90 protein-coding genes and 1 tRNA gene are annotated in these 97,636 nt (G+C 68.5%); 41 read left to right on the top strand and 50 right to left on the bottom strand.

All coding sequences use genetic code 11. The features are described 5' to 3' along the window. The first annotated feature begins 167 nt into the window (after nucleotides 1-167). The 3 genes from ACQEUR_RS18935 (at nucleotide 168) to ACQEUR_RS18925 (ending at nucleotide 1,924) form a co-directional block, all read left to right on the top strand. The gene (locus ACQEUR_RS18935; RefSeq protein ID WP_433032740.1) at nucleotides 168-911 is read left to right on the top strand and encodes an AraC family transcriptional regulator; all 744 of its coding nucleotides are present in this window, start codon (nucleotides 168-170) and stop codon (nucleotides 909-911) included. Between the two features lie 177 nt (nucleotides 912-1,088). Further along, nucleotides 1,089-1,448 (top strand): metalloregulator ArsR/SmtB family transcription factor, encoded by a 360-nt coding sequence (locus ACQEUR_RS18930; RefSeq protein ID WP_433032737.1) that lies wholly within the window; start codon nucleotides 1,089-1,091, stop codon nucleotides 1,446-1,448. Continuing rightward, complete coding sequence (locus ACQEUR_RS18925; protein ID WP_433032734.1) at nucleotides 1,445-1,924, top strand: SRPBCC family protein; 480 nt, start codon at nucleotides 1,445-1,447, stop codon at nucleotides 1,922-1,924. The genes ACQEUR_RS18930 and ACQEUR_RS18925 overlap by 4 nt, the downstream gene beginning before the upstream one ends. A 711-nt stretch (nucleotides 1,925-2,635) precedes the next feature. Here ACQEUR_RS18925 and ACQEUR_RS18920 read toward each other — a convergent pair. After that, complete coding sequence (locus ACQEUR_RS18920; RefSeq protein WP_433032731.1) at nucleotides 2,636-3,442, bottom strand: SAM-dependent methyltransferase; 807 nt, start codon at nucleotides 3,440-3,442, stop codon at nucleotides 2,636-2,638. Nucleotides 3,443-3,475: 33 nt separating this feature from the next. On the opposite strand from ACQEUR_RS18920, the gene ACQEUR_RS18915 reads away from it, so the two are divergent. Beyond that, complete coding sequence (locus ACQEUR_RS18915) at nucleotides 3,476-3,601, top strand: hypothetical protein (RefSeq protein ID WP_433032728.1); 126 nt, start codon at nucleotides 3,476-3,478, stop codon at nucleotides 3,599-3,601. 160 nt (nucleotides 3,602-3,761) lie between these two features. On the opposite strand, the gene ACQEUR_RS18910 is transcribed toward ACQEUR_RS18915, so the two are convergent. From ACQEUR_RS18910 to ACQEUR_RS18900, 3 genes are all read right to left on the bottom strand, one after another. Next, nucleotides 3,762-4,841: a COG1470 family protein gene (locus ACQEUR_RS18910; RefSeq protein ID WP_433032726.1), complete on the bottom strand. Its 1,080-nt coding sequence runs from the start codon at nucleotides 4,839-4,841 to the stop codon at nucleotides 3,762-3,764. Between the two features lie 92 nt (nucleotides 4,842-4,933). Then, nucleotides 4,934-6,862, bottom strand: coding sequence for a fibronectin type III domain-containing protein (locus ACQEUR_RS18905; RefSeq protein WP_433032724.1), 1,929 nt, complete (start codon nucleotides 6,860-6,862; stop codon nucleotides 4,934-4,936). A gap of 193 nt (nucleotides 6,863-7,055) precedes the next feature. Then, nucleotides 7,056-8,441, bottom strand: a complete 1,386-nt coding sequence (locus tag ACQEUR_RS18900; RefSeq protein WP_433032722.1) for a HupE/UreJ family protein — start codon at nucleotides 8,439-8,441, stop codon at nucleotides 7,056-7,058. 16 nt (nucleotides 8,442-8,457) lie between these two features. Between ACQEUR_RS18900 and ACQEUR_RS18895 the strand changes: the two genes are divergently transcribed. After that, complete coding sequence (locus ACQEUR_RS18895; RefSeq protein WP_433032720.1) at nucleotides 8,458-9,123, top strand: hypothetical protein; 666 nt, start codon at nucleotides 8,458-8,460, stop codon at nucleotides 9,121-9,123. 581 nt (nucleotides 9,124-9,704) lie between these two features. Next, a complete protein-coding gene (locus tag ACQEUR_RS18890; RefSeq protein ID WP_433032717.1) occupies nucleotides 9,705-10,883 on the top strand; it encodes a peptidoglycan DD-metalloendopeptidase family protein in 1,179 nt (392 codons plus the stop codon). Between the two features lie 1,174 nt (nucleotides 10,884-12,057). On the opposite strand, the gene ACQEUR_RS18885 is transcribed toward ACQEUR_RS18890, so the two are convergent. Together ACQEUR_RS18885 and ACQEUR_RS18880 are read right to left on the bottom strand one after the other, a co-directional pair. Next, nucleotides 12,058-12,666 (bottom strand): TetR/AcrR family transcriptional regulator, encoded by a 609-nt coding sequence (locus ACQEUR_RS18885; RefSeq protein WP_433032714.1) that lies wholly within the window; start codon nucleotides 12,664-12,666, stop codon nucleotides 12,058-12,060. Nucleotides 12,667-12,680: 14 nt separating this feature from the next. Then, nucleotides 12,681-13,706, bottom strand: a complete 1,026-nt coding sequence (locus ACQEUR_RS18880; protein WP_433032711.1) for a helix-turn-helix domain-containing protein — start codon at nucleotides 13,704-13,706, stop codon at nucleotides 12,681-12,683. 194 nt (nucleotides 13,707-13,900) lie between these two features. Between ACQEUR_RS18880 and ACQEUR_RS18875 the strand changes: the two genes are divergently transcribed. Further along, nucleotides 13,901-14,044 (top strand): hypothetical protein, encoded by a 144-nt coding sequence (locus ACQEUR_RS18875; RefSeq protein WP_433032708.1) that lies wholly within the window; start codon nucleotides 13,901-13,903, stop codon nucleotides 14,042-14,044. A 2,425-nt stretch (nucleotides 14,045-16,469) separates the two neighbouring features. Here the strand turns inward: ACQEUR_RS18875 and ACQEUR_RS18870 are convergent. After that, nucleotides 16,470-17,570 carry a trypsin-like serine protease gene (locus ACQEUR_RS18870; RefSeq protein ID WP_433032705.1) on the bottom strand — a complete coding sequence of 367 codons (1,101 nt, stop codon included), beginning with the start codon at nucleotides 17,568-17,570 and terminating at the stop codon, nucleotides 16,470-16,472. A 283-nt stretch (nucleotides 17,571-17,853) separates the two neighbouring features. Continuing rightward, entirely contained in the window at nucleotides 17,854-18,126 is a 273-nt protein-coding gene (locus ACQEUR_RS18865; RefSeq protein WP_433032702.1) for a transposase, read from the bottom strand. On the opposite strand from ACQEUR_RS18865, the gene ACQEUR_RS18860 reads away from it, so the two are divergent. Further along, entirely contained in the window at nucleotides 18,116-18,373 is a 258-nt protein-coding gene (locus ACQEUR_RS18860; RefSeq protein ID WP_433032699.1) for a helix-turn-helix domain-containing protein, read from the top strand. The genes ACQEUR_RS18865 and ACQEUR_RS18860 overlap by 11 nt on opposite strands. Nucleotides 18,374-18,446: 73 nt before the next feature. Here the strand turns inward: ACQEUR_RS18860 and ACQEUR_RS18855 are convergent, their stop codons facing one another. Together ACQEUR_RS18855 and ACQEUR_RS18850 are read right to left on the bottom strand one after the other, a co-directional pair. Next, nucleotides 18,447-19,916 carry an FAD-dependent monooxygenase gene (locus ACQEUR_RS18855; protein ID WP_433032696.1) on the bottom strand — a complete coding sequence of 490 codons (1,470 nt, stop codon included), beginning with the start codon at nucleotides 19,914-19,916 and terminating at the stop codon, nucleotides 18,447-18,449. Nucleotide 19,917: 1 nt separating this feature from the next. Further along, complete coding sequence (locus tag ACQEUR_RS18850) at nucleotides 19,918-21,363, bottom strand: MFS transporter (protein WP_433032693.1); 1,446 nt, start codon at nucleotides 21,361-21,363, stop codon at nucleotides 19,918-19,920. A gap of 114 nt (nucleotides 21,364-21,477) precedes the next feature. Here ACQEUR_RS18850 and ACQEUR_RS18845 point away from each other — a divergent pair, with 114 nt between their 5' ends. Then, nucleotides 21,478-21,807, top strand: coding sequence for an ArsR/SmtB family transcription factor (locus tag ACQEUR_RS18845; protein ID WP_433032690.1), 330 nt, complete (start codon nucleotides 21,478-21,480; stop codon nucleotides 21,805-21,807). A 114-nt stretch (nucleotides 21,808-21,921) separates the two neighbouring features. Here the strand turns inward: ACQEUR_RS18845 and ACQEUR_RS18840 are convergent, their stop codons facing one another. From ACQEUR_RS18840 to ACQEUR_RS18830, 3 genes are all read right to left on the bottom strand, one after another. Beyond that, nucleotides 21,922-22,296 carry a hypothetical protein gene (locus ACQEUR_RS18840; protein ID WP_433032687.1) on the bottom strand — a complete coding sequence of 125 codons (375 nt, stop codon included), beginning with the start codon at nucleotides 22,294-22,296 and terminating at the stop codon, nucleotides 21,922-21,924. Nucleotides 22,297-22,548: 252 nt separating this feature from the next. Beyond that, a tRNA-Lys gene (locus ACQEUR_RS18835) sits at nucleotides 22,549-22,639 on the bottom strand. 92 nt (nucleotides 22,640-22,731) lie between these two features. Continuing rightward, nucleotides 22,732-22,998 carry a hypothetical protein gene (locus ACQEUR_RS18830; protein WP_433032683.1) on the bottom strand — a complete coding sequence of 89 codons (267 nt, stop codon included), beginning with the start codon at nucleotides 22,996-22,998 and terminating at the stop codon, nucleotides 22,732-22,734. 158 nt (nucleotides 22,999-23,156) lie between these two features. On the opposite strand from ACQEUR_RS18830, the gene ACQEUR_RS18825 reads away from it, so the two are divergent. From ACQEUR_RS18825 to ACQEUR_RS18780, 10 genes are all read left to right on the top strand, one after another. Further along, entirely contained in the window at nucleotides 23,157-24,026 is an 870-nt protein-coding gene (locus ACQEUR_RS18825; RefSeq protein WP_433032681.1) for a hypothetical protein, read from the top strand. Continuing rightward, a complete protein-coding gene (locus ACQEUR_RS18820; RefSeq protein ID WP_433032678.1) occupies nucleotides 24,026-24,667 on the top strand; it encodes a hypothetical protein in 642 nt (213 codons plus the stop codon). Before ACQEUR_RS18825 ends, ACQEUR_RS18820 begins: the two co-directional genes overlap by 1 nt. Further along, complete coding sequence (locus ACQEUR_RS18815) at nucleotides 24,667-24,861, top strand: hypothetical protein (RefSeq protein ID WP_433032675.1); 195 nt, start codon at nucleotides 24,667-24,669, stop codon at nucleotides 24,859-24,861. Before ACQEUR_RS18820 ends, ACQEUR_RS18815 begins: the two co-directional genes overlap by 1 nt. Before the next feature lie 109 nt (nucleotides 24,862-24,970). After that, entirely contained in the window at nucleotides 24,971-25,294 is a 324-nt protein-coding gene (locus ACQEUR_RS18810) for a hypothetical protein (RefSeq protein ID WP_433032673.1), read from the top strand. Beyond that, on the top strand, nucleotides 25,291-26,133 hold the full coding sequence (locus tag ACQEUR_RS18805; RefSeq protein ID WP_433032670.1) for a DUF2637 domain-containing protein: 843 nt from the start codon (nucleotides 25,291-25,293) through the stop codon (nucleotides 26,131-26,133). Before ACQEUR_RS18810 ends, ACQEUR_RS18805 begins: the two co-directional genes overlap by 4 nt. Beyond that, complete coding sequence (locus ACQEUR_RS18800) at nucleotides 26,130-26,267, top strand: hypothetical protein (RefSeq protein WP_433032667.1); 138 nt, start codon at nucleotides 26,130-26,132, stop codon at nucleotides 26,265-26,267. Before ACQEUR_RS18805 ends, ACQEUR_RS18800 begins: the two co-directional genes overlap by 4 nt. Beyond that, nucleotides 26,264-26,935: an NUDIX domain-containing protein gene (locus ACQEUR_RS18795; RefSeq protein ID WP_433032664.1), complete on the top strand. Its 672-nt coding sequence runs from the start codon at nucleotides 26,264-26,266 to the stop codon at nucleotides 26,933-26,935. The genes ACQEUR_RS18800 and ACQEUR_RS18795 overlap by 4 nt, the downstream gene beginning before the upstream one ends. Continuing rightward, nucleotides 26,935-27,369, top strand: coding sequence for a Pycsar system effector family protein (locus ACQEUR_RS18790; protein ID WP_433032661.1), 435 nt, complete (start codon nucleotides 26,935-26,937; stop codon nucleotides 27,367-27,369). The genes ACQEUR_RS18795 and ACQEUR_RS18790 overlap by 1 nt, the downstream gene beginning before the upstream one ends. Nucleotides 27,370-27,465: 96 nt before the next feature. Continuing rightward, nucleotides 27,466-27,678 (top strand): hypothetical protein, encoded by a 213-nt coding sequence (locus ACQEUR_RS18785; RefSeq protein ID WP_433032658.1) that lies wholly within the window; start codon nucleotides 27,466-27,468, stop codon nucleotides 27,676-27,678. Between the two features lie 73 nt (nucleotides 27,679-27,751). Next, on the top strand, nucleotides 27,752-29,821 hold the full coding sequence (locus ACQEUR_RS18780) for an FtsK/SpoIIIE domain-containing protein (RefSeq protein WP_433032655.1): 2,070 nt from the start codon (nucleotides 27,752-27,754) through the stop codon (nucleotides 29,819-29,821). Between the two features lie 394 nt (nucleotides 29,822-30,215). On the opposite strand, the gene ACQEUR_RS18775 is transcribed toward ACQEUR_RS18780, so the two are convergent. Further along, entirely contained in the window at nucleotides 30,216-30,665 is a 450-nt protein-coding gene (locus ACQEUR_RS18775; protein ID WP_433032652.1) for a hypothetical protein, read from the bottom strand. 99 nt (nucleotides 30,666-30,764) lie between these two features. On the opposite strand from ACQEUR_RS18775, the gene ACQEUR_RS18770 reads away from it, so the two are divergent. Together ACQEUR_RS18770 and ACQEUR_RS18765 are read left to right on the top strand one after the other, a co-directional pair. Continuing rightward, nucleotides 30,765-31,766 carry a helix-turn-helix domain-containing protein gene (locus ACQEUR_RS18770; RefSeq protein ID WP_433032649.1) on the top strand — a complete coding sequence of 334 codons (1,002 nt, stop codon included), beginning with the start codon at nucleotides 30,765-30,767 and terminating at the stop codon, nucleotides 31,764-31,766. A 353-nt stretch (nucleotides 31,767-32,119) separates the two neighbouring features. After that, on the top strand, nucleotides 32,120-32,509 hold the full coding sequence (locus ACQEUR_RS18765; protein ID WP_433032646.1) for a hypothetical protein: 390 nt from the start codon (nucleotides 32,120-32,122) through the stop codon (nucleotides 32,507-32,509). 291 nt (nucleotides 32,510-32,800) lie between these two features. Here ACQEUR_RS18765 and ACQEUR_RS18760 read toward each other — a convergent pair whose 3' ends face one another. From ACQEUR_RS18760 to ACQEUR_RS18705, 12 genes are all read right to left on the bottom strand, one after another. Then, on the bottom strand, nucleotides 32,801-33,055 hold the full coding sequence (locus ACQEUR_RS18760) for a hypothetical protein (RefSeq protein ID WP_433032643.1): 255 nt from the start codon (nucleotides 33,053-33,055) through the stop codon (nucleotides 32,801-32,803). Then, nucleotides 33,039-33,356: a hypothetical protein gene (locus ACQEUR_RS18755; protein WP_433032640.1), complete on the bottom strand. Its 318-nt coding sequence runs from the start codon at nucleotides 33,354-33,356 to the stop codon at nucleotides 33,039-33,041. Before ACQEUR_RS18755 ends, ACQEUR_RS18760 begins: the two co-directional genes overlap by 17 nt. A 197-nt stretch (nucleotides 33,357-33,553) precedes the next feature. After that, nucleotides 33,554-34,003, bottom strand: a complete 450-nt coding sequence (locus ACQEUR_RS18750; RefSeq protein ID WP_433032637.1) for a hypothetical protein — start codon at nucleotides 34,001-34,003, stop codon at nucleotides 33,554-33,556. A 534-nt stretch (nucleotides 34,004-34,537) separates the two neighbouring features. Then, complete coding sequence (locus ACQEUR_RS18745) at nucleotides 34,538-34,873, bottom strand: hypothetical protein (protein ID WP_433032634.1); 336 nt, start codon at nucleotides 34,871-34,873, stop codon at nucleotides 34,538-34,540. Nucleotides 34,874-34,884: 11 nt separating this feature from the next. Beyond that, nucleotides 34,885-35,637, bottom strand: coding sequence for a hypothetical protein (locus ACQEUR_RS18740; protein WP_433032631.1), 753 nt, complete (start codon nucleotides 35,635-35,637; stop codon nucleotides 34,885-34,887). A 26-nt stretch (nucleotides 35,638-35,663) separates the two neighbouring features. Continuing rightward, nucleotides 35,664-36,446 carry a hypothetical protein gene (locus ACQEUR_RS18735; RefSeq protein ID WP_433032628.1) on the bottom strand — a complete coding sequence of 261 codons (783 nt, stop codon included), beginning with the start codon at nucleotides 36,444-36,446 and terminating at the stop codon, nucleotides 35,664-35,666. Between the two features lie 79 nt (nucleotides 36,447-36,525). Beyond that, entirely contained in the window at nucleotides 36,526-37,110 is a 585-nt protein-coding gene (locus tag ACQEUR_RS18730; protein ID WP_433032625.1) for a hypothetical protein, read from the bottom strand. Then, nucleotides 37,107-37,568 (bottom strand): hypothetical protein, encoded by a 462-nt coding sequence (locus tag ACQEUR_RS18725; RefSeq protein WP_433032622.1) that lies wholly within the window; start codon nucleotides 37,566-37,568, stop codon nucleotides 37,107-37,109. Before ACQEUR_RS18725 ends, ACQEUR_RS18730 begins: the two co-directional genes overlap by 4 nt. Next, nucleotides 37,565-39,244 (bottom strand): hypothetical protein, encoded by a 1,680-nt coding sequence (locus tag ACQEUR_RS18720; protein WP_433032620.1) that lies wholly within the window; start codon nucleotides 39,242-39,244, stop codon nucleotides 37,565-37,567. Before ACQEUR_RS18720 ends, ACQEUR_RS18725 begins: the two co-directional genes overlap by 4 nt. 32 nt (nucleotides 39,245-39,276) lie before the next feature. After that, the gene (locus tag ACQEUR_RS18715; RefSeq protein WP_433032617.1) at nucleotides 39,277-40,728 is read right to left on the bottom strand and encodes a hypothetical protein; all 1,452 of its coding nucleotides are present in this window, start codon (nucleotides 40,726-40,728) and stop codon (nucleotides 39,277-39,279) included. Then, the gene (locus ACQEUR_RS18710; RefSeq protein ID WP_433032614.1) at nucleotides 40,725-40,922 is read right to left on the bottom strand and encodes a hypothetical protein; all 198 of its coding nucleotides are present in this window, start codon (nucleotides 40,920-40,922) and stop codon (nucleotides 40,725-40,727) included. Before ACQEUR_RS18710 ends, ACQEUR_RS18715 begins: the two co-directional genes overlap by 4 nt. A 1-nt stretch (nucleotide 40,923) precedes the next feature. After that, the gene (locus ACQEUR_RS18705; protein ID WP_433032611.1) at nucleotides 40,924-41,154 is read right to left on the bottom strand and encodes a helix-turn-helix domain-containing protein; all 231 of its coding nucleotides are present in this window, start codon (nucleotides 41,152-41,154) and stop codon (nucleotides 40,924-40,926) included. Nucleotides 41,155-41,243: 89 nt separating this feature from the next. On the opposite strand from ACQEUR_RS18705, the gene ACQEUR_RS18700 reads away from it, so the two are divergent. Together ACQEUR_RS18700 and ACQEUR_RS18695 are read left to right on the top strand one after the other, a co-directional pair. Continuing rightward, nucleotides 41,244-41,852 (top strand): helix-turn-helix domain-containing protein, encoded by a 609-nt coding sequence (locus ACQEUR_RS18700; RefSeq protein ID WP_433032608.1) that lies wholly within the window; start codon nucleotides 41,244-41,246, stop codon nucleotides 41,850-41,852. After that, on the top strand, nucleotides 41,849-43,336 hold the full coding sequence (locus ACQEUR_RS18695) for a tyrosine-type recombinase/integrase (RefSeq protein ID WP_433032605.1): 1,488 nt from the start codon (nucleotides 41,849-41,851) through the stop codon (nucleotides 43,334-43,336). Before ACQEUR_RS18700 ends, ACQEUR_RS18695 begins: the two co-directional genes overlap by 4 nt. Before the next feature lie 601 nt (nucleotides 43,337-43,937). Here the strand turns inward: ACQEUR_RS18695 and ACQEUR_RS18690 are convergent. Together ACQEUR_RS18690 and ACQEUR_RS18685 are read right to left on the bottom strand one after the other, a co-directional pair. Continuing rightward, nucleotides 43,938-47,579, bottom strand: a complete 3,642-nt coding sequence (locus tag ACQEUR_RS18690) for a hypothetical protein (protein WP_433032602.1) — start codon at nucleotides 47,577-47,579, stop codon at nucleotides 43,938-43,940. 45 nt (nucleotides 47,580-47,624) lie between these two features. Then, the gene (locus ACQEUR_RS18685) at nucleotides 47,625-47,978 is read right to left on the bottom strand and encodes a hypothetical protein (protein WP_433032599.1); all 354 of its coding nucleotides are present in this window, start codon (nucleotides 47,976-47,978) and stop codon (nucleotides 47,625-47,627) included. A gap of 740 nt (nucleotides 47,979-48,718) precedes the next feature. Here ACQEUR_RS18685 and ACQEUR_RS18680 point away from each other — a divergent pair. The 4 genes from ACQEUR_RS18680 to ACQEUR_RS18665 all read left to right on the top strand — a co-directional run bounded on the left by ACQEUR_RS18680 (nucleotide 48,719) and on the right by ACQEUR_RS18665 (nucleotide 53,890). Continuing rightward, the gene (locus ACQEUR_RS18680) at nucleotides 48,719-49,966 is read left to right on the top strand and encodes a dsDNA nuclease domain-containing protein (protein WP_433032596.1); all 1,248 of its coding nucleotides are present in this window, start codon (nucleotides 48,719-48,721) and stop codon (nucleotides 49,964-49,966) included. Further along, nucleotides 49,963-50,574 (top strand): hypothetical protein, encoded by a 612-nt coding sequence (locus tag ACQEUR_RS18675; RefSeq protein WP_433032593.1) that lies wholly within the window; start codon nucleotides 49,963-49,965, stop codon nucleotides 50,572-50,574. The genes ACQEUR_RS18680 and ACQEUR_RS18675 overlap by 4 nt, the downstream gene beginning before the upstream one ends. After that, nucleotides 50,571-52,559, top strand: a complete 1,989-nt coding sequence (locus tag ACQEUR_RS18670; protein WP_433032590.1) for a hypothetical protein — start codon at nucleotides 50,571-50,573, stop codon at nucleotides 52,557-52,559. Before ACQEUR_RS18675 ends, ACQEUR_RS18670 begins: the two co-directional genes overlap by 4 nt. Before the next feature lie 224 nt (nucleotides 52,560-52,783). Next, nucleotides 52,784-53,890 (top strand): hypothetical protein, encoded by a 1,107-nt coding sequence (locus ACQEUR_RS18665; protein ID WP_433032587.1) that lies wholly within the window; start codon nucleotides 52,784-52,786, stop codon nucleotides 53,888-53,890. A gap of 154 nt (nucleotides 53,891-54,044) precedes the next feature. On the opposite strand, the gene ACQEUR_RS18660 is transcribed toward ACQEUR_RS18665, so the two are convergent. The 3 genes from ACQEUR_RS18660 to ACQEUR_RS18650 all read right to left on the bottom strand — a co-directional run bounded on the left by ACQEUR_RS18660 (nucleotide 54,045) and on the right by ACQEUR_RS18650 (nucleotide 56,122). Then, a complete protein-coding gene (locus tag ACQEUR_RS18660) occupies nucleotides 54,045-54,764 on the bottom strand; it encodes a hypothetical protein (protein WP_433032585.1) in 720 nt (239 codons plus the stop codon). A gap of 138 nt (nucleotides 54,765-54,902) precedes the next feature. After that, nucleotides 54,903-55,457, bottom strand: a complete 555-nt coding sequence (locus ACQEUR_RS18655; RefSeq protein WP_433032582.1) for a hypothetical protein — start codon at nucleotides 55,455-55,457, stop codon at nucleotides 54,903-54,905. Nucleotides 55,458-55,576: 119 nt separating this feature from the next. Next, nucleotides 55,577-56,122 (bottom strand): hypothetical protein, encoded by a 546-nt coding sequence (locus ACQEUR_RS18650; RefSeq protein ID WP_433032579.1) that lies wholly within the window; start codon nucleotides 56,120-56,122, stop codon nucleotides 55,577-55,579. Between the two features lie 678 nt (nucleotides 56,123-56,800). Here ACQEUR_RS18650 and ACQEUR_RS18645 point away from each other — a divergent pair. From ACQEUR_RS18645 to ACQEUR_RS18635, 3 genes are all read left to right on the top strand, one after another. After that, complete coding sequence (locus ACQEUR_RS18645) at nucleotides 56,801-57,520, top strand: hypothetical protein (RefSeq protein ID WP_433032576.1); 720 nt, start codon at nucleotides 56,801-56,803, stop codon at nucleotides 57,518-57,520. A gap of 579 nt (nucleotides 57,521-58,099) precedes the next feature. Next, nucleotides 58,100-58,474: a hypothetical protein gene (locus ACQEUR_RS18640; protein WP_433032573.1), complete on the top strand. Its 375-nt coding sequence runs from the start codon at nucleotides 58,100-58,102 to the stop codon at nucleotides 58,472-58,474. Between the two features lie 40 nt (nucleotides 58,475-58,514). Further along, nucleotides 58,515-59,291, top strand: a complete 777-nt coding sequence (locus ACQEUR_RS18635; RefSeq protein ID WP_433032570.1) for an SAM-dependent methyltransferase — start codon at nucleotides 58,515-58,517, stop codon at nucleotides 59,289-59,291. A 110-nt stretch (nucleotides 59,292-59,401) separates the two neighbouring features. On the opposite strand, the gene ACQEUR_RS18630 is transcribed toward ACQEUR_RS18635, so the two are convergent. Continuing rightward, nucleotides 59,402-60,853 (bottom strand): hypothetical protein, encoded by a 1,452-nt coding sequence (locus ACQEUR_RS18630; RefSeq protein ID WP_433032749.1) that lies wholly within the window; start codon nucleotides 60,851-60,853, stop codon nucleotides 59,402-59,404. Here ACQEUR_RS18630 and ACQEUR_RS18625 point away from each other — a divergent pair, their 5' ends adjacent. Next, entirely contained in the window at nucleotides 60,854-61,333 is a 480-nt protein-coding gene (locus tag ACQEUR_RS18625) for a GNAT family N-acetyltransferase (RefSeq protein ID WP_433032746.1), read from the top strand. 976 nt (nucleotides 61,334-62,309) lie between these two features. Here ACQEUR_RS18625 and ACQEUR_RS18620 read toward each other — a convergent pair. Further along, entirely contained in the window at nucleotides 62,310-62,669 is a 360-nt protein-coding gene (locus ACQEUR_RS18620) for a helix-turn-helix domain-containing protein (protein WP_433032568.1), read from the bottom strand. A 233-nt stretch (nucleotides 62,670-62,902) separates the two neighbouring features. Here ACQEUR_RS18620 and ACQEUR_RS18615 point away from each other — a divergent pair, with 233 nt between their 5' ends. Both ACQEUR_RS18615 and ACQEUR_RS18610 read left to right on the top strand, forming a co-directional pair. Beyond that, nucleotides 62,903-64,159 carry an IS110 family transposase gene (locus ACQEUR_RS18615; protein WP_433032565.1) on the top strand — a complete coding sequence of 419 codons (1,257 nt, stop codon included), beginning with the start codon at nucleotides 62,903-62,905 and terminating at the stop codon, nucleotides 64,157-64,159. A gap of 215 nt (nucleotides 64,160-64,374) precedes the next feature. After that, nucleotides 64,375-64,869: a hypothetical protein gene (locus ACQEUR_RS18610; protein ID WP_433032562.1), complete on the top strand. Its 495-nt coding sequence runs from the start codon at nucleotides 64,375-64,377 to the stop codon at nucleotides 64,867-64,869. 404 nt (nucleotides 64,870-65,273) lie between these two features. Here the strand turns inward: ACQEUR_RS18610 and ligD are convergent, their stop codons facing one another. The 3 genes from ligD to ACQEUR_RS18595 all read right to left on the bottom strand — a co-directional run bounded on the left by ligD (nucleotide 65,274) and on the right by ACQEUR_RS18595 (nucleotide 68,933). After that, entirely contained in the window at nucleotides 65,274-66,452 is a 1,179-nt protein-coding gene (gene ligD / locus ACQEUR_RS18605; RefSeq protein ID WP_433032559.1) for a non-homologous end-joining DNA ligase, read from the bottom strand. Between the two features lie 20 nt (nucleotides 66,453-66,472). Then, nucleotides 66,473-66,700: a hypothetical protein gene (locus ACQEUR_RS18600; RefSeq protein ID WP_433032556.1), complete on the bottom strand. Its 228-nt coding sequence runs from the start codon at nucleotides 66,698-66,700 to the stop codon at nucleotides 66,473-66,475. 229 nt (nucleotides 66,701-66,929) lie between these two features. Then, complete coding sequence (locus ACQEUR_RS18595) at nucleotides 66,930-68,933, bottom strand: NACHT domain-containing protein (protein ID WP_433032553.1); 2,004 nt, start codon at nucleotides 68,931-68,933, stop codon at nucleotides 66,930-66,932. Between the two features lie 565 nt (nucleotides 68,934-69,498). Here ACQEUR_RS18595 and ACQEUR_RS18590 point away from each other — a divergent pair. Then, complete coding sequence (locus ACQEUR_RS18590) at nucleotides 69,499-70,182, top strand: hypothetical protein (protein WP_433032550.1); 684 nt, start codon at nucleotides 69,499-69,501, stop codon at nucleotides 70,180-70,182. A gap of 1,494 nt (nucleotides 70,183-71,676) precedes the next feature. Here ACQEUR_RS18590 and ACQEUR_RS18585 read toward each other — a convergent pair. Next, nucleotides 71,677-73,992: an ATP-binding protein gene (locus tag ACQEUR_RS18585; RefSeq protein WP_433032547.1), complete on the bottom strand. Its 2,316-nt coding sequence runs from the start codon at nucleotides 73,990-73,992 to the stop codon at nucleotides 71,677-71,679. Nucleotides 73,993-74,327: 335 nt separating this feature from the next. Between ACQEUR_RS18585 and ACQEUR_RS18580 the strand changes: the two genes are divergently transcribed. The 5 genes from ACQEUR_RS18580 (at nucleotide 74,328) to ACQEUR_RS18560 (ending at nucleotide 78,322) form a co-directional block, all read left to right on the top strand. Next, nucleotides 74,328-75,569, top strand: a complete 1,242-nt coding sequence (locus ACQEUR_RS18580) for a sensor histidine kinase (protein WP_433032544.1) — start codon at nucleotides 74,328-74,330, stop codon at nucleotides 75,567-75,569. Between the two features lie 46 nt (nucleotides 75,570-75,615). Further along, nucleotides 75,616-76,011, top strand: coding sequence for a roadblock/LC7 domain-containing protein (locus tag ACQEUR_RS18575; RefSeq protein WP_433032541.1), 396 nt, complete (start codon nucleotides 75,616-75,618; stop codon nucleotides 76,009-76,011). Between the two features lie 67 nt (nucleotides 76,012-76,078). Further along, a complete protein-coding gene (locus ACQEUR_RS18570) occupies nucleotides 76,079-76,417 on the top strand; it encodes a DUF742 domain-containing protein (protein ID WP_433032538.1) in 339 nt (112 codons plus the stop codon). Beyond that, nucleotides 76,398-77,042 carry a GTP-binding protein gene (locus tag ACQEUR_RS18565; RefSeq protein WP_433032535.1) on the top strand — a complete coding sequence of 215 codons (645 nt, stop codon included), beginning with the start codon at nucleotides 76,398-76,400 and terminating at the stop codon, nucleotides 77,040-77,042. Before ACQEUR_RS18570 ends, ACQEUR_RS18565 begins: the two co-directional genes overlap by 20 nt. A gap of 11 nt (nucleotides 77,043-77,053) precedes the next feature. Beyond that, the gene (locus tag ACQEUR_RS18560; RefSeq protein ID WP_433032532.1) at nucleotides 77,054-78,322 is read left to right on the top strand and encodes a styrene monooxygenase/indole monooxygenase family protein; all 1,269 of its coding nucleotides are present in this window, start codon (nucleotides 77,054-77,056) and stop codon (nucleotides 78,320-78,322) included. Nucleotides 78,323-78,511: 189 nt separating this feature from the next. Here the strand turns inward: ACQEUR_RS18560 and ACQEUR_RS18555 are convergent, their stop codons facing one another. Continuing rightward, nucleotides 78,512-79,492 (bottom strand): helix-turn-helix domain-containing protein, encoded by a 981-nt coding sequence (locus ACQEUR_RS18555; protein WP_433032529.1) that lies wholly within the window; start codon nucleotides 79,490-79,492, stop codon nucleotides 78,512-78,514. A 669-nt stretch (nucleotides 79,493-80,161) separates the two neighbouring features. Here ACQEUR_RS18555 and ACQEUR_RS18550 point away from each other — a divergent pair. Next, a complete protein-coding gene (locus ACQEUR_RS18550) occupies nucleotides 80,162-80,602 on the top strand; it encodes a hypothetical protein (RefSeq protein WP_433032526.1) in 441 nt (146 codons plus the stop codon). Further along, nucleotides 80,599-84,222 (top strand): NB-ARC domain-containing protein, encoded by a 3,624-nt coding sequence (locus tag ACQEUR_RS18545; RefSeq protein WP_433032523.1) that lies wholly within the window; start codon nucleotides 80,599-80,601, stop codon nucleotides 84,220-84,222. The genes ACQEUR_RS18550 and ACQEUR_RS18545 overlap by 4 nt, the downstream gene beginning before the upstream one ends. Nucleotides 84,223-84,334: 112 nt before the next feature. Here the strand turns inward: ACQEUR_RS18545 and ACQEUR_RS18540 are convergent, their stop codons facing one another. The 12 genes from ACQEUR_RS18540 to ACQEUR_RS18485 all read right to left on the bottom strand — a co-directional run. After that, entirely contained in the window at nucleotides 84,335-85,378 is a 1,044-nt protein-coding gene (locus tag ACQEUR_RS18540) for an ATP-dependent DNA ligase (protein ID WP_433032520.1), read from the bottom strand. A gap of 85 nt (nucleotides 85,379-85,463) precedes the next feature. Then, on the bottom strand, nucleotides 85,464-86,066 hold the full coding sequence (locus ACQEUR_RS18535; RefSeq protein WP_433032518.1) for an N-acetyltransferase family protein: 603 nt from the start codon (nucleotides 86,064-86,066) through the stop codon (nucleotides 85,464-85,466). A gap of 237 nt (nucleotides 86,067-86,303) precedes the next feature. Next, nucleotides 86,304-87,998, bottom strand: coding sequence for an amidohydrolase family protein (locus tag ACQEUR_RS18530; RefSeq protein ID WP_433032743.1), 1,695 nt, complete (start codon nucleotides 87,996-87,998; stop codon nucleotides 86,304-86,306). Between the two features lie 753 nt (nucleotides 87,999-88,751). After that, nucleotides 88,752-89,381, bottom strand: coding sequence for a hypothetical protein (locus ACQEUR_RS18525; protein WP_433032515.1), 630 nt, complete (start codon nucleotides 89,379-89,381; stop codon nucleotides 88,752-88,754). 1,091 nt (nucleotides 89,382-90,472) lie between these two features. Beyond that, nucleotides 90,473-90,847, bottom strand: a complete 375-nt coding sequence (locus ACQEUR_RS18520; protein ID WP_433032512.1) for a hypothetical protein — start codon at nucleotides 90,845-90,847, stop codon at nucleotides 90,473-90,475. Between the two features lie 32 nt (nucleotides 90,848-90,879). Beyond that, nucleotides 90,880-91,929 (bottom strand): Imm1 family immunity protein, encoded by a 1,050-nt coding sequence (locus ACQEUR_RS18515; protein WP_433032509.1) that lies wholly within the window; start codon nucleotides 91,927-91,929, stop codon nucleotides 90,880-90,882. Then, nucleotides 91,926-93,065: a S8 family serine peptidase gene (locus tag ACQEUR_RS18510; protein ID WP_433032506.1), complete on the bottom strand. Its 1,140-nt coding sequence runs from the start codon at nucleotides 93,063-93,065 to the stop codon at nucleotides 91,926-91,928. Before ACQEUR_RS18510 ends, ACQEUR_RS18515 begins: the two co-directional genes overlap by 4 nt. 101 nt (nucleotides 93,066-93,166) lie before the next feature. Further along, nucleotides 93,167-93,943, bottom strand: a complete 777-nt coding sequence (locus ACQEUR_RS18505; RefSeq protein ID WP_433032503.1) for a S1 family peptidase — start codon at nucleotides 93,941-93,943, stop codon at nucleotides 93,167-93,169. A 296-nt stretch (nucleotides 93,944-94,239) separates the two neighbouring features. After that, nucleotides 94,240-95,289, bottom strand: a complete 1,050-nt coding sequence (locus ACQEUR_RS18500; protein WP_433032501.1) for a hypothetical protein — start codon at nucleotides 95,287-95,289, stop codon at nucleotides 94,240-94,242. 54 nt (nucleotides 95,290-95,343) lie between these two features. Beyond that, complete coding sequence (gene amcB, locus ACQEUR_RS18495; RefSeq protein WP_433032498.1) at nucleotides 95,344-96,672, bottom strand: cyclophane-forming radical SAM peptide maturase AmcB; 1,329 nt, start codon at nucleotides 96,670-96,672, stop codon at nucleotides 95,344-95,346. Between the two features lie 68 nt (nucleotides 96,673-96,740). Next, complete coding sequence (locus ACQEUR_RS18490) at nucleotides 96,741-96,905, bottom strand: hypothetical protein (RefSeq protein WP_433032495.1); 165 nt, start codon at nucleotides 96,903-96,905, stop codon at nucleotides 96,741-96,743. A 356-nt stretch (nucleotides 96,906-97,261) separates the two neighbouring features. Continuing rightward, on the bottom strand, nucleotides 97,262-97,636 hold a 375-nt coding region (locus ACQEUR_RS18485; RefSeq protein WP_433032492.1), incomplete at its 5' end, for a hypothetical protein.

Raw genomic sequence — 97,636 nt, 5'->3', positions numbered from 1 at the left:
GCTGTACGCGCGCTCCGCGACGAACAACGGCACCAGCGCGGCCACCGAACCTTGGTAGACGTCGACGCACGCGTGGCTGAGGGCCAGCAGCAAGATTGCGGAACGCTTGGACACCCCCCGATGGTGCTGTGCGAGGTCGTGGCGAACTTCCAATAAGATGCCATTTCATGTCGGAAAATCGCCACGTGCCCGAGGCCCCCACCCGGGCGCGGTGGCTGGCGCCCGGCGAACAGATCACCGCCCACCATCACGACGACCACCAGATCATCTACGCAGGCTCCGGCGTCCTGGCCGTCACCACGGACGCGGGAACGTGGGTCGCACCGGGCACGCGGGCGATCTGGATACCGGCCGGCTGCGTACACGCCCATCGCGCCCACGGCGCGCTGGAACTCCATCTGCTCGGCCTGCCCACCTCCGCCAATCCCCTCGGCTTCGATGCCCCCACGGTGCTAGGCGTCAGCCCGCTGCTGCGGGAGCTGATCCTCGCCTGTACCCGCGACCCGGGCGGCGGCAGTCCCGAACACCGCCGGCTACGCGCAGTCCTGCTCGACCAGCTACGCGCCTCCCCGCAACAACCCATCCAGCTTCCCACACCCACCGATCCCCGGGTACGGGCCGTGTGCGATCTCCTGCTCAACGATCCCGCCGACGGTCGGACCCTCGCCGAGCTCGGCCGCCAGGTCGGCGCGGGACACCGTACCCTGAGCCGCCGATTCCGTACCGACCTCGGCATGACCTTTCCCCAATGGCGCACCCAACTGCGCCTCTACCACGCCCTGCACCTGCTCGCCGACGACGAACCGGTCACCACGGTCGCGCACCGCTGTGGCTGGTCCTCGACCAGCGCCTTCATCGACGCCTACCGTCGCGCCTTCGGCGAGACACCCGGCGTCCATCGCCGCCGTTGAGCCTGCTTGATCAGATGTCCGCTTCTCGGCATGTGCGGGCGCCGGTCAGACCGCCGCCACGTGACCCCGCGTTACGCACGGTTGGCGGCAGATGAGTGCATTCGATCATGCGTGTGGGAGCTGGACATCAGGGCGCGACGTTTGCCCGAAGCGTAACCTAGTGGTTACGCTTACGGTGTGGACGAGGTAGCGCAGGCGATCGCCGATCCAGTACGGCGAGAAATCCTGCTGATGCTGCGCGACGAACCACTCTCGGCCGGACAGATCGCCGACCGGTTCGCGATCAGCCGGCCGGCCGTCAGCCGTCACCTGCGCGTGTTGCGTGAGGCCGGCCTCGTTCGCGACGCGGCCGTCGGACGACGACGTGTCTACACACTGGTCACCGCGCCGCTCGACGAACTGACCGGGTGGTTGGCACGGCTAATGCGGCCGTCTGGTTGGCAGCACCGCCTCGATGCGCTGGAGACCGAGGTCTACCGCACCCGCCGCGAGCGGCACACCGCCGCGCGGCACCCACCCCAGAAGGAGACCGCATGAGCCCCACACCCACCGGCCGGCTGTTCGGCGACGACCTCGTGCTGACCCGCACGTTCCGCGCCCCCATCGCTGACGTCTGGGCGAGCCTGACCGATTCGGCGCGCACGGCACGCTGGTTCGGCCCCTGGCAGGGCGATGCGGCGCCGGGGCGCACGATCAAGGTCCAATTGGTGCACGAGGAGGGCAAGCCCTGGTCGGACGTGACCATCGACGCGTGCGAGCCGCCGCGTCGGCTAGCGGTTTCCGCAGTGGACGAGCACGGCGCTTGGCACTTGGACATGGTGCTGGTTGAGAGCGCGGGCGTGACCGAGCTGCGGTTCACACAGCACCTGACCAGCAGGGAGAGCGTTGGCGAGGTCGCACCGGGCTGGGAGTACTATCTGGACTCGCTGGTAGCCTCGCGCGACGGCCAGCCGGCGCCGAACTTCGACGACTACTACCCGGCCATGAAAGCGCATTTCGAGGCGCAGCGGTAGACGCACGTCGAGTGGCCCTCGCTAGTGACGCCGATCCAGTTCCAGAAACTCCTCCGGCTTCAGGAGGCGAGGGCCCGGCTGCTCGCCGCGCCCGGCGACGTGGCCGCCGTTACTTGGGGAGCGCGTTCGCAGTTCAGCCGGGAATACCGGCGGTTGTTCGGCCTGCCGCCGGGCCAAGACGCGGCCCGCCTCTTCCTGGTCGAACTTCGACGTCTCCTCGGTACTCAGTGGCCTTTCCCGACCTTCACAACCTGCTCAGCTGCCAGCCGCCGATCCACGCCGTTACCGGCAACCCCGCTAGAGGGGCGCAGCTCCTTGATCGTTGTGGCACCTGCTGAACCAGCCCTGGCGGATCGGCCTGGCCTGCGGCGCCCGTGCCGCCACCAGCGGCCACCTACGGTCGGCGCGCACCGCCGGCGACCTGACCTCGGTCCTCGCCCAGCTATGCGCCGAGGTGTGGGCCAGCCGCCGATCAATCCTGAGGTAGGTTCTCATCGGTTCTGACGGCGGCAATGCCTGCTGACCTGGCCCTTGTCGGTGCTCCTCAGCGGTGTAACGGCCCGGTTTCTCACCCAACATGGCGGATTCCTCGATGGAGATCGGTGCGGGCTCGTCGTCGAGAGCGGGGCCCGTGGCCGCTGATCCAGCGGGTCGCCCCCCGGGCTCGCGAATAGGTCGTCCTCATGGCTGGCCGGCGTCGAGAGGCTCCGCTCAGCCGATACGGCCGACGCCACCGAACAGGTAGACCTCCGGTTCGTCGGATCCCGGGTCGGGGCGCCAGCGCGAACACGTAACAACGCCGGGCTCCAGCAGATCCAACCCGTCGAAGAAGCGCTCGAGCTCCACCTTCGTCCTAGCGCGGATTGGCGTGCCGCCGCGCTCGGTGGTCTCCCGCATCACGCGCAGCATCGGCTCGCCGTGGATCTCCGCGGTGGAGTGGGTGAGCACCAGGTAGCTGCCGGTGGGCATCGCCTGCACCAGCTGCACGACGGAGCCGTACGCCACGTCGTCATCCATGAGGTGGTTGACGACGCCGAGGAGCATGAGCCCGATCGGCTGCGAGAAGTCGAGCATCTGCCGCGCCGACGCGAGTATCGTCTTCGGCTCCCGCAGGTCGGCTTCGACGTAGCCGCAGCTACCTTCCGGCGTGCTGGCCAGGAGCGCACGCGCGTGCACCATGACGAGCGGGTCGTTGTCGATGTAGACCACCCGGCAGCGTGGGTCGAGGGACTGTGCGACCTCGTGGGTGTTGTCCGCTGAGGGGAGCCCGGTGCCGACGTCGAGGAACTGACGGATGCCGACATCCTCGACGAGGAACCTGACCACGCGCTTGAGGAACGCGCGCTCGGACTTGGCCCCGATGGGGATGTCCGGGATGTGTGCGATCACCTCGTCGCCGGCGGCCCGGTCGACCGCGAAGTTGTCCTTGCCGCCGAGCCAGTAGTTCCAGATCCTCGCGGAGTGCGGAACGGTGGTGTCCATTTTGGAGCCCGTGGCGAGCCCTCGGTCCTTGGTCATGAGGGCATTCTTCCGCGCCGAAGGGGCGGTGACTTGCCCGAGTCGGTCCGGGCACCGTTCGCGGCGGCCGTCGACGAGGTCGACCGACGGTTCGAGACCCTCACCCGCGACGACGGGGCGGCGCACTTGCGGCGGAGCTGGGCGAGGGGTACGTCGTGACGACCGGACCGGACCGGTGGTGGTGGCGGCGGATTCCACACCCGCTGCCGTGGCAGCGACAGCCCGGCGGTGACCGGCGCCGCGCCTGACCGCCGTCACCCGGGTCCGTCCCCGCCGGGCAGACCCGCCCCGGCACCGGGGCGAGCACCACGAGAGGCGGTCAGTCGGTCCGCGGCTCCTTGGCGCGGAGCGCCTGCTTGACGGCCGCCTCCACCCGGGCGTTCTCCCGATGCGCCCGGCGTACGCGGTTGCGACGCTTGAGCACGAACGCCCCGACGATGACCACGACCAGTACGACGACCAGCAGCACCAACATCCAGGAAACGGCCCAGCCGTGCGTGGTGGACCGGACCACCGGAAGCGGGGTGATCGACCCCGACGCGTCGGTGAGCAGGGGCGTGAGGATCGCGGTCGCGGCCAACCTGACCCCGGGAGCCACGCCGTGCACGGGCACCGTCACCGCCCAGCTCTCACCCGGCAGCAGATCGGGCGACGCGGGAACCTCCCCAGCGCGGGTCCGCAGCCAGCCGAACGGGCCGGAGACCGAGACCGCCTGCTTGCTCGACAGGGTGGTGTTGCCGGTGTTGTGGATCGTGTACGTGACGGTGGCGTCGCCCTCGCCGAACGGGTTGGCGGTGCCGGCGTACGCCACGTGCAGATTCTCGACGGACAGGCGCGGGGCCAGTTCGCCGCCGACCCGTAGCTTGATCCGGATGCCGAGGCGCCGGTCCACGTTGATGCCCTGGGCCTGGTCGGGCTGGGTCAGCGAGGTGAGGATGCCGCCGACGTGGTCGCCGGGCGTGGCGTTGTCCGGGACGCTGATCCGGAAGGGGACCTCGGCGGTCTTCCCGGGTTGGATCGTGACGCTGCCCTGGTCGGCCCGGACCCACGCCCCGATCGCGACGGACTTCTGGTCCTTCGTGAACAGGTCGAGCTGACCGGCGTCGGTGGTGAAGCCGTCGGCGGCGTACACGGAGAGGTTCAGCGGCACCGGGCCACGGTTAGCGACGACCATCGCGTCGTCGACGGTGCCGCCCGGGTTGACGGAGTAGCTGTAGCTGGACCGGGACGCGCCGTAGCTGTTGGAGGCCGTACGGACCGTCCAGGCGACGTCGCCGTCCGCCGCGTGGGCGGGGCCGGTCCCCACGCTGACGGCCGCCGCGGCGGCGAGCAGGGACAGGGCGGTGGTACGGAGGATCGTGGTGATCCGGGTCTTCCAGCGCGTTGTGGGCGCGTGCATCTCGGTTCCTTGCTTGATCTTGGGGAGGGTCGGAGCAGGTGGTGGGGCAGGCGCCCGAAGGCGCCTGGCCCACCGGGTGGAACAGGTCCGCGTCAGCTGCTCAGCGCGGTGATCGTCAGGGTGGCCCGGTAGCTACCCTTCTCGACCTCGGTCGGGAACTTCAGGTCCAGGTCGGCACCGAGCTTGGCGCCACCCCGGGGGTGACCCTGCGCGGCCGCGGCGAGACCGCTGGCGACCGAGAGGCCCTTGCCCTGGTCGTCGTAGGCCGACAGGACCGGAGCACCGGCCTCGGCGCCGGCACCGGCGTCGAGCAGGTACGGCGTCCAACCGAGGTAGGTGCTGGACAGGGTCCGGTCGCCGTCGGCGAAGTCACCGACGCTGGCCGAGATCGACCACGGGGCGAGCGAACGACGGCTGTCCGACACGAGGATTGGGTTGATTTTGCCGGCCGCCTCGAAGAACTCGCCGTTGTGCTCGCTCGCGGTGCCGAGGTCGACCAGGCCGTTGTAGCCGTCGATCGTCCAGCCGAACTCACCCGGGGCCGCGCTCGGCACGTTGACCTGGATGTCCTGGCCATTGCCGTGGTACGGGTGCACCGTCACCTTGTCGACGATCGAGCCGACCGGCTGACCCTCCGGGGTGTTGACGCAGGAGAGGCCCTTCTCGACGGCCGCGTTCGGCGCCGCGCAGGTGCCGCTGCGCAGGTTCTCCAGAACCAGCTTGTCGGCCTTCACCTGCACCTTGACGTAGCTCCGGACGTGCTCCTGGTTCTCCACCGAGTTGTACCAGTACTTGTCCGGGTCCAGCGGGTCAGGACCGTTGCCGTGTGGCTTGCCCGCCTCCTCCGGCTTCGGCTTGCTGATGTCGTAGTACTTCGAGCCGGAGGCCGAGTTCGCCGTCACGTAGATGACACCGCCCGGGCCGGGGAACACCTCGGCCGCGCCGGGCTGCTCCGCCGGGTTCTCCTTCTCGCCGTTCTTGATCGAGTAGCTGCGGGAGTAGCTGTGGTCGTGTCCCTGCAGCACCAGGTCGACACCGAGGTCGGAGAAGGTGGTGGTGAAGTCCTTCCGCCGCTGCACGTTGTCCCCGTCGTCGGCGTGGCTGGCCGGCGAGTAGATGGAGTGGTGGTAGACCAGCACCTTCCACTTCGCCTCGGCGCCGTGCTTGTTGATCACGTCGGTGACGTACGCGACGTGCGCCGCGTCGCCGCCGAGCGAGCCGTTGGTGGGGTTGGCGTAGCTGTTGCTGTTCAGGTCGATGAACAGCACGTCCTTGTAGACGAACCAGTAGTCACCACCGGACCGGGTCGCCGGATCCCCGTTGTAGTACTGGGTCGACCGGTCGGTGTTCGGGGTGAAGTGGTGCTGCTCGTAGGACTTGCCGCCGACGTCGTGGTTGCCGATGGTGGCGACCAGGGGGTACTGGCGGAGCTGGTCGGGCGCCATGAAGGAGGTCCACTGGCCCTCGTCGTTCGCGCTCTCGACGTGGTCACCGCCCGACACCAGCAGCTCGGCGTCCGGGTTGGCCCCGGTGGCGACCTTCAGGGTCTCCTCCCAGCCGGCCTGGTCCTTCAGCCGGTCACCGGAGGAGCCGATCTGCGGGTCGCCGAAGAACAGGAAGTCGTAGTTGCCCTCGAAGTCCTGGGTCTTGAAGGCGTACGCCGGGGACCAGTTGCCCTCGCCGCCGACCCGGTAGGAGTACGCCGTGTTCTCCCGCAGGTTGGTGATGGTGGCGTGCCGGTTGAACCCGGTGGTGGAGGTGTTGGCCGCACCGACGGCGTCGAGGGTGACGGCGTCGGGCGGGAACTCGCCGTTGGCGACCGAGGCGGTCGGGGCGAGCTGGATCTTCTGCGCGGTGTCGGCCGAGGAGTACCAGGTCACAATGCGCTGGGACTCGTCGGCGCCCACACCGAGGACGATGCCGCTGAACGTGGCGGGCTCGGCGGCGAAGGCGGTGGCCGACAGGCCACTACCGAGGGCCAGGGCCAGGCCCAGGAATCCCGCGCTGGCTCCGACGGCCATACGGCGCCGCCCGAGCCCGGGAGTCCGCATTGAGTTACTCAATGCCATCGACTTTGTTCCCTCTTCCGATAAAGAGATATGGAAAAGCTTTCCCATTCTGCGGAGAAGCGTTCTCAACCTTTCGCCGCCCGGTGAACCCGCCATGAACGCGATCTTGCGGATGGTTGCACTTCACGAAATTCCTACAGCGGTTTCAGAGCCCGGACAGGCGCTGCACGAACCAGACCAATCCCATAACGGACACGCCTGCGGAAACGACTCCGGTGGCCCAGGCGCCGAGTTTCGGCGAACGACGGCGCAACACGAACAACAACGGGAAGACAATCGCGATGATGGTCAACTGAACGGCCTCGATGCCGACGTTGAACACCAGCAGGGACCAGAGCAGAGTCCACGACCACGCCTCGTCGATGCCCAGCGCGCCCGCGAAGCCGAGCCCGTGCACGAGGCCGAAGCAGAACACCACCCCGAGCCGGATCCAGCCGGCCCGGTCCAGACTGAGGTGGCCATGCCCCGCCGGTTCGAGGTCGGTGGCGTGGTCGCCGCGCCGCCAGACCCGCCACAGGTGCCAGCCGGCGACCACGGCGATGGACAGCGCGATGATCGGCTCCACGACGCTCCCCGGCACGTCGACCAGGCCGAGAGCGGCGAGCATGAAGGTCACCGAGTGGGCGAGGGTGAAGCTCGTGGCCGCGAGCACGATCTCCCGGAGCCGCCGGGAGCCGGCGATCAGCGCCAGCAGGAAGAGAATGTGGTCGATCCCGGTCAGCAGGTGCTCGGCACCCAGCCGGAAGAACTCCCAGAACCGCTCGTACCACGCCTGGGCAGTGGAGAAGGACGGATGCGCGGCGTCGATGGCGGCGCTGCCCGAGTGGCCGTCGAGCGCGTAGGTGACGATGGTCTTGGTGCCCTTGACGTAACCCTCGGCGTCCGGGAACAGCCCGCTGCGCACCTCGTGCCGGTCGCCCCCACCAGGGCAGGCCCAGTCGAGCAGCAGGTCGGCGTAGGGCACACCCTCCTGCTGGCCGACGGTGAAGTCGCCGACCCGGGTCGGCGTACACCTCTGGCCGGCCGAGCTGACCGAGAAGCGCTCGGTGACGTACCGGACGGCCGTCTCGGCATGGGTGTTGAGTGCGGCGGCCTGTCCCTCGGCGTCACCGGCGTCGAACGCGGCGGTGCCGGCCCGGAACAGTGGATCGTCGTCCTCATAGTCGGCAGCGGACACGACAAAGAGGTCGTATTCGATTTCCAGCTTCGTACGAATGTGATCCTCGTCGCCCGCAACCACATCGACAGCGCGTCTGGTCGACGTGAAGCCGTGGGCGTGAGCCGGTGCGGCGGTCAGAAAAGCGATCACCGCAGCGGCGATCCCGACGATGGCGACCATAATGGCACGACGGACGCGCGGTAACATTTCGGCTCCTTCAGTTAGCCAGTGCACGTTGCACGCCACGGGTGAACAGCAGCCCGACCACTGACGAACCGCTGGAGAACAAACAGCCGGAACGGCACCCGGCGTATGGCATGCGACCCGACCTGGGATAGGAATACGGATAGCCACGCGCACTTTCGCCACCATCCGAGAGGACGATCACTTGCGCCCCCCGCTTCGGGCCGTCGCCATACTGGCGGCGGCTGCCGTGCTGGTCGCCGGCTGCGGCTCCAGCGACAACTGGTCCCGGCCGCACTCCAGGCCCAGCCCTGTCGGCACGCTCGGCCCGGGATTCGTCGACTCCTCCGCCAAGCCCACCCCGGAGGGGACGGTCACCCCCCGACCCGGCTCGTGGACCGGGGTCCACCCGTCGAAGGACTACCGGGTGGTGCTGCTGACCACGGGGGCCGACAATCCGACGAAGGCACTCGTGACAGCGGTCGAGGACTGGGCCGAGGACGAGGAGGTCGACCTCCGTACGGTGGCCGCCAAGGACGCCCAGGACCTGCTGCCCAGCATCGTCCGGGCCATCGAGATGGGCCCGGACCTCATCGTCAGCGCGGGCAACGACCTGGTCGACCCCCTCGCCCTGGTCACCGCGAGCCACCTGTCACAGCAGTTCCTCGTGGTGGGCGCGGAACTGGCCGAGCCCACCCACAACGTCACCGCGGTCGACTGGTCCGGCGCGTCGTTCCGGGGCGAAGGGCTCGGCGCATCCTCGACGTACGACGCCGGTTCGTTCACCGCCGAGCGCTGCGCGACCGCCATCAGGGCGGGTGTCGCGGCCGTGCTCAACGACCTGACCGGAATCGTGGTCTGGCTCGAGTGAGGAACTCCCAGCCCAGCCGCCACCCACGGCGACCGGCGCTCAGGGTAGTACTCCAGCCGTAGCTGGTTGATTCGGTGTCTTCGCTGGTAGTGGGCCTCTACCTCATCAGCTCTGGGGCATCCGAGTTCGCTTGCGGTGGGATTGAACGATGCCCCACCTCCCGACAAAAAGTGCACTCTCATGCCGCGATCCGCGCGCCACAGAGCGTGACCGTCGGCGTGTCGATAAGCGTCAGACATACCGAGATGCGTGGATTCGATCATGGAAACAACACTGCCCGTAGCCCTCGCAGCGCATGGCGGGTCATGACTGCGTGTCGCTTCGCCGGCCGAGTCGCCCTCTGCCCCGATCGCGGTACGCCCGACCGCCAGGCCGGACCGTGACCGTCCCCGCCGGGGTGCGGATCGCACCGATCGGCTGACGCGGCGTCACACCCCCCGCCGGCCGGCAGGGCCGGGGTGACCGAGACGATCTGAAGCTTACCTTCACCGTTATGGCGCCAGCCTGTAGACAATTTTCCATGTGGTGCATATCGTCAGTACAACCCAGAGCGATGTCCTTCGATTTGAAAGAGGTCGTCAATGGTGCACATCGGACGATGGGCCGGCATCGCCACAGCCCTGCTGGCGACGGAGCTCCTAGTCGCCGGCACGGCCGCCCACGCCGCGCCCGCGCCGCACCCGGTGAAGGTGAGCGTCGAGGACGCGGTGACGGCCAAGCTGCTCGGGCGGGTCAGCGCCACGGCGGCGGAGCACACCGGCGCTTCCGAGACCCGCGTCACCGTCACCCGGCGCACCGGCGAGTGGGCCTTCGGCACCGCCGTGGCCGTCACCTCCCACGAGAAGGACGTCCACCCGACCGGTGCGGTCTTCGTCGCCCGCGCCGAGGCCGGGACCTGGCGGGTGAACTTCGACGGTGAAACCGGGTTCAGCGAGCTGGCCGCCGAGTCGCCCGTGGTGAACAAGCAGGAGAAGAAGGTCTTCGCTAGCACCCCGAGCACCATGTATGCGGGTGGCGACTACCGGACCGGGATGGCCCTGCCGTTCGCGGTCGGCCAAACGTGGACGATGACCAGCGGCCCGCACGGCTGGGGCGGCTACGACGCGCCGTACAGCTCCATCGACCTCGCCGGCGGTGACCAGGTGGTCCGCGCGGCGCGGGCCGGCACGGCGTACACCATGTGCACGGGGTGGATCCGGGTGATCCACGACCGCGGTTACTCCACCGACTACTACCACCTGTGGAGCAGCATTTCGGTCAACGGCGCCGCCGTCGGCCAGGGCGCCTACCTCGGTTACACGGGCACCGACGTGACCTGCGGCGGGGCGGCGTCCGGCCGGCACGTCCACTTCGGGTTGCGGCAGAACAGCGCGTACGTGGGAATCGCCGGCCACGGCATCGGCAAGTGGGAGTTCGTCAACGGCGCCGCGGCGTACCAGGGTGGCGCGCGACACGGGTCGGCCTGGGCCGGCGTCGGGGGCGGCCTCTACAACCACGGCGCGCTGGGCTTCAATCAGGCGGTGGTCGACGCCAATGGTGCGGGCACGCTGACCAAGCGATCCGGGCCCGGCGCCGGCCACTCCGTGCTGGGATCGGTGGGGGACGGCGCCACGGTCACCGTCTCGTGCTCTGCCAACGGCACCTCTCACACCGGGCGGTACGGCACTACCTCGCTCTGGAACCAACTCAGCGACGGTGCCTGGGTGTCCGACGCCTACCTGTGGACCGGGGTGAACGGTCCGATCAACGGCTGGTGCTGAGCTGCACCCACCGAGCGACCACCCGCCGCCGAAGACCCCGAAAAAGGCTCCAACCCAGCATAGAATGCCAGGTCAAAGCCTTGATCGTTGGTGCGCCGCCAGGGACTCGAACCCCGAACCCGCGGGTTAAGAGTCCAGGGGCGCGCACGCACTCTTCCACGTTCGGCTCTTTCCAAGTGCCGTCCGGTCGCAACCACTTGAGTGCGACCGGGTCCCGCCGCGTCCGCGCAGGTCCACGGCCTGCGAGCCACGGGATCCAGGACGACCGATAGCCCAGGTACCTCGTAGGAGACCAGGAATCCGGCTGCATCCCGGTGCATCCGCGTCAGTTCCTCGACATCCGAGCACCCACGGAGCACCCGCGAACGCACAACGCCCCCCCCTGCACACGGCCGATCGCATCGCTGACGTCGCGAAGAGGGAGCGGTGCCCGCCACCTGCACGGCATGCGTGACGGCCCTGCCGGCTGGTGCGTGTGGCGGCACGGTGGGCAGGTGACGTTGGCGCGCTTGAGTACCGCGGCCAGATGGGTGCGGTAGTCGCGCGCCGCCCAGTCCCGCGCGGCCGGGGCGGTCCGCGGGTCGCCGTCGCCGTCAGCGGTGTCGAGCCAAAGCGAGGTAGGTGCGGCCCTTGGAGGTGTAGGTGCGGCGGGTCCCGGCCGACAGCGCTGCGCGGACCAACTCCGCCTGTGTAGGCGGCGTGCGCGGGCCGTCAACCCGGCCGGCAGGGGTGCGGGCGCGCGGCCCGCGACGCGGTGCCCCGGCGGTAGGCTACGTGTTCCCGGAAGCTGTTCCGGCCGGCTGCCGACGCCGTTTCGTCGCGTTCTCGGAAGTCACGCCCGGAGTCTACTTTCGAGAAGCAGTCTTCTTCGAAGCGCGCTCCGATCGCATCGCCCATACGAGAACGACTCTCTCATCACTGCCGCTGATGATCAGGGTGCGGCCGTCCGGACGAGGCAACGCCGCGCGCGATGTGCCCGATAAAGTGGATCTGGTGCTCGCCCACGGCCACGTCAGTAGCCGTCGGGCCGGAAGTGGACGCCTCCCGCCATTCGAGTCAGAGGCGGGTCCAAGGGCGCGTCGCTTTCCATCGGTGTCCGCGCCAACGTGCACGTCGCGGATGGAGGCTGGCGTCGGCTCGCGCGATCCTGCCCCCTGAACCGGCACTGGCCGGGTCAGTTGAGGGTGGCCGCAAGGCCCTCGACGGCGACGTTGATCGCGCGGTGTAGTGCGGCCGGCAGGTCCGGCTCGTGGGCGGCGAGACCGCTCATGGTGGTGCTGATCACGGCGCCGAGGAGCGCACCCACTGCGGCTGAGGCGGTTACTCGGTCAATCCGATCGGGGTAGGCGTCCTGCAGCGCGTCAGCGAGTAGCTGCTGCGCGTCGGCGAGTCGGTGTAGGGCGCGGGCACGCAGCGCGGGCACCGAGTTGAGCAGTCGTAGCCGTAGCGGTCCGTAGTCGGTGGCCTGGGCCAGCGCGGCGGAGTGGGCCACGGACATTCGCTCGACGGCTTGGACGAGCACGTCGAGCGGCTCCCCGTCGCCTGCACGAGCGGCCACCACTACCAGGGCCGCTTCGATGCCCTCGTCGCTGGAGGCGAAGAAGACGTCGTCCTTGCTCGGGAAGTGCGTGAAGAAGGTCCGGGTCGACACGTCGGCGGCGGCCGCGATCTCGGCAACCGACGTTTTGTCGTAACCCTGCTGGTCGAACAGCCGCATCGCGGCGTCGACCAGTGCTTGACGGGTGCGTTGCTTCTTGCGCTCGCGCAGACCGGGTGCAGTCATGTGGACAGCCTAGCTCACCTCATGCATACTTGCACTGAATGCAAGATCTCACTGAATGTATTGAGGAGGACGGGCATGGAGAAGCTCGATGGCTCGACGGTGTTCATCACGGGCGGGGCACAGGGCATCGGGCATCCCCAGCGGGCGGCGATGGCCTGGATGGAGTGGCTGTTCATGGCGGGGTCGGTGAGGTCGCGTCGGCAGCGGTCGAGTCGGCGGTGGCGGATCCAGTCGGCGACGGTGGTGTTGTGTGCCTGGAAGAGCCGGTGCAGGGTGCGTAGGGAGATGTGGTGGGCCGCGGCGATTGTTGATGGGGTCAGTGCCGGGTCTGCCAGGTGTCGGTCGATGAAGTTCAGGATGCAGGTGTGGGTTGCTTGTTGCCGGGTCTCGGGCGGGAGCGCCGCTTCGGTGTCGAGGTGGTGGGCGAGGGTGGCGGCGATGAGGTCGAGGGTGATTGTGCCGAGGCGTGTTGCGTCGGTGGGTCGGAACTGGTCGGTGTGGTGGACGAGTTGACGTAGGTGTTGTGACAGCACAGCCACGATTCCCGTTTGGCCGGGGAACGGGGGTGATGCGAAGAGCCGCTTCACCTTTTGAATGGGAATCGGTAGCAGGGCTCGGGGAATCTGAACGCTGATAGCCGCATTCTCGTCGCGGTCGCCGGGCTCTCCTGCGTAGCTGATTTGGTGGGGGCTTGAGAGGTTGTAGAAGCTGAGGTCGCCTGGTCGGATCATGCAGGTGCGGCGATCTTGGTGGAGGGCGCCGTGTCCATGGAGAACCAGGTTGAGTTTGTAGATGTCGGGGTCGGACTGTCTGATCATGCGCGCGGTGCGAAACACCCCAAGTGACGGGAACTGGTAGATCGACAACTGGAGGGCGCCGAGATCAACTGCCCGCATCGTGGCGGTGAAGTCGGTCGAGCGTTCGGCCTGGATGTCCATCGGCGCGAGCGAGGTCGATATCACCTCGCGGAAGAAATCGAGTCGATCGTTGGCCGGGTACTCCAGCGTGTTTACCGTCGTCTGAGCGTGCTGCATCGTCATCCCCGTGGTGCGTCGACGTAATGACCTTGAAAACCCTAGTCTCGATCTATCCAAATAATGTTGGCCAATGTTGCCTCATTGTCTCATCGTGCAGCAGAACCACGCCCGTCCGTGGGCGCAGAGTGGTCACCGATTGGTAAAGCATGATTGGCGTGCGCCTGCCAGCACCCCTGGTTTGGCATGATCGGGAGTCCATGGTGGAGTTCCGGGTGTTGGGTCCGGTCGAGGTGCTCTGCGTCGAGCGGCTGTTGGAGGTGGTGGCGCCGCAGCGTCGGCACGTGCTAGCGGGGCTCGCGGTCGAGGTTGGCCGCGGCCGGGCCCTGCCGCTCCTGAGATGATCAGACCGCGCTCGTCGCGTTAGAACTGCTGACGCGCGGTATCCCTGCCCGCCGGTCCACCCTCGGCACCTGGCCGGCGAAGACCGCAGCGCCCGTGCTGGTGCTCCCGGACGTCTGTCGCAGTCAGTTGACGCTGAACGCCTCCCCAGGTCCCGGCTCCGACCGCCGCTGACAGGCATCGTGCCAGTTCTGGAACCGCCCCCGGCGTCGTTGGTGGCCCCCGGCTCCGGCGCTACGCAACCCCGCGCGATCCGGCGCGCGACAACCGAAGCTCGAAGCCCATCGCCGCGCGACGCTACTGCGACAGCCCGACTCCAAACCCGGTTGGCCAACCGGTCGACCCCAGCACGGCTGACTGGAGGTGCCGGTTAAACAGCTTGGCACGCACAGTCAACAGGTTGGCACTCACGCACAACCACCGCGAGAGTTGTTCACGGCATGCTTTCGTCAGTTATCCGCAAAAGGCCTCTCAACGAAGGGCCTAGAAGGGATCGACATGCGAATTGCGGATCGGCAGTTCTCCCTGAGGAGGGTTAACGTGGCAAGGTTCTCGTCGGGCAAAAAGCCCCTGACAGCCGTTGCGGCAGCCTTTATTGCAGCTTCTATCGTTGGGGTTCCTGCCCCTGCGCAGGCCGGCACATGTTCCACGCCCGGCTGCGGTGGAGAGGCCACCAACGGAAGCACCCGCGGTATCATGATTACCAACAATTGGTGCGCCGCCGCAGGCACCATCACATACACCGGCGAGTTCTTGCCGACGAGCTGTGTTCCGGTGGCGAACCGACAGAACGGATACACCTTCCCTGCTTCCTTCACTCTCCAGCCAGGGCGCAACTCAAACGAATACCCCCGGTATTACGACACTGACGGAATTCGCCTCCCTGCTAACTGCATCACCGATGTAGCCATCGATGGTAACGGTGTTCGCTACGACAGGCGAGGGATATCTACTCACCAATGGCGAAAGTTCAGCAATAGCCAGGCGTGGGTTGTCACCGGGATTTACTGTTAGATCGAATGTGACCCCGCTAGCTCGTTGATAGGAAAGAGTCCTTGAGTCCGAACTATTGGGATCAACTCCAAGCCCATGCTTTCAGACTCAAGGGCATTTCCACTTACTTTGCCAAGTCTCCGGTTTGATGGAGAGTTGGTTAGCTGGTTTCAGGGGTGCGGTGACCGATATCGATCGTGTCAAGTATCTCCCGTGACGGGACAAGTTTTAGGCGGTTAACCGTGTGAGAACTTTCTGTACGGGATCAAGGCGACCCGCTTGGCAGGCCGCACGCGCCGCCGACCAGGGGCCGGTCATCAGGCCCGCCGCCGACGCCTTGCCGCTTCGCTCCCGGCGTCGGCGGTAGTACTTCAGCAGGAGATCCGTTCTGACCTGCTGTGGCGGCGTGGTTTCGTCCGTGGTCATGGAGCAGCCACCGCTGAGTCTCGTGGTTGTGTGGACCCAAGATGCGGCGGTGGCTGCCGCCTACAGAGTAGACGCCGAGCGATGGTCTGGCTGTTCGACGAGCTGATGGACGTGGTCGGGTCGCGCTTAGGCCTGATCCAGCCGACCGTGCGGTCGGAGCCGGGCCGGTGGCGGCGAACGATCGGTCAGGCACGCGGTGACGATCACACCACGACCGCGAGTTCGACGTCGCTGACGACCCGGACGCGGAGCCCGTTCTCAACGAAATGTCCCATGGGACAAACCGTGGTCATCTCATTTGAGAATGGGACATCTCTTTTGAGAATTTACATGGGATCATGTAGGTTCTCGTTGGTCTTGTCGTCGAGCAGCCGGCTGACCTGCGGCAACCGGCGTATTCTCAGCGGTTTGTCGGCCCGTCCTTCTCACCCATCTGTCACTTTCTTCGTAGGCATCGGATCGGTGCGGCACGACGCGGCATCGGGCGTTGCTCCGGCCCGGGGGTCGCGTCGCAGGTCCGCGGGCCGCTAATGCCGGGCGTAGCGCAGCCGGAACGGACACCAGTGGTCCCGTTCTTCCGGTCGGCGCCGTACTGCCGCTCCAGCCGTTCGACGAGCGCCGCGGTGGGCTTGACCACGCCGACCCCGATCTGGTTGGTCTTCGGGTCGACGCCGGTGTAGGACAGGTCGGCCCCGATGCCGCTCGGACCTTCAGTTGTGTGAAGGTGTTCGCTGCTGAGCGGACAGGGCCGCGGAGTCGGGAGCGGCGGTGTTGCCGGCGTCCGGCGCTACCATTTGGGTGGCGGCCACGGTGATGGCAGCGGCCCGCGAGGCAGCCGGACAGAAGCTTGCGCATTCGATGCGTCTCCTTTGGATCGTGGGGATTCGGTGTCCTCGATCCAATTAGTCGACGCCTTCAAGACGGCTTCAAGCCGTGAAGGCCAGATGCTCCACCCATACACAATTGGTAGCGCCCGGCGGGGGCCAGGCGCTACCAATGTCCTTGCGGTTAAGGAGTGAGTCGGGGGTAGAAGCGCAGGTTGTTGTACGCGTTTGTGGCCTTGGCGACGAAGGTCCGTGGCGCCGAAGCGCACTGTGGAGGGTCAGTCTGGGTGAAGTTGCCGGCCGAGATCGTCCCGATCAGGCGGTCGCGCGTCCATGCCGGGCCACCGCTGTCGCCGGGCAATGCACAGGCGCTGGTCTGGACCAAGTCGGTGACCGTGGTGATCTGACCGGTCTCCGGGTCCCGGATGTTGGCGGTGGCGCTGGGTAGGACCACCCCGCCGGTCCTGTTGCCCCCGCTGGTGTATCCGCGCAGGGTAACGAAGGTGTTCGTGGGATAGTCGGAGGAGGCGGCGTTGAAATTTATCCGGACGCAGTTTTCCGGCTGGGTGTACAGACAGTTCGTCGGGTAGTCATGGCCATACCAGCCGGTGTTCTCGTCCCAGGGGATGACCAGATGATCTGAGGTGCCCCCGTAGAGCCGCTCGCCCGGCGAGCCGAGCCACCCGCTCACCGGGAGGCCGCTGAAGTCGGTGGTCCCGTACGCGATCTCATTGCCGCTCCGGTTGAAGCAGTGTCCTGCGGTGAGGGTCGCCCGCTGCCCGCTCCGAGCGCTGCCGACAATGGTGGCCGTGCAGAGGTAGTAGCCACCATTGACTTCCTGCTGCAGGACGACACCGCCGCGGGTCGGGGCACAGTGCACACCGTTGCCGCTGCAGACGCCGACGGCCAGCGGCGCCACGCCGTCCTGCGTCGTGCCCACCGGGACTACCGGCTTGGACACCTTCAACTGGGTTGTGTTGTAGATCGGAGCCTGGACGACCCTGATCCGATCGGCGCCGTACTTCCGCTCCAGCCGTTCGACGAGCGCCGCAGTGGGCTTGACCACTCCGACCTCGATCTGGTTGGTCTTCGGGTCGGCGCCGGTGTAGGACAGGTCGGCCCCGATGCCGCTCGGGCCACTCAACTGCGCGAAGACAGTGTTGCTGAACGCGGACAGGGCCGCGGAGTCTGGAGCGGCGGCGTTGCCGGCAGCCGGCGCCACCACTTGCGTGGCGGCCACGGCGAAGGCAGCGGCCGCGAAGCAACCGGACAGAAGCTTGCGCATTCGATGCGTCTCCTTTGGATGGTCGGAAGTCGATGTCCTCGATCCAAACAGTCGACGTCTTCATTTCGACTTCAATACGTCCTCAAGCCGTGAAAGCCCAATGACTCGCTACGGCGGGTGAGGAGAGTCTTGCCGAGGGTTGACGTAGCTCGATGGCTGCGTGGGCGGCGGCCGCGCATTCCAGCGGGTAGGTCTGGCCGACCACGGCACGCAGCGTCCCACCGATCCGCGGCCTGGTCGGGCGACCGCTGCGCCGACCCCGCCACGTCTACGGCGACCGCGGCTACGACCCGGCCCCGGTCGACCGGGCTGGGACCGGTGTGATCCCCCCTTTGAGCGCCCGTAGGTGGGAGGAGTCGACCACGGCGTGGGCCAGGTCCAAGAGCCCGGCCGCGCGGAGTTCGGCCAGCAGGCTTTCGTGCAACCGCTGCCAGACGCCGGCGGCGTGCCATTCCTTCAACCGTCGCCAGCAGGTGGCGCCGGAGGCGCCGAACGCCGTGGTGGGCAGGTCGTTCCAGGGGATTCCGGTGCGTACCACGAACAGGATGCCCTCCAACGCCGCCGGTTGTCGGTACGACGCCGCCCGGGGAAGCGGTAGCGACGGGTGGGCGGCGGCCGAGTTACGCGTAGCGCGTCTGGTCGCGCAGGGATTGACCAACCGGGCGGTCGCCGGTCGCCTGGCGATCTCCCCGCACACAGTCGACACCCATCTGCGGCACGTGTTCGGGAAACTGGACGTCCGCGGCCGGGTGGAACTGACCCGCCACGTGATGTCGTACGACGGCAGCCAACTGACCGGATGACCAGAACCACCCGGTACGACGACCCCAGCGCGCGGGTCGTCGTACCGGGTGGTTGCCGTCTTGTGTCGCCGTCTTATCCAGCCGGCCCGAACCAGCGGGTGATCGCGCGGTCGAGGGTGATGGGATCGTCGTCGCGACCACGCGCGCTCCAGGCCACATACCCGTCGGGCCGCACCAGCAGGGCGTCGGTCCCGATCGATGACTCGGCGGTCGCCGTCACCACGGTCAACTGCTCCGGTCGCCCGGCTGCCACCGCCCCCAGGTCGGCACGGCCGGCGAGATCCAGCAGGAACGCCTTTCCCGCGTGCTGGAGCCGGGACACGCTGGTGATCCCGTCATCCGTCTTGAGCCGCAGGTCCGGCGCCAACTGGCCGGCAAGTGGCGCGTCCGGACAGCCCACGTCGTACGCGACGTCCATGCCGCTGATCATCCGGCTCAGGAATTCGTTCACCTGGTCCAGCCCCATCAACTCGCGGAACAGCTCACGCAACCAGTCGACCCGGGGGTCGGGCTGCATCAGCGCGACCTGTGCCCGCACGTTGTACAGCACCCTCGCGCCGATCGGGTGGCGCTCGGAGTGGTAACTGTCCAGCAGGCCGGGTGGCGCCCAGCCATGCACTGCCGCGGCCAGTTTCCAGCCCAGGTTCAGCGCGTCCTGCAAGCCGAGATTGACGCCCTGACCACCTGCCGGGAAGTGCACGTGCGCCGCGTCGCCGGCCAGGAACACGTTGCCCTTGCGGTACTGCTCGGCCTGCAACGCCGCATCGCCGAACCTGGCCAGCCAGCCCCCGTCGGTCATCGGCACATGACGACCGGCGAGGTAGTCGACGGTCTCGCTGAACTCCTCCAGCGTCAGCGGCTCGTCACGGTTCTCATGCGGGCCCCGGAAGTCGTAGGTGAAGATCCGGCTCGGCCCGTAGAGCGACGCCGAGACCATCGTCCAGCCACGGGAGTTGCGCTGCCAGCCCTGCGGAGCGTTGTACGGATCGAGAAGCCGCACCTCCCCCAGCATCGCGGCGACAGTTGCCTCGGTGCCGGTGAAGGCGATCTCGGCACTCTTACGGACGGGGCTGCGCGGACCGTCACAACCGACGACGTACCGCGCGGTGAAGCGGCCCTCCGCCGTCTGCACCGACACGCGGTCACCGTGATCGGTGAGGCTGAGGACCTCCTCGCCCCGGAAGACCTCGGCCCCCAGCGCCACGGCTTGTTCGGCGAAGATCTGCTCGGCGTACGCCTGCGGGCTGCCCACGATCGCCGGGCCCTCGTCGACGACCCTCGACAGGTCCAGGTCGAACATGCCGGCGAAGTGGAAAGGCACCGCGCCGCCACCTGACTGGTTCAGCGCGACCAGGTCCAGCAGCCCGCGCCGCTCGAGAACCTGAGCGGTGCGAGCGTGCAGGGTCCCCGCCTTGGACTTGCCGGTGGGCGCGGACAACGCCTCGAGCAGACCGACCCGGACGCCTTGTAGCGCCAGATCGGCGGTGAGCAGGGAGCCGACAGGGCCGGCTCCCACCACAATTACGTCGAAGTCATCAGCCATGTCAGTCCTTGCTGCCGGCCGTCACGGGCTCGAGCTCGTCCTCAGCCACCACGGCCGGCTTGGCGAACGCGAAGCTGGCCAGGATGCCGAGCACGATCCCGGCCGCCGCGATGTAGACCGCCAGCTGCAGCCCGTCGCCCAGCTTGTCCTGGAACGCGTCGCCGGTCAGACCACGGGTGCCGTTGTTGGCGACGGCGACCAGCACGGCGAGGCCGACAGCGGTGCCGACCTGCATGGCCGTCGAGGTCATCGCGGAGGCGACACCCTGCTCGTTGCCCGCCACACCGGACGCTGCCGCGATCCACATGCCAGTCCAGGTGATGCCCTGACCGATGCCGTAGAGCGCGATACCGGGAAGCACCTGGAGGAAGGAACCACCGGAGTTCATCCCGGCGGCGAGCACGGCGGTGCCGACGATGCCGATCGACATACCGAGGATGAGGATGATCCGCAGGCTCACCTTGCCGGCCATCCGGCCGCTAATCTGGGTTCCGACCGCGATCAGCACGGCCGGTACCAGGAAGACCAGGCCGGTCTGCAGGGCGTTGTAACCGTGGATGCTCTGGAAGAAGACGGTCAGGAAGTACGGCACGGTGCTGTAGGTCGCGCCGAAGACCAGCGCGATCGCCATCGCCGTGCTGAGGCTGCGGTTGGTGAACAGGCGCAACGGCATCAGCGGGTCGGCGCTGCGGCCCTCGATCACGGCGAAGGCCGAGAGCAGGACGACGGCGGCGAGGACGCAGCCGAGGATCTCGGGCGAGGCCCAGCCGGACTCGGGGCCCTGGACCAGGACGAGGACGACCAGGGTGATGCCGGCGGTGGCGGTGATGGCGCCGGGCAGGTCGAAGGTGCGGCCGTGCTCGCGGGCACCGTCGCGCGGGATCAGCGCGAGAGCGAGCAGGGCGGCGCCACCGGCGAGCGGGACGTTGACGAAGAACACCGAGGCCCAGCCGAAGGCACTCGTCAGCACACCGCCGAGGAGGGAACCGACGCACAGACCGCTCGCACCACAGGCACTCCAGACCGCCAGCGCACGGTTGCGCTCCTTGCCCTCCTGGAACAGCGTGTTCACCAGGGCCAGCGTCGCCGGGAACAGCAGCGCGCCGCCGAGACCCTGCACCGCGCGGACGCCGATCATGACGCCGTCGTTCGGGGCGAGGCCGCCGACCAGCGACGAGACCCCGTAGATGCTCAGCGCCAGCACGAACATCCGTCGCCGGCCGAGCAGGTCGGCAGCGCGGCCACCGAGCACGAGCAGACCACCGAAGGCCACGGCGTACGCGCTGATCACCCACTGCAGGGTCTGCGAGGTGAAGCCGAGAGCGTCACCGATCTCCGGCAGAGCCACGTAGACGATGTTGAAGTCGATGGTGATGATCAGCTGCGCGAACCCGAGCAGCAACAGGATTTGACCGAGCCGCCGGGGCGGTGCTGCGGTGATGGACATGAGACTCCCTGAAAATGGACGACTGTACGTGGATAGTCGTACTATGAGTCCATGCCACGTGTCAACCTGGCTACCGGAGTTCGTCCGTTCGATTGTCCGCGTACACTTCCGAATGTGCTTGAACCTCATCACCCCACCCGTGACCAGATCCGGCTCGAGGACGTCCTGGCCGCCCTCGGCAACCCGCTGCGGATGAAAGCGCTCCAGGTTCTCGCCGGCGGCGGCGAGTATCCGTGCGGCGCCATCGTCGAGGGAGTGTCCAAGTCGACGCTCACCCACCACTGGCGGGTGCTGCGCGAAAGTGGCGTGATCAACCAGCGCGCGTCCGGCAGGACACTGCTGCTGTCGCTGCGCCGCGAGGACCTCGACGCCCGGTTCCCGATGCTGCTCGACACGATCCTCGCGGCGCACCAGAAGCCGCCCGCCACCGAACCGCGGAACTGACCGATCTCACGTCAACCATATGTTTCGGAGCGGGCCCACGAATCGACCGGCCCGGAACGGCCGACGCACGCCGAGACGATCGGCGTCGCTGCGAGGGCGCAGGGGCCGGGAGCTTCAACAGCAGTACGGGCATGCGGGGCCGCGTATCACGCGGCCGCATGCGGGGCAGGCCCTGATGCCAGTCTCGGTCTCAGGCGCCTCGGCGTCATCGGTCGGCCCGGCGGCATCCAATTCCCTCCGCGCGGGCTTGGTGTAGACGCTCGGGTCGTCCACGGCACGCCACAGGGACTCGATCAGTTCGCCCTGACGTTCCTTCGCGCGCTCGAGCCCTTCTTCGAGGTGGTCGCGGTAAGCCGGGATCGCGAAGACATCGATGGTCCGCATCTTGCCGCCCTTGAGCTGTTCGCCCATCTCCCGCCACAGCGGGTCGGGGTGCGAGGCGAGCAGCTCGTACAGTTCGGCTTGGCGCTCGAACCCGGGTGGGGCCATCTGGGCTGGCCAGCGGTCCGCCCGAAGGTGAGTCACACCGGATACCCGCCGGGACAACACGTCCCACCGACACCGCCAGCTTCCGCGACACGACACGGACAGGCCCGCGACAAGGCGGTCGGGAAACAGCGGCCGGCAGGCAAGATCACGCCCACCCGAACCGCCGAGCACCCACCGAGCACCCACGCGTCCACAATGGACGCGAAAAAAGCTCTGGCCCGGCGGAAATCGCCAGGTCAGAGCCTTGATCGTTGGTGCGCCGCCAGGGACTCGAACCCCGAACCCGCGGATTAAGAGTCCGAGATCGGACGTGCCGGGCGGTGACGTCTGATGTCACCAGCGCCCGTTCTGGCTGCTCAGCGCGGGTCCGTCATGCCGGCCGATGCCGTCTTGATCGTGACCACTTCGGCGCGTCCGTGGCCAGTGTGTGACCAGTCATTCGGTGGGCTCGACGCCGGCCGCCCGGCATATCTGCCGTACCCGCTCACGGGTGTAGACGTTCTCGATCCGCTCCAGGATGTCGCGCTGGCGCATCCCACCTCGGGCGGCGGCCACGATCTGGTCGGCCAGCACCGGGCGGGCGTCGCGTACCGCTGCGTTCCCTTCCGCCAGATCGTCCTTGGCCTTCTGGACGGCCTTCTGTGCGGCTACCAGGGCGCGAGCTGCCTCGTTCAGCGGGTCGGTGGTCATGCTCGGGATCATCTCACGCTCACCTTGGCACAATCAAGGCGCACATTTGGCCAACTAGGGCTTGACGAGTTGCGCCAAATCCGCTTATCGTTTTTGGCATAGCAAGCGGGGCCGGCGGGAGGTGCAACTCCCGGTGATCCGGCCCCTAGACCGCCCCAGGAGGCGACCTGATGACCATCATCGCATCAGCCCCGGTCCCCAACGAGCACCGGAACCTTCCCGCCCAGCGCACCCCGAACGCCGCGCCTGCCTCGACGCAGATCGAGCTGGGCCGCAAGGCGTGGAACATGCTCGACCAGAAGCGCCCGGTGCCGGTCGTGGCGGACGACCTGAACGTCACGACGGACCAGATGCTCGACGCCATCGTGGCGATGCTGCGGGCCGACGCGCTGGCCAAGCTGGAGCGCCCGGTCTGCGCGCTCGTTCCGTGGTGCACGGTGAAGCACACCGCCGACGACCGGAACGTGCACGATCGCCGGGTGCTTCGCCTCACCGCGGTGGCCGGCGACGACTTCTACGAGACCCGGCTGCTCGTGATCTACCTGGAGATGCTGGGCCAGTCCAAGAGCCGCCTGCGCGCCCCGAGCGTGGCGTTCTCGATCCAGGAGGCCGGCGGCGAGCAGGTGTGGCTCAAGTTCTCGTTGGTGCAGGCCGAGCAGGTAGCCGACATGCTGACCGAGGGCGCCCGGCTGGCCCGGCTCGACGGGGGCCGTAGCGAGCACTGCTCGGTTCTGCCGTGGTGCACCCGCGACGACCACAACCCGGCCGAGATCCTCGACGACTGCCACCGGAACGAGCTGCTGGACTGGGACAACGTCCGGGCCGGCGACGTGACCGGCGAGCGCCGTTTCATCGAGATGGCGGTCCAGGCCGCCGGCTCGCCGGGCAACTTCGGCGACGAGCCGCCGAGCGTCTACGTCTACGCCGGCGACAACGCCCCCGACGGGCACCGCGACTCGGTGACCTTCAACCCCGACGAGGCCGACCAGGTCGCCGCCGCCCTGACCGAGTGCATCCGGCTGGCGAAGGCCGACGCCTGATGAGCACCCCGACGATTCCGACGCTCCCCGGCTGCGGCCGGGGGGCCTCGGCCCGGGTCGAGGTGTACTCGCCGAAGGGCGGCCGGGCCAACGGCTCGCTCATCGCGGTCGCGTACGCCTGCTCCGAGCACCTAGACGACATCGAGCAGACGATGACCGCCGCCGGGTCTTGCCGCCAGGGGGTGACCGACAACCTGGACGTACGGCCCGTCTGCGGCGGCCTGCTCTGGTTCGACGCGCCGACCTCGACAGCCGTTACGGCTGTGCAGGGTCTAAGCACTGCTGAGACCCCCAAGGGCACCCACAGTGCGGGTACCCCCTCAGCTGCGAAGCTTCCCGGTGCCGGGGACCTTCACCCGGCCTGGTGCGCTGCCCTCACCACTGCTGAGGGCACCTGTGCCGAGCGGGGTTGGCACGGCACCGGCTACATCGCCGCCGCCGGCCCGGACGACATGACGCTGGTCGAGGCCGAGGCGTTCGGCCAGTTCGACGACATGACCGGCCGGTGGGTCACCGAGATCATGCTCCGGCTCACCGAGCAGGACGTGACCACGACCTACGTGCTCTCGCTCGACCAGGGCCTCACGGTCGCCACCCTGCTGGCCGACCTGGTCGCCCGGGTCCGGGGCGGTGGTCAGTGATGGCGTGGGAAGACCGGACCCCCGAAGAGCAGGCCGACGCCGCCCGCGCCGCTGAGGCGTACGCCGCGACCGACGACGACCACACCTACGACGTCACCACCGCCAAAGGCACCCGACTGGTCGCCCACGGCATCAACTCCGCGCGGGTGCTGGCCGGCAAGGGCGGCACCTACCGCAGGAAGGACGGCCAGTGATGCGACGCGCCATCGACCGCCTCGTCTACCACACCGTGGCGCTGGCCACGATCCCCGCCATTTACGCGCTGGCCGTCAACCTCGGCGCGATCTCCGCTGGAGGCACCGCATGAACATCCCCCGTATCGCCTGGCACGTCGCGGTGTCCTCGGCCGCCTCCGGCCTGTGGCTGGCCGGCGTGAACCTGCCCGAGGGCACCCCCTCGCTCTGGCTCCAGACCGCCGCCGGGCTGCCTTGGCTGGTCGCCAGCGTCACGTACGCCACGGCGCACCGCCAGGACGTCCTGACCCGCCGCGAGCCCGTCCGCCCGGTCGAGGGTGACCACTTCACGCAGCTCGTCCGCCTCTACTCGCCCCGCGCTGTCGACGCCCGCCGCCCGCGTGCCGTCGCCACCTCGACCCGTCCCGCTTCTCGGAAGGAACTGGCCCGATGAACGACCTTCGTCAGCTCAAGCGCATCCGCGCCATGGTGCGTGTGGTGCTCATGCTCGGCGTGGCCGCCTCGGTGGCCGGCAACGTCCTGCACGCCCGGGACAGCCTCATCTCTCAGGTCATCTCGGCCTGGGCGCCGCTGGCCCTGCTGCTGACCGTCGACCTGGTGTCCCGGGTGCCGGTGCACACCAAGGGCCGCGCCTACACCCGGTGGGCGGCGACCGCGGTCATCGCCGGTATCGCCGCGTGGGTGTCGTACTGGCACATGGCGGCGGTGGCGTCGAAGTACGGCGAGACGGGCGGATCGCAGTACCTGCTCCCCCTGTCGGTCGATGGCCTGATCGTGGTGGCGTCGATCTGCCTCGTCGAGCTGGGCGGCCGGATCTCGGCGGTCACCCTGCCGGCGGGCGACCAGGCCACCGAGGCGGCCAGCACCGACCAGCCGTTCCCGGTGATGCCCGTCGTCACGCCGGCCACCGTGGCGGCCTGGTCGAGCGCCAGCGAGCCGGCCAAGCGCCGCGCCAAGCGGACCACCCCGAGGTCACTCACGAACGCCGAGAAGGTGGCCAAGGTGGCGGCCAAGATGCCGGACGCGACCAACGCCGAGGTGGCCAAGGCGGCGGGCGTCAGCGAGCGCACCGTCGTGCGCCACCGGCCGAAGCTGCCGACCGTGGCCGAAGCGGCGGCCAACCTCGGTGCGGACCCGGCGGTCGTGGCCGACCTGTACGCCGATCGCGGCTACGACACCGACGGCACTCCGACCGCGCCACCGTCCGGCCTCGACGCTGCGGAAACGCCCGTCAACGGCCAGCCCGTCGACCTCGCCGAGGTGTCCCGGTGAGCCGCCGCGAGATCCGCCACACCCGGCGGGAGAGCACCCGCCAGCGTCGCCAGGCCGAGCAGATCCGCCGGCGCCAGGCCGAGACCGGCTACTGGTCCACCTTCACCCTCGACGGACAGGAGACGCAGCGATGACCCGCACCTACACCGCGCCTGAGGTCTTCGAGGCCGCCAAGCGCGGCGAGTCGTGGGCCGACCCGGAGACCGACCCGACCCGCATCGACTGGGCCGAGCGGCAGGCCGCCGCGGTGATCCCGTTCGCGGTGGTCGACGGCCGCCCGGTCAGCCCCGGCCCGGCCACCGGCATCCGGTACGGCCGCAACGAGCTGGGCCACTGGGGCGAGCAGGTATGCGCCGACGCGGTCGTGACCCTGACCGGGCCGGCCGGACATCGGTGGCTGCTGCTGGTCGAGCGGACCGACGGCCACGGCTGGGCACTGCCTGGCGGGTACGTCGACCCGGGCGAGGATCCGCTGACGGCCGCTCGGCGGGAGCTGTGGGAGGAAACCGGCCTGGCCGCCGACGGGCGACGCTGGACGACGCTGCCGGGTCGGTACGTGCCCGATCCTCGGGGATCGGATGAGGCGTGGATGGTCACCGTGCCGTCCCGTGTCTATCTGGGATCTCCCCGGTTCGGGCGGTTCCCGGCCCTGGTGGCGCAGCCCGGCGAAACGAAGCGGGCCGAGTGGATCCGGACCGACGACTTCGACGGGCTGACCCGCTACCTGGCCGACGAGTTCCACGGCCGCGTCTTCCCGGCGCACGTCGACCTGCTTCGGGAGCTGTTCGGGGGTGGTCGGTGATGGTCGACCGGACCGCCGACGAGATCGCCACCGTCCGGGCCGAGCTGGGCCGCGTCGACAACAAGGCCGCACTACTTCTCGCCGTCGTCACGGCCGCCCTGGCTGGCGGGGTGACCCTGCTGGCCAGGGGCTTGCCGACGGTCAGCGCCGTGCTCGTCGTGCTGGCGCTGACCTCGGTGACCGTCGCCGGCTGGCTGCTGCTGAGCGCCGTACGGCCGAACCTGAACGGTAACCACGGCCTGGTCGGGTACGCCGCCACCGCGAACGCGGGCGACGTGGCCCGAATGGTCGAGGACACCGACCAGGCCGAGACGCTGCGGGCCCTGTCACGGCTGGCCGTGCGGAAGTACCGCCGGCAACAGCGGGCCGTCGACCTGCTCCGCACATCCCTGGTGCTCGCCGCCGCCGCGGTGGCACTGGCCGCCATCGCCTGACCCGCCGAGGTTCTCGGTGACGGCAACGAAAACCTCATCACCCGGCGGCACGCGGAGGCCGGCCAGATCGGACGGGCACGACGGAAGGAGCACGGCGTGAGCAAGAAGGTTCAGCGGGGCTCGCACAACGTCGCCGGAGACGGCGACCAGGTCGCGGTGCAGGTCGGCCAGATCAAGCCGGCCAGCGACCGGTCCGGCCGCGAGCAACCCGCCCCGGCGGGAGGCACCAGCACCAACGTCCGCAGCGATAACGCCACAGTCGGACGGCAGGAAGACGTGATCGAGGGTGGCCTGACCATCCGCCGCTGACCAGCAACAACGGGGACCGGCCAATATGCCTCGACAGCCCGGCCGGTCCCCGCTTCCCGAAGGAGAGCCCAGCATGGCAGACCACATCCAGCCGACCGACCAGGGCGCCACCGTGCCCGGACAGCGGCTGTCGGAGTACGACGCGGAGACCCACACGATCGAGGCCGTGCAGCTGGGCGGACCAGCCGACCCGCCGGACCGGTCGACCACCTTCGCCGAGGTCGTCGAGCGGTTCCCGGCCCGGCCGCCGATCGTGCCGGCGTGGGTGCGCAACCGCGACCAGCGCGTGCAGGTGTTCGTCGAGTCGGTGAAGCTGGTCGGGTACCTCGCGGGCAAGCACGCCTGGTACTCCCCGATGTACGCGGCCCTGCTCGCCCTCTGGGCGCCCGTGGGACTGCTCCGGGGTCTGGGCAAGGCCATCTGGTGGGCGCGTGCCGAAGAGGGCAACTGGCACCTCCGCCAGCAGGCCGCGAACGCGAACAAGCCCGAAGAGTGGCGCAAGCTCGACCACATCCGGGAACGACAGTCGTCCTGGCGCTGGTGGGTTCTGCTCGCCGGCCTGGTCGTGCTCGCCGCCGCCGTGGTGTGGGCGCTGTCGCCGCTGGCGCCCTGGTGGGCCCGGTGGGTCGGGCTGGCGATCGTCGTGCCCGTGCTGGCCCGTCTCGGCCGGCCGGCGGACAAGCCGATCCTCGTCCGGGTCACCGTCGGTCCGAAGTTCGTGAAGCTGACCGCTGAGATGGTCCGCAAGGCGGTCGTTGACCTCGGCGTGGGCGTGAAGGAGCTGAAGCAGGTCACGTTCCCGCCGCCCGGCATCCACCGCGACGGCGACGGCTGGTTGGCCCGCTTCGAGCTGCCCGGCGCCATCACCGCGGTCAAGGTGCTGGAGAAGCGCGACGGCCTGGCCGCGTCACTGCGTCTGCCCATCGACCAGGTGTGGCCCGAGGTCGGCCCGGACCACCCGGGGCAGGTGGACCTGTGGGTCGGCTACCAACCGGCCAGCAAGATGCCGGCGCCGAAGTGGGCGCTCGCGTCTCCCGCCGCCCGGACCAGCTTCTTCGAGCCGAACCCGTTCGCCACCGACAGCCGGCAGCGTCCGATCAACGCGACGCTGTTCGAGACGAACTACCTACTCGGCGGCCAGCCCGGGTCGGGCAAGACGTACGCGGCCCGGACCCTGCTGACCATCGGGATGCTCGACCCGACGTGCGAACTCAAGGTGGCCGAATTCAAGGGCACCGGCGACTTCCTCGACGTCGAGAGGCTGTGCTCGACGTACGTCGTCGGTGTCGATGACGAGGCGTTCGACCAGGGGCGGGCGTTGATCGCCTGGGTGTTGGCCGAGTGCGAGCGCCGCGGTAAGCGGATCCTCGCGGCCCGGCAGCGCGGCGAGGCACCGCAGGGGAAGATCACGCCTGAGCTGGCGAAGCGGAAGGGCTCCGGCCTGCACCCGATCCTGGTCCTGATCGACGAGGTGCACGAACTGTTCCTCGCCCGGCCGGAGACCGCCGACATGGCCGAGCGAGCGATCCGGCGCGGCCGGGCGCTGGGCATCACGATGGTGTTGGCCACCCAGATCCCCGACTCGTCCAGCGTGCCGCCGAACATCACCCGGTGCGTCGCGATCCGCTGGTGCCTCTCCGTCGGCGGGCAGGTCGAGAACGACATGATCCTCGGCACCGGCGCGCACAAGCGCGGGCTGACCGCCACGGTGTACCGGCCGAAGTTCGATGCCGGGTGGGGTGTGCTGGTCGGCCTGGAGAAGTCCGGCGCCGCCCGGTCGTACTTCCCCGACCCGGAGACCACCGCGGCCATCGTCGCTCGGGCCGCCGAGCTGCGCGGCACCATCGTCGGCGACTCCGGCGCGGTGAAGGCCGAGGCCCGGAACCTGCTCGCCGACGTCCGCTCGGTCCTTCGCAAGGGTGAGGCGGGCATGCCGTGGCAGCTGGTGGCCGAGCGGCTGGCTGAGCTGGCGCCTGAGTTCTACGTCGGCTACACCGCCGACATGGTCCGGGAAGCCATGGTTCGGTACGACATCCAATCGCAGGACGTGCCGAAGCCCGACGACCCCCGAGGCCGGGTCAAGGGCGTCCGCCGGACGGCGCTCGACGCCGCGCAGGACCGACTGGAGATCGAGCAGGAGTAGGTAGCGGGGCCGGTAGCGGGGCGGCACCGCGAAAGCGGATCCGCTACCACCCCGCTACCGGCCCTGACCTGCTGAAACACCCCGCAGTAGCGGGTAGCGGCACCCCCGGCAGACCCCCTGAAACCCCCGTCTGGAGGCCCTTCGTGACACCCCTGATCGTCGCTACCGCCGCCGTGGTGATCGCCGCCGGCTACGCCTTCTCGTGCTGGGTCTGGCCCATGCGGGACTGCTGGTGCTGCAAGGGCAACGGTCACCACCGGCCGGCCGGCGACCGCAAGACCCACAAGCGCGGGAAGGTGTCGCGGCCCTGCAGGTGGTGCCGGCAGACCGGCAAGCGGCTCCGGATCGGCCGCCGGGCGTGGAACCGGCTACGGCGACGGGCCCGAGAGGCACGCTAAGCCAGGCCGATGCCGCGGCGGCGCGCCGTGACTGTGCGCCCGTCGGCGAGCCGCACGAAGGCCCGGAGATCCTGGTACCTGACACCCCGCTCAGCGGAGGTCCCCTGAACGTCGTCGGTTGCCATCAGCCAGGACCCCTCGGACCCGGGTTCCAGCCGGTACGGCACCGGCGACGCCCACGCGACCGGCCGTAGCTGCACCACCGAGCCGCCATCAGGAGTCTGGAACCCCCAGCCGGTCACCGTGATCGGCGCCCTGCCCGTGTTGCGGGCGGTAACGCTGGTGAACCACTCGGCGCCGGTCGGGAACGCCGCGAGGGACTGCGCCACGGTCACGGTCACTACGGGGCCGCTACGCCTCCACGAGACCACCTGCCACAGCAGCGACGCAGCACTCATCACGATGGCGATGATCGACAGAACAACGGGAACGGCCATGCGTGGCATCGTGCCCTACCCCGCAAAACGCGGGTGTACCGTCCGAAGTGGCGGCCCGGGGTTACGGCCTGGGCCGCCACCACCCCAGCCGTAACCTGGGAGCACAACATGCCGCACTCGCCCATCGTCGACCCGCGATTCCCGGCGCGCCTGCGCGAGCTACGTACCGCCCGCGGCCTGTCCCTGCGGGAGTTGGCCCGCCGCACCTACTACGGCAAGAGCCAGCTACACGACCTCGAAATGTCCAGGTGCCGACCGACCGTCGATGCCGCCCGCCGGCTGGACGACGTTCTCCAGGCAGGCGGGACGCTCGCCGCGCTGGTTGTCGAAGCGCCGGCCGTGACCACTCCCGACGATGACCAGAGGTTCGCGTACGTGATCGCCCAACCCTCTCGGCTGGACGCTGCCACCGTGCGGACGCTCGCTGACACGCTGGCCGCGCAGCGCCGGCTAGACGACGTTCTGCCGGCCCCGGCGATGCTGCCGTGGTCCGTGCCGCAGTGGCGCACCGTCGAGAGCATCGCCGTGCAAGCACGTGGCCCGCATGCGGCCGAGCTGCACGAGGTTGTCGCCGAGTGGACCCAGTTCATCGGCTGGTTGCACGCCGAGGGCCGCGACGATGCCGAGGCGACGCGGGTGCTCATCGAGGCTGCCCGCCAGGCTGACGCCGTCGACAGCGGCCCGCTCGCGGCGCAGGTCGAGAACTTCCGGGGCTACCTGGAACGCCAGCGCGGCAACCCGCGCGGCATCGTCCGCCACTTCCTCGCCGCGTACCACACCCCCGGGGCGACCGCGCTCCAGCGAGTCGGCGACGCGGTCCAGGCGGCGCACGGGTACGCGCTGCTCGGCGACCCGGGTTCCGCCAGGCGCCTACTCGGCGAGGCGAGCGACCTCACCGAGACGGCGGCGGCCGAGACCGCGCCGGCCGCCGCCTACTGGCTGACGCCGACGTTCTCCCGGATGGGCATCGGTCTGACGTACCTGGCGCTCGGCGACCAGGCCGCCGCCGAGGACAACCTACGTGCTGGGTTGGACAGCCTGCCCGAGGACCAGCGGGACGCCGAGTGGACGCTGGAGTACCGAGAGGCGCTGTCTGGCGGCGACAGCTGACGCTGGTTGTCCGGATCATCGGACAGCGCACCGGACAGGTCGCGGACGCAGACAGGCTGTATCTCACCAGGTCGAACGGGCAACGCTGCGAGCAGGGCGCGCGCTGGGCGGATGTACGACCGCCCGCAACCCGAGCGCCCGGCCGGCCCGGGGCAGACCTTCCCCCGGATCCCGCCCCGGGCCGGCGCCGGCTCAGGTTGAGAGTGCCGCTCGGCGATCCGGGATCCCGGGCGGCACGGGGCGGAGGGGGCGATGCTGACGCGAGTACGCCGGTGGATCCAGCGCCGCGCACGGGTGCGGGACTTCCGGCACGACGGCCGCCGATGGGTACGCGTGAGCGGACCGGAGCGATGATGCCCGAGGGACCGCCCGGCCTGGCCATCGATTGGGCATGGGCGTCGCTACGGACCCATGCCGACGGTCACGCCTGCATCGGCTGCCGGGGCTACTGGTGCCCCACGGCCGAATGGGCGCTGTGGGTCGCCGTCTCCGACCAGCTGGTCGACGGCGACGACCGGCGCCAGGCGGTCACCGTCGTCGCGCGGCAGGTGTTGCGTGCGCACTGGCCGCGCACCGTGGACGGATGCCGTCCCTGCGGGCTACCGAACTGCGAACGGGCCCGGCTCGCCGGCGGGTGGTTGGACGCGATCGGCGACCCGTACGTCCCGCCGACGACGACGATCCTGCGCCCAACGACCACACCGACAGATGACGACCTGCGGCGCATCACCGAGATGGACTGACCCACGACACGCCGCTACTCGTCACCCTTCCGTACCGGTCGTCGCACCGGCCGGTCGTCACACCGCGCGCCGTACTGCTCGACGCACGTCTTTCCCTGCCGGTAGCAGCCGTTCTCCTGGCACCACGCCCGCCGGGCCTCTTCCAGCCGGGGCCGGTTCGACAGCAGGACCGGAGTGGTGATCGGGGCACTATCCGGCACCCCGCCGACGTGTCGCAGCCCGGCCGATGTGCTGTGTAGCCACGCGGGGGCGACGACCTTTCGTCCCTCCGGCCGCGGGGGCTTGCGACGCCTAGCCACGGTCGACCACCCGCCCGGGTGGGTAGAACGTGGTCCAGTAGTGGCGGCCGTTCTCCTCGCACCACTGCTTCCGGGCCTTCCTCCAACGCCCCCAGCCCTGGATGTTCCGCCACGATGCCGCCTCGCGGGCCGGCACGTAGTCCGGCACCGGCTCGGTGTCGTCGACGAACTGACCCTCCCAGCGGAGCAGGTGCGCCGGCGGATCGCCGGTGGTCGCCCGAACGGACGCGCTACGACGCCGGGCCATGGCCGGTCACCTCCCTCGCGTACTCGTTGCGGACCGCCCGCGGCGGCGGGGTCAGGTCCCGGGAGCGCCACCACCACCAGTACGACCGGTCATGCTCGACCCGCCAGGCGTGCCGGGCCCGCGACCATTCGCTGTGAGCTCGCACCTGACGCCACATCCGGGTGCCCAACCCCCAACCCGGCGGCGGAGTCGAGTTGTCGCACCAGGCGTCCGCGTCGGCCAACCTGGACGGGCGCGCCCGCAGCTCCGCCGGCATCACCAGTTCACCGCGCTGAACCGGCTGCGCTCTACGCCGCGCCATGTCGCTTCCACCACCAGTACGACGGGTCGTGTTGCGACCGCCACTCATGCTCGGCCAGCATCCAAGAACGCATCGCAGCCAGCTCGCGGTCGGGCGCCGGACCCGGCTCTACCCACCGGGCAACCTCGTCGGCCGTCCGTGGTGGGTGTCGAAGCTCCGGCGGGAGAACCACCGCGACCGCCTTGACTGGTACTGCTCTACGCCGCGCCACCGCTGGCCGCCTTCTTCGTCGCCTGCCGGTCTCGCCACCGCTGCTGAGCGGCCCGCTGAGCCCGCTTCTGCTTCTGGGTCATCCCCGCGTCCTCATCGCCGGCCGGCAAGGACAGCGCGTCGATCAGCCGGGTCAACGTCTCGCGGTGCCGGCGGACCTCCATCAGCAGCGGGTTCGCCACCGGCTGGCCCTGGGAGCCCTTCACGGTCATGTCCGCCCCGTCGAGGGCCTTCCGGAGAGTCCCCAGCTCGTCGGCGGTCCGGCACGCCTCCCACAGCGAGCCCAACTCACCCGGGCCGAGCGTGAAGCCGCCGACCACGTCGGACCACAGCCGCCGGCCGGCGTCGCCGAGGTCATCCGGTGGATCGGGGGGCGGGTCTTCCTCTTCGTCGCCCGGATTGGGCTCGTCGGCCTGCGGGCCGAGCACCTTACCCATGTCACCCTCCGTCACGGAGCTGTTTTTGACCTTGGAAAATCATCGGGGCGGGCATAACGCGAACAGGGAGCGCCCTCCCCGTCGGTACAGGTCAATGGGGGTGGGGGCGGGGTGTCCCCCCATGCGCCTCTGACCATCACTGTCCGCCACCCCTCGCGCCGGTCACTCTGTGTTGTCATCGTGCGTTCCATCCGCCGGGTTGGTGCTGAGCCGTGGCCTTCCCATGGCACGAGGCACACAGTGGACGTAGCCGGTGGTCCGCGTCGGGGTCGGCCACACCCTGCTCAACCAGGTCACGCCGGCTGGTCGGGTGGTGGTCGGCCACGGTCGCGGCGGCCGAGCACAGCGCGCACCGTGGGAAGCGGGCGAGGAACGCCGCGCGGCGCCTGGCCCATGCGCTGCCGTAGCCGCGCTGTGCCGGTGTGCCTCGCCGCTGCTCAGCCTCACGCCGATGCCCGGCGCACCGGCCGCCCGAGGTCAACTCGGGACAGCCGGGCGCCGGACAGACGCTCATTGCCCTACGTCGGGGCATGGTCAGGCCGCCGTGGGTCCGTTGGGCTGGTCGCTGATCGGCGTGATGCCCATGTTCCGGAGTCGGGCGGCGGCCCGCTCCTGCTTGGTGGTCGGCTCGGGCCTCATCTCGGGCCAGCCACGCTGACGGAGCGCCGTGTTCACCTGCTCGCGGGTGGTTGTTGCCGCCTTGGGCTGGGCGGTGCTCTTGGACGCTCGGGCCGCCGCCCGCCACTCCCGGAGCCTGCTCTCGGCGGCAAGCCTTTCGGGCCGGGTGCCGAAGCGGGCCAGCGCGGACAGCCGGCCGCGGTTCATTCCGGTGTTGCTCATCGCGTTGATCTCTGCGACGCGGTCTGACATGGGATTTCTCCTCAGAAGAAGATGACGCGCTTGTGCTTCTCCGTCGCTGTCGCGATGGCGGCGGCCCGCTCCTGCGGGGTGCGGACCTTGCCGTCGCGGCGTAGCTCGTCCTCGGCCATGCGCCGGGCCTCGGCCTCGGCGTACTGCTCACCGAACGCCTGCTTGGCCTGGTCGATGGTGGGCACCCACGGCTTCACGGCGGGATCGGTGGCCAGCCAGCGCAGGCTGCGCACCGTCGGCTTGATCTCCAACGGGTTGCCGGCGGGGTGGTCCCACGGCGGGGTAGCACTGCCGTCCCGATCCCGCACGTACGCGAACCACTCCGGCCACACGGCGTCGAGGTTGGCGAGGCGTCCCGCGATGGCGACGAACCGCAGCGGGTCCACCGACCGAGGGCCGGGTCTGCCGGCCGGCATCTCGACCTGCCCGCGTCCGAACCGTGCCTGCACGAGCGCGTCCTGGGCGGCCCGAATCTGGGTGTAGGTGTCGACCAGGACGATCATGTCGCCGCCGTCCCGGACCTGGGCGAGCAGTTCGACCAGCCGCCGGTGCAGGTCGGTGAAGCCGATGTCAGCGGTCTGGTACACGTAGCCGCCGGCCCTCGCGCGGTCCGCCACCGATCGCCACACGTCCGGCCCGACCTGGTCGGCGGGCAGGGCAGCGACTTCGTCGTCACCGCGGTGGATCTGAGTGGCCAGGGTGTCCGCCGTGCCGATGTCGGCGATGCGGCGTCGGGCTGCGGGGAGCTGGTCTGTCGTCGTCATGGTTGTTGTTCCTCTCGTCGGGTGGTTCAGGCGTTGACGGCGGTCAGGCCGGCGAGTCGCCGGATACGTGCCTGTTGGTCCCTCTGGTGCTCGGCGTCGTGCCGCTGCAACTCCGCACGTAGGGCGGAGACGGAAGCCGCGAGGGTGCTGCGCGTGCCGCTGGCTGCCTGCGCGTCGAGTCGCGCGGCGGTGAGGTTGGTCGTGGCCCGACGCGCCTGCCCGTGCGCGTCGATTACGGCCTGCTCCGCCCGTTTGGCGGCATCCGCCGTCGCCGCGGTGCGCGGGGCGGCTGCATCCAGTTGCGCCTGCGCCGCGTCGATACGCAGGCGCAGGAGCTGCCCGCGGGCCTCCCCGAGCTGCCCGGGAAGGGTGACCTCGGCGGTGCCGCGTAGCTTCATCACCTGGTCGACGTCGCCCGCCGCAACCGCCTGCTCCAGGTCGCGGCCAACCTGGGCAACCTGTCGTTCAAGGTCGGCCACCCGCTGCTCCGCGGCGGCCAGCTCGTCGGCCCGGTCGAACGGATGCAGGGCCGCATCGACAGCGGCGGCGACAGCGTGCACCCCGCTGAGGGTCATACGTTGAGCGAACTCGGCGTTCTCCCGGGCCGCGTGCTTCCAGTACGACCGGATCAGGTCGGCCGTCGCGTTGAGCACCTCGGCTAGGAGGCCGCCGGGGGTGCCCGGGGTCAGCGCCTCGATCAGGCGGTCCGTGGGATTCTGCAGATCGACCGGGGGTCCGGCGATGTACGCCCGGACAGCGGCCAGATAGTTGTCGGCGGCGGCCTGCGCTGCCGTGTCGGTGTCGGTCACGTGCTGGTCCTTCCGTTGGTGGCCCGGGTCGGGCCGGTGGTTGGTGAGTTTTTCCCGGCGCCGGGAAAAACGGGGTCAGTCATCGCCGACCCTTGCCGCGGCTACGTCCCCGCTTCGTGCGGGGCTTGGTCCGCGTTCCGGTGGTGCCCGTACCCCTTGATGGGGCAAGATCTTGGCTCTCCGTGGCTCTCAGAGGCCGGACGCTGGTGGCAGCGCATGGCGAGCAAAGGCCGAACAGGAGGACGGTCGGGCCGGAGGCGATCCGGAGCTGAGGCACCGCCACGGCCGGTACGAACACCTGACCGGGGTGGACGCCGGAGGCGAGTTGCCCGCAGCCGTCGCACCGGCTGTCCTCAGGGGTGCCGCTGATCTCGTCGGCCAGGGCCACGCCGCACGGGGCGCAGTTCAGCTGAGCCGGCCTCCAGGCGCACCAGAGTTGCGGTTGCGGCGCCGCTGCGGTCAGGTGCGGGCAGGGACGGAGCTTGCCGCCGACACCGAAGAGGTAGAACGCCTCGATCAGCCCGAACCAAGCTCCGTTGACCTCCGTCAGGACGACTCGACCACCGGCGAGTCGGGCGGTCTCGTGCATGAACGCCATGCCGTGGTCGCTGGCGGCCTGGGCCTGGTCGACCAGCGCGGTGCCGGCGACGTCGAAGGTGGTCATGCCGGCACCTCCGATCCGCAAGACAGACACCGGAAACCGGCCGGTGGCTGCTCGTGGCACCGCGGGCAGGTGGGCACCTCGGCCGCACTCAGTACGCCGTGGTGGCGTCCCCGGCAGCGGCAGGAGCACCCGTTCGCCTCGGACCCGTACGCGAGCAGGCAGGCCGGAGTGCAGGCACCTCTCCGGAGCAGGTCGACGACCGGCACCGAGGTCGGAGTTTCGTTGCGCGCCGGGTCGATCGGCCTCATTCCGTTTCGGGCGCCCGGGTCGATGATCAGGACGGGAGCGTCTCGGAAGTGATCGGCGTTTCGGAGCACGTTGACCAGCTCAGCCGACCAGTCCGGCGGGCAGGGCACCAGCGATCGGCGGGCGATGAAGTCGTCGGCCGGGGTCGGCGCCGAGGGTTCCGGCAGGACCGACCGAATGAGGGCGTACATGGTGCTCTTGCCGTCGTTCACGGAGTCTCCTCAGTCATGCAGATTTGTCGATGCCCATCGGTGTCCCAGCCGTAGCCGCACACCGGGCAGAAGGGCGTCATCTCGCCGGCCCGGTAGCCGGGGCTGGCGATCCGTTCCCCGGTCTGGCCGCCGGGGCGGTGCTCGTGGCAGCGGAAGCCGGCGGCGTACCGGCGGCAGGCCCAGCCGGATCGGCAGTACCGGTTCTCAGGACCGATCCAGTGGCCGCACACCAGGACCGTCGACCGGCCGGGCAGTTCGAGCGCGACCCACCGGGCCTCGAACCGCTCGCGGACCCGGCCGTCGTGAAAGTTCAGCGGGTCTGTCGCCTCCAGCGCGGCGATCAGCTCGTCATGGGTGGTGGCGTTGTCGAGCTGCTCGAACAGGGCCAGGCGAGAAACCCGCGCGTCCTGGGACGTCCGCCGGTCGTACTTCGGAGGCCGCTCAACCTCGGCCGTCACGGACGGGGTTGGCTCCGGTGATGGAGAAGGTGCTGCCGTAACGGCGGTGCCCTGAGTTTCGTCACATTGAAGATCGACGGACGGAGTTTCGTCACGAACCTTGGTCGCCATCGGGGCAATCGTGAAAGTGTCGGCCGCCCCCGCGGCGTGCCGCCGCTCGGCGACCCTGACCAGTTCCTCTACGCCTCGGAAGCCGACCGATCGGAACAGGTCGCCGGCGTCCTGGTCAGGCTCTGGCAGCACGATCAGCGCGGCCGGCAACGCCTCAGCCAGCTTGGCAGCGCAGCGCAGGCCGGCGGCGTCGTTGTCGGGAATGATGACCACCCGGGCCGCGCCGTCGAGCACCCTCGCCAGCCGGGCGGTGTTCGGGTTGTTCGCCCCGCCGGCCCAGGTGGTCGCGTAGAAGCCGCGCAAGGTGTCCACGGACGACTCCGACTCGACCACGAACACCGGCTCGCCGGCGGCAACGGCCATCTTGACCTCACGCTCGCGGTACAGCGGCAGGGAGGTCAGCGGCACGCCCATCAGGCCCGGGATGTCGCCCTTGGCTGTGCGGGTCTCCCAGAAGAGTTCCTTCTGTCCCTTGGCGTTGCGCCACCGGTAGAGCACGGCGGGGCCGTAGTCGTGGGCGGCCACCAGGCGGTACCCGCGGGCGCCGGGCGACTTGTTGCCGCCGCGCCGGCTGCCGCCGCTGGTGGCCGGCGGGAAGTCGATGCTCAGGCCGACCAGGCGGGCGTACTCGGCGGCCGGCCGGTGCGCGGCCGTGAACAGCCGGGCCATCGGCAGCTTGAGCGCCGCCATGACGTCCGGGGTCGAGCACCCGCCGTGGCAGTACATCAGCGCGGAGCCGTTCCTGCCCTCGTTCAGCGACAGCGACGGGGTGCTGTCGGCGTGCGCCGGGCACTGCCTCAGCCAGCCGCCTACGGGCTGTGACCCGATGGCGTCGAGAAGATCGATCAGCCAGCCCGCCGGGGTGATCAAGGGTCGCAAGGGTCGCACGCCCGGAGCTATTCTCTGTTCTCTCTCTTTCTTCCTTTCAGCGAAAGCAGAGAATGACCCCGGTTTTGCGACCCTTGCGACCCTATTGGCGTCCGGAGTGTCCTTTTCCGAGGTCACAGGCTTGCGAGGCAGGGTCGCAGAGCCCTTTTCTTGCGACCCTGTTGCGACCCTCTGCGACCCTGTTGCGACCCTGTCTGCGACCCTCACATTTTCGGACATCTCGCCGTGGGTGGGGGCGGACGGCTGAGCACTCACGGTGACACCACCCTGATGATCTTCTGTCCGTTGCTCTTGCCGAACTCGACCCGGATGCCCCGGTTCTGGAGCAGGGCAGGCGCGATCGAGCGCAGCCGGCCGGATAGCACCTTCGGTGTCTTCGGCCAGCCCGGACCCCGGTTGTCGAGCATGGTCTTCCTGTCGAGCAGCTCCAGCAGCCGCTCGGCGGTCACGCCGCCGGACAGGACCGGCTCACCGACACCGTCGCGGTCCCGAAGCAGCTTCATCAGCGACAGCGCGACGTGGTCGGCGTCGAGCACGTCCCCGGCCAGTTCGGCGGACCGCTCGATCAGCCGGGCCTCACCTGAGGTGTCGAGGATCCGGTCGATGCACCGCAGCACCAGGAGGAAGTCGGTCATCCGATGCGTCAACCGGGTGTCGTCGACGGTGGGCAACATCCGGATGACGGCGGCGGTCAGCTCCAGGAGCCCGCGCACGATCGTCGGCCGTACCTCGTCCTGCTCCTTGGTCAGCTTCGACATGGCGCGGCGGTGCTCGACGTCGAGGCTTTCCAGCTCGACGGGGACGATGCGGGTCTGTAGGTCACCTCGAAGGACGCCGCTGTCGATGCTGGTCAGCCAGACCGGCACGAGCAGGTCGGAGACGTGCGCCCCGTCGTTGGTGTACAGCTCGCGGGTGGTCAGCTCACCGCCGGTCGCGACCCGACAGAGCATGTCGGAGACCCGCGGGGTGATGTGCCCGCTGTTGTCGACGAACACCACCCGGGCCTGCGCCACCCGCGCTTTCCACTCGTCCTCCCGCTCGGGCAGCGACCCGCCCCGCTGGTGCGACACCGGATCGATCAGGCTGAGCAGGAACTGCGCCGTGGTCGTCTTGCCGGCGTCCGCCGGGCCGGTGAGCAGCACGATCGGCTGCGGCACGCCGGTCATCCACGCGACTATCAGCAGGGCCAGGACCAGCGGCCGGTCGGGCTCGGCGACCGGGACCAGCTTCCACAGCAGGGCCACGTCACCGCTGGCGGGCAACGGCCACGGCAGCGCCGTCCCGGAGCCGCGCCGGAACGCCACCGGCCGGTCGTCGAGGGGCAGCTCGCGAACGCCGTCACCGTCGATGCACAGCACCGTCCACGCGGCATCCCCGACGTCGAGCAGGAGCCGGCCGCCGTGCCAGTGCGAGCGCACCGGTACCGGCCGGACCTCCCGGGTGATGGCCTCGAGATAGCTGGACAGCTCAGCCTGCGCGGAGCTGTTCGGCCACCCGCCGTGCACGTCGAGGTAGAGCAGGCAGACCGCCTGCACCAACTCGGACGGCTTGCCGTGACGCAGTGCCCGACCGGGCTGTCCGGCGTCGACGCCGTACATCCGCCCGTCAGGCGCCCGGAACGTCTCGAAGTACGACCGGGCCACCTCGCGTAGCTTGGCGCCCTGTGGTGGTTCCTTGGGCTTGCGGTCGTCGCTGTCGCTCATGAGGCATCCACCGCCTCGGAGCGGGCGAGCGCGGCAGCGTAGCCGGCGACGTACCCGGCCGCGTACTGCCATTCGCCTTCCCATTCGCACTGTTCGTGCCAGGCGCGCGGCGCTACGCTGACCACGGTCTCGCCGACCTGCTCTGCCGCCGCCTCGGACTTCGCCGGTCCGGGGCGGTCGTGTTCCTGGGTCACCTCAGGCCGCCGCCATGACGTCGTCCGCCTCGCCGAGGTACCGGAGCAGGTCGGCACGGGTTACGCGGTACGCCTTGCCCAGTCGTAGAACTCGCACGGGGAACTCGCCCCGCTTCGCCATGTCGTAAGCCAGGGTCCGACCGATGCCGCACGCCCGGCCGGCGGTCTCCAGGTCAAACGACACTGGGAGCGCCAGCAGATCAGCACGGGACATCCCGCGTTGTGTCTTCACGTCACACTCCTAGTCGGTTTCGTGCGGTGACGTCACAAGGGTTACGCGGGATGTTGCGAGATGTCAAGTCGTCCGCTTATTGTGAGCCCATGACACAGCCCGACTGGCCGGCTCGGTTGGTGAAGGTGATCGCAGGGGAGGTAAAGCGGCATCGACAGGCGCGGAGCATGAGCGCGCAGCAGCTCGCAGACGCCTGCGCCGAACTGGGGCACCCGATCGCCCGATCCGTGCTCGCGAACCTGGAAAACGGGCGTCGGCCGACCATCAGCGTGCCTGAACTGCTGGTTCTGGCGCTGGCCCTACAGGTGCCGCCGATGTTGCTGATCGTCCCGCTCGGACATGCGGAATCAGTGGAGGTCGCCCCCGGCGTGGCGGTGCCAGCCACAGAGGCCATGCGGTGGATCCGGGGCGAAGCGTGGGTTTTGAAGCCCCCGCCGGAGGGTGCGGACGGCAGCGCGGTGGTGGCAAGCTTCGTCACACATCACAGCGAGCTATCTCGATGGGAGTGGGCGCGGTACTACGCCTCCCGTATCCGCTCGGGGGAGATCGAGGGGACCGAACAGGAAGCCGAACGGCACGACGCAGACGCCGAAAGGTCTCTAGCGCACCTGGAGAACCTTCGCCAGTTGATGCGTGCCCGAGGGCTCACCCCGCCGCCGGCGCCCGAGCAACTACGTCTAAGGGAGAGTCAGCCGTGAAGGGCAGCGTCTTCAAGAGGTGCCCGTGTGGCGTCACCGGCGGCGGCGGGAAGCGTCCCCCTGCCTGCAAGAAGAAGCACGGGACGTGGTCGTACGTTGTCGACCTTGACCCAGGCCCCGACGGTAGTCGGCGGCAGGAGAAACGCGGCGGATACCGCGACAAGGACGAGGCAGAGGATGCCCTCGCCGCCGTGCTCAAGGGCTTGGCCGACGGGACCTACGCGCACGACGAGCGGAAGACCGTCGGCGCGTTCCTCGACGAGTGGCTGGCCGACAAGGTCGCCAACGGCCTACGGCTCACCACGGCCCGCTCCTACCGTCAGCACATCGGCGACTACCTCAAGCCTGAGCTGGGCAAGCTTCGACTTCGGGATCTCCGGCCGGGCCACATCACGGCCATGCTGCGGAAGGCTCGCAAGACCACCAGTTCGGCCACGGTGCAGCGCATCCGGGCAACTCTCCGGTCCGCCCTGTCCAGCGCCGTACGGCAGCAGCTCGTAGCCTTCAACGCCGCGAAGGACCTCGACGTGCCGGCGGCACCGCGGACGAAGGTACGACCGTGGGAACCGGCCGAGCTGGGGAAGTTCCTCGATCACGCGATCACCGATCTTCGGTTCGGTGCGCTGTACGAGTTGGTGGCCGCGACCGGGTTGCGTCGCGGCGAGGCTGCGGCCCTCCGGTGGGAGGACGTCGACCTGGCCGGCGGGGTGCTCGTCGTGCGGCAGCAGCTCGTCGGGGTCGCCCTTCCGGAGGACGCGATGCCGCCGTGCCCGTACTGCCCGGCGAAGCACAAGGGCCTGATGTTCGGCCCGGTGAAGACTTCCAGTGGCGAGGATCGGCGGGTGGAGCTCGACGCCACCACGGTCGGGGTGCTGCTCGCTGCGCAGCTGGCGCAGAAGGCGGAGCAGGACGACTGGGGAGACGCGTACGTCGATCACGGCCTGGTCTTCGCCCGGGAAGACGGCAACCCGCTGGCCCTCGACGCGGTGACGAAGCGGTTCAAGGCCCTGTGTCAGTCCGCCGGCGTCCGGCCGGTCCGGCTGCACGATCTCCGGCATGGCGCGGCGTCGTTGCGGATGGCGGCCGGCGTCGATATCAGCGTGATCTCGAAGGTGCTCGGGCACTCGTCGATCTCGATCACGAACGACACGTACGGGCATCTGCTCGCCGGGGTCGGCAAGGACGCTGCGGAGCGCGCCTCGAAGTTGGTCCCGAGAAACCAGCGTGACCAGTCGGTGACCAGTACAGCGAAAACCGCTGCCCCGGATGACTCCGAGACAGCGGTTAAGCAGGTGGAACACAGTGCGCCGCCAGGGACTCGAACCCCGAACCCGCGGATTAAGAGTCCAAGGGGCGCACCCACTCTTCCAGATTCGACTCTATCCCAAGCGCCGTCCGGTGGCAACCACCCGAGTGCGGCCGGGTCCCGCCGCGTCCGCGCAGGTCCACGGCCTGCAAGCCACGGAATCCAGGACAATCGATAGGCCAGGTACCTCGTGGGAGGCCAGGGATCCGGCTGTGTCCGGGTGCATCCGCGTCAGTTCCCCGACATCCGAGCACCCACGGAGCACCCCCGAACGCACAACGGCTTCCCCTGCGTGGCCATCGCATCGCTGACGTCGCTGCGAGGGAGCGGCGTTCGCCACCTGCACGGCGTGCGTGACGGCCTTGCTGGTTGGTGCGCGTGGCGGCACGGTGGCAAGTGGCGTTGGTGCGTTTTGAGTACTGCGGCCAGATGGGTGCGGTAGTCGCGGCCCGCCCAGTCCCGCGCGGCCGGGGCAGTCCGCGGGTCGCCGTCGCCGTCAGCGGTGTCGAGCTAAAGCGAGGTAGGTGCGGCCCTTGGAGGTGCAGGTACGGCGGGTCCCGGCCGACAGCGGTGCGCGGACCAAGGCCGCTGTGTAGGCAACGTGCGCGGGCCGTCAACCCGGCCGGCAGGGGTGCGGGCGCGCGGCGCGCGGCGCGGCGGGCCGGCGGGCCGGCGGGCCGGCGGGCCGGCGGGCCGGCGGTAGGTTACGTGTTCTCGGAAGCTGTTCCGGCCGGCTGCCGACGCCGTTTCGTCGCGTTCTCGGAAGTCACGCCGGGAGTCTACTTTCGAGCAGCCATCTTCTTCGAAGCGCGCTCCGATCGCAACGCCCATACGAGAACGGCTCTATCATCACTGCCGCTGATGATCAGGGTGCGGCCGTCCGGACGGGACAACGCCGCCACCGACCGCACCGCGGCGGTATGGCCGGTCAGCTCGTGGATCTGCGTGCCGCTGTCCGGGTCCCACACCCGAACCGTCCCCTCGCGGCCGCCGCTGATGACCAGGGTTTGGCCGTCCGGACGGGACAACGCCGCCACCGACCGCACTGCGGTATGGCCGGTCAGCTTGTGAATCCGCGTACCGCTGTCTGGATCCCACACCCACACCGTCCCCTCGTCATCGCCGCTCATGACCAGGGTTCGGCCGTCCGCACAAGACACCGCCGCCACCGACCGCACCGCGGCGGTATGGCCGGTCAGCATGTGAATCTGCGTACCGCTGTCTGGATCCCACACCCACACCGTCCCCTCGTCGTCACCGCTGATGACCAGGGTTCGGCCGTCCGGACGGGCCGACGCCGCCACCGCTAACACAGCGGCGGTGTGGCCGGTCAGCTCGTGGATCTGCGTGCCGCTGTCCGGATCCCACACCCGCACTATCCTGTCGTTACTGCCGCTGACGATCAGGGCTCGGCCGTCCGGACAGGGCAACGCGGCCACCGCTGACACCCAGCCGATGTGGCCGGTCAGCTCGTGGATCTGCGTGCCGCTGTCCGGGTCCCACACCCGCACCGTCCTGTCTTTACCGCCGCTGATGATCAGGGTTCGGCCGTCCGGACAGGGCAACGCGGCCACCGCTGACACCCAGTCGGTGTGGCCGGTCAGCTTGTGGATCTGGGTGCCGCTGTCCGGATCCCACACCCGCACCGTCCTGTCGTTGCTGCCACTGATGATCAGGGTTCGACCGTCCGGACAGGGCAACGCGGCCACCGCCGACACCCAGTCGGTGTGGCCGTTGAGCCCGTATGTCTGGCTGTCGGGATCCCATACCCGCACCGTCCCGTCACCCCGACCGCCGCCGCTGACGATCAGGGTTCGGCCGTCCGGACGGGGCAACGCAGCCACCGCTAACACAGCGGCGGTGTGGCCGGTCAGCTCGTGGATCTGCGTGCCGCTGTCCGGATCCCACACCCGCACCGTCCCGTCACTCTGACCGCCGCCGCTGACGATCAGGCTTGCCCCGCCCGGACGGGGCATCACCGCCACCGACCGCACCGCGGCAGTGTGGCCGGTCAGCCTGTGGATCTGCCTACCGCTGTCCGGATCCCACACCCGCACCGTCCCGTCACCGCCGCTGACGATCAGGGTGGTCCCGTCCGGACGGGGCAACGCGACCAACGCTGACACCCGTCTGGTGTGGCCGATCAGCCTGTGAATCTGGGTGCCGCTGTCCGAGTCCCACACCCACACCGTCCCCCTGTTGTCACCACTGATGATCAGGGTGCGGCCGTCCGGACGCGGCAACACGACCAACGCTGACACCCATCTGTGGCTGGTCAGCTTGTGAATCTGGGTGCCGCTGTCCGGGTCCCACACCCGCACCGTCCCTTCGTAGTCACCACTGATGATCAGGGTGCGGCCGTCCGGACGCGGCAACGCCGCCACTGCTAACACCCACTTGGCGTGGCCGGTCAGCCTGTGGATCTGGGTGCCGCTGTCCGGGTCCCACACCCGCACCCTCCCTTCGTCGTCACCACTGATGACCAGGGTTCGGCCGTCCGGACGCGGCAACGCCGCCACCGCTGACACAGCGGCGCTGTGGCCGGTCAGCTCGTGCATCTGCGTGCCGCTGTCTGGATCCCACACCCGCACCGTCCCGTCGCTGCTGCCGCTGATGATCAGAGTGCGGCCATCCGGACGGGGCAACGCAGCCACCGCGGACACGTCGTTGGAGTCACAGGTGAGGGTTCGGTGGGTAGTGCCGGTCCAGAAGCCGGCTTGTACGGTGCACGGCCAGTGGGGTGCCTGCTCTGCGAGATTCTCGGCGAGAGGTGTGGCCCGAATTCGGCGTGCCCATACGTGTAGCCACCAGCGTGGGTCATCGTCGGGTCGGGTGGCCCATTCGTTTGTGGCCATCTCCAGGGCGCGGGCGGCGGCGATCGCGTCGGCGGCGGTGAGGGTGTGCCGGTGGCGCAGGATCTGGTCCGGTGGGCTGGCCAACATGAACACGGGATCAGTCATGAGCGGATCTAACAGGCCAGCGGCCGCGGCGTGGGCGGGCAGCATGAGCCGGGTGTAGTCGTCGACGCTGGTCCAGGCCCGCCGGCCGTTTACCGCAGCGGGGGTCAGCCAGCTGGTGATGGCCTGGTGCGCGGTGGTCCAGGCAGCGTGTAGCTGGACGTTCATCCCGGCCTCGACGGGATCGTCCTCGTCGTCGTGATCGCGGGTGACATCAGGGCTGAACAGATCGCGCAGGCTTTGGTGGCGCACCGCGTACAGCCGGGACCGGTCGGGGCTTCGGATCACGTTGAGGAACGCGCGGGCCGGCCCGTCCAGCCAAGCGGCGATCTGCTCGGCGGTGACCGGTTCGGTGGTGTCCAGGTCGCTGCGACGGGCGGTGAGGATGTGGGCTAGCTCGTCGCTGGTGACCGCGCGTTGCAGGGCGGCGAGGGCGGCCAGGCTGGGCCGGTACACCCGTTGCCACGCCTGCGGGTTGGTGGTCCACCGCTCGATCTGCTGGAGGTAGTAGCCGTGCAGTCGGTCAGGTAGGGCGGCGATGTGCGTGGCCGGGCAGCGTCCGGAGCGGATGTCGTCCAGGACGTAGCGCAGATAGATCCACACTCCGCGGCAGCGGTCCATCAGTGTGCCTATGAACCGGTCGACCGTGACCTGGTCGCGCTGTAGGGCGGTGACCAGCGCGTGGTCCGGGTTCGGTCCCTCGAGCACGGTGTGGAGGTAGGTGCGCATGTCGGCGAGGTTGTCGGGGCCCTCGACGGTGATCTGTGACCAGCGGACCCGCTGCGGGTCCTTCAACGCCGCCAGCGGCAGTCCGTAACGGCTGGTCGCCACGATGTACACCCCGGCCGGAAGGGAATCGGGCGTCGGTAGCCCGAGCGGCACCCCGGTGCCCATGCCCGGCGGGTCCGGCTGTGCCTCGTCCAGACCGTCGACGACGAGCACCAGCGGCTGCTTCGCGCGCTGCCGGTCCCGCTCGGCCGCGGCGGCGCGGAGGACCTTCGCCAGCCAGTCCGGGCGATCGGCAGCCACCGGAAACACATCCCCTGGCGTAAATCGCTCGGCCAGACCCCACCCGCCGATCAGCTGCGCGGCCAGGCTCTTACGCGCCTCGACCGGGGAGCGGGCCCCGCCGTCGAGCCGGGTGAAGTGAAAAACACAGGGCCTGGTCCACACCAGATGCGCGGCCAGGGCACTCTTGCCCACCCCCGCCTCCCCGCGGATCACCACGTAGCCGCGGTCCTGGCCGGCGACGCACTCATCGATCCGGGCGATCAACCCGGTGCGGCCCACAAACCGGGCCACGTCCAACTGCTCGGCCAACGGCGTCGGGTCGAAAATCGCGTCATGCACCCGGTCGAACCGGCCGGCGAGGACCTGCACGTACATCGGTCCGGTGACCACGGTGCCGGTGATGTCCCGCCCGGCGGCCACCGCTCCGGGCGCCAGCGACCAGCGACGCCTCACCACCTCAGAGCCCTTCCCGCCGACCGGTTCACACGGCCGGAAGGCTCAGGGCCGCACATCGGTGTCTACGTCGCCGGTGACGTCCTGCCCGGCGCCCACTGCTCCCCGACCAATCCGGGTGCCACCACCTCGACGCTGACTCGACGATCCGGCCCCGCGCACCCGGGTCCGGACCCGGCCGTCCACGTTCCGTCCGGCGTACACCCCACCCTCGTCCACCTGCACCTGTCCGCCACCAGCGGTCGCGAGCCAGGCGGCCAGCGTCGCTGCGGCCAGGGTCACCACGGCGGCGGCCATCCACCACGGCCACCCGCCGTGCAACTCGTTGACCAATCCGCCCGACACCACGGCCAGCACAACACCGACCCCGCTCCCCCAGCCGAACACCCGTCTGGACACGACCACCACCTCCCTACGGCATCCACGAAGTGTAGGAGGCGCCATCACCGACGGTGGATGGCCGATCAGGTACTTCAACGACCCGGCCGATCCGCGTGGCCCGCCAGGGGGTAGGCCTTCTCGCTGAGTCAGGTGGCCGCAGACGCCCCGGCCGAGCACGAGCCAACTGGTCATGTTGAGACGGACCTGCGGCGGCGCGCTGCGCCGTTCTGCTCGCCTTGTTTGGTCATTGATGGTTCCCATCGAGGAAGGCCCCCGCGCACCTCCGCGCGACGTATTTGCACAAAAGGTGTCCAAGAAGGCGGGAGGATCGTCGCGAGTTGGCCGCCCTTCGACCTCGTCGTTCATGCCAGGACCCGGCGCGGACGGGAACGACATAAGCATTAAAGGGTGCTAGGCGAGATCAGGCTAGCGCGTGCAGCGGACTGGCATGGTAGCAGCGATCATCCTCTTCCGCAGGGGTCAGCGTGGCCAGGTCCGCGCGCTGACCTGGTTCCGAACCTGCACTCGTAGTTGTTAGTTCCGGAGATCCGACCGTCTAGCGTGGCCCGCACCTGCATCGGAGGCTGACCCTTCAGGCGACGTGAGATCAACCGGAGGGCGAAAACTCGGAATCGTGGCTCGCCTGCAACGAATCGAGGCGGTTAACATCGACCACACCGCTCGCTGTGGGCCGAATACGTTGCGTTACCTGAGGTTTGGTGTCGCTGTCGTCGTGCACGGACTGGGGGTTTGATCGGGTGACCGAGACGAGGCGACAGCACGCGGACCCCGGCCTAGAGTTGTTGACGAAGGTCGCCGAAGTCGAGAGCGATTCCACCGGGTTGGACACCTTCGCTCGGTATGTCTGGCAAGCCAAGCAAGTCGTTCGGCAGTGGTTGACGTGCCTGTCGGAGCGCGAGGCCCCGCTGTTCGTAGTGTGCGAGCAGGTTGAGGATCTCGCGCTGGTCTACGCCGAGCGGATCCGGTTCGTCCAGGTCAAGACCCGTGACCGGGGTTCGTGGAGCGTCGCGGCGATGTGCGACCGAGGCCTCGACGCGTTGGTTCGCTCCTACACGGCGGCCCGGAAGGCACGGATACACGAGATTTGCGCGTTCGAGTTATGGGTTGAGGGCGCGATCGCGGACAAAGAGGAGACAGTCGACTTCGTCAAGGATCCCAGGTCCGCGGAGAAGGGCGTGCGGTCCAAGCTCATAGCGAGCGGGCTCATCCGTTCGTGGGTCGACGACTTCCTCCAGCGGTTGGTGATTCGCCCGGACCAGCCGACACGGGCTCACGTCGATGCGAAGGCCATTTGGGAACTCGGGGCGCTGTGGCCGGCCCTGTCACGCCCAGAGGTGGAACACCTCTACGAACGGCTGCTCAGTGCGGCTACGGCGGCGCAGACCGGTGGGTCCGCGCAGCCGGGGCCGCTCCAGGCGCACCTGGCGGCGGCGTTGCCACACGTCGGGTTTGATCTGCCGGGCCCGGACGAGCCGGGTGGAGCGGCCATCGACGCGATTCGGAATCAGGTACTCACTCGGGGCATGCTCGTCGCCCTGACCCCGCCACTGCCTGGCGAGTCCGACGAGCAGTTGCTGGCTCGCATCTCCTCTGGCTCCGCCGCGTCGCTGCTGGAGCTCAAGATGACGGCGGCGGGTGCGGGCCGGCAGCTCATCGAGCGGGTGCAGGAGATGCGCGCCGACATGGAGGTGGAACGACAACTCCTGCTGGCCAGTCGTGACAGCGCCGAGGCGGACCTGGAGCGGCTGGCGTCGCGGGTGTTGAGTATGGCCGACGCGACGGCCACCCGGATCGGGCTATCGGCCGCGAGCGACCCCGCCGCGGCAGGCCGCCCGGCTGAGATGATCGCCGCTGATCTCCTGGCACGGCCTGGCGACCTGGCGCAGTGTGACCGGCGCCCGCTATTTGATCGCGACGAGCGCCTGATCGTCGGATATCTGGGCCACCTGTCGGACCTGTGCCGGTTCCGGTGGCGGGCCCAGTGACCAGCCGCGCCGACATCTCCTCGGACGCTGGAATCGGCGGTGGACCACCACCGGCCGCCGTACCTCGCCCTTCGCCGCGCGCGCGGTTCCGGCCGTCTCGGGAGGCTGAAGCGCGTCTCCTCCTGCTCATCGACGCCTTCAGCCGCAAGGGCAAGGACCAGACCCGCTACCTGGAGGGCAGAGTCAAGCTGGCCAAGCTCGACTTCCTGCTTCGCTACCCGCGTCACCTTCGTCGGGTACTGCTTGCCCACGGTGCCCGGCCAGACCAGGTCGAGCACATCGATCCGGACGAGGCGCCGCTGGACGCCAGAATGATGCGCTACCGCTACGGCCCTTGGGATCCCTCCTACTACGCGGTCCTCGGCTCGCTCATCGGCCGGGGCCTGGTGGAGGTGACACCACTGACGGGAAGCGGTTTCGGATACCGCACCTCCATCATTGGTGCCCAACTCGCCGCGGACCTGCGCGCTGACGAAAGCTTCGCCCACATCGACGACCGGTTGCGCCTGCTGCGCCGCTACCTCGACAAATCCGGCACCACCCTGAAGAACTACCTCTACGAACTGCCTGAGATCGCCGACGCCACCTGGTACGAGGACCTGACGTGACCCCACCGACCCCGCCCCCACCAAACCCCGCGGCTGCCGCCCCGCCGGCGGCCCACCCGCACCGGCTGGAACTACTCAAGGTCGACCTGTTCGGTGGCGGGCGGGAGGTCGAGTTCCGCCCTGGCCTCAACATCGTCCTCGGCGACATCACCACCGGTAAAACGACACTCGTGCGCCTGATCAGGGCGATGCTCGGCACCATGCCGGACGGTTTGCCACCCGAGGTCGACCAAGTCCAGGCCATTCGTGGCCACGTCATGCTGGGTAACCGAGCCTGGCAGATCTACCGCCCGAGGACCACCACGAGTGACGCCCTTGTCGAAGTCAGCGAGGAACACCCTGACCCGGACCGCGAGGTCATCGCCGTCCGCCTTCCCGTGGCCAGATCCGACCGCACCTACAGCACGTTCCTACTCGACCAGCTCCAGATCCCCGCGATCAGCGTCCCCCAGGCGCGCACGGAACCGACTGGGACGCTGACTCCGGTGACGATGACCGACTGGCTCGGCTACTGCATCGTCACCGGCGACGAACTCGACACCCAGGTCTTCGGCCACCTAAGGCACTGGCGCAACGTCAAGCGACGCTGGGTCTTCGAACTGGCCTATGGCTACTACGAGCCGGAACTCGCGCGGTTGAACGCCGAGCTGCGGCGCGTGGAGCTGCAGCTGGCTTCCCTCGACCAAGACGCCGCCATCCGCGCCAAGTTCCTCGCCGACACCCCCTTCGCCGACATCGACGCCCTGGACTTGCAACTCGCCGCCCGCACCGCCGAACTCGAACAAGTCGTCTCGCAGCGACGGGACCTGAGCGCCACCGCTGGGGAGGTGCCCGGCGTCCAGGAACTCCGCCAGACCCTGCTGGCCACGCGGACGCGACGGGCTGAAGTCACCGACCGGCTGGCCCGACTGGAGGCCCAAATCACCGACCTGTCCGACCTGCGTCGGCAGCTGTCCAGCCAATCCGCCCGGCTCACCCGCGCTATCGTCGCCGACGAGTGGCTCGTGGACTTCGACTTCATCGTCTGCCCCCGCTGCGGCAACGACATCAACGCCGCGCGCACCGACCCGCACCTGTGCTACCTCTGCCTGCAAGAGCCCCGACCCGCCCCGGCTCAGGCCCAGCTGCTGACCGAACAAGACCGCATCGCCAGCCAGATCAACGAGACCGACGAGGTGATCCAGGGCCGCCGCAGGGCACAGGAACAGCTCCGCTGGGAAGCGGACCGCCTCGACGGGCTCATCGCGGAGCTGGCCACCGACCTCGACCGGCGCACCCAGGCATTCATCTCCGACCGGGCCACCCAGATCGAACACCACGCCGCCGGGCAAGCACGCCTCGAAGCCGACATCACACGGCTACGCGAATACGCCGACCTGCTCCGCCGTCACCAGCAACACCTGGAAGGGCGCGACGTTCTTGAAGCCCAGCGAGAAGACCTTCAGAACCGCATCAACAGCCAGGAGCTGTCCCAGACCGACGCCGGAGACAACGTCCTCGCCCTCGAACAACGAATGCTCGAATACCTGCACGAACTACACATCCCTGACCTCGGACAGGAACTCACCGTGCAGATCAACCGAGACACCTACCTACCCGAGGTGTCCGGACGCAGCTTCGACGAACTGTCCAGCCAGGGCCTCAAAACCCTCGTCAACATCGCCCACGCCCTCGCCCACCACACCGTGGCGATCGACCGCAACCTCCCCCTGCCGGGACTACTCATCCTCGACGGCCTGTCCGCCAACAGCGGCCACGAAGGCTTCGACCTGGCCCGCGTTCGCGACGTCTACCGGCTCCTCAGCCGCGTCACCGGACAGGAACAGTACCGAAACGCACTGCAGGTAGTCGCCGTCGACAACGAACTCGACCGCAACATCCTGCTCGAATTCGTCGACCGCGTCGTCGTCACCCTGACCCAGGAGGACCGACTCATCCGCGTCCCGAAGACGCCGGCCGATGACGCGGACAACACCGAGAAGTAGTCCGGGGCTAGCGCGCCCCGGTCTGCTGGCACGCCCGCCCAGCGGTCGAGCAGGCGTTGCCGGCCCCTCGCGTCCACCCCTCGTACGCGTTCGCCTGCCGCGTGCATACCTACGGCGCCCTGTACGCCCGCTCACCACCCGCCGCGTTCCTCCCCCGCTCGGCCAGCTCGCGCCGGTCAAAACATTCCATCCATCGATCCCGCGCCGTCGCAGAGGTGGAGACTATGACGCTACCCGCTATCTCTTTTGCATTACCGCTGACATCAGAGCCGCGCTGGTCCGACATGCTCGCGGTGCTGGCCGCGACCGACCCGTTGCCGCTCTGCGGCCTCCTCGGCATCAAGGAGCCGCACCTCCAGCTGCAGGTATGCCGCGAGGTCGCGGTGGACGCAGAGAATCAGCCGGACATCGTCATCGAGCGCGGCGGCCAGCGTCTCGCTGTTATCGAGGTCAAGGTGCTGGCAGGGCTCGGCCTCAACCAGTTGCAGCGCTACGTCGACGCCGTGCCGGATGCACACGTGTACGCAGTCATCTACCCGCAACGCCTCGTGATCGACGTCGCCGGCGCACCGCCCTGGCGTGGCGTCACCTGGGAAGACCTACTTCAGGCGTACTGCCGAAGCGAGCACCAGTGGGTCGCGGCCTGCGCGAAGGCCTGGCTGCAGCATTTGGAATCGGCCCTCCCCAAGGTTGATGCCGGCACCATCTGGAACGTGCTAATCGACGATGAGGACTTCATCATCGCGATGCGAGCCCGCATGTCCTGGCTACACGGACAACTGAACCCACCCGCGCCAATCCAGCATGATCTCGTTTGCTCCACCTCCGGTGTCAGCTGGGTTGCCAGGTTATACACCGACACACCAGCCCCCGACTACGAGATCGTGACCGAAGTCGAGGAAAAGCTACCTGTACGAAACTTCCCGAAGTACGCGAACCGGGATTGGCGGCAACCGCAGGGCCCCTCCATCAAGGTGTGCCTTGCACAGCGCAACGTCAAGACCTCGGCTGGGTTTGACTGGGACTACCTCCTACGGATGTGGCAGGTGATGCAGGAGGCGCGGCAGGACTGGGTCACCAACCCAGCGAGACCGAAGGCGCCGCACGACGTCGCCGGCTACCGCCGCATGGTCGCCAACGGTGGGCCACCGTACCTCGGGATCGGTTTCGGCGAGCGGCAAACCAAATACACACGGACCTGTATGTTCGGGGCTCGTATCCAGCTACCGCCGGACACGACGCTCGGCCATCTCGCAGCCTTCGTCGACGACCTGTACCCACTCATCGCCGACATGGCGCGAGTCAGCCCCCCAGAGCGAGCAGTCCCCTAACATCGACCCGGGCGCCGCGAGTGTTCCGCGACCAGTTCACGGTCCCCACCAGCGGACGGTCCCGATTGCGCTCCTCACGTCCGATCCGTCTGGAACAACGGCACCAGCACAGGCTGGTCGAGACGGCGCCGTCGCGGCGGCCGAGGGCGCGGTCTTACGCCTGCCGCAGCACTGGCTTGCCATCCACTGCGGACTCCATCAACCGCCCCGGTACGTCCAGCAGGTGTGTCAGATGCCGCCGGCCTTCCTTGCCGGACATGCCGTCTGGCAGTGCGATGTGCGCCAGGCCCGCATCGTGGATTTCGGCGCGGAACTCGTATCGGAACTCTTCGTCTCCGGAGTAGCTCAGCGCGATCCGTCCGGTCCAGTCGATGCGATGCCGTGCCGAGCCGTCACCGGTGAACGTGACCCTATGGTCAGCGACCGTGTCATGCCCGAGCAGGTAGACGTGGAACGCTGGCGGAGCATCCAGATCCTCGATCGGCAAAGGGTCGGCGGTCAGCCACTGCGGTAGCGGATCGGCGAGCCGGAAGGGTCGCTCCGGCGTCGCGGCGAGCAGTCCGGTGGCTTCCTCCCAGGTCGAGGACAGCGTGCAGGCGTGGTAGTTGTTCCAGACGATCGGCGCGGCCCAGTCGGAGATGCCCTCGTCCTTATTGTCCGGGGCGTCGAACTCCTCGTCGTAGCCGGCCGTCTTCAGCGTCAGGTCGAACCAGAGCCAGCCCGACCGATCGAGCCGGCCCGTCCAGAGGAACTCGGTGATCCGGTGGCCCCCGGGCCACGGGTTGCCGGGAAACCAGATCCTGTCTCGCACGACGGTGAACCATACCGACTCCGGACGCCCAACACGCCGGCGTTCCAACGGGGCCGTCGCCATCTCCAGCGCTGTCGAGTTGGCCGCAGGACATGACGCCCGTGTCCGGGTTCAGCTCCAGGTAACAGGGCTGAACCCGACCGAACGACCGGTGGTATAGACCGGCCGGCTGGGTGACTGGCTAGATCGTGAGCTGGGGCATCAGACCGGCCGGCCCTCGGCGAGCCGCCGCACCTGCTCCTCGTAGTCCTCTATCAGCGTCTGGTAGCCGGGGGCGTCGCCCTCGGCGTCCACCGGTGCGCTCGGGTCGAACCCGCCACGCTCCTGCCAGTAAGCCCGCTCGTGGTCTTCCTGCAGCTTCATCGCTGCGGCGAGCCAGCCCGCAAGATTCGGCCGGCGCGCGTGCAACTCGCGCTCCGCGTCCTCGTCGTGACTTCGAGCTCGCTTGGCGAGGTCGACGAGTTCGTCCCACGCCGTCGGGTTGTCGCGCGCCTCGGTCAGCGTCGGCTTGGAAAGTCCGGTCAGGTACTGCGCCATCCGCCAATCGATGAGGCCCCCGGGCTGGCCAGCCGCGGCTTGACGGAGAAGTTCACCGATCTCCGCGATGGCGGCGGCGCGGGCCTTGCGGGCGTCCTCGGCCCGCGCCCCGGCCTGTTCGAGGGCCGCTTCGAGCTTCTTGCGGCGTGCTTCCTCAGCGCGCAAGCGGCGAACAACTTTCTCCGCCTCGGCGGCGGTCTGGGCGATCTTGCGGGGCATTGGAGTGCTCCTAGGTCATCGGGCCGCGACACGGCGGTTGGGAGGAACGCTGATCTCGGCGCCAGTTTTGCAATGCGCAATCGGCGGGCGATCTCAGCTTGGATAGTCGACGAGGCTTCCTACTGGCCTTCGGTCAGCGCGGCGGGCTGACCGGGTTCCGGCTCGAGGTCCGGCTCGGTGGCGAGGTTCTGCGTGCGGCCCGCCGCGATAGCGGAAAGCGCGGCGAGGCGGCCCCGGTCCGCAGCGGTGGCGGCCCGTGCCGCGAGCCGTAGGGCGTCGCGGTCCTTGTTGTCGATCCACCACGAGGCGTCGGTATGCCGCAGAAGGATCTCCGCGTACACGGCGGCCACCTCATCGCGCACCGGGTCCGGAACGCTCGTGTGGACGCTGATTTCGGCGTGCGCGGCGGCGAGCTGATCCGCCCGGATTGTCTCCGCCCAGGAAACCTGTCTTGGGCTTCCGGTCAGGGGCGGCCAGCCGGCCGCCGCGGCGACAGTCGCCGCCCGCTCGTTGACCGCTTGGTGGGCTATCTGCTGGCAGGCACGGCATGGCTCCCCCGCAAGGCGCTCCGCGCGCCACCTGCGCTGCCCCCGGGTGTCGCCGCCGTAAATCTGCACCTCTTCCTCGGCACCGCAACAACGCCGCTTAATCTTGTAGAGTGCCACATTCCCACCTCCCGTAAAGATACTTTACGCCGAAAACGCCATGGCGTAAATAGGCTTTACGCATGCGTTGCTGCAACCTGGTGCGCGCTCAGTCGTCGCCGCCGGTGCAGGTAACCCGCTGCCAGGCCCGGTTGGCCTCTGCATCTCATCGAGCTATCCGGCTGTCGGGCTCGTATCCAATGTGGTCATGACACCAGCGCCGTCATCGGCAGGAGTCCCCTAGGCAAGGCGGCCATCAGTGGGCAGGCAGCGCCGAGGGCCGACTCGCCTCGCCCGCTGTCCCGGCCCGGCGCTATCGGGACTGCGGGGATGCCGGACGATCAGGGTGTCACCCCAGCAGCCGGGGAGGACCCGCGCGGCTGGCCAACTCGGCGACCGACGACACCACCACCACGATCAGCGGCTCCGGGGGGCATCGCCGTCAGCCGTGGGGCCCCGGTTCCGGGTCCCTGCGGCGTACACCGCGTGTCCGTTGTGGATAAGGACCGCCCCCGGGCGAGCATCCCCCGACATAAGCCGATCCCTGCAGGGGCCCGGACAGGCGCCCCTTGCTGGCCGGCTGCGACTGGATGTCCGACCGTCTTTCGCTGAACGGTCGATTAGGCAGTGACCGGGCGGTGACGGTAAGCGTGCGACCGGTGCTGTGGCATCGGTCGGCCCCCGCGTTAGCGTTCTCGGGTGATCAACGACCAGGTTGTGAGCATCATCGCGGTGGGCACCTTGCCGATGTTGGGGACGGCGGTGTTCCTGTTGTCCCGTGAGCGTGTCCAACTCAAGGCGGCCACGGTCTTCTTGCTCGCGGGCACGGCCGGGGTGGTGGCTGTGCTGGCAGGGGCGCTGTGGACTCGGAGCCCCTGGCTACTGGCGTTGGCCGCGGCACAGGCGATCCTGGCCACGATGGTATGGCCGGTGCACGCCATGGTGCGCACCGGCCGGTTGAACTGGTTCTGCCTGATGCTGGCCCGGGCGGTGCGGACAGGGCGGACCCCGACGGGTGCCTGCTGGCAGACGATGGAGCAGCTGCGCGCCGAGTACGGGCAGACCGTGCTCGACGACGCCACCCGGGACCCGGTGCTGGATGATCTGCTCACCCAGGCCGCCCGACAGTTCGAGGCCGCACTCGCCGCGGACGCGTCGCCGCTGCCCCTGGACACCCAGATCACGATGTACGCCAACGGCGTGGTGGAGGCGTTCAGCGACCCGCCCGAGAAGGTGGCGCAGATCCGCCACGAACTGCCACCGGATCGGCGGCAACGCTGGTTGTTCCCCCGCTACTGCGGCTACGCCCCCTTCATGCTGGCCATCGCCACGATGTGTCGAGCGTACGACTCCGCCCGCGCCCACCACGGCGCTGCCGCACAGATGACCCGGCTGCGGCCGTCGACTGGTGCCGGCTGACAACCCGGCAGATCGCTGCCCAAAGGCACCGCTTTGGACCCTGGCGCACACACTCGACCAACGCCAACGCCAACAGGCAGGGGCACGACGTGGAAGACCTGGTGTCATGTGATGCCGGGCGTTCGTCGACCGGCCGCCCCCGGCCCCGATCGGGTAGCGCATCAGCGACCCACGCCGACCCCGGGCCCAGCCTCGGGAGCGGTTCGAGGATCTGCCGGACGCGTTGCGCGCCGCTGAGCGGCTCGACCCGGCGGACTGCGTGGCGCGCGTGGCGGAAAACTTCTCGGCCACCCGGATGGCACTCAACTACGAGGCGGTCTACCGGCGGTTCCTCGCCGGGACCGGCGCCCGGGCCAGACGTTCGAGAGCCGGTCCCGTTCACGCCTCCCTGACCCCGCCGTCGAGCGTGTCGCCCGCACCGACGCGACGGAGCCCGCCATCATCTGCTCACTGGTACGCCACCCGCCGACCTGCGATTCGACCCGGACTGTTGACGACAATCACGACTTCGGCGTCAGCCGCAGGAGCGCAGCGGCAAGGCATGTCACAGGGCGAGGGATCGCCGCGGTCGGCTGCCTGGTGTTCGCCGCGACGCCGGCCGCCCGCGAATGGCGTCCGCCGCGCGCGGCCCCATCTGCCGGTGGTGGCCTCGGCGGTGGCGGCATGTGGATGCTCTACGGCGCGACTTTTCTCACCGGTGGCCGTACCCGCTCGGCGTTGCTCGACGATCTGGCCGACCCCGCGTTTGCTGGCCTGGGCGTACCCGGCGCTGGTCGCGGCCGGGCTGATCGCGTCGCCGCCGCTCGTGGGCTGCGGGAATGCTCACCACGACGCGGGCCGGGCGCCGCGCTCAACGTGGCCGCGCGGTTGTCGCAGCCGGGTCCGACGCTTGAACGGTGGCCCCCGCGCCTCGTTGACGCGGTGTCATTCACCGTGGCTGGGGACATTGCCTAGAATCGCTTCCTAACGGCCGCCTCATCGAAGAGGATTCTTGATGACCGATCCCAAAATCGACGCAACCCGGCCGAGTAGCGCGCGGGTGTGGAACTACCTCCTGGAGGGCAAGGACAACTTCGCCGTCGACCGCGAGTTGGGCGAGGCGCTCCGCTCGGCGCACCCGGGGATCGTGGCGGTCGCCCAGGCGCAGCGGAGGTTCCTCATCCATGCGGTCACGCTGCTCGCCGGTGAGGTGGGCATCCGGCAGTTCCTCGACATCGGTACCGGTCTCCCGACGGCCGACAATACTCACGAGGTCGCGCAGCGAGTAGCGCCCGAGTCACGGATCGTATATGTCGACAATGATCCGCTCGTGCTGGTGCACGCCCGTGCGCTGCTGACCAGTTCACCCGAGGGGGAGACCGCATATGTGGACTCCAACGTGGAGGATCCGGAGCGGATCCTGAGCGAGGCCGCCCGGACGCTCGACTTCAGCAAGCCCGTGGCCCTGACCATGATCGGCATCCTGGGCAACGTCGCCGACTACGCCGAGGCCCGCTCGATTGTCCAGCGGCTGCTCGCCGCTATGCCATCAGGCAGCTACCTGGCGGTGAGCGACGGAACGAGCACCAGCGTGCAGAGCGTAGAGAGCCAGCGGATCGCCAACCAGAACGGCCACCCGTACAACCTGCGCACGCCTGAGGAGATCGGCGGCTATTTCGAGGGACTGGAACTGCTCGAGCCCGGCGTGGTGTCGACCCCGCTGTGGCGGCCAGAGCCGGGAACAGAACCGGCCGCCCTCGACGTGTACTGCGCGATGGGCCGCAAGCCTTAAGTACCGTGTCTGCTTTGGCAGTTGGGTGGGAGGTGCTCCACGTACAAGGGCTGCGGGCGATCGATGTCCAAGCCGGGCGCCGCCACGTTGGCTGGCTATCGTTGTGGTCGTCATGTCTTGCGGACCGCGCTGGTGAACCCTGCGACGAACAGTGTGGCGAAGGCCCACGCGAGTAGTTGAAGGATCCAGCCGCCAACTGCCAGCATCTGCCCAGTGGCGCTGCTGGTGACGTCGCAGTTTGTTCCTGCTCCTGTCTTGATCAGTGGGAGTCCGAGGTCCAGGCCAACGCCGATCCGTTCGATCGTGGAGCACCGCGCTGCCGCAGACGTGGTGGGATGGTTCCGGGCGAGTCCGCCGTGGGCGCCGAGCGTGACCGCCAGGACGACCGCGACGGCGACGACGGTGAGCAGCCCTAGAAGTGACCTCCAGGATTGGTATCCGTAGCCGAGGGTGAGGCCCGTCAGGTGGGCCCATGCCCGCTCGGTGCGGCCTGTCAGTGCCCGCCGATCCATCTGGTCGCGTCGCTGCGCGATGAGGATCCGGCGGGCCTGGTCGTCGTGGCCCGCTCCGCGTTGTGCGGCGGCCAGGTGTTGGTATGGCTGCGCGGCGAAGGTGGGGGTGCCCTCGCGCAGTAGCCGGAGCCAGGTACGGGTGGAGATTCCGGTCGGTAGTCCTGAGTAGGTCAAGCCGTCGACATTCAGCCGGGCCTGGTCGTCTTTTGTGTTGTCGAGTCTGATCGGATCGAAGGCCAGCCCTCCCGCGATCCGCATGCCGGACAGGTCGACGCTGGCCTTGTTGCCGGATCCCGCCGCGGCGAAGTCGCTGAGGATGACATCTTGGTCGATCTGTGCGCCGTGAGCGGCTAGGGCAACGCCGGAGTCGTTGCGCAGCGACGCCTGGGAGCAGTCCAGACCTCCCAGGCGGGCGTTGGTGATGTTCACTGCTCCGTCTTCGCCGGCGCCGGTTGCGTTCAGCCCGTCGAAGTAGACCACCTCGTCGACCCGTAGCCCGTTGGCCATGAGTGCGGGGCCGGATTCGTTGCGGATGATCGTGCCGATGGCGTCGAACTGGCCCAGGTGCGCGCCAGCCAACCGGACTGTGCCTGTCTTGCCGGGGGACACAAGGATCGAGTTTTCCAGGAACACGGCGGCCGCGGTGAGCCGCGCCCCGTAGAGGGCCGGCTCGGACGGGTGTTCCACGAGGCAGCCCTCCACGCTGAGAAACGCCAGGCGGGCACCCCGTGCGGTCAAACCCTCGCCGAGCATGCAGTGGTGCAACTCGATGAAGACGGGGGTGGTCAACGACTCCAGGTCGAGCCGCCCGGCGATTCGAGCGCCGCGAAGCCGAAGACCGTGCGGGTCAGGATCCGGGGCTAGGCGTCCCCGGAGAATGTCGCGTAGCACACTGCTCCGTATTGTCCGCGAGGCACCCCAGGATCGCATCGCCGCCTCGTCGACCGGTTCATCGCCGGCGAGGTCGAGCCACGTACCGGCCGTGACGTGCTCAACGAGCCGTTGTTCGACCTCGGTCAACGACAAACCGTCGGCGCTCCGCGCAGTCATATGTGTACGGTAGGCGCACGCTGCGATCCGGTCATGATGAGAGAGCTCGGCGGCCCGCAGTCGCGTGATCGCGTTGCTGGTCAGGTCAAGCATGGCCTCGACACGGTTCGCGCGGACGGCGCCTGGATCAGAATGATCATTCCCGATGGCTCCGCGCAGGTGGCGGGAACGGTGACCGTGTACCCCTACGAGGGCATCTCCGAGATCGGCTGGATGATCCTGCCGGAGTTCCAGTGCAGAGGCTTGGCGAGCGAAGCCGTTCGCGCGGTTCTCGACCTGGCTCAGGCGGATGGGCGTTGGGGGCTGATCCACGCGTTTCCGAGCACGACGAACGCAGCATCGAACGCCATCTGTTGCTCGGCCGGGTTCTCCCTCGTCGGCCAAGAGGAGACGGCCTTCGCGGGACACATCTTCCAGACCAACCACTGGGTATTTGATCCATCTGCTCACGCCTGGCCAGCCGGCTCGTCAGCTGCATGACCACCGCTGTCCGGCATCCGCAGATCGGCACGATGGAGTGCACCCAACTCGACACGTCCGGACATTCCGGATCGGGACGCAAACGATCGAGGCTGCCGACGGTGACGGACCTGCCGGCCTGGCGCGCCCGGTCGGCGGCATGAGAGCACCCCCAGCACCCGGTTGGATGACTCGACAGGACGGCGCACCTAGTGGTGTAGACGCATGGCGGATTCCGCGGTGAGGTGGCGTGCTGTTGCGGCGGGGTCGCCGGTACTCAAGGCGCCGTCGCGGGGAGGGTGACGAGTCCGTGAAGCAGCACCCCGCCGATCAGGATGAGTGATTGGTGGTCTCCGGGTAGCTTTCGGGCAGCGTTGCTCAGCTCGTCGATGGCCTGTCGCCTACCCAGAACTTTCGCGGGCCGCGGCACATATGACACGTCCGCCCATATCCGGATGGTGCTGACCGCCGCGCGCAGCCGCACAAGCCGCTGATCCGCCCTGACGATCCGCCGCAAGAGCAGATTGAGGGTTATCGAACGGCTTCCGAGACCGGATCTTGGCCGTAAATGTTGTTGTAGTACGGTTTTTGTGGGCGGCGGGCCCGAATTCGTGCCGCAAACACTGGACCCGCCGCCTCACACCGGCTCTGCACCACAGGGCCATGCTCTCAACTCGCCGAGCAGCGCGACACCTGCGAACACATTGGGGCGGCTGACCCGTACCGCAGGCAGGAGCGTCAAGCATGTGCTGAATGCCGGGCCTCCACCAGTCAGGACGTGGGGCGGGTAGGTGCACGGCTTCCGGGTGGAGAAAGCGTTTCGCCCATGCACGCGGCAAGTGGAGTGGGTAGGCGCTGCTCGCCTCAGGCCAGCGTCTAGGACGCCCGACTCGAGTCCGGTCTGCCGCCTGGGCCTGCCGATCGTCGGTTCGCCGGCGGTACATGGCCGCCGGGCGGGCGCCTGGCCGGCGGTCGACGATCTACGACTTCCGAGCAGTCAGCTGGCTGTTGGTTCGGGATTGCCGGCGGAGGGCTGCCGTTGTTGCGTGGTGAGGTGCTGGTGCAGGCCGGCTGGATACAGGTCCGCGCCGAGTGCGACCTCGAGGCGGGCGACGGTGGAGACGTCGGCGTGGTGGTCGCCGTTGAGGATGAACCCGATGGTGGGGTGGGTGACGCCGGCGAGCTTGGCCAGGGCGCGGTTGCTGATCGGGCGTTCGGTCATCGCGGCGGCGAGTCGGCGGGCGAGTTGCTGGGCGTAGTGGGCCTCGACAGGTGCGTCGGGCCGTAGCGTCGCCTCGGGCCAGGTGCCGGAGGAGACGTAGGTGTTGGGCGCGTTGTCGCCTCTGCCGCGCGGCACCCGTTGCCCTTCGTCGAGTGGTCACCTCGTCGGAATCAGGATGTTGACCGGCGGACGAGCGGGCACCTCGACATGCGTGGTAAATTTATTTACCATTCGGGTGGTTGTTCCTTACACAACCAGCGGCCGTCGGTCGGGTCATGCCTGTTGCGATCCTGGGCCTGGAGCCCTCAGAGCGAGAGCGCGCGCCCGGCCGGCGGCCACCTCCATCCACCACAGACGACAGGGGGATCATGGCGCGCTACTTCGCGGGTCTGGACTGGGGCGAGAGCCGCCACGACGTCGCCGTCATCGACAACGACGGAACGGTGGTCGCACAGGTGCGGATCGCCGACACCGCTGACGGGCTGGCGGAGCTGCTCGCCGCGCTGCGGCAGGTACAACGCGGCCACCGGGACATACCGATCGGGATCGAGACCGGCCGTGGACTGATGGTCGCCGGTCTGCGTCAGGCCGGGCAGCCGGTGGTCGTGCTCAACCCCACGCAGGTGGCCCGTTACCGGGAGCGGCTCACCGCGCAGAAGAAGAAGTCCGACCGCAGTGACGCGAGACTGCTCGCCCACATCCTGCGCGTCGACGGGCAGTCGCATCGGCCCCTGCCAGCCTGCACCCCGAAGGTGGAGGCGATCCGCGAGCTGGCCCGCGCGCACCGCAAGAGCGTCCAGGACCTCCGCCACCTCGCCGGGCGGCTGCGCTCGCGCCTACACGAGTACTTCCCCGCCGCCCTGAATGCCTGGGCCAGCCAAAACGGTGGTCTGACCCGGCCCGACGCGCGCACCATCCTGGCCGCGGCGCCCACCCCGGCCCGGGCAGCGGAGCTGAGCTACGCACGTTTGGAAGAACTGCTCGCCGCGGCGGGGCGTACCCGTCTGATCGCCGACGAGGCCGACCGGCTCTACCACCTGTTCCACCAACACACACTGCGGCAGGCCCCGGAGATCGAGATCGCGATGGGACACCAGACCAGCGCCCTGGTCGCCCAGCTCGACGTCACCAGCGCCACCGCGGCCCGGCTCCTCGCCGAGATCGAGCGCCGCGTCGACCAGCACCCCCAGGCGGCCATCTATCGGAGCATGCCCGGCGTGGGCCCGATCCTGGCCGGCCGGCTCCTCGGCGAACTCGGCGACGACCCCCAACGGTTCGCCACCGCGCGGAACCTACGCGCCTACTGCGCGGCCACACCGATCACCTGGGCTTCTGGCGGGTCGCACCGGCACAGCCACCGCCGTAACGCCAACCCGATCCTGGCCGAAGCCGGACACCTGTGGAGCTTCGCCGCCCTGACCCGCTCCCCCGGCGCCCGCAGGCTCTACGACCAGCGACGCGAAGCCGGCGACCGGCACGCCGCCGCGCTACGCCGCCTCTACGCCCACCTGCTCGGCAGCCTGCACCACTGCCTGCGCCACAACATCATCTACCAGGAGCAACGGGCCTTCCCCACCGCCGACGACCCAACCCACGGCGAGCCCACCCAACCGGCACCGCCATGAGCGGGCGTCCCCGCTGGCGGGGAGGGAGTCGGGACACGCCTCGTTGTGCTCCCGGGCCCCGAGCCCTCGCGCGGGAGTGGCACCCGACTCCCTCCCCGCCAGCGGGCCAACCGCGCCTGCCCGAGGTTCGCGGCAACCCAACCGCCAACGTGCGGCACCGATTCGAACCAAACCGGGAACACCACACCAGTTGACGATGGGAACCCACGCCGATCATGAATCAAGCCGATATTGATGGCCTGACCCGCACCGCTGTCACCGCTATCCAGACACTCTTCAACACGCGAGATTCGGAACCGTCCGTCTATTGGACGGCCGAACGCACGGCGGCCGAGGCGGTCACCGCCGCGATCCTGGCCGGCGTGCACCACCTTCAACTCGCCCTGCTGTCCGGCCGCGCCGGGCTGACCATCATCGAGCTGATCCGCGATCAGGACGCCGCCACCTGCGCCCTACGCGCCGAGCGACACCACGCCCGCCGATACCTCAGGACGGTCCAGGACGAGACCGCGCTGCACGTCATCCGCGCGCTCGGCCCGACCGGCGAACTGGCCGACACCGGCCTGGCCGCGAAACTCGACATCCCCGACACCACCCTCCTCTGGTGGATGCGCCGTGTCCAAGCCAGCGACGACGCCGGCGAAAATCCGCAAGTACCGACTGTCGCAACCGACGCAGCCGCCTGTCAGCCCCGAGTCGCGGACGGGTAGGTGGGCGCCGGGCACGCCCAGGACCACCCCGGGCCCAGCGGAGCCCTCAGATGGACATCGGCGCCCGGCTCCCTCCTGACCGCCCGCGGCCGGTCTTCAACCGTCTCGAACCCGCCCGGACGACGCACACACCTCGCCCACTAGCCCCGCGCGGAAGTAGCCGGACAGCGTCCGTGCCCGGCTGGAACGACCAGGACTGCTGGTACTGGCAGGCATTCATATCCGTGGGGCCGGAGCCGGTAGCTCCGGAACACGTGAGTGGAACACTGCCCGATGCCATCGAGCGTTCCGCGGACAGCCAAGGCCGATCGATATCGACAGGGCGCAGCTGCTGCGCCTGAATGCAGTGGGTGAACCCCCGTGTCAATGCTGTGATGGACGTCGTCACCGATTAACGCAGCTGGTCACGCAGCCGGGTCTGCCTCTCGAAGGAGGCGCATATCGATCTGCGCCTCGGTGAGGATCCGTTCGACGTCGGCCAGCGACAACCAGTCCAGCACGTTGTCGTCCCGCACGATCCGGTACCAGCGGTCGGGGCCTCGACGGACCGCCTCGACACGCCACTGCCCATCGCCAGTGCGCATGGCCCCTTCGACCTCAACCGGCGCGCTGCCCCCTACGAGCTCGTCGGCTGAAAGACGCGTGGCGGAGCGTGGTTCGCGATCCGGACGCAGGCCCCGCCAGGACGCATGCCGGAGCCGACCGTCGGGAGTCCACGTCCGGAATGCCACCTCGCCGGTCAGGACCGGGTCGACCCACTGCGCGTGGCGAGCGTGCTCGCGTGGCACGTCCGGTGTCGGCGGTTCGGGGCGATGCAGCGGGCGGAGCTGGGCGTGCAGGGCACGTAGCGCGGTGGCGGTGAAGCCGGTGCCCACATGGCCGGCGTAGGCGAGGACACCGCTCTGGTCGTAGACACCGAGCAGGAGGGAACCGATCGTGCCGGCGCGGCGGCCGGATCCGGCGGTGTAGCCGAGGATGACGACCTCCTGGGTGCGCACCAGTGGCGACTTGGTCCAGTCGGTGGAGCGGCGTCCCGGCCGGTAGGTCGAGTCGAGCCGCTTGCCGATCACCCCTTCCATGCCGCCCAGCTCGGCGGCCCGCAGCACCGCGTGGCCGTCGACGTGGACGAAGTGTCCTGGGGTCTGCACGGTCTCGCCGGTCAGGGCGAGTTCGGTGAGGAGGTCCCGTCGCTGCAGGTAGGGCAGGTCGATGGTCGGCGTGTCGTCGAGGTGAAGCACGTCGAAGACGTAGTAGACGACCGGCACGCCGCGCAGCAGCGCCGCAGTGGGGGCGGCGACGTGCATCCGCGTCTGCAGGCGGGCGAACGAGGGCCGCTGACCGTGTTCGAGGGCGACGATCTCGCCGTCGACGATCGCTTGCCGCCCGGCCAGCAGGCCACCCAGTTCGCGAAGTTCCGGGTAGGTGCCGGTGATGTCGTTGTTGTTGCGCGACAACACCCGCACCCCGCCGCGGCTGATGTAGGAGATGGCACGGACGCCATCGAACTTGTACTCGAACGCCCACCCCGAGCCGACCGGCACCGGCCCAGGGCTGGCCAGCATCGGCGCGACCAGATCAGGCAACGGTGCACGGCGGGCGGGCACTACTCGCACCCGTCATCAACGGTGTCGACCTCGCGAAACTCCGCAAGATCCAGACCCCGCTGGTGTAACAGCCGGTGCAGCTCGGCGATACTCTCGCAGTGGTAGATCCGCTCGCCGTGCCGGACTTCGATCCACTCGCGCAGGCCGTCGTCGCGGTCGAGCCAGACGGTCTCGACCTGCCAGTCACGGTGGACAAGTATCGGCAGCACCCCACCAGTGAGACCCACCCGTTTGCCCTGGTCAACCGCAACAGGGAAACCTCACCGAACTACACGAGCGTCATTCACATTGCCGTGAGCAGATCACTACCCTTCGTTTGCAAGCGTGGCGCCGGTCAACATCCCTGACCCCGAACTCGCTCTCGGCGGACGCCGGCATCGTCGAGGATCGCGTCTGAGCTGATGATCTGTGACGAGCGCATCTCGCGGCTTGCCGGTTGCCCCGAGCGGTGAGGTGCTATGGAACAGGGTGGCGGGTTAGGTAGTCCTGTAGCTCTCGGTGGCGGAACTGGTATCCGTTGTGGGCGATGCGTACCAGCCCGGCCTGATAGCAGACGGTGAGGAACTGTCCTAGTCGCCACGGTAACCAGCGCTTGCTGTGCCTTCGGGTACACAAAAGAAGAGCGATGTATCGATACCCGGCAAGCCCGAACCTGACCCCGAACGTAAGACCGACCGTGAGCCCGAACACGAGTCCGGTCTCCAGCCCGTATGTAAGCCCGATTGTGAGCCCGAACAGGAGCCCGAACACGAGCCCGACCACGAGGTCGTCCCACACGATCGATAGCGGGTTGGGTGGCCCGATGTCCGCTTTCACTCGAAGCCCAAGCGTGAGGCCAACCGTGAGATTGACCGTAAGACTGAGCAGGAGAATGAACACGAGGTCGAACGCCAGCCCGACTACGAGCCCGGGTACGAGCGCGATCGCGAGCCCAATCGCGAGCTTGCGGCGGCCCTCTGGGGTACGGATCCGACCAGGGTGCAGTCGTTGTGGAGTCGGCCAGACGGTCGACCATGACGCGTAAGCCCAGAAGGGAAGGCCCAGTACTGGCGCCGCGAGGAGATGCGTGGAGAGCACGGTTGTAACCTCGGTGAGAAGCAGGATCGAGGTAGCGACGAGCCAGATTGGCGCTGGAATGGCGAGGGTCACCAAGCGCGGTCGGCGGAACCCGGCCAGGGGCCACAGTTCGTGCAGCACGATGTCGCTGCCCGAGAGGACCCGCCCGCCGAGCATGCGGCCGGTAGCGGCGTTGCGGTCAAGGTAGCCGGCCAGCACCGCCAGCCAGCGATGCGCCCGTACCGGGTCATACGGGTGGGTCGGACTAGCCTGGAGCGCGGCGGGAATGAACAGCTCCAACAGGTGATCACGGATTTCGTCCGGCGTGTTCAGGGCGGGGTCGGTCAGTCGGCTCGGATCACGCAGAAACTGCCCCTCGGGACCGCGCTGTTCATAGGCCGCCACTGCCAGGGTCAACCGCCACGGAGTGTTAAGGGCAGCCGCCAGCGGACCGCGGCGATCGCGCTTGACGGCGTCCAGCACCGTCTGCCATCGGTCCGCGTCCACTACCCGGGCGGTGATGAACGCCTGCGTCTTCGCCACGGTCACGGGACGGATTTCCACCCGGGCGGCGTCCTCGACCCAGGTGTTGTCCGCGGTCAGCGCCTGGTACTGGCCGCTGCGGCAGGTGACGATCAGCTGCGCCTTGCTCCGGTAGCGCTGGTAGGCGTTGAACACCCGAAGCGCCTGCCCGGCCCGCGAGGCGTATCCCGGCATGTCGGTGGCATCCAACTCGTCGAGCCCGTCGATGACGGGCAGGATCCGGCCGGCATCCACCAACGCGCGCGCGGTCCACTTCGACAAGCGGTAGGTGTCCATCAGATGCTCGACCAGCCATCGCTCCATCCGTTGGCTGGCGACGGCCCGCTCCTCATCCTCCCCCACGCTGACGTCCCAGGAGGCCGCCGACAGACGCACCGGCACCGGGTCGTCCACCGTCCGGGTTTCCAGCAACGCCAAGACCAACTCGATCGCCAGTACCGTCTTGCCCGCCCCCGGCGCACCGGTAATCACCATCCGGCGCGGTCGCAGCCGCTGATAGTAGCCCGCGACCTCACGCAGCCGACCCCTACCGCAAGCACCCGCGGCGTTGTGCCCAGGCGCTGGCCGGAAGTCGAACTCCACGTCGATAGCGCGGTCGTGACCACCCAGCAACTGCCCACGCGCCTGCTGCTCCGCCCGGCCAACCACCTCGGCCAACCGCACCACCAGATCCGCGGTACCGGTCTGCTGCCACCGCCACGTCCGCGCCGCAACCACCAACGCGGCCATGCCTGCCACCATCGACAAAAAGCCGACCGCCGCGCTAAGCGGATCGACATCCCCGAACTCCGCCCGCCGTAGCACCCACACCGACATAGCGAGCGCGATCACCGCACCCGCGCCGTACACGAAGCTCCTCACCCGGCGTCCACTCACGACTACACATCATGACGGCCGCCGGCACGCCACGCCCACCCCCTCCGACTCCCACCCGCAGTCCGATCGGCGAACTCCAGCAACCGTTCGGCGACGTAGCGCGAGACCTCGCCCGAGCTCTTCTACCTCAGCATCAGTCGAGTGGGCGCTCCACAGAAGATGGCAAGGCGGTAATTCAATGGCGCGCGCCGACGGGAAGGGACAAGCGAGCCGTGCCTGGGGCAATGCTCGTATCGTGCGCGTTTTGCCTGGTGATGGCGTTGCGGGCTGGGCCGGACGCCGCTAGGCTCGGCGTTCGAACGTGAGTACGAATCGACTTCCCCCGGTTCGGTCGCGACGTGTGTGTTGTTGGGGGGGAGCTGTGGGGGAAGCAGCACGAGCAGGACGGTGGCTCACCGCGTCGCCGAGCCGGGATGAGGTCGAGCGGATACTCGCGGAGGTGTCGTCTGGTCGGGGGCGACGTGCCGCGCCGACCGCGCCACTACGGCGTGCTGGGGACGCGACCGTGGTGGACCGGTCCGCCGCAGGAGCGTTGTCTGTGCCGGAGGAGATGGCGGAGCTGCTGCCGTCGGGGCTGCGACGGGGCGCCACGGTGAGCGTGACGGGGTCGACATCGCTGCTGCTGCTTCTACTCGCGGGCGCGATGACGGGCACGGATCTGTGGAGCGCGGTGGTCGGCGAGCCGAACCTTGGCCTGGTCGCCGCGGTCGAGCTGGGCGTACCTCTGGAGCGGCTGGCCTTGGTGCCGCGACCTGGTCCGGATCTGCCGACGGTGGTGGGCGCATTGGTCGACGGCTTGAGTCTGGTGGCCGTGACCGTGCCAGCTGCTGGCGTCAGCGCCGCGACAGCGCGGATACTGAGCGGAAGGGCACGCAGCCGGGGCTGCACGCTGATTGTCGGCGCTGGCTGGCCGGGCATTGACCTGGCCATTGGCGCCAAGGGGCACCGCTGGGTCGGCCTTGGCCAGGGCCGGGGGCGGGTGCGTTACTGCGACCTTGATGTCGAGGTACGCGGACGCGGCTCGGCCGTTCGGCCCCGCCGGCTCACCATCCGCCTGCCTCGCGCGCAGAGGATGAGCGCCGCTTCCGAAGGACGGGGCGGGGCAGTCGAGAGCCGGGCGCGGGACGGTCTGGGGCGAATCGGTGAGGGTGGAGCGACCCCGTTGTCCTCACCCTGGCAGGCGCGCGTTGAAGGCCTGGTGGGGCTGCCTGAGCAGGAGCGACAGACGGGATGACGAGGGCACCGGATTGCCTCCCTCCCGTTACCGCCGATCATCTTCCACGGGTATGACTCACGCCGTACCACGCTGGCCGCCTGACGGTCGCCTGCGCGAGCAGGTCTGGGCTTGGTGCGGACGGGCTGACGGCGTAAGTACCAGGTGGCCTTTGCAACTACCGGCGGCATAGTTTCCCCTGCCGCTGCCCTGTCGAAGATCCGGTGGTTGCTACCCAAGTTCACCCCGGGCTCAGAGCTGACGGGATGCATCTGCACCGGGTTCCAGCGGGCCTTCGTCTCGGCGACGGTAGTACCGGTAACTACATAGACGCACCGTGTCGCACTAGGTATTTGTCACGATGCGTCTTTGGTGGTCGGTGCCCGACAATGTGGTTGAGCAGAAAGGCCGCGGTCGCGGCGTCGTTCGGCACTTGACGCAGCCTGCTGGTGTCCCACGACCTGCCGAGCTGGGCAAGACGCCTGGGATGGCATCTGGGCTACCCATGTCCACGAGATTGACCTGGTGGACTCCCAAGGGGGCCGTGGCCGTGGACGCCTGGGCGGTGCGGGATAGCTCGTCGCTGCGCGGTTGGGGGAACGCTACGCGCGAGTCGTCCGAGACTATGAGGGCCGAGGGCCGGGGGGATAGCAATGGAGGGCACCGATCCAAGACGGGCCCAGGAGGCCGCCGGCCGGCGTGCCCGTAAGCGGGGGCGACGGCGGCAGGTCGTGGATCAACCACAGTTGCGCCGGGTGGTAATGAGGCGCGGCTTGAAGTCGCCCACGCAGACGCCTGGGGCCGTGATCAGACGCGCGCGGAAAAGACTCGGTTGGAGTCAGGCTCGGCTGATTGCTGAAATGCGTATGGCGGCGAAGCATCACGGGTTGGAATTGCCTGTCACGGACTCGCTTTGCTCCATGCTTTCTCGCTGGGAGCGCGGGCACCATGTGCCTGACGAAACTAACCGGCGGCTGCTGTGTGAGGCTTTGGGGATTCCGTTGAGTAGTCTCGGTCTACCGATTGATCGATATTTCAAGTGGCCGCACAGCTGATGGAGGACGATTCGAACTAACGCTCCGTGTTGGTGAAGCTCTTAGGCGAGATGCGGCCGGATCGCTCGCGAGCGGACTCGTGGTGTGGGCACTGGGTGGCTGGGTTTGGGGTCGGGGCGACGCGTGACCGTCAGTGTTTGCGGTGCGCGGTGTTGAGCAGGCCGATATTGGGGAGCCTTTTGTGGGGGCGCCATGGTGCTCGACGCTGCCCGATCAGCTTCCTACACGGTGGCCGGCGCTTTTGCCGTGACCCTGTTGGAAACATAGAAGCGGATCCGGATGGGGATCCACCGGCCCACCGGGCTGTTGCGGGTGACAAGCTCGAACCGGTTCAGATGGAGGCGCGGTGAGCGGCTTCAGACTTTCCTGCGGGGCAGGAGGCTCGTACTGCCCTCAATTGCCGGCGGACGGGGCGGGCCGACACATTGCTGCGATGGCCTTGCTGGGCGGCAGTCCAGACTCACTTGTTGTTCGACGGCCCGGTCGCGGATTGGCTGTCGAGGTGGGCAGCTGCCCAGGCGGCGATCGCGAGCCGGTTGTGTACACCGAGCTTTTCCATGATGTTGCCGACGTGTGCTTCCACGGTGCGGCGGCTGATGAGTAGTTGGTCTCCGATCTGGGCGCTCGTGAGTCCCGCGGCGATCAGCGCGGCTACCTGGCGCTCGCGGTTGGTGAGGCTGTCAGCGCCGGCGGTTGGTCGGCGGTTGGTGGGCTCGCCCAGTGCGATCCGCACTGCCTGGGCGTGGCCGCGGGCCCCGGCTTCGATCGTCGTGGTGACCGTCTGCTCGTCGAGCACTGCGCCGATCTGCAAGAGGGCGCGGGCATGTCTGTCCGCCAGCGGTCGCAGTCCGGCGAGGGCAACGCCCAGCTCCTTTTGGCGGGCGCTGGCGGCGCCTAGCAGCCACGCGGCGCGTTTCGCCTCGGCATGCGGGTTGTCAGCGTGGTCGAGTTGCGCGGCGATGATCCACGCGAGCAGTTCTATGCCCCATAGTTGGCCCCACCGGTCATCGACGTCGCGCTGTAGACGCAGGCTGCGGGCGCTCTGCTCGATGGCTCGGGTGTGATTGCCGTTGCGCAACGCCGCCAGCGCCGATACCCACAGTGCCCAACTGATTGCCCACGACGCCTCGGCCTCCTGGGCTTGGCGCAGGTGCTCCTCGCTGGCAGCGGTGGCAACCGCGGGATCACCGGCGAACGCGCACGCCATCGCCCACACCATGGTGGCCATGTGTTCGTCCCCGGCGGCGTGCGGGGTGGCGAAGGACGCCCGCGCCGCGGCCAACAAACTGATGGCGCGCTCGGCTTCGCCGCCGAGCATCTCCCTGGCGCCCTCGGCGAACAGGACCGGTCCGGTGATGTCGACGGCCCATTGGCGGTGCAGGTCGTGCGCGGCCGTCAGGAAAGTCTCGGCCGTGTCGTGTCGGCCTTGCGCGACCGCTACCCAAGCCGCGACGGCCATCGTGGATGACAGGGCGGTTGCCTGCTCGGCACTGGTCACCGGTTCGGCGTCGGATGCGTCTATCACCCGGCGAAGCTGTTGGCCGACCAGGTCCAAGAACCCCCAGAGGAACGGCACTCGCAGGCGCACGAGGTCTCGACAGATGGCCTGGGCGCACGGAAGGTCGTGTTCGGTGACGCACTCGTCGACTGCGGCCATGACGTCAGGCAGCTCCCGGTGAACAGCGGCCATGACATCGAGTTCAGCCCGCCCCAGCCAGGTCGCGGCTGCCTGGGCCACCAGGTCGCTGTAGTAGTCGCGGTGCGCGCGACGCACCAGTCTCATTTCGTCCGCGGCGAGTTTGCGTAGGCCGTAGTCCCGCAGCGTTTCTAAGAGGTAGTAGCGCGGTGGGCTGAGGCCGGCGTCGACGGCGAGGACGGACTTCTCGACCAGCCCGGTGACGAGGTCCACGACGGCGGTGCGGTCGATCCCGTCCCCGCCGCAGACGGACTCGATGGCGTCCAGGTCGAATGTGCGGGCGAACACCGAGGCCCGCGCCCACAGCCGCTGTTCAGCCCCGGTACACAGTTCGTAGCTCCAGTCGACAACGCGCTCCAGCGTGGAGTGTCGGTCCGCGGTGTCGGTGCCGGCGCGACGAGTAGCGGAGGTGAGTAGGCGCCAGCGGTCGTCGAGGCGCTGCAGCAACTGCTTGACCGACAGGGTTCGGACACGGCCCGCGGCGAGCCGAATCGCCAGGGGTAGCCCGTCAAGCCGCCGACACAGGTCCGCGATGTCGCGCCTGTCGGCCCGGTCGATAACGGCTCCCGCCGCGGTCGCGCGAGCGACGAACAGGGCGATCGCGTCCGGCAACGACAGCGGGGGCACCACCAGCGTGTGCTCGCCCTCGATGGCCAGCGCCTGTCGTGACGTGGCCAGGATCCGAACGTCCGGTGCGGCGCCCAGCAAGGCCGTCACGCACTCCCTGGTGGCGGGCACGAGGTGCTCGCAGCCGTCCAGCACGAGCAGCACCTGCCGACTATTCAGATGATCAAGTAGGACTTCCAGGCCGGTCGACCCGTGATGTTTGATGCCCAACGTGTATGCCATGTGGGCGTAGAGGCGGTCGGGCGTAAAGCCGGTCGGGTCCTGTACCGCGCTGAGATCGATCATCCACGCGCCATGGTCATGAGATGCCTGCAGATCGATGGCGACGCGCAGCGCCAGCCGCGTCTTGCCGACGCCGCCGGGGCCGGTGAGGGTGAGCAGCCGTCCACGGCCGAGCTGCAGCCGCGCCTGCGCCAGCTCAGCATCACGGCCGACGAAGGGCCCGATGTCCACTGGCAGGTTTCCCCCAACGTTCACTGCGTCACAGTACCGCCATCTACATAGACACAAATGCCCGGACACGTGGTCGCTATTGGGACTTGTAGACCGGTGTCTGACCGTGCGGCGGGTCTAGTAGCGGGAACTACGTAGACCTATTCGCGCCCTCTACGTAGTTCTTCCGATGCGCCGCCGACGACCAATGTCCGAGACTGTGACGACATCGGGCGAGGGGTCCGGGCGCAGGACTTTGGCGCCCGTGCTGCTCTGTGACCAGCGGCGGGACCAGTTGGTGCATCAGACTGCGCGAGCCTGTCTGGCCGGTGCCAGGCCGGTGGCGGCGAGCAGCGATGGGGCATCGCCAAGTTCGGGAAAGGAGCCCTGACGAAGGTGCGCGAGGTACGGCGAATAATCGCGATCGCGGTGAACTGGCAGTGATTCGGTTGAGATGGCGGCGGAAACAAGACGGTGATCCCACAGCTGCCCGGCAGCCGGTATCCGGCTCGCTCCACGGTGACACCCCGCGTCTGTCTGCGGCGCCGCTCGGCACAGATATCGGCCACGAACCATGGCGTGTTCTCTGCGGCGACACCGCGCTGCGTCTGCTCAACGTCCTGCAACAGATGTCGGTGACCCTCGACAGGGCACAGCGGGACCAAGACGACCCTGACGTGCTGGACGCCCTGTACGCGCTGGACCAGCTGACGTGCCGGGGCCGCCGCACCGCCGAAAACCTGTCCGTCCTCAGCGGTCACTTGCCGCCCGACTCCGACCGCCAGGTCACCTCGATCGCTGACCTCATCACCGCCGCTCGGGGCAGGATCCCAGGCTGGGACAGGGTCACTGTAGGACGTGTCGCCGACATCGCCGTAGCCGAGTGCGCTTCCGGAGACGTAATTCGCATAATGACCGAACTCCTCGGCAACGCCGTCCGGTACACACCTCCGACCGGCACCATTACTGTCTCGGGTCATTTGCTCTTCGATGGCACTGTCCTATTGCGCATCGAGGATGAGGGGATCGGCCTGACTATCTCCGACCTGTCGCGTCTCAACGCAATTGTGCGGGGCCCAGGCTCGACGGTGTCCGCCCCGGCTCCGTTGACGGTCCGCGGCAGCGTCCAGCAGGGCCTGCAGGTGGTCGGACGCGTGGCGCGCACCCACGGGATTCGAGTCACCCTGGGGGCCCGCCGGCCGCAAGGCACCACCGCCCAGGTGCACGTCCCTGCCGCTCTGATCTGCGAGATCCCCACCGATCACCACAACGCGCTACACGGCGGCTACGACGACCTGTCTCCGCGAGCTCCTGGTCCCGGTCCGCCGGCACCCGCCTCGGCCCCACGGCCAGCCGCCCCACCGGTCGTCGGAGGAGAAGGACCGCGCCGAGTGCCTCACACATCCTCCGAGAGGCCCGGCGGCGGGCCGGAACCGTTGCCGACACGTGTACCGCAGCGGGTCCGCGACGCTCATCCAGCAACACCTGCGCCCACCCAACGCGCCCACGCAGAGGACGGCTTAGCCGATGCGGTGGACGACCTCACGGCGTTCAACGCCGCGACCGACACGGAAGGACCAACACATGACGACTCCTAGCCGGGAGCCGCGGCCAGCGGTCGTGGACCCTCGAGATCCCGCATGGTTGATCGACCAGTTCGCGCGGGAGACCCACGGAGTCACAGGCGCTTTGCTGCTGGCAGCCGACGGCCTAGTGATCGCAACCTCGGATGGCTTCCCGCGCGACGAGGCCGATAAGACAGCCGCCTGCGCCAGCACCCTGATGTCGACAGCTAATGCCCTGGGCACCGAGTTCGCTGCCGGAGAACTGGACATGATGCAGTTCCGCACACCTAACCTGCACTTCTTATTCATGGGTGTAGCGGACCGAGCGGCATTGGCGGTTCTGGCCAACAAGAATTGCAGCCTGAGCGTCGTTGGTAACGAGATGCGACGCCTGGTCACGGCTGTCGGGCAGCGACTGAACCCTGACCCGCGACCGGCACCGGGAATGCAGCCCGTCGCGCCGCACAGCCATTGACGGCGAGACATTACAGGGGACCGTCGTGGCATTTCACAGGCACCAGCGGTACCACCACCATCCCCAAGTGCGCCCGTTCGTCCTCGCCCGCGGTCGGACCCGCACCCGAACCCGGCACCCGCTGTGGGTCCACACGCTGGTCTCGGTGCCGCACTACGACCCAATGCTCGCCACGGCACTGACGCCGCAGGAACGAGCCGTCTACGAGCATGCCCGGCAGGGAATGTCGGTGGCCGAGCTGTCCGCGCACACGGGGTTGTCGCTGGGCTTGGTCCGAGTGTTCCTCGGTGATCTCGCCCGCCGAGATGCGCTCACGATCCACCCGGTGACCGAGTCCACGGCCGCCACTCCGACCGTAACCAACACTCTCCTGCAAAGGGTGCTCGATGGCCTCCAGCGTCTCTGAAAGCAGGCACCATCCTGTAGCTGAGGAGGCGACAGAGTCGGCGAAGCTCGTCATCGCCGGAGGCTTCGGTGTCGGCAAGACCACCCTCGTCGGCGCGATCTCCGAAATCCCACCGATCGACACCGACGTGTGGATGACCTCGGCAAGCACGCAGGTGGACCGCCTAGACCCCGGCCTGGACAAGACGACAACCACTGTGGGGATGGACTTCGGCCGCATCACCCTCCCCCGAGACGGCCTCAAGCTGTTCTTGTTCGGCACCCCCGGCCAACCACGATTCTGGCCCATGTGGGACGACATCTCCCGCGGAGCGCTCGCCGCGCTGGTACTGGTCCACACACCGCGACTGCGCGACTCCTTTCCCGCCATCAACTACTTCGAGATGGAGACCGACCTCCCCTTCGTGGTCGCGGTCAACCGCTGGCACGGTCAGGCTTCACACCCGCTGCCCGAGGTACGCGCCGCGCTGACGCTCAAACCCGACGTGCCGCTCACCGAAGTCGACGCGCGCAACCGCGAATCAGTCAAGGCCGCACTGATCCTGACCATGCAACACGCTCTCGACCGTCTGAGATTCACCAACCGCTATCAGCCCCCGACACGTCGTCCCTCACACACTCATTAAGAGGTGCAACGATGCGCAAAATTCTGATCGTGGGCGCCGGCCAGTGCGGGCTGCTGCTCGGGCACGGCCTGCTACGCGCGGGCGGATACGAGGTAACGATCCTATCGGCACGGACCGCCGACGAGATCCGTCAGGCCCGGCCGACCTCCACCCAGGTCATGTTCGGCCCCGCCCTGGAGATCGAGCGCACCTATGATCTCGACCAATGGGCCGACGAAACACCGGCCATCGGCGGACTACACCTGACCGTCGCGACGCCACCCAGCGGGGACCGCCTGGACATCTTCGGAACGCTGGACAGACCGGCGGGCAGCACCGACCAACGGGTCAAGATGGCCGCCTGGTTGGAACTGTTCGAGGAACGCGGCGGCATCCTCCACACCATGGGTGTAAGCACCCGCGATCTCGACGCAATCACCGAATCCGGCCGCTACGACCTCGTCGTCGTCGCGGCCGGCCGCTCCGAACTGACAGCACTGTTCGACCCGGACCCCACCCGATCACCACACACCAGGCCGCAGCGCGCACTGGCCGCCGCCTACGTGCACGGCATCAACCGCGATCCCGACACCGACGTGTTGCCCAACGTCGCGTTCACTCTCCTACCAGGCCTCGGAGAGCTGATCCTCATCCCGGCACTGACCACAACGGGACCCTGCGACATCCTCTTCTGGGAGGCAGTCCCCGGCGGACCACTAGACGTATTCGACGACCACCCCGCGCCGGCCGAGCACCTGAGACGAGCAGTTGGCTTGATCCGCGACTACACGCCATGGCTGTACCAACGGTGCAGCAACCTGACCCTGACCGACCCCCGCGCCACCCTGGCGGGCCGGTACACCCCCACCGTCCGGCACGCCATCGGCGAGCTCTCCTCGGGAGGACTCGTCCTCGGCGCGGCTGACGTGACAATCAGCAACGACCCCATCGCCGCCCAAGGCGCCAACACCGCCGCCCGCTGTGCCGCCGCCTATCTGACCGCGGTCCTCGACCACGGCACCGCGACGTTCGACCGCGACTGGATGACGGCCACTTTCGAACGGTTCTGGACAGACACAGGTCAACATGTCACCGCGTGGACCAACCAGATGCTCCAGCAACCCGAACACCTACAACGTGTCCTCCGCGCGGCAACATCCCATCCTGAGGTGGCCAATCACCTCGTCAACGGCTTCGCCCACCCGAGCGACCTCGGCTGGCTCATGACGCCCGAGGCCGCCGACCACTACCTCAGCCAGATCGCCCCAAGCACCACCGCACCGGTCGCCAACAGCCGCTGATCCACGCCGCAACATCGGGACCGCGGCCTCGGCTGCTGGTTCCCGACCGCAGCCCCTCACGACCGAGGCCGTCCCGTCGGGGTAGAACCTGGTAACCATGGCGCGCGATGAGGGCGAGTCCGCGGGTGCGACGTCGTGCAAGCGGCCCCCGAAGTCAACCCTCGGGGGAAATTAGTTGTTCTGTCTCGCCTAGGCCCACAGGTTTCGGGCCGCCTGTGGATCTGCACCCAGGACAGCGGTCATCTGCTCCAGTTCGTCCGCGGTGGGGGCTCGTTTGCCGGCGAGGATGTCGCTGACCGTGGTGACGGTGAGGTGGGTGCGGATGGCGAGTTCGGTCAGGGTTGTGGAGGTCAGGTCCGCGTAGGTGCAGAGATAGCGGGCCAGGGCGCGGCGCGTCAAGGGCGCGGTCGGGTCGATGTGCTGCGCGAGCTGACCGAATCGCTCGGGCCGATAGCGGTTCAGGGCTTCGACGACGGCGTCAGCCGGGCCGTGGGTCGCCGTCTGGTCGGTCATCAGGGTTACCTGTACGGCGAGGCGGGCGCACTCGGCCCGCAGATCGGCTGCCTCGGTGGCGAGGTCCCCGCCGGCGAGAGTGGGCATGGGCTCGTGGCGGTTGCTGAGGTTTCCTCGCTCGCCGCGTCCATGGCTTGAGCGCACGTTGTGGTTGGTCTGCCTTGGGATGAGTCCGACCGGCGCCTGCGGCACTCTGCCTTCATTGGAGGTGCGAAGCGGAAGCGGCACCGCGGGCGGCACGGTGTGAGCAGGACCGGGGTTGGACGGGTGCGGTTGCCGCCCGTCCTGACTACGGAAGTGTCCATCGGTGTTCGGCCGGCCGGCGGCTACCCGTGGGACCGCTTCATACAGGGCGGCGGCCTTGGCCCGTATAAGCCCTGAGGGCGCGTCGGCCGGCAGACACTCGATGATCATGTTGGTGGTGGGCCAGGGTGGCCCGTGTCGGTACCGGCCAGACAGGTGCTCCGACAGGGACTGTCGGGTGCAGGCGTGTGGCAGGAGGCCACGGGCGGCCGCGGTACGCAGGATCTCAGCTTGCCCACCGGGGATGTGCTGGTCGATGAGACGCCGTACGTAGAGGGTGTAGTCAGCCGCTTCGGGGCCCGCGCAGCGGGCGCGGATGGTGTCCTCATCGAGTCGGTGCGGCACGGGGGGCATGTCGGGGTCCTTGCCGGGTGGTCCGACAACGGCGGTGGTTGTCGGGTTTTGGTGGGTTAGCGGCAGCTTCCTCTAGTCCGACACCTGTCGGGTCGGCGAGAGTTCGTGCCGGTCACTCATCGGTCTGCGGCTTGTGGGTGGCTGCCGGTCCCCCCGCCGGCCAAGTCGGCAAGCCACGCCGGTGGGGAGGATCGGCCAAACATCGACTGGTGACTGATCGTGAAGGGACTCGTGACAGCATGCCTGATTCTCGTCGCTCACGTAAGGCAGAAGTTCTCGCCGTCGGGGTGGCAGTGCTCGTCGTGCTCTGCCTGCGGAACGCACGCCAGCGCGGTAACCGTCACGCGATCGCAACGGCGGGCCGGAGCCGGTCTGGCTATCGGCGCACGCCCCGTCACCGCTACATCGGATCCCGTCGCAAGGGCAGGCGGTAGCCGTGTTTGTGCAGGTAAGGCGGAAGCACCGGTCCTGTTGCCGAGGCCAACCTGCGTGACTCGAAGGTGATGGATGGCAACCGATCCCCCCGGCCCGCCCGGTGGCATCGACCCTCGCGCCCGGGCGGGCCACTCGACGTTGTGGACCGGGCGACCGGCCGACAGTCATGCCTGTGAGCGGAACGGTACGGTACGTGGCGACATTGACTGTTGTCCGCAGGTGGAGGAGTGGCGTATGGCGGTGGAGTGGCTGCTCGGCCTGGCAGCGGCCGGCGGATCCGCGCTGGTGGGTGCCGCGGTCAACGAGGTGTGGACCCAGGCCCGCGCGGGTGTGGTGGCGTTGTTCACCCGCGGCGGTCGACGCCGACAAGCGGTGCAGACCTGGGCTGACGAGACCGCGCAGGCGATCGAGGCCGCGACACCGGAGGTCCGTGACGACGTGCGCCGGCGGCACGCCGAGGTGTGGAAGGTCCGCTTGGTCGATCTGGTGCAGGAGTACCCGGAGCTGGCCGATGACCTGCGGGTGTGGGCGGATCAGGTCCGTGAGCGGCTGCCCGCCGCGCAGCAGGCGTGGGTGCAGACCTTCGTGGCTCGCGAGCACGCCACGCAGTACAACGCGCCGCAGGGGTCGATCACCGTGCACCACCACAGCCAGCCGCCCCCCGCGACGCCATGAGCGACCCGCACGGCCGGGTCGGGCCGGACGCGGTGTTCGAGGCGGGTGGGCAGGCCACGCAGTACAACGCCCCGCACGGTTCGATCACCGTCCACCACGGCAGCGGGTCCGCGGTGTTGCGCCGGCCGTGGCTGGCCCCACCTCAGCAGGCGGGCCTGGTGGCCCGCCCCGAGCTGACCGGCCGGCTGATCGACCTGGTCTGCGCCCCGCACACCGAACCGGTCGCGGTCACCGGTCTGCACGGCACGGGCGGGTTCGGCAAGACCACCACCGTGGTGTGGTTGTGCCACCAACCACGGGTGCGGCAGCGGTTCCCCGGCGGCCTGTTGTGGGTGACCATCGGTGAACACGCCTCCGGCGCGGAGGTCGCAGCCCGGGTCAACGACCTCGTCGGTCAACTCACCGGCACCCGCTCCACATTCACCGACCCACAACAAGCCGGCCTCTACCTGGGCCAACTCCTGGACACCCAGCCCGAACCGGTACTACTCGTCGTCGACGACGTCTGGGCCGAGCACCAACTCGACCCGTTCCGATACGGCGGGGCCCGCTGCCGCCGGCTGGTCACCACCCGCAACCAGTGGATCCTGCCCTCGGACGCGGCCCGGGTACCAGTGGACCGGATGAACCCCGATGAGGCCGCCCGCCTACTTACCCGCGACCTGCATGATCCGCCCGCCGACCTGGTCGATGCGATCCTGGCCGCGACGGGCCGCTGGCCGGTACTGCTCGGACTGGCCAACCGAACCGCCGTCAAAGCCGTCAGCTACGGCACCACCACCACCGGCGCCCTCCGACACATCGCCGAACAGCTGGCAGAGGAAGGGCCAGTCGCGTTCGACATCGACGACCCACACCGGCGCGACCGCGCCGTCGCCGCCACCATCCGCGCCGGCCTCGACCTCCTCCCCACGGCCGTCGGCGACCGGTTCGCCGAAGTCGCCGTCTTCACCGACGACGTCGACATTCCCTTCGCCGAACTGCACCTACTGTGGGCGGCCACCGGCCAACTCACCCCCGCTGGCGTACGGCGCACCTGCGACGCCCTCGCCGAACTGTCCCTCGTGCTGAACTACCGACCCGACCCGGGCAGCATCCGCCTACACGACATCATCCGCGCCTACCTCATCCACACCTACAACCCGGCCGACCTCGCCGCGCTGCACGGCCTACTACTCGACGCCGCCGCCCTCGTATCAGCCGACCACCCAGGCGATGCCCCGGCGTGGTGGCGGCTGCCCGACACCTACACCTACCTCGGCGCCCATCTGGTCGAGCACCTGCACGCCGCCGACCGACACTCCCAACTCACCGGCCTGGTCACCGACCTGCGGTGGGTGGAAACGCGCCTACAGCGGTACGGGCCCGCCGCAGTCGAAGCAGACCTCGCTCACACCGACAGCCCCGTCACGGCCGAACTGGCCCGTGCCATCCGCCAAGACGCCCACGTCCTCGGCCCCATCACACCACCACACTCACTCGGCGCCGTGCTCGCCAGCCGCTTAGCCGACACCGCAGTCCTGGCACCACTGGTGGAGGCCTACACGCCCCACCTACAACTGCCCCGGTTGGCCAGCCGGTGGCCCATGCCCGACCAACCCCATCCCGCCCTGCGACGCACCCTCACCGGGCACACCAGCTCGATCAAGGCGCTCGCGGTCAGCCCCGACGGCACCTGGCTCGCCACCGCAAGCCACGACCGAACCGTCCGGATCTGGGACCCCGCCACCGGAACCTGCCGACACACCCTCACCGGCCACACTGAGTGGGTCACGGCGGTCGCGGTCTCCCCCGACGGCACCTGGCTCGCCACCGCAAGCCACGACGACACCGTCCGGATCTGGGACCCCGCCACCGGAACCTGCCAACACACCCTCCCCGGCCACACCAGTTCGATGACCGCGGTCGCGGTCTCCCCCGACGGCACCTGGCTCGCCACCACAAGCCACGACGACACCGTCCGGATCTGGGACCCCACCACCGGAACCTGCCAACACACCCTCACCGGCCACGCCTACTCGATCACCGCGGTCGCGATCTCCCCCGACGGCACCTGGCTCGCCACCACAAGCCACGACCAAACCGTCCGGATCTGGGACCCCACCACAGGAACCTGCCAACACACCCTCACCGACCACACCTACTCGATCACCGCGGTCGCGATCTCCCCCGACGGCACCTGGCTCGCCACCACAAGCCACGACCAAACCGTCCGGATCTGGGACCCCACCACAGGAACCTGCCAACACACCCTCACCGACCACACCTACTCGATCACCGCGGTCGCGATCTCCCCCGACGGCACCTGGCTCGCCACCACAAGCCACGACCAAACCGTCCGGATCTGGGACCCCACCACAGGAACCTGCCAACACACCCTCACCGACCACACCAACAGGATCACCGCGCTCGCGATCTCCCCCGACGGCACCTGGCTCGCCACCGCAAGCCACGACGACACCGTCCGGATCTGGGACCCCACCACAGGAACCTGCCAACACACCCTTACCGGCCACACCGGCTGGATCACCGCGCTCGCGATCTCCCCCGACGGCACCTGGCTCGCCACCGCAAGCCACGACAGCACCGTCCGAATTTGGAACCCTGCCGTCACCAATCAACAAACCCTCACCGGCCACACGGAGTGGGTCACGGCAGTCGCGGTCTCCCCCGACGGCACCTGGCTCGCCACCGCCAGCGCCGACAGCACCGTCCGGGTCTGGGACCCCGAGACGAGCAACTGCCAACAAACCCTCACCGGCCACACCAGCTCAATCACCGCGCTAGCGGTCAGCCCCGACGGCACCTGGCTCGCCACCACAAGCCACGACCAAACCGTCCGGATCTGGGACCCCACCACCGGAACCTGCCAACACACCCTCACCGACCACACCAACAGGATCACCGCGCTCGCGATCTCCCCCGACGGCACCTGGCTCGCCACCACAAGCCACGACCAAACCGTCCGGATCTGGGACCCCACCACAGGAACCTGCCAACACACCCTCACCGACCACACCAACAGGATCACCGCGGTCGCGATCTCCCCCGACGGCACCTGGCTCGCCACCGCAAGCCACGACCGAACCGTCCGGATCTGGGACCGCGCCACCGGAACCTGCCAACGCACGCTCACCGGCCACACCGAGTGGGTCACGGCGGTCGCGGTCAGCCCCGACGGCACCTGGCTCGGCACCGCAAGCGACGACCGAACCGTCCGGATCTGGGACCCCGCCACCGGAACCTGCCGACACACCCTCACCGACCACACCAACAGGACCACCGCGGTCGCGGTCTCCCCCGACGGCACCTGGCTCGCCATCACAAGCCACGACCAGACCGTCCGGATCTGGGACCCCACCACAGGCATCTGCCGACACACCCTCACCGGCCACATCAACTCGATCACGGCGACCGTAGTCTCCCCCGACGGCACCTGGCTCGCCACCAGCAGTAGCGACGGGTCTGTGCGAGTTTGGGAGGTGGCGTCAGGCCAGCAGGTGGCGGCGATGCGGGTCAACAGCGAATTGCACTGTTGCGCCTGGCTACCGGATGGATCCGCCGTTTGCGTGGCGGGCACCGGCGGTGGTCTCTACTTTTTCGATCTCCTGGTCGCCTGAGGTAGCCGCAGCGGCGCCAGACCCGCTGGCGCCCCGGGGAGTGGAAGGCGCTCTTGTTCGTTCCGGCCCTCGTAGCTCATGTGGCATGGGTGCGACACGATCATCGCCGCAACTAGGTGTAGCGGAAGGGCGTTGAGAGGAGTTCGATATCTTCGGGTTCAAGGTCCAGGCGGATCCGGAGTAACCGCAGGGGGTGACGCCACCGTCCCCGTTCCCAGGCGACGTCCGCGCTCACTTCGACGATGATCACGGGTTCGACCGGCAGGTAGGTGGTGGGCTGAGGTCGGTCGAAGTGGCCGCTCCATGCCGGCGGTAACGGCTGTGGCCAAGGGTGGGCTTCGCAGGACCCGCTCCATGCCGTGATCGGCAGGAGTGCGCCGAGTTCCTGCCGTTGCGGTCGCGGCAGTGGGGTGGTGCGTCCGACGTAACGCAGCCGCCCGGCAAGGTCGAACCTACCGAGCAGAAGGATGATCGGATCGGTCAGGGGGCCCACAACTCCCCCAATCACGGCCTCAGTGCTGGCCCGCTTCCGCATCTTGAGCCAGTCCGCCCGCCCCAGCCGGTAGGCGCCGGCGGAAGCCTTGGCGACGAGACCTTCGATCCCGACCTGCGGGCCGTGGTCGAACCAGGTCAGCGCGACCTCGCGGTCACGGGTTTGGGGACAGAGCGGCAGTTGAGGCGGGCCGTCAGCCAGCAGCCGCGTCAGGTGGGCTCGCCGTGCCGTCAGCGGCATCTTCAGCAGTTCGGCTCCGGACTCCTGAAGCAGGTCGAAGATCACCAGGTGAGCTGGGTGCTGTCGGGTCTCCTCGGGCAGGTGACGGCCAGCCGTGATGCGACGCTGCAGCAGTGGGAACGACGTTCGCTCGTGGGTGACTTCCCACGCCACCAGCTCGCCGTCGACGACCGTCCCCGGCGGCAGGGTCGCGGCCAGGGCGCGGCACACGTCCGGGAAGTACGGATGCAGTGGCCGGCCTGCGCGGGACTGCAGCATCACCCCTGTCCGGTCGATGAACGCGACCGCCCGCCAGCCGTCCCACTTCGGCTCAAATTGGGTGGCTCCCGAGTGGCCGACGTCGGGTAGGTCGGTTATTGCCCGCGCCCGCATCGGCTCGATCGGCGGTCGAAGCATGCGGTTCCCCCGGGTGCGCGTGGTCACCTCCGGGGGGAAGCTCGGGCTCAACGCTACGCTGCCGACAGTCGCCTAGGGGTTGGATTCGGCGGGGTGTCCCACCGAGCCGGAGTCACCATGAGGATCTGGTGGTGCCACGGCACGCGGGCAGGTAGGACACCGCCGTAGGCTCGTAGGGCGGTACGGCGATGACCCGTGGTTGCAACACAAGCCGCGCCTCGGCGACGCCGTCGGCCACCCGCACGTCGGCGCCGAGCCGGTGGGCGATGCGCAGGGCGCGGACGTTGGCTGGCCCGATCCATGAGGTCAGCGCTGGTGCGCCTGAGCGCTTGGCCACCGTGGTGAGGTGGCCGGCGACCGCCGTTCCGATCCCGAAGCCCTGCCACCGATCCTCGATCAGCAGGGAGGCCTCGGTACTGTCGGGATCCGGCAGACGTATCAGGCTGGCGAAGCCGATGGCGCGGTCTGGCTCGTCGGCCGCTGCGAGCAGGACGCTCCAGGCGCGCGCCGGATCGACCAGCCTGCGCCACTCGGTTGTCCGGAGCGCGTCACGCGGGCCGTGGTAGCGGGCTCGCCGGCTCTGCGGTGAGCACCGCCCGTGTAGGTCGTTGACGGCCGCCAGGTCATCGCTGTGGGCCGTACGGACGAGGACCGCCACGCCGGACAGGGCGATGATTTCGACTGTGTCTGCGGCGCCGGGCGCGTCGGTGGTCATGCTCGTCTCCGTGTCCTCGGTGGCTCTGCCGGCCCTCGGCGCAGGTCTTCGGCACCGGTAGTAGTCAGGCCGGAGCCTGCGCTGGTTTCCTGCCGATTGGGAGGCCCCTGCTGCTGCGGCTGTTCGTGATGCGCCGAACCGACGACGGTGTCGGGGCAATCCCGTCGAGGCGTTGCCCGGGCGGTAATCACCGTCATCGCAGCCGGCCAAGGGCGGCGCCGGTGCCCCTGTCAGTTGTCACCATCGCCGGATGGTGCCTGTGTCATGCACGACCGATCCGCCTATCACGGTCAGGTCGGAATAGATGTCCCGAATACGAGGGTCGGGCGTTTCCGTGGCGTCGAGCACGTCGGCGCTCGGGACGATCAGATCGCCGTAGCCGCCCACCTGCAGTCCACCGAGCCTGCCTTCCTCTCGGCTGAAGAAGCCCTGCTGTGGGCCCGCGTATAGGGTGAGTGCTTCGAGGCGGCTTATTGTCTGCCCGGGATTGACCATCTCGCCGGCGGAGTTTCGTCCGGTGACGAGGGCGTAGATCATGCTCCAGGGAGATAGGCATGATATTCGTGCGCCGTCGGATCCCCCGCCGACGGGTACGGTGGCGGTATCGAGGATCGTCCGCGCGGGGGGCAGAGAGTCACCGGTCAGGTACTGCCAGGGGTGTACGCCTAAGCCGATTCCCAGGCGGTTGGCCCGCCGTATCAGTGTTGGATCTATGCCATCGAGGTGGCCCAGGGACCAGCGGCGTCCACGTAGGGGGTATGTACGGTTCACCTCGTCCCAAAGGTCGAGGGTCTGCCGAATCTCATCTGCGCTGATGGCGTGCTGGTGGTAGATCCACCCGTCCTCTGGTTGGTCGCCGATGCGACGGGCGATCTCGGCCGTGGCCGCTCGGTTGACTGGGCCGGTCAAGTCCTTGAATGCCTGCCGGCCACAGGCCCACTCGCCGACGCCAACCACGCGATGCAGGTCGGAGTCGATGTTCACCTCGCGCCAGTGGTTGTCCAGTACATCACGCAGGGACCCCAGCTCCAGGTCGTCGTCGCGCCCGGGCAGGAAGATTCGCGTCCGCAGGGACAGACGCTGTTGGCGCACAAGCGTCAGATAGGGCTCGTATCCTGTGACGGGATCGAGGTAGCCGAGTCCGGGCACGGTGCCGGACATGTCCATGACGGTGGTGAGGCCAAGCCGCTGGGCGTAGGAGGCCTCATCCAGTAGCTGCCGGCAGGCGTGATCGGGTGTGTTGTGACCCGACAATTTGCTGTAGGCAAGATCAGTGAGGGGACCGGCTGGCACCTCACCGCTGTCCGCCACGGCAACTCCGAGGCGTCGGAGGTGTTGGCGGCAGGCGCTGTTCGTTTGCCCGGGACCGCTACCGGATTCGGAAAGGTAGACCAGATGGTTCGGCGCCGCACGGTCCAGCTCCGACCTGGTTGGGAAGCGGCGCTCGACGAATTGCCGCCGCGCGACCGCGCCGAGCAGCGTAAGCAGGGATCCAGGCGGGGCCTGTCGCGCCTGGCGGGTTATGGCCGCGCAGGCCGCCGACACCGTGAAGGTCCTTTCGAGGCCACGTACGGTATAGCCGGGCAGAAACGCGAGCCTCAGCATATGCACATGGTTGTCGATTAGTCCGGGATACGCGGCTCGGCCATCCAAATCGAACACCGTGGCGTGCGACCGGTCCACTCGTCGGCCCACCGCGACGACGCGGCCACCGCTGATACGCATCTCTTGTGCGATAGACTGACCGGCATCCAGGGTGTGGACGCGCCCATTGATCAGGACGAGATCTTCGCCGGGGCCCACCTGAGCCGCCGCTCGCGTTGCGCGGGGCGCTTCGGTCGCAATACCCAAGGCGCCGCTCATCGCTGCGGGCGCGCGGAGCAGAGCCCGCCTTCCGATCTTCGTGGCGGCGATCCGCGCGCTATTCGCCATAGATTTCACCGATTCGCACCAGCGTGATTCTGCCCGCCTTGTGGCAGAGGCTGTGGAACTGGTGCGATTCCGCCGCTTGCGGCCGACACGACCTCATGTATGTGCACACCCCTGCCGTGTGATCCGAAACGACATCATCGCCCTCCGCTTCCCAATCGGACCTCGTATGACTCGGATCAAGGCTCGCGCCCGTCAACCAGTTCCGCAAGATGACTCTTGTTGACAGGGGCTGACCCGGAGCGGCATACGACGTTTCGGTTTTTGAGCAATGGCATGGTCGGGCTGTCCTAGACGACGCGCCGTCACGTTCCCAGAACAGCACTTCCGGACTGGACGGCTCGTCCGGCGGCACCGAGAGCGCGGTCCCGAAGGCCCGACGCGGGACTGTCGAGCGGTGCGACAGCCGCTGGCCGGACCATCGATGCGACCCTCGGTCGGGCGGGTCGGATTAACTGGTAGAGCCGGTCTGAGTCAGCGAGGCGATGCACCGCCGCGAGCATGAGACAGGCACCCACCCGCCTGCCGTCGGTACCGACCCTTTGACGGTAGCGACCTGCCATGCGGGCCAAGAGGCGACGCTGGCCGGCGATTCGCTCAGCTACGGGCACATCCGGCCTGTCCTGCATGTCGGTACGCAGCCTGTCGCTCGACGCATGCATGGCGGCACGCACCTCGGCCAGGCGCACGACGTGGACTGCCGCAGCAGCGGCCGGCTCGTGAAGTGACCGCCAGCCGGTGATATGCCATTACGAGTCAGCTACATCGAGTCGAGTGACTACTAACGGCGAAGGCGAGCGCTGCGGCGTAAGCATGCAGCGCCTTGGGGAAGGAGTGGTTGACCTCGACCGATCCTGCTGGGCGAGGCCACCGCGCCCGGTCATCTCGATAAAATCTGGCAGTCTCCCCAGTCATGCCCAAAAGCGTCTCCATGACCGCCGCATGGGTAGCTACCAACGTTCCTTCCTGCCCTAGGCGCACTAGCGGGACGTACACCTGCGGCTCCCTGATCACGTCAGACGGCCGAACTGGCATAACATCAGAATCGGGTGGCAGGCGGCCCGCTGCCACCGCTGCGGCGACTCGTACCGCATAGGTGGCGTACATTCCTGCATATTTGGCGTATCTGAAGAACAAGTGATCCATGTGGGCCAACTCAGAAATCGCCAGCTCATGAGCGGCACCCAGTGTCGACGTCATGTTGCGGCGATCGGACTCAGCTAAGTCAATCAAGCCTTGAGCCCGACGCTCGCCGAGGTTCGCAAACCTAATCGCGTCGACGACGCTGTTGCAAGCTATCCCAAGGTCAGCCAATCGGTCAATGACCAGATTGGGAAGACTCAGGCTCGCGTGCATAGGAATCAGTTCATGCGTCATCAGTTCCATGCGCCTCTACCACTCGATCTGTTGGTGACGGCTATATTTCGGTTGGCACCTTAGGTAGGCTCCTACGCCTGCCGGTACCACTGGTTCGCTAAATTCGGCTGCCTCCGTTCGTTGAGGTTGTCGTAGTCGACTGGTCCTGATGGCTATGAGTTGACCTCCTGCGCGGGTTGGCCCGGCTTGAAACCCGTACTCGGCCGTGGTATCCCGCGACTGACATGAGCCCCGGGTTAGGCCGGCAGCGGCCTCGGTCGCGGGCAGACGCGGCTCGATGAGATTCCGCCGCAATCGTCGGCTCATAGTGTTCTCGTCTGGGTGGAGAGCTGCTGGGATGTGTCTGTCGCTGCGGTGGCGGTCAACCGGTGCACCAGGTCGCTCGCGGGCAGGTCGGGACGCCGCCAGTGGACCATCGCTGCCGCGCCGGCCACCACCGCCGTCCGCGGCGGCTGTGCCGCTGGCTTGCTGGTAGCCGCCGTCGCGGCTACTGGTCAACACGTCGACCCCGAGGGCGACCAGGTCGATAACCTGGCCGACCAGCGACAGCGGGCTTGTCGTGCCGTCGCCTCCGGTGGCCCCGACGACGGCCTCACCCCGTAGCCCTGCCAGGTATGCGGCGGCGCCGGGATGGCCGTTGGCGTCCACGACGACTACCACGTCGGCGGCCACCGCCGCTTCGACAACCGCTTTGAGCCGGCTCGATGGTCGCTCGGTCAACGAGAGCATCAGGCGCATCGGCTCCCCGGTGTACTGCCTCGTCGACCGCCGGTGCAAGGACGGCGCCGGCGGAATCGGGGTGGGCCGCGACGACGCTGGTGCCGATGACCGCGACGGCCGCGCCCGTGCCCCGGCTGGTGTGATGCGCGGTGGTGACCTGCAGGGCGTCGAGGTGCCGTGGCCGGGACCGTACCGGGTGATCGGGGTCCGTCGGTGGGAACACCGGTCCCGCCAGGAGTACCGCGCACGACACGATGAGCCCGGCCGCGCCACTGGAGACATGCCGCTGCGGAGCCCGCAGCTTCATGATGGCCGGCAGGAGCGATTGACGGGTCGTCACCGCAGGCCCGCCCTCTCCCCGCTCGGGGCGCCGGTGCCAGTCATGCTCGGCCGGGTTTGCCGGGACCGGCATGAGTGGTTCGATCTCCCTCCGCTGCACACAGCGTCGTCTCCCACGTGGCGGCGAGGGCGGGAGTGAGGTCCCCGAAGAGGGCGGGTGTGGCGATCTCGAATAAGAAGCCTTTGAGTAGGTTTTCGAACCCGGTCTCCAGGCCGATGTCGTCACGTCCTTCCAGCGCCTCGGCCCAGCGTTGGCAGTCGACGGCGGTCAGGTCGCCGTGGAGGTATCGGCGTAGCAGGCGTAGGGCATCTGCTCGGGTCAGCGCGACCAGTTCGGCGTCGCTGTCCCACGGGAAGCGGGTCAGAGCTGTCGTGGCTTCGTCTAGAGGCAGACGCAGCTCGATGAGATTCCGCAACGCGTCAACGCGTTGGGATCGCGGGAGCCCGCTCATAGTCCTTGGACCCGGGCGGACAGGTGGTGGATGGCGTCCGACGCCGCGTACAGGTGGTGATGGGCCGCATCGAGATGGTGGGCGGCTGCTCGGAGGGGGCGCCGGTAGCGTGGCACTGCCAGGTCTGGCGGGGGAAGCGGCAACAGCTCGCGTAGCCCCACGGTCAGGTGAAGTGCCGCATCGAGGTCCTGGGCGGCGGCGCGGACCTGGTCCTTGACCGATCCGATGCACAGATGCCCGTACTGGGCGGTGTATGGAGCGAGGGTCGGGACCGCGGCGAGTCGAGTCTCGTAGCGCGCCCGGATGAGGGCATCGACCCCGGCACTCGCGACAACAGCCGCCAGGCCCGTCGCCGCGATCATCGGATAGCTCTCAAGCTTGCGGGCGACGATCATCATGGCCCAGATCATCAGGGGCATCCAGTAGGCCAATTCGGTGCCGGCTCGACGACGGCGAGACAGCACCCGGACGACGACGTCGAGATGGTCACCGGCGGCACGCAGACTCCGTCTCGTGTCCGAACCCCAACCGTTGCCGTTGAGCGCGCCGTCGATGGCGGTGATGGACCTGGTTGCCGCGACAGCGCGCCGCCGCGCCACCTCCGCGCCATCGAGCAGTTCCCGGCGACCTGCTCGTCGAATTCCCTCACGACCGCCACACGGCTGCCAGATGACGCCGGTGGGCTTGCGCCCCGTTTCGGCGTATTCGGCGACGACGGCGCGGGCGGTGGCGGCCGAGACGCGTACGAGGCGGGCCGGGATCGTGACAAGTCCGAGGTCATGGCAGTGCAGGACGGTGATGGGCTGGCCCGGCGGCAGCTCGACGCCGTAGGTGTCGTCGGGCAGCCATCGCAGCGCCGCGCGGCCGGCCTCGACGTCAATGTCGACGCGTAGCTGGTGAGTGCCTGCCGCGGGTCCGAGCCACAGAGTCTGACCGGTCCCGCCGTGAGCCTGGATCATGGCCGCGACCTCATCGATCCAGGCGAGAGCGTGAGCCTGTGTGGGTAACTGGTCGGTGTGGCCGTGCCAATCCGAACCGAAGATCACGCCTGTTGGTCCTTCCGGGTGAGGCGCCGGCGCCTGAGCGCCAGCCAGACAGCGCCGGTCAGGGCGAGAACGAGCAGTGGGCATCCCATCGCCGTGTACGCCGCGCCGCTGAGCTTCAAGGCTGCCGGCCGGTCGGTGGGGGCAGCGGCCTCAGCCGGCGGCCACTGCTCCTGTGTCCGCCACACCTGCGGGGTGGGCTTGGGTGTCAGCTCCGGTCTCAGGGCCGCGAGTAGGTCCAGCGCGCCGTGGCCGTACTGCGGGTCGCGGCCCGGTGGGCCCTTGTCTGTGGCGGTGCTGGTGAGCCGGTCCCGGACCTGCACCGCCGACAGGTGCGGATACTTCGACCGGATCAGCGCGGCGGCGCCGGCCACGATCGCCGTGGCGCCGCTGGTGCCCGTGCCCCGGCCGTAGCCGTCGAGGGCCGGTCTGACGAGGTCGACCCCGGGGGCGGTGATGTCCACCTCGACGCCTCTCACCGACACCTCACCCAGCCGGCCGTCGCGTTGCGTCGCACCCACGGCGAGCACCCCGGGGTACGCCGCCGGGTAGCCCACGCGATGAGCCTCGGGTCGGTTTCCAACACCGGCGACGAGCACCACGTCGGCGTCCACCGCGGCCTGGACCGCCTCTCGAAGCGCCGTATCGGTCCCACCGCTAAGGGACATCGATATGACGGTGGCGCCTGCCCGCACGGCGTCGTGGATGGCGGGTGCGAGGGTGTCTCCCGGCATGTACATCCCCCGCCCGACCCGGATCGGGTAGACCGTCGCCTCGGGCGCGATACCCAGCGCGCCGTGGGCCCTACCCGGGCCGTGTCCGCGGGCGGCTATCAGCCCGATCATCGCGGTGCCGTGACCGTCGGTGTCGACATGACCGTCGGTGGAGTCGCCCATCAGGTCCACGCCCGACAGGATGCTGCCGGCCAGGTCGGGATGATCGGCTGCGACACCTGTGTCGGGGACCGCGACGATCACACCCTTGCCGCGACTGATCGTGTGCGCCTCGGCCACCTGGAGGGCCGGCAGATGCCACTGCCGGTCGCGGACCCCATCGGCCCTGGCTGGGCCCGCTCCGGTTCCCAGGACGAGCACTACGCCCACGGCCGCAGCGGCGCCTCGGCGCAACCATGCCCTCATCTCGCGGATTCCTTTCCAATAAGCGCTGCTGGAGTGTGTTGACGTCCCGAGGGCCGGCCCGCCCCCGAGGTGGGAGGACGGGCCGGCTGTGAACCGGTGTGTCAGGACGTACGCTGCGGCTTAGCTGCGCTGCCGGTCGCGGCCCCGATGGTGGTCGGGCCGGTGATGGCCGCCCGCAGGACCCAGGACCACCAGTAGGTGATGTCGGTACAGACCATCGGGTGGCCGGGTGCGCTCTCGTCCGCTCCTCGGCTGAGGAGTCCGACGACCACCGTTCGACCGCCGATGTCCTGCACCAACGGGCCGCCGCCGTCGCCGCGCCAGGGCCCGCCGCCGCCAGGTTTGTCGATGCAGAGTTCCCCGGCGGCGGACGGGAAGCCGCCGGCGCACTGCTCGGTCGGCACGACCTCAGCGGCCATCTGCTGAAGGTGCACGGGCGGCGCCGTCGCATCGGGCTCGGTCAGGCCCCATCCGTAGAACCGGGCGGGCTTGCTCCGGTCGATCCGGGGCGAGAGCCAAAGCCCACGGTGCGGCACCCGCTGGTCCAGCCTGAGGATCGCGAGGTCGCCGGTGGGCTGCCCGTCACCAACCGTCCAGTCCCACTGCGTCGGGTGTACCACCCCGATGACCTTGGCGACCGTACCGCCCGTGGTGCGGTCCAGCGACCCCGCGCGCACGTGGTATCCGTCCGGGGTCGGAGCCTGGCCGGGCCTGGGCGTGGCACAGTGGGCACCGGTCAGGACGCGGTCACGCCACGGCTCCAGCAGGAATCCGGTGCAGATCGGCCAGTTGGGATCGCCGCGGTGGTTGATCTGGATACTGACCGCGCCCGGCTGCCGGGTGGCCGGCTCCCCGCCGACGATGCGCGTGCTCGGCACGTCACCCGGAGATTCGCTGTCCCAGCCGGGCGGAGCCGGGAACGGGCGGGGGATCACCGTGCGGTGTCCGCCCTGGGGGGCGGCGGACACCGCGGGCTGGGGGACGCCCAGCATGGCCGCGACGACCGCCGCGGTGCCGGCGGCAGCAGCAGCCCTGGTTCGATATCTGAACAAAGGGGGCCTTTCATCTGTCAGCGGACACACAGATACCCGTCCGAGGAGGAGGGGTTGTCCGGCCGGGGTCCGCTGGTAGCCCGGCCGGAAGTTAGTTGCGCTGGCGTTGCGGGTGGCTGCCGTCAGCGTCTTGCGGTCGGGGCCGCGACCGTCGGTACCGGATGGGCGTTGACGTCGGGACGGTCCGTATCCCGAGTCACGGCGCCGGCCGGTTCGGGGGGCAGTTGGCGGGCGGGTTGCCTACAGAACTTCAGGTCGAGTTGCATGGTGACCAGCCGGTGGTCCGACGGATACGGCGCACTCGGGTCGGGTATGTGGACCTGGTAGCTACCCGGAATCACGGAGGGCAGCATCGCGTCGTTGACCAGCAGGTAGTCGATGAGCAACTCACCGCCTGGATCCACGCCCTCATTGACGGTGGGCACGATGAGTTTGCTCGGGTCGTCGCGCCAGGCGAGCTCCGCGACGGCGTGCAGCCCGGCGCCGTCCTTGCGCTGTCCGGTCTCCTTGTCCCACCAGCCGATGAGGTAGTCCATGGCGCGGGTGTCCGGCCCCCACTTGCCGTCCGGCCCGAGCATGCCCTTGTGTCTGCGAGACGGGAACGGCGCCTCTTCCCACCTCCGTTGCGGCAGGTGCTTGCCTGAGGCAGTGCTGTTGAAGTCGCCGCCGCCGATCACCGGCAGCTGCTGCATGCTGCCGTAGCGGCCGATCCGCCGCGCCTCCTCCAGCCGATCGTCTCCGGAGACGTTGCTGAGGTGATGGACGAATGCCAAGAACTCGGCGCGCTCTGCCGCGGTGGCCCCGCTGTCGACGACCGCGAATTTGGCCACGTTGACCTGATCGAGGTAGGCGCCCGTGGCGCCCGGCCGCCACCAGCGACGCAGGGTCAGCACGTTCGGATTCCAGAAGACCGCCGGTGGCATCGGTCCGCGCTGCATCCAGCCGAGATCGACCGAGTAGGGCACCCCCAGTTCGTCGGACAGCGCCTCGGCCGCCCCGTACATCGGCACACCCGCCTCGTCGGCGTATTTCTTCGCCTCGCAGAACAGGATGAGGGCGGGGGGTGCCGGGGCGACGGCGAACGCGCGTTGCAGCGGGCGGAAGTCGTAGCCCCCATCTTTTCTGAGGCCGCCGTCCTGATAGTTGATCAGGGCGACATCAATACAGGTCATAAAAGCTCCTCCGGGTTCAGCAATCCGTCCAGTGCGGATACATGCCTCGTGGGCTCAGTGGGGACGGCTCGGTTCCGCTGGTGCCGCCCGACGTTGGGGGTTTGGGGCATCAGCGATCCGGCCGGCGCCTGCTATCCGCCGAAGCTCATCCCTGGTCCCTGACCGGGTATCGCTGTGCAGCCCTTCCTCGTCCATCACCGATAGCAGCGCCGTGACCGGCGCTTGGATTCGGTTTCGACAAAAGGTGGTCTCGGTCGCTTCGAATGCGCCGTGCTCGAACCATCGCTTGGAGGCGGTGCATCCGCCTCCGCAGTATTCCCAGAACGAGCAGCGATTCCTGCAATTGACGAGCCCGGTGGCAAACCGTCGAACATAGTCCACGTTCCGGATCTGCTCCATGATCGTAGGCAGCGGCGTGGTTAATACGTTTCCCACGACGAAGTTGCCGTGTTCAGGCGCAGGCGCGCCGGCGAGTTCGGGTCCCGTGACAACCACGTCGCCGTTGTAGGCAACGGTGGGCAGAGGCTCCACCGGGAGGGCCGGCTCCTGGTGCTTGAGGAATCGCGCAAGGTCCGCGATCTCGCGGACCCGCAAGCCGGGGTTGGCACGCAGGTACGCGATCACTTCCCTCCAGAACGCCACCGCCTGCTCGAAGGTGATTGTTGGACGGCCCCGGTCAAGGTTCGCGTTATCGCGCTCCTCGAAAATGAAGCCGACGGCGGCAGTCCCCAGTTCGCCCAGGAATCCGAGCACCTCTGACGCGCGGTCAACGGTTGCCGCGCTGACTACGGTGAGGACTGTGACCGGGATTTCATGAGAATTCAGCAATGCGATGCCTCGCATCGCCCGGTCGTAGGTGTCGCGTCCCTCCCAATCGCGGCGCGCCGAGTTCAACTGCCCTGGCCCATCGATCGAAACGCCGACCGCCACGCCGTATTCCGCGAACAGGTCACACCACCCATCGTTGATCAGGGTGGCGTTCGTCTGCACAGCGTGCGCGATCACACCCGAGTCGCGCAGCTCCTCGAACGGCGCCAGGAGCCGTTCGAAATGGGAACGCCCTGTCGCAAGCGGCTCTCCAGCGTGCCACCCGACGGTAACCGGCCGCCCGTCTTGCACCGAGATGCCCTGGGCGATCGCTTCGGCGACCTCGACCGACATTCGATTGCGCCGGTCTCGCCCCGGCAGGTAGCAGTACGCACAGTCGATATTGCAACGCGTGGTCGGCTGCGCCAGCACGAGACCGAAACTATGCGATAGGGAGTCGAGAGGCTTCTGATCGCCCGGATCGATTTCTGGTGCGCTATCGCAGACAGCGATGCCGCCGACCTGGAGGGAGGACGGCATTGAACCCGTACTGTCACCCGTAGGCGTATCCTTCATGACAGATCCATTCCCTTCGTTGCGCCTGGCCAGCCCATGCCTGCATCCGTTACGGAATTCAGAATGCTCTAGGCCCTAAACGGCCCGGCGCCGAGCTTCGACCATTGGACGAAGGGAGCATTCTTGCCCCACTGCGTGAAGCTGGAGGGGTTGTCTGCCCCGGAATCTAGCGCCAGTTGCTGGTCGAGGAGTTCCTCAACTGTCGAATTCAGTTCCGGGTCGTGGCTGACCACTGTCGCAGTGTGGGCCATGTCGTTGAACTTCCTCTCATCGATGGTGAACGGTTTCTATACGGCGTGGCGTCGCTTTAAGGCAGCCGGAACCACCCAAATTCCGTGCCGGCCGACTCCACCGCCAGGTCGGCGTGGCCACTGGCGGTACATGGCCACGGCCTCGTCGCCTAGTTAGGGTCTTCGCTCTCGGTCCGGCCCCCGAGCGCTTGGTCGAGTGCGGTTCGGTTTGGTTAGGGTGAATCCGATGCTGGCGACCAAGATGGCTATCCCGTTGATGGCCCGAAGGGCAGCGCGCATCACGAATCCGCCGGGATTCAGGGGTGGCGGGCTAGCCGGCGGTAGCGACGGCTGTTCTGTCACGGCAGCCTCCTGGGGTGCCCGTCCCGGCGGGTGCGAATCCGACGCGACAGGCTCGGCAGGTATACGACCGCGGCGATCAGCGCGATCGCGCCGACCGCTACGGCACACACCAGCAGCACGTGCAGCAGCAGATTGACCACCCCGGCTGCGGCGAGGATCACTGCCGTCCAGCGCGCGGCTCGCTCCTCCTGCTCTTCGTACTTCGCCCTCTCCGGGTCCGGCGAGGAACTGGGTCGTACCGGTGTCGCCACGGCGGTAGCGGGTGCGCGCGTCGGCGAGGGCGTCGGCGAGACGTCGGCGGTGGGGACGGCAAGGTCCAGGGAGCCGTGGCCGTAGCGGCTGTTCCAGCCGTAAACGCCCTGATCGACCGG

Source organism: Plantactinospora sp. CA-290183, assembly GCF_050936375.1.
GTDB lineage: Bacteria > Actinomycetota > Actinomycetes > Mycobacteriales > Micromonosporaceae > Plantactinospora.
The sequence above is the reverse complement of the archived record's forward strand: the minus strand, read 5'-3'. Positions and strand labels throughout refer to the sequence as shown.

Coding starts and splice junctions, on each gene's coding strand:
- ACQEUR_RS18935 (WP_433032740.1), top strand. CDS start 168: ATGTCGGAAAATCGCCACGTGCCCGAGGCCCCCACCCGGGCGCGGTGG.
- ACQEUR_RS18925 (WP_433032734.1), top strand. CDS start 1,445: ATGAGCCCCACACCCACCGGCCGGCTGTTCGGCGACGACCTCGTGCTG.
- ACQEUR_RS18920 (WP_433032731.1), bottom strand. CDS start 3,442: ATGACCAAGGACCGAGGGCTCGCCACGGGCTCCAAAATGGACACCACC.
- ACQEUR_RS18910 (WP_433032726.1), bottom strand. CDS start 4,841: ATGCACGCGCCCACAACGCGCTGGAAGACCCGGATCACCACGATCCTC.
- ACQEUR_RS18905 (WP_433032724.1), bottom strand. CDS start 6,862: ATGGCCGTCGGAGCCAGCGCGGGATTCCTGGGCCTGGCCCTGGCCCTC.
- ACQEUR_RS18900 (WP_433032722.1), bottom strand. CDS start 8,441: ATGGTGGCGAAAGTGCGCGTGGCTATCCGTATTCCTATCCCAGGTCGG.
- ACQEUR_RS18890 (WP_433032717.1), top strand. CDS start 9,705: ATGGTGCACATCGGACGATGGGCCGGCATCGCCACAGCCCTGCTGGCG.
- ACQEUR_RS18885 (WP_433032714.1), bottom strand. CDS start 12,666: ATGACTGCACCCGGTCTGCGCGAGCGCAAGAAGCAACGCACCCGTCAA.
- ACQEUR_RS18880 (WP_433032711.1), bottom strand. CDS start 13,706: ATGACGATGCAGCACGCTCAGACGACGGTAAACACGCTGGAGTACCCG.
- ACQEUR_RS18875 (WP_433032708.1), top strand. CDS start 13,901: ATGGTGGAGTTCCGGGTGTTGGGTCCGGTCGAGGTGCTCTGCGTCGAG.
- ACQEUR_RS18870 (WP_433032705.1), bottom strand. CDS start 17,570: ATGCGCAAGCTTCTGTCCGGTTGCTTCGCGGCCGCTGCCTTCGCCGTG.
- ACQEUR_RS18860 (WP_433032699.1), top strand. CDS start 18,116: ATGCCCTCCAACGCCGCCGGTTGTCGGTACGACGCCGCCCGGGGAAGC.
- ACQEUR_RS18855 (WP_433032696.1), bottom strand. CDS start 19,916: ATGGCTGATGACTTCGACGTAATTGTGGTGGGAGCCGGCCCTGTCGGC.
- ACQEUR_RS18850 (WP_433032693.1), bottom strand. CDS start 21,363: ATGTCCATCACCGCAGCACCGCCCCGGCGGCTCGGTCAAATCCTGTTG.
- ACQEUR_RS18840 (WP_433032687.1), bottom strand. CDS start 22,296: ATGGCCCCACCCGGGTTCGAGCGCCAAGCCGAACTGTACGAGCTGCTC.
- ACQEUR_RS18830 (WP_433032683.1), bottom strand. CDS start 22,998: ATGATCCCGAGCATGACCACCGACCCGCTGAACGAGGCAGCTCGCGCC.
- ACQEUR_RS18825 (WP_433032681.1), top strand. CDS start 23,157: ATGACCATCATCGCATCAGCCCCGGTCCCCAACGAGCACCGGAACCTT.
- ACQEUR_RS18820 (WP_433032678.1), top strand. CDS start 24,026: ATGAGCACCCCGACGATTCCGACGCTCCCCGGCTGCGGCCGGGGGGCC.
- ACQEUR_RS18815 (WP_433032675.1), top strand. CDS start 24,667: ATGGCGTGGGAAGACCGGACCCCCGAAGAGCAGGCCGACGCCGCCCGC.
- ACQEUR_RS18810 (WP_433032673.1), top strand. CDS start 24,971: ATGAACATCCCCCGTATCGCCTGGCACGTCGCGGTGTCCTCGGCCGCC.
- ACQEUR_RS18805 (WP_433032670.1), top strand. CDS start 25,291: ATGAACGACCTTCGTCAGCTCAAGCGCATCCGCGCCATGGTGCGTGTG.
- ACQEUR_RS18795 (WP_433032664.1), top strand. CDS start 26,264: ATGACCCGCACCTACACCGCGCCTGAGGTCTTCGAGGCCGCCAAGCGC.
- ACQEUR_RS18790 (WP_433032661.1), top strand. CDS start 26,935: ATGGTCGACCGGACCGCCGACGAGATCGCCACCGTCCGGGCCGAGCTG.
- ACQEUR_RS18780 (WP_433032655.1), top strand. CDS start 27,752: ATGGCAGACCACATCCAGCCGACCGACCAGGGCGCCACCGTGCCCGGA.
- ACQEUR_RS18775 (WP_433032652.1), bottom strand. CDS start 30,665: ATGCCACGCATGGCCGTTCCCGTTGTTCTGTCGATCATCGCCATCGTG.
- ACQEUR_RS18770 (WP_433032649.1), top strand. CDS start 30,765: ATGCCGCACTCGCCCATCGTCGACCCGCGATTCCCGGCGCGCCTGCGC.
- ACQEUR_RS18765 (WP_433032646.1), top strand. CDS start 32,120: ATGCCCGAGGGACCGCCCGGCCTGGCCATCGATTGGGCATGGGCGTCG.
- ACQEUR_RS18760 (WP_433032643.1), bottom strand. CDS start 33,055: ATGGCCCGGCGTCGTAGCGCGTCCGTTCGGGCGACCACCGGCGATCCG.
- ACQEUR_RS18755 (WP_433032640.1), bottom strand. CDS start 33,356: ATGGCGCGGCGTAGAGCGCAGCCGGTTCAGCGCGGTGAACTGGTGATG.
- ACQEUR_RS18750 (WP_433032637.1), bottom strand. CDS start 34,003: ATGGGTAAGGTGCTCGGCCCGCAGGCCGACGAGCCCAATCCGGGCGAC.
- ACQEUR_RS18745 (WP_433032634.1), bottom strand. CDS start 34,873: ATGTCAGACCGCGTCGCAGAGATCAACGCGATGAGCAACACCGGAATG.
- ACQEUR_RS18740 (WP_433032631.1), bottom strand. CDS start 35,637: ATGACGACGACAGACCAGCTCCCCGCAGCCCGACGCCGCATCGCCGAC.
- ACQEUR_RS18730 (WP_433032625.1), bottom strand. CDS start 37,110: ATGACCACCTTCGACGTCGCCGGCACCGCGCTGGTCGACCAGGCCCAG.
- ACQEUR_RS18720 (WP_433032620.1), bottom strand. CDS start 39,244: ATGTCCGAAAATGTGAGGGTCGCAGACAGGGTCGCAACAGGGTCGCAG.
- ACQEUR_RS18715 (WP_433032617.1), bottom strand. CDS start 40,728: ATGAGCGACAGCGACGACCGCAAGCCCAAGGAACCACCACAGGGCGCC.
- ACQEUR_RS18700 (WP_433032608.1), top strand. CDS start 41,244: ATGACACAGCCCGACTGGCCGGCTCGGTTGGTGAAGGTGATCGCAGGG.
- ACQEUR_RS18665 (WP_433032587.1), top strand. CDS start 52,784: ATGACGCTACCCGCTATCTCTTTTGCATTACCGCTGACATCAGAGCCG.
- ACQEUR_RS18660 (WP_433032585.1), bottom strand. CDS start 54,764: ATGGCGACGGCCCCGTTGGAACGCCGGCGTGTTGGGCGTCCGGAGTCG.
- ACQEUR_RS18655 (WP_433032582.1), bottom strand. CDS start 55,457: ATGCCCCGCAAGATCGCCCAGACCGCCGCCGAGGCGGAGAAAGTTGTT.
- ACQEUR_RS18635 (WP_433032570.1), top strand. CDS start 58,515: ATGACCGATCCCAAAATCGACGCAACCCGGCCGAGTAGCGCGCGGGTG.
- ACQEUR_RS18630 (WP_433032749.1), bottom strand. CDS start 60,853: ATGACTGCGCGGAGCGCCGACGGTTTGTCGTTGACCGAGGTCGAACAA.
- ACQEUR_RS18625 (WP_433032746.1), top strand. CDS start 60,854: ATGTGTACGGTAGGCGCACGCTGCGATCCGGTCATGATGAGAGAGCTC.
- ACQEUR_RS18615 (WP_433032565.1), top strand. CDS start 62,903: ATGGCGCGCTACTTCGCGGGTCTGGACTGGGGCGAGAGCCGCCACGAC.
- ACQEUR_RS18610 (WP_433032562.1), top strand. CDS start 64,375: ATGAATCAAGCCGATATTGATGGCCTGACCCGCACCGCTGTCACCGCT.
- ACQEUR_RS18590 (WP_433032550.1), top strand. CDS start 69,499: ATGGCGGAGCTGCTGCCGTCGGGGCTGCGACGGGGCGCCACGGTGAGC.
- ACQEUR_RS18580 (WP_433032544.1), top strand. CDS start 74,328: ATGGGGCATCGCCAAGTTCGGGAAAGGAGCCCTGACGAAGGTGCGCGA.
- ACQEUR_RS18565 (WP_433032535.1), top strand. CDS start 76,398: ATGGCCTCCAGCGTCTCTGAAAGCAGGCACCATCCTGTAGCTGAGGAG.
- ACQEUR_RS18560 (WP_433032532.1), top strand. CDS start 77,054: ATGCGCAAAATTCTGATCGTGGGCGCCGGCCAGTGCGGGCTGCTGCTC.
- ACQEUR_RS18555 (WP_433032529.1), bottom strand. CDS start 79,492: ATGCCCCCCGTGCCGCACCGACTCGATGAGGACACCATCCGCGCCCGC.
- ACQEUR_RS18550 (WP_433032526.1), top strand. CDS start 80,162: ATGGCGGTGGAGTGGCTGCTCGGCCTGGCAGCGGCCGGCGGATCCGCG.
- ACQEUR_RS18545 (WP_433032523.1), top strand. CDS start 80,599: ATGAGCGACCCGCACGGCCGGGTCGGGCCGGACGCGGTGTTCGAGGCG.
- ACQEUR_RS18535 (WP_433032518.1), bottom strand. CDS start 86,066: ATGACCACCGACGCGCCCGGCGCCGCAGACACAGTCGAAATCATCGCC.
- ACQEUR_RS18530 (WP_433032743.1), bottom strand. CDS start 87,998: ATGGCGAATAGCGCGCGGATCGCCGCCACGAAGATCGGAAGGCGGGCT.
- ACQEUR_RS18525 (WP_433032515.1), bottom strand. CDS start 89,381: ATGGAACTGATGACGCATGAACTGATTCCTATGCACGCGAGCCTGAGT.
- ACQEUR_RS18510 (WP_433032506.1), bottom strand. CDS start 93,065: ATGAGGGCATGGTTGCGCCGAGGCGCCGCTGCGGCCGTGGGCGTAGTG.
- ACQEUR_RS18500 (WP_433032501.1), bottom strand. CDS start 95,289: ATGACCTGTATTGATGTCGCCCTGATCAACTATCAGGACGGCGGCCTC.
- amcB (WP_433032498.1), bottom strand. CDS start 96,672: ATGAAGGATACGCCTACGGGTGACAGTACGGGTTCAATGCCGTCCTCC.